Annotated in this window: 98 protein-coding genes and 8 pseudogenes (1 of these 106 cut by a window edge); 42 read left to right on the forward strand and 64 right to left on the reverse strand. The window is 71.1% G+C overall.

The genetic code is table 11. The annotated features are described in order from the left end of the window. From RPX00_RS43850 to RPX00_RS43860, 3 genes and pseudogenes are all read left to right on the forward strand, one after another. Positions 1–259, forward strand: the 3' end of a protein-coding gene (locus RPX00_RS43850; protein WP_378299266.1) for an AAA family ATPase. 806 nt of this gene lie to the left of the window's left edge; only the last 259 of its 1065 coding nucleotides appear in the window; its start codon lies beyond the left edge, outside the window; its stop codon occupies positions 257–259. 33 nt (positions 260–292) lie between these two features. Further along, the gene (locus RPX00_RS43855) at positions 293–1564 is read left to right on the forward strand and encodes a DUF58 domain-containing protein (protein WP_406634783.1); all 1272 of its coding nucleotides are present in this window, start codon (positions 293–295) and stop codon (positions 1562–1564) included. A gap of 67 nt (positions 1565–1631) precedes the next feature. Next, positions 1632–4195, forward strand: a pseudogene (locus RPX00_RS43860) (transglutaminaseTgpA domain-containing protein). A 9-nt stretch (positions 4196–4204) separates the two neighbouring features. Here the strand turns inward: RPX00_RS43860 and RPX00_RS43865 are convergent. Next, positions 4205–5032 (reverse strand): alpha/beta fold hydrolase, encoded by an 828-nt coding sequence (locus tag RPX00_RS43865; RefSeq protein ID WP_406634785.1) that lies wholly within the window; start codon positions 5030–5032, stop codon positions 4205–4207. 70 nt (positions 5033–5102) lie between these two features. Between RPX00_RS43865 and RPX00_RS43870 the strand changes: the two genes are divergently transcribed. Beyond that, positions 5103–6038, forward strand: a complete 936-nt coding sequence (locus RPX00_RS43870; protein ID WP_406634787.1) for a GlxA family transcriptional regulator — start codon at positions 5103–5105, stop codon at positions 6036–6038. 410 nt (positions 6039–6448) lie between these two features. Here the strand turns inward: RPX00_RS43870 and RPX00_RS43875 are convergent, their stop codons facing one another. Continuing rightward, positions 6449–6853 carry a DUF3040 domain-containing protein gene (locus tag RPX00_RS43875; protein WP_378299272.1) on the reverse strand — a complete coding sequence of 135 codons (405 nt, stop codon included), beginning with the start codon at positions 6851–6853 and terminating at the stop codon, positions 6449–6451. An 824-nt stretch (positions 6854–7677) separates the two neighbouring features. Next, positions 7678–8895, reverse strand: coding sequence for a DNA polymerase IV (dinB, locus tag RPX00_RS43880; RefSeq protein ID WP_406643293.1), 1218 nt, complete (start codon positions 8893–8895; stop codon positions 7678–7680). 110 nt (positions 8896–9005) lie between these two features. On the opposite strand from dinB, the gene RPX00_RS43885 reads away from it, so the two are divergent. Continuing rightward, positions 9006–9341 carry a hypothetical protein gene (locus RPX00_RS43885; RefSeq protein WP_406634790.1) on the forward strand — a complete coding sequence of 112 codons (336 nt, stop codon included), beginning with the start codon at positions 9006–9008 and terminating at the stop codon, positions 9339–9341. An 8-nt stretch (positions 9342–9349) separates the two neighbouring features. On the opposite strand, the gene RPX00_RS43890 is transcribed toward RPX00_RS43885, so the two are convergent. Next, entirely contained in the window at positions 9350–10075 is a 726-nt protein-coding gene (locus RPX00_RS43890) for a methyltransferase domain-containing protein (RefSeq protein WP_406634792.1), read from the reverse strand. A 112-nt stretch (positions 10076–10187) separates the two neighbouring features. Here RPX00_RS43890 and RPX00_RS43895 point away from each other — a divergent pair, with 112 nt between their 5' ends. From RPX00_RS43895 to RPX00_RS43910, 4 genes and pseudogenes are all read left to right on the forward strand, one after another. Continuing rightward, the gene (locus tag RPX00_RS43895; protein WP_406634794.1) at positions 10188–11039 is read left to right on the forward strand and encodes a ParA family protein; all 852 of its coding nucleotides are present in this window, start codon (positions 10188–10190) and stop codon (positions 11037–11039) included. 4 nt (positions 11040–11043) lie between these two features. After that, entirely contained in the window at positions 11044–11862 is an 819-nt protein-coding gene (locus tag RPX00_RS43900; protein WP_406634796.1) for a DNA-formamidopyrimidine glycosylase family protein, read from the forward strand. A 341-nt stretch (positions 11863–12203) separates the two neighbouring features. Beyond that, positions 12204–12776 (forward strand): GNAT family N-acetyltransferase, encoded by a 573-nt coding sequence (locus tag RPX00_RS43905; protein ID WP_406634798.1) that lies wholly within the window; start codon positions 12204–12206, stop codon positions 12774–12776. A 697-nt stretch (positions 12777–13473) separates the two neighbouring features. Continuing rightward, positions 13474–14498 (forward strand): annotated as a pseudogene (locus tag RPX00_RS43910) (quinone-dependent dihydroorotate dehydrogenase). Between the two features lie 65 nt (positions 14499–14563). Here the strand turns inward: RPX00_RS43910 and RPX00_RS43915 are convergent. From RPX00_RS43915 to RPX00_RS43955, 9 genes and pseudogenes are all read right to left on the reverse strand, one after another. After that, a complete protein-coding gene (locus RPX00_RS43915) occupies positions 14564–15865 on the reverse strand; it encodes a hypothetical protein (protein ID WP_406634800.1) in 1302 nt (433 codons plus the stop codon). Between the two features lie 373 nt (positions 15866–16238). Beyond that, positions 16239–17228: a phage shock envelope stress response protein PspM gene (gene pspM / locus RPX00_RS43920; RefSeq protein WP_406634802.1), complete on the reverse strand. Its 990-nt coding sequence runs from the start codon at positions 17226–17228 to the stop codon at positions 16239–16241. A 34-nt stretch (positions 17229–17262) separates the two neighbouring features. Further along, complete coding sequence (locus RPX00_RS43925; RefSeq protein WP_378299289.1) at positions 17263–18117, reverse strand: PspA/IM30 family protein; 855 nt, start codon at positions 18115–18117, stop codon at positions 17263–17265. 253 nt (positions 18118–18370) lie between these two features. Continuing rightward, a complete protein-coding gene (locus RPX00_RS43930; RefSeq protein WP_378299291.1) occupies positions 18371–18823 on the reverse strand; it encodes a helix-turn-helix domain-containing protein in 453 nt (150 codons plus the stop codon). A gap of 100 nt (positions 18824–18923) precedes the next feature. Further along, positions 18924–19387, reverse strand: a pseudogene (locus tag RPX00_RS43935) (CinA family protein). After that, positions 19387–20034 (reverse strand): CDP-diacylglycerol--glycerol-3-phosphate 3-phosphatidyltransferase, encoded by a 648-nt coding sequence (pgsA, locus tag RPX00_RS43940; RefSeq protein ID WP_406634805.1) that lies wholly within the window; start codon positions 20032–20034, stop codon positions 19387–19389. Before pgsA ends, RPX00_RS43935 begins: the two are co-directional and overlap by 1 nt. Beyond that, entirely contained in the window at positions 20031–21479 is a 1449-nt protein-coding gene (gene rimO, locus RPX00_RS43945) for a 30S ribosomal protein S12 methylthiotransferase RimO (protein WP_406634807.1), read from the reverse strand. The genes pgsA and rimO overlap by 4 nt, the downstream gene beginning before the upstream one ends. Positions 21480–21729: 250 nt before the next feature. After that, positions 21730–26055 carry an AAA family ATPase gene (locus RPX00_RS43950; RefSeq protein ID WP_406634809.1) on the reverse strand — a complete coding sequence of 1442 codons (4326 nt, stop codon included), beginning with the start codon at positions 26053–26055 and terminating at the stop codon, positions 21730–21732. Positions 26056–26174: 119 nt separating this feature from the next. Continuing rightward, a complete protein-coding gene (locus tag RPX00_RS43955; RefSeq protein ID WP_406634811.1) occupies positions 26175–28223 on the reverse strand; it encodes an acyltransferase family protein in 2049 nt (682 codons plus the stop codon). 175 nt (positions 28224–28398) lie between these two features. On the opposite strand from RPX00_RS43955, the pseudogene RPX00_RS43960 reads away from it, so the two are divergent. Beyond that, positions 28399–28893, forward strand: a pseudogene (locus tag RPX00_RS43960) (amino-acid N-acetyltransferase); the annotation flags it as partial. Between the two features lie 32 nt (positions 28894–28925). Here RPX00_RS43960 and RPX00_RS43965 read toward each other — a convergent pair. Both RPX00_RS43965 and RPX00_RS43970 read right to left on the reverse strand, forming a co-directional pair. Beyond that, the gene (locus RPX00_RS43965) at positions 28926–29309 is read right to left on the reverse strand and encodes a hypothetical protein (RefSeq protein ID WP_406634813.1); all 384 of its coding nucleotides are present in this window, start codon (positions 29307–29309) and stop codon (positions 28926–28928) included. A 65-nt stretch (positions 29310–29374) separates the two neighbouring features. Continuing rightward, complete coding sequence (locus tag RPX00_RS43970) at positions 29375–31720, reverse strand: DNA translocase FtsK (protein ID WP_406634815.1); 2346 nt, start codon at positions 31718–31720, stop codon at positions 29375–29377. Between RPX00_RS43970 and RPX00_RS43975 the strand changes: the two genes are divergently transcribed. Together RPX00_RS43975 and RPX00_RS43980 are read left to right on the forward strand one after the other, a co-directional pair. Further along, positions 31710–31940, forward strand: a complete 231-nt coding sequence (locus RPX00_RS43975) for a hypothetical protein (RefSeq protein WP_406634817.1) — start codon at positions 31710–31712, stop codon at positions 31938–31940. The genes RPX00_RS43970 and RPX00_RS43975 overlap by 11 nt on opposite strands. Positions 31941–32066: 126 nt before the next feature. Further along, positions 32067–32717, forward strand: a complete 651-nt coding sequence (locus RPX00_RS43980) for a hypothetical protein (protein ID WP_406634819.1) — start codon at positions 32067–32069, stop codon at positions 32715–32717. A 33-nt stretch (positions 32718–32750) separates the two neighbouring features. Here RPX00_RS43980 and RPX00_RS43985 read toward each other — a convergent pair whose 3' ends face one another. Genes RPX00_RS43985 through RPX00_RS43995 form a run of 3 tightly spaced genes read right to left on the reverse strand, consistent with a single transcriptional unit; the run spans position 32751 to position 34376 of the window. Further along, positions 32751–33314 (reverse strand): HD family hydrolase, encoded by a 564-nt coding sequence (locus RPX00_RS43985; protein WP_406634821.1) that lies wholly within the window; start codon positions 33312–33314, stop codon positions 32751–32753. A 12-nt stretch (positions 33315–33326) separates the two neighbouring features. Next, the gene (locus tag RPX00_RS43990) at positions 33327–33776 is read right to left on the reverse strand and encodes a hypothetical protein (RefSeq protein WP_406634823.1); all 450 of its coding nucleotides are present in this window, start codon (positions 33774–33776) and stop codon (positions 33327–33329) included. 36 nt (positions 33777–33812) lie between these two features. Continuing rightward, positions 33813–34376 carry a multiprotein-bridging factor 1 family protein gene (locus tag RPX00_RS43995; RefSeq protein WP_406634825.1) on the reverse strand — a complete coding sequence of 188 codons (564 nt, stop codon included), beginning with the start codon at positions 34374–34376 and terminating at the stop codon, positions 33813–33815. 208 nt (positions 34377–34584) lie between these two features. On the opposite strand from RPX00_RS43995, the gene RPX00_RS44000 reads away from it, so the two are divergent. The 4 genes from RPX00_RS44000 to RPX00_RS44015 all read left to right on the forward strand — a co-directional run bounded on the left by RPX00_RS44000 (position 34585) and on the right by RPX00_RS44015 (position 37675). After that, positions 34585–34734 (forward strand): hypothetical protein, encoded by a 150-nt coding sequence (locus RPX00_RS44000; RefSeq protein ID WP_406634827.1) that lies wholly within the window; start codon positions 34585–34587, stop codon positions 34732–34734. A 479-nt stretch (positions 34735–35213) separates the two neighbouring features. Continuing rightward, positions 35214–36023 carry a lysophospholipid acyltransferase family protein gene (locus tag RPX00_RS44005; protein ID WP_406634829.1) on the forward strand — a complete coding sequence of 270 codons (810 nt, stop codon included), beginning with the start codon at positions 35214–35216 and terminating at the stop codon, positions 36021–36023. A gap of 47 nt (positions 36024–36070) precedes the next feature. Next, positions 36071–36685 (forward strand): NAD(P)H:quinone oxidoreductase, encoded by a 615-nt coding sequence (wrbA, locus tag RPX00_RS44010; RefSeq protein WP_406634831.1) that lies wholly within the window; start codon positions 36071–36073, stop codon positions 36683–36685. Positions 36686–36727: 42 nt separating this feature from the next. Further along, positions 36728–37675, forward strand: a complete 948-nt coding sequence (locus RPX00_RS44015) for an EamA family transporter (RefSeq protein WP_406634833.1) — start codon at positions 36728–36730, stop codon at positions 37673–37675. Between the two features lie 233 nt (positions 37676–37908). On the opposite strand, the pseudogene RPX00_RS44020 reads toward RPX00_RS44015, so the two are convergent. Then, positions 37909–39464: pseudogene (locus tag RPX00_RS44020) on the reverse strand (ribonuclease J). Here RPX00_RS44020 and RPX00_RS44025 point away from each other — a divergent pair. Next, entirely contained in the window at positions 39345–39599 is a 255-nt protein-coding gene (locus tag RPX00_RS44025) for a hypothetical protein (RefSeq protein WP_406643347.1), read from the forward strand. The pseudogene RPX00_RS44020 and the gene RPX00_RS44025 overlap by 120 nt on opposite strands. Before the next feature lie 2 nt (positions 39600–39601). Here the strand turns inward: RPX00_RS44025 and dapA are convergent, their stop codons facing one another. The 5 genes from dapA to thyX all read right to left on the reverse strand — a co-directional run bounded on the left by dapA (position 39602) and on the right by thyX (position 44852). Next, positions 39602–40615, reverse strand: coding sequence for a 4-hydroxy-tetrahydrodipicolinate synthase (gene dapA / locus RPX00_RS44030; RefSeq protein WP_406634835.1), 1014 nt, complete (start codon positions 40613–40615; stop codon positions 39602–39604). A gap of 112 nt (positions 40616–40727) precedes the next feature. Further along, positions 40728–42230 carry a serine/threonine-protein kinase gene (locus tag RPX00_RS44035; protein WP_406634837.1) on the reverse strand — a complete coding sequence of 501 codons (1503 nt, stop codon included), beginning with the start codon at positions 42228–42230 and terminating at the stop codon, positions 40728–40730. Positions 42231–42344: 114 nt separating this feature from the next. After that, positions 42345–43586 (reverse strand): Nramp family divalent metal transporter, encoded by a 1242-nt coding sequence (locus tag RPX00_RS44040; RefSeq protein ID WP_406643296.1) that lies wholly within the window; start codon positions 43584–43586, stop codon positions 42345–42347. A gap of 98 nt (positions 43587–43684) precedes the next feature. Further along, positions 43685–44083 carry an ACT domain-containing protein gene (locus RPX00_RS44045; RefSeq protein ID WP_378299326.1) on the reverse strand — a complete coding sequence of 133 codons (399 nt, stop codon included), beginning with the start codon at positions 44081–44083 and terminating at the stop codon, positions 43685–43687. Between the two features lie 10 nt (positions 44084–44093). Continuing rightward, the gene (gene thyX / locus RPX00_RS44050; protein WP_406634840.1) at positions 44094–44852 is read right to left on the reverse strand and encodes an FAD-dependent thymidylate synthase; all 759 of its coding nucleotides are present in this window, start codon (positions 44850–44852) and stop codon (positions 44094–44096) included. An 83-nt stretch (positions 44853–44935) separates the two neighbouring features. Between thyX and RPX00_RS44055 the strand changes: the two are divergent. Together RPX00_RS44055 and RPX00_RS44060 are read left to right on the forward strand one after the other, a co-directional pair. Beyond that, a pseudogene (locus RPX00_RS44055) lies at positions 44936–45447 on the forward strand (toxin-antitoxin system HicB family antitoxin). Positions 45448–45734: 287 nt separating this feature from the next. Beyond that, positions 45735–46604: a DUF4097 family beta strand repeat-containing protein gene (locus tag RPX00_RS44060; protein WP_406643298.1), complete on the forward strand. Its 870-nt coding sequence runs from the start codon at positions 45735–45737 to the stop codon at positions 46602–46604. Between the two features lie 490 nt (positions 46605–47094). On the opposite strand, the gene RPX00_RS44065 is transcribed toward RPX00_RS44060, so the two are convergent. Next, the gene (locus RPX00_RS44065) at positions 47095–48309 is read right to left on the reverse strand and encodes a winged helix-turn-helix domain-containing protein (RefSeq protein ID WP_406634842.1); all 1215 of its coding nucleotides are present in this window, start codon (positions 48307–48309) and stop codon (positions 47095–47097) included. Positions 48310–48359: 50 nt separating this feature from the next. Between RPX00_RS44065 and RPX00_RS44070 the strand changes: the two genes are divergently transcribed. Beyond that, positions 48360–48914: an N-acetyltransferase family protein gene (locus RPX00_RS44070; protein ID WP_406634844.1), complete on the forward strand. Its 555-nt coding sequence runs from the start codon at positions 48360–48362 to the stop codon at positions 48912–48914. Here the strand turns inward: RPX00_RS44070 and RPX00_RS44075 are convergent. Beyond that, positions 48904–49380, reverse strand: a complete 477-nt coding sequence (locus tag RPX00_RS44075) for a GtrA family protein (RefSeq protein WP_406634846.1) — start codon at positions 49378–49380, stop codon at positions 48904–48906. The genes RPX00_RS44070 and RPX00_RS44075 overlap by 11 nt on opposite strands. A 153-nt stretch (positions 49381–49533) precedes the next feature. Here RPX00_RS44075 and RPX00_RS44080 point away from each other — a divergent pair, with 153 nt between their 5' ends. Then, positions 49534–50049, forward strand: a complete 516-nt coding sequence (locus RPX00_RS44080) for a hypothetical protein (protein WP_406634848.1) — start codon at positions 49534–49536, stop codon at positions 50047–50049. Positions 50050–50545: 496 nt separating this feature from the next. On the opposite strand, the gene RPX00_RS44085 is transcribed toward RPX00_RS44080, so the two are convergent. The 13 genes from RPX00_RS44085 to RPX00_RS44145 all read right to left on the reverse strand — a co-directional run bounded on the left by RPX00_RS44085 (position 50546) and on the right by RPX00_RS44145 (position 64446). Beyond that, positions 50546–50995, reverse strand: coding sequence for a hypothetical protein (locus RPX00_RS44085; protein ID WP_406634850.1), 450 nt, complete (start codon positions 50993–50995; stop codon positions 50546–50548). Beyond that, on the reverse strand, positions 50992–51741 hold the full coding sequence (gene dapB, locus RPX00_RS44090; protein ID WP_406634852.1) for a 4-hydroxy-tetrahydrodipicolinate reductase: 750 nt from the start codon (positions 51739–51741) through the stop codon (positions 50992–50994). Before dapB ends, RPX00_RS44085 begins: the two co-directional genes overlap by 4 nt. Beyond that, entirely contained in the window at positions 51738–53102 is a 1365-nt protein-coding gene (locus RPX00_RS44095; RefSeq protein WP_378299342.1) for a M16 family metallopeptidase, read from the reverse strand. The genes dapB and RPX00_RS44095 overlap by 4 nt, the downstream gene beginning before the upstream one ends. A 237-nt stretch (positions 53103–53339) precedes the next feature. Beyond that, the gene (locus RPX00_RS44100; RefSeq protein WP_406634854.1) at positions 53340–55589 is read right to left on the reverse strand and encodes a polyribonucleotide nucleotidyltransferase; all 2250 of its coding nucleotides are present in this window, start codon (positions 55587–55589) and stop codon (positions 53340–53342) included. Positions 55590–55825: 236 nt separating this feature from the next. Beyond that, entirely contained in the window at positions 55826–56095 is a 270-nt protein-coding gene (gene rpsO / locus RPX00_RS44105) for a 30S ribosomal protein S15 (protein WP_009080476.1), read from the reverse strand. A gap of 164 nt (positions 56096–56259) precedes the next feature. Then, positions 56260–56739: an RNA 2',3'-cyclic phosphodiesterase gene (gene thpR, locus RPX00_RS44110; RefSeq protein WP_406634856.1), complete on the reverse strand. Its 480-nt coding sequence runs from the start codon at positions 56737–56739 to the stop codon at positions 56260–56262. A 3-nt stretch (positions 56740–56742) separates the two neighbouring features. Then, positions 56743–57216 carry an XRE family transcriptional regulator gene (locus RPX00_RS44115; protein ID WP_406634858.1) on the reverse strand — a complete coding sequence of 158 codons (474 nt, stop codon included), beginning with the start codon at positions 57214–57216 and terminating at the stop codon, positions 56743–56745. Positions 57217–57377: 161 nt separating this feature from the next. Continuing rightward, a complete protein-coding gene (locus tag RPX00_RS44120) occupies positions 57378–58343 on the reverse strand; it encodes a bifunctional riboflavin kinase/FAD synthetase (protein ID WP_378299349.1) in 966 nt (321 codons plus the stop codon). 40 nt (positions 58344–58383) lie between these two features. After that, on the reverse strand, positions 58384–59298 hold the full coding sequence (gene truB, locus RPX00_RS44125) for a tRNA pseudouridine(55) synthase TruB (protein WP_406634860.1): 915 nt from the start codon (positions 59296–59298) through the stop codon (positions 58384–58386). Positions 59299–59442: 144 nt separating this feature from the next. Beyond that, a complete protein-coding gene (locus RPX00_RS44130; protein ID WP_406643300.1) occupies positions 59443–60759 on the reverse strand; it encodes a nitrate/nitrite transporter in 1317 nt (438 codons plus the stop codon). 112 nt (positions 60760–60871) lie between these two features. After that, complete coding sequence (locus tag RPX00_RS44135) at positions 60872–61693, reverse strand: PhzF family phenazine biosynthesis protein (protein ID WP_406634862.1); 822 nt, start codon at positions 61691–61693, stop codon at positions 60872–60874. A 57-nt stretch (positions 61694–61750) separates the two neighbouring features. After that, on the reverse strand, positions 61751–63088 hold the full coding sequence (locus RPX00_RS44140) for an MATE family efflux transporter (RefSeq protein ID WP_406634864.1): 1338 nt from the start codon (positions 63086–63088) through the stop codon (positions 61751–61753). Between the two features lie 347 nt (positions 63089–63435). Then, positions 63436–64446: a DHH family phosphoesterase gene (locus tag RPX00_RS44145; protein WP_406634866.1), complete on the reverse strand. Its 1011-nt coding sequence runs from the start codon at positions 64444–64446 to the stop codon at positions 63436–63438. A 25-nt stretch (positions 64447–64471) separates the two neighbouring features. Between RPX00_RS44145 and RPX00_RS44150 the strand changes: the two genes are divergently transcribed. Beyond that, positions 64472–65506: a TRM11 family SAM-dependent methyltransferase gene (locus tag RPX00_RS44150; RefSeq protein WP_406634868.1), complete on the forward strand. Its 1035-nt coding sequence runs from the start codon at positions 64472–64474 to the stop codon at positions 65504–65506. A gap of 165 nt (positions 65507–65671) precedes the next feature. After that, positions 65672–68665 (forward strand): tetratricopeptide repeat protein, encoded by a 2994-nt coding sequence (locus RPX00_RS44155; protein WP_406634870.1) that lies wholly within the window; start codon positions 65672–65674, stop codon positions 68663–68665. A gap of 97 nt (positions 68666–68762) precedes the next feature. On the opposite strand, the gene RPX00_RS44160 is transcribed toward RPX00_RS44155, so the two are convergent. From RPX00_RS44160 to rimP, 7 genes are all read right to left on the reverse strand, one after another. Beyond that, positions 68763–69563: an alpha/beta hydrolase gene (locus tag RPX00_RS44160; protein WP_406634872.1), complete on the reverse strand. Its 801-nt coding sequence runs from the start codon at positions 69561–69563 to the stop codon at positions 68763–68765. Positions 69564–69600: 37 nt separating this feature from the next. Continuing rightward, complete coding sequence (gene rbfA, locus RPX00_RS44165; protein ID WP_009080499.1) at positions 69601–70074, reverse strand: 30S ribosome-binding factor RbfA; 474 nt, start codon at positions 70072–70074, stop codon at positions 69601–69603. A gap of 34 nt (positions 70075–70108) precedes the next feature. Continuing rightward, positions 70109–70402, reverse strand: coding sequence for a DUF503 domain-containing protein (locus RPX00_RS44170; protein WP_406634875.1), 294 nt, complete (start codon positions 70400–70402; stop codon positions 70109–70111). A 184-nt stretch (positions 70403–70586) separates the two neighbouring features. Next, positions 70587–73538: a translation initiation factor IF-2 gene (infB, locus tag RPX00_RS44175; RefSeq protein WP_406643302.1), complete on the reverse strand. Its 2952-nt coding sequence runs from the start codon at positions 73536–73538 to the stop codon at positions 70587–70589. An 89-nt stretch (positions 73539–73627) separates the two neighbouring features. Continuing rightward, positions 73628–73930 carry a YlxR family protein gene (locus tag RPX00_RS44180; protein WP_406634877.1) on the reverse strand — a complete coding sequence of 101 codons (303 nt, stop codon included), beginning with the start codon at positions 73928–73930 and terminating at the stop codon, positions 73628–73630. A gap of 89 nt (positions 73931–74019) precedes the next feature. Beyond that, on the reverse strand, positions 74020–75066 hold the full coding sequence (nusA, locus tag RPX00_RS44185) for a transcription termination factor NusA (protein ID WP_406634879.1): 1047 nt from the start codon (positions 75064–75066) through the stop codon (positions 74020–74022). Further along, positions 75063–75581, reverse strand: coding sequence for a ribosome maturation factor RimP (gene rimP / locus RPX00_RS44190; RefSeq protein ID WP_406634880.1), 519 nt, complete (start codon positions 75579–75581; stop codon positions 75063–75065). The genes nusA and rimP overlap by 4 nt, the downstream gene beginning before the upstream one ends. Positions 75582–75692: 111 nt before the next feature. Here rimP and RPX00_RS44195 point away from each other — a divergent pair, with 111 nt between their 5' ends. Next, a complete protein-coding gene (locus RPX00_RS44195; protein WP_406634882.1) occupies positions 75693–76613 on the forward strand; it encodes a ferritin-like domain-containing protein in 921 nt (306 codons plus the stop codon). Between the two features lie 129 nt (positions 76614–76742). On the opposite strand, the gene RPX00_RS44200 is transcribed toward RPX00_RS44195, so the two are convergent. From RPX00_RS44200 to RPX00_RS44220, 5 genes are read right to left on the reverse strand one after another with little or no spacing between them, the layout of a single operon-like run. Beyond that, entirely contained in the window at positions 76743–77405 is a 663-nt protein-coding gene (locus RPX00_RS44200) for a hypothetical protein (protein ID WP_406634884.1), read from the reverse strand. 45 nt (positions 77406–77450) lie between these two features. Further along, positions 77451–78461: an aminotransferase class V-fold PLP-dependent enzyme gene (locus tag RPX00_RS44205; protein ID WP_406634886.1), complete on the reverse strand. Its 1011-nt coding sequence runs from the start codon at positions 78459–78461 to the stop codon at positions 77451–77453. Positions 78462–78470: 9 nt separating this feature from the next. After that, a complete protein-coding gene (locus tag RPX00_RS44210) occupies positions 78471–79235 on the reverse strand; it encodes an isocitrate lyase/phosphoenolpyruvate mutase family protein (protein ID WP_406634888.1) in 765 nt (254 codons plus the stop codon). A 48-nt stretch (positions 79236–79283) separates the two neighbouring features. Beyond that, complete coding sequence (locus RPX00_RS44215; protein ID WP_406634890.1) at positions 79284–79901, reverse strand: GPP34 family phosphoprotein; 618 nt, start codon at positions 79899–79901, stop codon at positions 79284–79286. Further along, the gene (locus RPX00_RS44220; protein ID WP_406634892.1) at positions 79898–81337 is read right to left on the reverse strand and encodes an ArnT family glycosyltransferase; all 1440 of its coding nucleotides are present in this window, start codon (positions 81335–81337) and stop codon (positions 79898–79900) included. Before RPX00_RS44220 ends, RPX00_RS44215 begins: the two co-directional genes overlap by 4 nt. A gap of 167 nt (positions 81338–81504) precedes the next feature. Here RPX00_RS44220 and RPX00_RS44225 point away from each other — a divergent pair, with 167 nt between their 5' ends. Together RPX00_RS44225 and RPX00_RS44230 are read left to right on the forward strand one after the other, a co-directional pair. Continuing rightward, a complete protein-coding gene (locus RPX00_RS44225; RefSeq protein WP_406634894.1) occupies positions 81505–82716 on the forward strand; it encodes a sensor histidine kinase in 1212 nt (403 codons plus the stop codon). Continuing rightward, positions 82713–83363, forward strand: coding sequence for a response regulator (locus RPX00_RS44230; protein ID WP_406634896.1), 651 nt, complete (start codon positions 82713–82715; stop codon positions 83361–83363). The genes RPX00_RS44225 and RPX00_RS44230 overlap by 4 nt, the downstream gene beginning before the upstream one ends. A 1-nt stretch (position 83364) precedes the next feature. Here RPX00_RS44230 and RPX00_RS44235 read toward each other — a convergent pair whose 3' ends face one another. After that, the gene (locus tag RPX00_RS44235) at positions 83365–84042 is read right to left on the reverse strand and encodes an IclR family transcriptional regulator (protein WP_406634898.1); all 678 of its coding nucleotides are present in this window, start codon (positions 84040–84042) and stop codon (positions 83365–83367) included. A gap of 118 nt (positions 84043–84160) precedes the next feature. Here RPX00_RS44235 and RPX00_RS44240 point away from each other — a divergent pair, with 118 nt between their 5' ends. From RPX00_RS44240 to fahA, 8 genes and pseudogenes are all read left to right on the forward strand, one after another. After that, positions 84161–85435 carry a glucose 1-dehydrogenase gene (locus RPX00_RS44240; RefSeq protein WP_406634900.1) on the forward strand — a complete coding sequence of 425 codons (1275 nt, stop codon included), beginning with the start codon at positions 84161–84163 and terminating at the stop codon, positions 85433–85435. Positions 85436–85493: 58 nt separating this feature from the next. Next, positions 85494–86221, forward strand: a pseudogene (locus tag RPX00_RS44245) (SDR family NAD(P)-dependent oxidoreductase). Then, a complete protein-coding gene (locus RPX00_RS44250) occupies positions 86218–87624 on the forward strand; it encodes an FAD-dependent oxidoreductase (protein ID WP_406634902.1) in 1407 nt (468 codons plus the stop codon). Before RPX00_RS44245 ends, RPX00_RS44250 begins: the two are co-directional and overlap by 4 nt. A 38-nt stretch (positions 87625–87662) precedes the next feature. Beyond that, on the forward strand, positions 87663–88988 hold the full coding sequence (locus RPX00_RS44255) for an MFS transporter (RefSeq protein ID WP_406634904.1): 1326 nt from the start codon (positions 87663–87665) through the stop codon (positions 88986–88988). A gap of 44 nt (positions 88989–89032) precedes the next feature. Next, positions 89033–89572 carry a MarR family winged helix-turn-helix transcriptional regulator gene (locus RPX00_RS44260; protein ID WP_378311861.1) on the forward strand — a complete coding sequence of 180 codons (540 nt, stop codon included), beginning with the start codon at positions 89033–89035 and terminating at the stop codon, positions 89570–89572. A gap of 83 nt (positions 89573–89655) precedes the next feature. Next, positions 89656–90855 (forward strand): homogentisate 1,2-dioxygenase, encoded by a 1200-nt coding sequence (locus tag RPX00_RS44265; RefSeq protein WP_406634906.1) that lies wholly within the window; start codon positions 89656–89658, stop codon positions 90853–90855. Next, a complete protein-coding gene (locus tag RPX00_RS44270; RefSeq protein ID WP_406643304.1) occupies positions 90822–91679 on the forward strand; it encodes a hypothetical protein in 858 nt (285 codons plus the stop codon). Before RPX00_RS44265 ends, RPX00_RS44270 begins: the two co-directional genes overlap by 34 nt. Next, the gene (gene fahA, locus RPX00_RS44275) at positions 91676–92845 is read left to right on the forward strand and encodes a fumarylacetoacetase (RefSeq protein ID WP_406634908.1); all 1170 of its coding nucleotides are present in this window, start codon (positions 91676–91678) and stop codon (positions 92843–92845) included. The genes RPX00_RS44270 and fahA overlap by 4 nt, the downstream gene beginning before the upstream one ends. Positions 92846–93075: 230 nt before the next feature. Here the strand turns inward: fahA and RPX00_RS44280 are convergent, their stop codons facing one another. Then, complete coding sequence (locus RPX00_RS44280; protein ID WP_406634910.1) at positions 93076–93705, reverse strand: CoA transferase subunit B; 630 nt, start codon at positions 93703–93705, stop codon at positions 93076–93078. Next, a complete protein-coding gene (locus RPX00_RS44285; protein ID WP_406634913.1) occupies positions 93702–94412 on the reverse strand; it encodes a CoA transferase subunit A in 711 nt (236 codons plus the stop codon). Before RPX00_RS44285 ends, RPX00_RS44280 begins: the two co-directional genes overlap by 4 nt. Positions 94413–94569: 157 nt before the next feature. On the opposite strand from RPX00_RS44285, the gene RPX00_RS44290 reads away from it, so the two are divergent. Then, positions 94570–95337: an IclR family transcriptional regulator gene (locus RPX00_RS44290; RefSeq protein ID WP_406634915.1), complete on the forward strand. Its 768-nt coding sequence runs from the start codon at positions 94570–94572 to the stop codon at positions 95335–95337. A 17-nt stretch (positions 95338–95354) separates the two neighbouring features. Here the strand turns inward: RPX00_RS44290 and RPX00_RS44295 are convergent, their stop codons facing one another. Further along, positions 95355–95726 carry a winged helix-turn-helix transcriptional regulator gene (locus tag RPX00_RS44295; protein ID WP_406634917.1) on the reverse strand — a complete coding sequence of 124 codons (372 nt, stop codon included), beginning with the start codon at positions 95724–95726 and terminating at the stop codon, positions 95355–95357. A gap of 139 nt (positions 95727–95865) precedes the next feature. Between RPX00_RS44295 and RPX00_RS44300 the strand changes: the two genes are divergently transcribed. The 4 genes from RPX00_RS44300 to RPX00_RS44315 all read left to right on the forward strand — a co-directional run bounded on the left by RPX00_RS44300 (position 95866) and on the right by RPX00_RS44315 (position 98800). Beyond that, positions 95866–96249 (forward strand): hypothetical protein, encoded by a 384-nt coding sequence (locus RPX00_RS44300; protein ID WP_406634919.1) that lies wholly within the window; start codon positions 95866–95868, stop codon positions 96247–96249. A 196-nt stretch (positions 96250–96445) separates the two neighbouring features. Further along, positions 96446–97126 carry a winged helix-turn-helix domain-containing protein gene (locus RPX00_RS44305; RefSeq protein ID WP_406634921.1) on the forward strand — a complete coding sequence of 227 codons (681 nt, stop codon included), beginning with the start codon at positions 96446–96448 and terminating at the stop codon, positions 97124–97126. After that, positions 97123–98484 (forward strand): sensor histidine kinase, encoded by a 1362-nt coding sequence (locus RPX00_RS44310; protein WP_406634923.1) that lies wholly within the window; start codon positions 97123–97125, stop codon positions 98482–98484. Before RPX00_RS44305 ends, RPX00_RS44310 begins: the two co-directional genes overlap by 4 nt. 151 nt (positions 98485–98635) lie before the next feature. After that, on the forward strand, positions 98636–98800 hold the full coding sequence (locus RPX00_RS44315) for an ATP-binding protein (protein ID WP_406643306.1): 165 nt from the start codon (positions 98636–98638) through the stop codon (positions 98798–98800). Here the strand turns inward: RPX00_RS44315 and RPX00_RS44320 are convergent. The 9 genes from RPX00_RS44320 to RPX00_RS44360 all read right to left on the reverse strand — a co-directional run bounded on the left by RPX00_RS44320 (position 98797) and on the right by RPX00_RS44360 (position 111456). Beyond that, entirely contained in the window at positions 98797–100047 is a 1251-nt protein-coding gene (locus RPX00_RS44320; RefSeq protein ID WP_406634925.1) for a lanthionine synthetase C family protein, read from the reverse strand. The two genes, RPX00_RS44315 and RPX00_RS44320, sit on opposite strands and share 4 nt — an antisense overlap. Next, on the reverse strand, positions 100044–103028 hold the full coding sequence (locus RPX00_RS44325) for a lantibiotic dehydratase (protein WP_406634927.1): 2985 nt from the start codon (positions 103026–103028) through the stop codon (positions 100044–100046). The genes RPX00_RS44320 and RPX00_RS44325 overlap by 4 nt, the downstream gene beginning before the upstream one ends. Beyond that, positions 103025–104887, reverse strand: coding sequence for an ATP-binding cassette domain-containing protein (locus tag RPX00_RS44330; protein WP_406634929.1), 1863 nt, complete (start codon positions 104885–104887; stop codon positions 103025–103027). The genes RPX00_RS44325 and RPX00_RS44330 overlap by 4 nt, the downstream gene beginning before the upstream one ends. 12 nt (positions 104888–104899) lie before the next feature. Then, a complete protein-coding gene (locus tag RPX00_RS44335) occupies positions 104900–105148 on the reverse strand; it encodes a hypothetical protein (protein ID WP_406634931.1) in 249 nt (82 codons plus the stop codon). 15 nt (positions 105149–105163) lie between these two features. After that, positions 105164–105538 carry a hypothetical protein gene (locus RPX00_RS44340; RefSeq protein ID WP_406634933.1) on the reverse strand — a complete coding sequence of 125 codons (375 nt, stop codon included), beginning with the start codon at positions 105536–105538 and terminating at the stop codon, positions 105164–105166. 107 nt (positions 105539–105645) lie between these two features. Continuing rightward, positions 105646–108408: an AfsR/SARP family transcriptional regulator gene (locus tag RPX00_RS44345; protein ID WP_406634935.1), complete on the reverse strand. Its 2763-nt coding sequence runs from the start codon at positions 108406–108408 to the stop codon at positions 105646–105648. Positions 108409–108535: 127 nt separating this feature from the next. Further along, positions 108536–109747: an LCP family protein gene (locus RPX00_RS44350; RefSeq protein WP_406634937.1), complete on the reverse strand. Its 1212-nt coding sequence runs from the start codon at positions 109745–109747 to the stop codon at positions 108536–108538. A 158-nt stretch (positions 109748–109905) separates the two neighbouring features. Further along, complete coding sequence (locus RPX00_RS44355) at positions 109906–110649, reverse strand: SDR family NAD(P)-dependent oxidoreductase (RefSeq protein WP_406634939.1); 744 nt, start codon at positions 110647–110649, stop codon at positions 109906–109908. A gap of 51 nt (positions 110650–110700) precedes the next feature. After that, positions 110701–111456, reverse strand: coding sequence for an IclR family transcriptional regulator (locus RPX00_RS44360; RefSeq protein ID WP_406634941.1), 756 nt, complete (start codon positions 111454–111456; stop codon positions 110701–110703). Between the two features lie 227 nt (positions 111457–111683). Between RPX00_RS44360 and RPX00_RS44365 the strand changes: the two genes are divergently transcribed. From RPX00_RS44365 to RPX00_RS44375, 3 genes and pseudogenes are all read left to right on the forward strand, one after another. Next, entirely contained in the window at positions 111684–112292 is a 609-nt protein-coding gene (locus RPX00_RS44365) for a TetR/AcrR family transcriptional regulator (RefSeq protein WP_406634943.1), read from the forward strand. Between the two features lie 34 nt (positions 112293–112326). Further along, positions 112327–113880, forward strand: coding sequence for an MDR family MFS transporter (locus RPX00_RS44370; RefSeq protein ID WP_406634945.1), 1554 nt, complete (start codon positions 112327–112329; stop codon positions 113878–113880). Between the two features lie 319 nt (positions 113881–114199). After that, a pseudogene (locus RPX00_RS44375) lies at positions 114200–115336 on the forward strand (RNA polymerase subunit sigma-70); the annotation flags it as partial. Between the last annotated feature and the right edge of the window lie 7 nt (positions 115337–115343).

Below are 115343 nucleotides of genomic sequence, written 5' to 3' on the forward strand. Positions count from 1 at the left end.
GGCGACCCGGCAGGTGCCGGAGATCCGGCTCGGCGCGTCCCCGCGCGCGACGCTGCACCTGGTCCGGGCCGCGCGGGCGCAGGCCGCGCTGTCCGGGCGCGACTACGTGGTGCCCGACGACCTGCACACGGTCGCGGTGCCCGTGCTGGCGCACCGGCTGGTGCTCACCACCGAGGCGCACGCCGCCCGCCGTTCGGCGACCGACGTGGTCCGCGCGGTGCTGCACCGCGTTCCCGTCCCCCAGGGCTCGGCCCGCTGAGGCGCGTCCCGCTACCCGAAACAGGGAATCCGCATGCTGCGCGCGCTGTCCGGCCTCACCACCCGAGGCCGTTGCCTCCTCGCCGCCGGGATCGCGGCCGCGGTGTGCTCGCTGGTGCTCAACGAACGCGATCTGCTGCGGGTCGCGGTGTTCGTGGTCGCCCTGCCGCTGCTGGTCGCCGCCTACATCTCGGCGACCCGGCTGCGCCTCGGCGCGGCCAGGACGCTGCGCCCGGACCGGGTCGCGGCCGGCTCGACCGGCGAGGTCGACCTGGAGCTGTGGCGGAGCGGACGGCTGCCCGGCGGCGAGGTGCTGCTGGAGGACGGCGTGCCGTACGCGCTGGGCACCCGGCCGCGCTTCGTGGTCGAGCGCCTGCCGCACGACCGGCGCGTGCTGCTGCGGTATCCGCTGCGGCCGGGCATGCGCGGGATCCAGCAGGTCGGCCCGCTGCGCGCGACGATCACCGACCCGTTCGGGCTGTGCGAGTTCGAACGCGAGCTGATCGGCCATTCGCGCCTGGTCGTCGTGCCGCGCGTGGTGTCGCTGTGGGGGCTGCCCGGCGGCGCCGGGGCCGGAGCGGGCGACGACGGAAGCGTCCGGCTGCATTCCGGGCAGGGCGAACCGGACGTGATCGTGCGGCACTACCGCACCGGCGACGACATGCGGAAGGTCCACTGGCGTTCGACCGCGCGCCGCGACGAGATCATGGTCCGCATCGAGGAACGCCCGTGGCGCGGCGGCACGACAGTATTGCTGGACCACCGCGCGGCCGCGCACCACGGCAGCGGCCCGGGGGCCAGCCTGGAGTGGGCGGTGTCGTTCGCCGCTTCGGTGGCGCTGCACCTGCGGCGGACCGGACACCGGGTCCGGCTGGTGACCGAGCACGGCGTCTCGCTCGCCGACTCTCCCGCGGACGGCGGCGAGGGCTACGACAACCTGGTGCTCGACGCGCTCGCCGCGCTGCAGCCGGCGCACCAGCGAGACGTCACGCTCGGCCACGACCCGGCCGACGGACAGGAACTGATCGCGATCCTGGGCACGGTGAGCGCGGAATCGGTGCACGAACTGACGCGCTACCGGGCGCGCGGGGTCCGCAGCCTCGCCGTCCTCCTGGACACGCCGAGCTGGGCGGGTTCGGCCTCGCCAGACCACCTGGCCGCGGCGACCGAGGAGTCGGCGGACCTGCTGCGCGGGGCGGGCTGGGGTGTCGTGGTGGCCGGTCCGCAGACGCCGATGCCCGAGGTGTGGGGGCTGCTGTGCCGCGCGGGCACCCACCGGTCGACCGTGATCGGCGGTACGCGATGAGCCCGCTGGCCACCGTCGTGCGCGGTTCTCACCGGGATTGCCGCGCACGAGCACGCAAGGGGAACCGATGACCACCACCGCTCCCCGCCCGTCCGGCGCGCCGCCGATCCCGCACACGCCCACGCCGCAGCCGACCGAACCCCCGCCCGCGTGGCGGAGCAGCGTGCTGCCGCCGGTCGCCGCCGGGCTCGCGACCTTGTGCGCGGCCACCTCGCTGACCAGCGTCGTCTCCGGATGGGCCTGGTTCGGGTACCTCGTCGTGGCCGTCGTGCTGGTCGCGGGCACCGGGCTGGCGCTGCGGTCGCTGCGCGCGCCGACCGTCGTCGCCGGCTTCGGGCAGCTGTTCGTGCTGCTGTTCCTGATCACCGGGGCGTTCACGACCCAGGGCGTGCTCACGATTTTCCCTGGCCCCACTGCTTTCGGCGAGCTGCAGGCCACGCTCACCGCGGCGGCCGATCAGATCCGGATCGGCCTTCCGCCGGTCGACAGCACGCAGCCGATCCTGTGCCTGGTCACGATCGCGGTCGGCCTGGTCGCGGTGCTGGTCGACACGCTCGCCGTCGCCGCCGCGGCACCGGCGGCGACCGGGCTCGTGCTGCTCTGCGTGTACGCGGTGCCGGCGGCGCTGTCGGACGAACTGATGCCGTGGTGGACGTTCGTGCTCGGCGCGGGCGCCTTCGCGTGCCTGCTCGCCCTCGACGGCAACCACCGGCACCGCCGCTGGCGCAACCGCGACGCTCCCGGGTCCGACGGCATGCTGCGGCTCGCGCAAGCACCGGTCGCCGTGGTCAGCTCGGCGATCGTGCTCGGCCTGCTGGGCGGCGGGATCACCCTCGTCGGAACGGTCGGCAAGATCCCGTTCGGCTCGGGTCCGGGCGGCGACGGCGACGGGACCGGCGGGTTCGGCATCGCGCCGTTCACGCAGCTGCGCGGGCTGCTCGACCAGGGCCAGAACACCGAACTGTTCCAGGTCCGCGGCCTCGGCCCGGACCGGCGGCTGATGCGCGCGTTCACCCTCGACACCTACACGCCGAACAAGGGCTGGGGCCTGCGCGCCGGCGGACAGGCGCAGACCGGAGTGCTCGCGAACAGCACGCTGCCCGCCGCGCCCGGCGACGACGGCACCGGCGTGTCGCGGCAGATCCAGATCCAGCCGACGCGCTGGGTCGACAACTGGCTGCCGGTCTACGGCGCCCCGCGCGCGCTCCGGGGCGTGCCGCCGCAGTGGCTGTACGACCGGGTCAGCGGTTCGGTGTTCACCACGACCAGCGAACCCGCGCCGCCGTATGTGGAAACCGCGTCGCTGAAGGAGCCGACCGCCGCGGAATTGCGGGAAGCCGCGCCGAAATCCGACGAGGTGCCCGCGTTCTACACGCGGATCGGCCAGGTCGACAAGCGGGTCGCGGCGCTCACCGAACAGCTCACCGCGGGCAAGACGAACAACTTCGACCGGGCCACCGCGCTGTGGCAGTACTTCAGCGCGCAGAACGGTTTCGTGTACGACACGAAGACCGCCGACGCCACCGACGCCGACGCGCTCGCCGACTTCATCCTCAAGGGAAAACGGGGCTACTGCGAGCAATACGCGTCGGCGATGGCGGTGATGCTGCGGGTCGCACACATCCCGGCGCGGGTCGCGATCGGCTTCACGCCGGGCGTCTCGAAGGGCGACTACCAGTCGATCAGCTCGCAGGACGCGCACGCGTGGGTCGAGGCGTACTTCGGGGACAAGGGCTGGGTCAGCTTCGACCCGACCCCGCTCGCCGACGGACGCGGCATCGTCCCGCCGTACCTGCAGCAGAACACCCAGAACCCGAAGCAGCCCAACGCCACCGACGACCTCCCGACGGCTCCGCGCTCCGCCACCCCGTCGACTGGTGCGTCGCCCGACAAGAACCACGACCAGGCCGCGCCCGCCGCTCCCGCGGACACGACGCCCGACGACAGCTGGCTGACCTGGCTGGCCCTGGCGCTGGCCGTCCTCGGCGCCGCCGCGGTCGCGACGTCGTACTTCCTGCGCCGCCGCCCGCCGCCAGCCGCGGACCTGCCGCCTTCCGGCGTGCCGCCTGGATCCGCTCCCGACGGCGATGTCCTGGTCCGGAACCCGGTCACCGCCCCGACCCCGCTGCGCCTCGCCGCGCTGTGGCTGCCCCTCACCGGAGCCGCCCTGCTGGTAGCCGCGCTCGGTTTGCTGGCCGGAACGCTGTCGTGGTGGTTCGCAGCAGTCGTCGTCTTGGTGCTCGCGGCCATCGGCGGCCCGGCCGCGATCCGGGACCTGATGCGCCGCCGCCACCTCCAGACGATCGCGACGCACTCCCCGGCGCCGCCGACGCGGCCTGGCGCGAGCTGAAAGCCGAGTGCGCCGACCGGGACCTGCCGATCTCCGACAGCGACACGGTCCGGGTGGCAGGCGGGAAGATCGCCGAACGCCACCGCCTTGACGACTCGGGCCGGGAAGCGTTGCGGACTGTGCTCGGCGCGGTGGAACGCAGTTGGTACAGCGACGAAACCACCCCGGACCCGACGCTGGAGCCCGCGTTCGGGCAACTGCGGGACAGCCTGCGCCGCACCGCGCCGCTTTCGCTTCGCGGCCGGTTGTTCCCGAGGTCGATCCTGCGCCGACGGCGGTGATCTCAGCGTTCACGCCGTGAAGAAGTCGATCAGAGCGCGGGCGATCCGGCCGGGAGCGCTTTCCGTCGGGATGTGGTCCGCGCCCGGGATGCGCACGAGCGTGGTCCTCGGGATCTCCGAGGCGAATTTCTCGGCGTACTCGACCTTCTCGAAACTGTCGTCCTCGCCCCAGATCAGCAGCTTGGGCGTCGTGGACCGGCGCAGCGCGGGAATGAGGTCGAGGGTGTAGCGGCTGTCGGCCGCGCCCGCCATGGCGAGCCAGGAGCGGCGGACCCGGGCATCGAGCCACGGGTCCAGGTAGTCGGCGATCAGCTGTTCGGTGGCAGCACCGGCCAGCGCGGACGCCACGGCTCGCCGTCGAGCGGCGATCAGGGCGTCGGCGGTGGTCGCCGCGTCCCGGAACCGCGCCACGTGCGGAGCCGGCCAAGAGTCGTAGGCGACCGAGTTGACCAGGGCCAGCCGCCGAACTTCCAGCAGTTCGCGAGCGAGCAGATGCTGCGCGATGGCGCCGCCGATGTCGTGGCCCGCCACCGCGACCGGCCCGGAGACCCCCAGCGCGGACGCGAAGCGCACCACCCAGTCCGCGAGAGCCGGGACCGTGGCTGTTTCCCGGGTGAGTTCGCCGCCCGAGCGCCCCAGCCCGGGAAGGTCGACCGCGACGGGCCGCAGTCCCGCCTCGGCCAGGCAGCCCAGCACCGGAAGCCACACGCGGCTCCAATACGTCCCGTGCAGCAGCAACACCACCGGGCCGTCCTGCCCCGCGGTCAAATAGCTGGCCGCTTCGCCGTCGACCTCGACCGCGGTCCGCGACACGCCTGTTTCCGTGGTTTCCCTCATCCGGCCATGGTGTCCGCGGCCCGGCTCAGCGCCGAGAGTCGATAAAGACATCCTTGGGTATATTCCTGCCATGACCCGCCATCGGGTGGCAGCCCTGCTCAACCCGCCTCAATCGCCTTTCGAACTCGCCTGCGTCACCGAGGTCTTCGGAACGGTCTGGCAGGACGTCCCCACCCGATACAGCCTCCGGATCTGCGCCGAACACCCCGGTCCGCTGCAGACCACCGCCGGCTACGCGATGCTCGTCGACGCGGGCCTCGAAGCTTTGCGGGAGGCGGACACCGTGATCGTCCCCGGCTGGCAACCGCCCAGCGCGCCGGTGCCGCCGACCGTCCTCGAGGCGCTGCAGGCCGCCCACCAGCGAGGGGCGCGCATCGTCGCCATCTGCACCGGGGCGTTCGTCCTCGCCCGGGCCGGGCTGCTCGACGGCCGTCGCGCCACCACCCACTGGCGCCAAACCGCCCAGCTCGCCGCGGCTTTTCCTGACGTGCAGGTGGACCAGGACGTGCTCTACGTGGACCACGGCGACGTCGCGACCAGCGCGGGAACCGGTGCGGGCATCGACCTGCTGCTGCACCTCGTGCGCTCGGACCACGGCGCGGCCTACGCCGCCCAGATCGCCCGCAACATGGTGCTGCCGCCGCGCCGGGACGGCAGCCAGCCCACCCCCGCCAAGGCAGACGAGTCCCTGGCACCGTTGCTGGAGTGGGCCACCACCCAGCTCGGCACCCCGCTGACCGTCGCCCGGCTCGCCGGACGCGCCGGATTGTCGAGCCGAACGCTAGCCCGGCGGTTCGCCGAACAGCTCGGCACCAGCCCCGGACAGTGGCTGCTCAGCCAGCGCCTCAACGCAGCACGGGCTCTGCTGGAACAGACCGCCCTCCCGGTGGACGCCATCGCGGGCCGGGTCGGACTCGCGTCGGCGGTCAACCTGCGCCGCCATTTCCGGGCACACCTCGGCACCACACCCGGCAACTACCGGCGGATCTTCGGCGAAACCGGTTAGCCGAGGCCCGTGTTCCGGCTCTCCGCGGCCTGGCTTGCCGAGAGGAACGCGACGGCACGATGAGGCGTCCGGATCCGCCAACGAGTGCGGCCACCGCTCGCAGGCAGGTCCCTGTTTGCGGCCCAACTCCAGCTCACCCTCGGTGCAGCGGACCGAACGCCTTTGCCTGGCACCGCGACCAGCTTGCCCGGCTCGATGCGGCGAACCACGCGCCACTAGCCCCGCCACCGCAGCCGAACGCGTTGATCCGCGAGCGTTTCGACCACCGGACCGGCGCAGTCGTATCCGCGCGCAGCCTCACCCGCGACGCGGAGGCCGCAAATCCGTGTCCCGCTAAGCGGTGCGGCCTATGCCCGCGCACGAGAATCCGCGCTCCGCCCCGAGGGGAGAAGCGCGGATTCGCCGTGGAGCTATTGGCCTTCGAAGCGCTGGCGGAAGCGTTCTTCCATGCGCTGGGTGAAGGAGCTTTTGCGGCCGGACGGCTTCCCTCCGCCGCCTCCGTCGTCATGGCTGTCCTTGCCGCCGCTGTCGCTGTGGCGCAGCGACGTCACGGCCATCATGACCCCGAAGAACATCACGAGGAACCCGAGCACGCTGACCACCGGGATGTCGGCGACCCGCAACACCGGGATCACCACACCGAGCACCAGCAGCGCGACGCCCACCACGAACAGGGCGATCCCCTGGATGCGCCGACGGCGCGCGGGTCGGCGCAACCGGGTGCCACGCACCGTGGATGCGAACTTGGGGTCCTCGGCATAGAGCTCGCGCTCGATTTGATCGAGCAGCCGCTGCTCATGCTCGGAGAGTGGCATCTTTCCTCCTCCGGCACAGCTGTCGCGGGCGCCGGGCCGCGCAACGTCCTGGACCCAACAGCCAACCCCAGGCGGGGTGGCACTGTCCAGGATACGAGCCCCGCGCTCGTCCGACTACCCGATCCCCGATCCTGAAATGATCGAATCGGGGGAAATCCCGCCCAACGCGGGTTGACAGTGCGTCACCGCGACGGAAGTCACCCCCTTCGGCCCAGTCCAGGCCCCTCCGCCGCCCCGCCGGCCTCCCCCGGGCGGGGTCCCTCGTCACGGAGAGAAACGGTCCTCAGCCCGACCACCGAGCCCGCTGACGTCCCCCTCGGCAGGATCTTCCGCCGATCGATACCGTCGGCCACTTATTCACTCGCCTGCCGCCCGGCCCGGCAATCCCTCACCGCCCGAACGCCCCGGTCGCGCACTGACTCAGCGCTACTGCCGACCCTTGGTTTCTGGGCGCACCCGGCTCCCTTGCACCGACGCCGATTGCCGATCAAGTGCGCATCTCGGTGAATCGCCCACGGACGCGTCGGACTCCGTCAGCTTCGCCGAGCAGACGGGCGATCGCACGCCGCCGTCGGCCCGGCGAGCGACCTGCTGCGCTGACGCTGCGCAGAACCGCCCTCGCCTAGGCGAGGGCGCGCACCACGGATCGCTCCGCTGCGGACCACGCTTCACTACCGAGACCATCTCGCTGCCCCGCCGGATCACTCTCCTGGCCGGGCCATGGCTTTATCTCCAGGCCAACGGAAATCCCGTTCCGCCAGACTCCGTGCCCCGCACCCTGGACCTCACGCCTCCCGGCATCCCCGTCCCAACCCCGACGAGCCTCACTCCTCCCGGGGAGCCAGCAGCGAAGCGGGCCGGATCGCCGCCGAGCCGAACTTCAGCCGTGCGACGTCCGCTGCTACCTCGGCGTCTCGCCAGCGCGGCTCGTCGTTCTCGAACGACAGCTGCTCTCCTTCGTCGCCCGTGTCGAGGCCTTCCACCCGGACCCCGATCAGGCGGACCGCTCCCGTTGGTGCGTGCTCGGTCAGCAGTTCGACCGCGGTTCGGTGGATGTCGCGGGCCACGTCGGTCGCCGAGAGCACCGTGCGCGCCCGGGTGATCGTGCGGAAGTCGGCGAACCGCACCTTGATCGACACTGTCCGCCCGCGCAGTCCGCGCGACCGGAGCGTCGCCCCGACTCGTTCGGAGAGGCGCAGCAGTTCCAAGCCCAGTTCGGCTCGGTTCACGACGTCGACGTCGAAGGTGTGTTCCGCTCCGATCGACTTCTCCGCCGATTCCGGTTCCACGGCGCGGTCGTCGTGGCCGTTCGCCAAGGCCCAGAGGTGATCTCCGACCGCTCGGCCCACCGCGCGCCGCAGCCGGGCGGGCGGGGTGGCGGCTACGTCCGCGATCGTGTGCCAGCCGTGCTGGCGCAGCTGTTCCTCGGTCCGCTTCCCGACGCCCCACAGCGCGGACACTGGCAGCGGGTGCAGGAAATCCAGCGTCTCGGCCGCGGGGACGATCACCATCCCGTCCGGTTTGGCCATCCCCGAGGCCAGTTTCGCCACGAATTTCACCTTCGCGACGCCAACGGAGCACGCGATCCCGTGTTCCTTCTGCACTCGCTCCCGAATCCGCGCTCCCAGCGCGCCCGGAGTGGTCCCCAGCCGCCGCAGTGCGCCGCCGACGTCCAGGAACGCCTCGTCCAGGCTCAGCGGCTCCACCAGCGGCGTCAGCTGCCGGAAAATCCCCATGACACCGCGCGACACCTCGCCGTACAGCCCTGGCGTCGGCTGGATGCACACGAGCTGGGGACAAAGCCGCTTGGCCGTGGAGAACGGCATGGCCGAGCGCACGCCGAAGCGCCGCGCCGGATAGCTCGCCGCGGCGACGACCGAGCGCGGGCCGCCGCCGGACACGACGACCGGCTGGCCCGCCAGCTCCGGCCGCGTGCGCAGCTCGCACGACACGAAGAAGGCGTCCATGTCCACGTGCAGGATCGGGCAGCCGGTGTCGTCCGGCAGCTCGGTCGCGCCCGTGGTGACGCGGTAGCGGGCCATCCCGCTCGGCAGTTCGGCGTTTCTCCCCACGCCTCCGGACGCTACCCGCCACCACCGACAATTCCGGACGTTCGGGACCTGTCCCCGCCGAACGCGCCTACCTTCCCCGCATGCGCAGGACCTCGAGCTGGATCAAGCTGCTGGTGAACATCGGCGTTGGCCTGGTCATCCTCGGCTTGGTGCTGTTCGACTTCAATCTCGGCCTGCTGCGGAGCGGCGACGCCGTCGTCTGCGGCCAGGAGACCATGCGGCCCGAAGATCGCTGCCGCGAATGGCTCGTCAGCGGACGAGGCGGCAGCAGCGGCGGCCGCGAACTTTCCTACGAAGAGGTGAAAGCCGACAACGCCGCCGACCGAGAACGTGCCGTCAACGGAATCGCCATCGGTTCGCTCGGACTGGTGCTGATCGTCTCCTGCGGCATCGCCACGCTGGCGCGCCGAAGCTGACCGGAGGTTCAGGCCCGCCGGGCGATCGCGTGCAACCGGCCCGCGACGTCGCGCAGTGCGGGCACCGCCGAGGCGGTCAGCTCGAACTCGGCCAGTTCGTCCTCGCGGACCTCGCCCGGCACGACGTCCGAGATCACCCGGTCGCCCTGCAGCAGCGTGACCTCCAGGCCGGCCGCGACCAGCGACTCGGTCAGCCCGGCGCTGTCGTAGCGGCGCAGCACGGTGTCGCCCGCGACCACGCCGTCGGCGCCTTCGAGCAGCCGCTGGGCCTCGGAAATCCGCCCGGCCAGCGCGCGATGCAGCACAGCCGCGGTGCGGTTGGCGACCAGCACCGACACCGCGCCGCCCGGCGAAACCGCCGTGGCGAGCGCGTCGAGCACCGCGCGCGGGTCGTCCACGACCTCCAGCAGGCCGTGCGCCAGCACCAGATCCGCCGATCCGGCCGGGACGTGCGCGCCGAGCGCGTCGGAGTCGTCCGCGATCACCGTGATGCGGTCGGCGACGCCCTCCTCGTCGGCGCGCCGGCGCAGCGTCGCGAGCGCGTTCGGGTTCGGTTCGACCACGGTGACCAGGCATCCGGCCGAGGCGAACGGCACCGCCCAGCCGCCGCTTCCGCCGCCGACGTCGACGACGACCGGCTGCTCCACGCCGCGGGCGCGGGCGGCCCGCAGTTCGGCCTCGAGGGCCCGGCGAACGGCGCCGGAACCCCGGGCGGCCACGGTGTCGGTCTTCATGGCCGACAGGGTAATGGCCGCCGGTCACTTGCCGTGACCCGCGTGGGCGCCGCAGCGGCGTTCGCCACCTTCCGGGCTACCGCCCCGGCGCGCGGCCCGTAGGCTGTGTCGAGTGCACACGGTCGCCGTTCTCAGCCTCAAGGGTGGTGTCGGCAAAACGACGGTCGCGCTCGGTATCGCGTCGGCCGCACTGCGTAGGGGAACCCGCACGCTCTTAGCCGACCTCGACCCGCAGGGCAACGCCACCACCTCGCTCGACCCGCCGTTCACCGACGCGACGCTCGCCGACGTGCTCGAGACGCCCGCGCGGGCCGTTCTCGAACGCGCCATCGCGCCCAGCGTGTGGAGCGAGGAGATCGACGTGCTGGTCGGCGCCGAGGAGCTGGAGTCGCTCAACGAACCCGACTCCGACGGCCGCCGCCTGGAGAACCTCTCCCGCGCGCTCGACGAGCTGCACCAGCACCCGTTGCGCGAAGAACCGTACGAGCTGGCGATCATCGACTGCCCGCCGTCGCTCGGGCGGCTCACCAAATCGGCGCTCGTGGCGGCCGACAGCGCGCTCATTGTGACCGAACCCACAATGTATGCGGTGGCCGGCGCACAGCGCGCGCTCGAGGCGATCGAGCGGATCCGCGAGGACAGCAATCCGTCGCTGCGGCCGATCGGCGTGCTGGTCAACAAGCTGCGCGTGCGGTCGTACGAGCACCAGTTCCGGGTCGCGGAGCTGCGCGAGAACTTCGGCTCCCTGGTGATGCCGACCGCGATCCCGGACCGGCTCGCGGTGCAGCAGGCGCAGGGCGCGTGCAGCCCGATCCACGAGTGGCACTCCCCTGGCGCGCAGGAGATCGCGCTGACCTTCAACATGGTCCTCGCCAAAATCCTGCGCTCCAACCGAGCCGGACGGCACCGCGTGCGCGCCGAGGAAGAAGCCGCGCAGGCGGAAGTTTCGGAAACCGCGGGCTGACCTCGTGCCCGAGGGCGACACCGTATTCCTGGCCGGAAAGCTGCTCGACCGCGCACTCGCCTGGAAAACGTTGGTGCGCGGCCAGTTCCGCCATCCTGAACTGGCCACTGTGGACCTCGCGGGCCGCGAAGTGCACGGCGTCGGCACCGTCGGCAAGCATCTTTTCACCCGCTTCTCCGGCGACCTGACGCTGCACAGCCACCTCAAGATGGACGGCGAATGGAAGATCCAGGCCGCCGGCGCGAAGTGGTCAATGCCCGCCCATCACGCGCGGGTCGTGCTGATGACCGAGGACGTCCAGGCGATCGGTTTCCGGTTGCACGACCTGAAACTGCTGCCCACCGCCGAAGAACACACCCTCGTCGCCCACCTCGGCCCGGACCTGCTGGATCCACAGTGGACAGAGGAGCACGCGGCACTAGCCGCCGCCAATCTCGCCGCGAAACCGGACCGCGAACTCGGCGACGCACTGCTGGACCAGCGGATCATGGCCGGCGTCGGCAACCTGTACAAGTGCGAGATCTCTTTTCTGCTCAGGGTTTCCCCTTGGACCCCAGTGTCCGAAGTGGACCCCGAGCGGGCCGTAGCACTCGCCCGGAAGCTGCTCCTCGCCAACGCGTGGCGCCACGAACAAGCCACCACCGGCGACCTCCGCCGGGGACGGCGCACCTGGGTCTACGAACGCACCCGCCAAGGCTGCTTCCGCTGCGGCGGCCCGCTGCTGGTGCGCCAGCAGGGCGACGGACCGTACCAGCGCCCGACCTGGTGCTGCCCGCGCTGCCAGCCCGGCCCGGTCCCGCCGGACGGACCGCCGCGCAAATGATGTTGCCGGACCGAGAGGTTCGCGGTTAGCGTGGCAGTACACGAGAGAGGAGGTGGTCCTAAGTTGTATTCACACAGGACTCGTGAGGTGGCTGTCCGCTAGCGGATGGCACGTGTTGGGACTTTGAGCAGCGATACAGCAAGAGCCACCTTCGGCTCATCGCCTGCTTCACGTGCTGCCTGCTGACGAATACCAGGCAGTCACCGGGTTCCCGGGGTTCTCGAGCACCGGTCCGGCTCGAGCCTGGACGCTGACGGCGTCCAGGAGGCGCCCCGGGAATTTCCATGACCGCCCGGCGATCACCCGTCACGGGGAGGGCGGGAAATCGCTAGGCTTGGGGAATGCTCAGGCCGGACTACCCGATCAGCACCGAACGCCTGCTCCTCCGCCCGTTCCGGGACGACGATCTCGATGCCCTGAACTCGTTCCAGTCCCGCGCGGACGTCGTCCGCTACCTCTACTGGGGCCCGCGCAGCCGCGCGGAATCCGCGGCCGCGCTCGCGAAGCGCGTGCACAGCGCGACCCTGTCGGACGAAGGCCAGATCCTCGCCGTAGCGGTAGAACTCGCCGAAACCGGACAGCTCATCGGCGATCTCAACCTCGAATACCTCAGCGCCGAACACCGCCAAGGCGAGATCGGCTTCGTCTTCCACCCCGACTACCACGGAAAAGGCCTGGCACTGGAAGCCACCCGCGAACTCCTGCGGCTGGGCTTCGAAGACCTGGGCCTGCACCGAGTCATCGGCCGCTGCGACGGCCGCAACACCGCGTCGGCGGCCCTGATGGAACGCCTGGGCATGCGCCAGGAAGCACGGCTGCGGGAAAACGAGATCGTCAAGGGCGAATGGACCGACGAACTGGTCTACGCCATGCTGGAAGACGAGTGGAAAGCCGGAGTCGCCCAGGCGGTGTGATGCCCCCGCCGGGACTTTTCGCCGGTTGGTCCCGCTTTGCGCTGCCCGCCCGGAGAGAATCACGGCCCCGGGCGGCGAACCGTGGCTTGGCCCCAAGCTGACACCCGACCCCCGACTCGGGCGGCTAACCGTCCGTGAGGGGAACCCTCACGGAATCAGAGTCCCTCAGGGTTCCCTCACGACCCTCGCCAACCCCGGCAAGGTTCCGTGAGGGACTCCTTCACGGACCTAGATTCCCTCAAGGAGTCCTTCACGCCCCGCCCGGCCCGGTCGGCACCCCAATGCGGCATTGGGTGCGCCCCACGCACCGAACGCCACGTTGGGTGCGCGAGATGCACCGAACGCCACATTGGGGCGCTAGCCCCACCCCACCAAGAACCGCAGCCGACGCACCCAACGATCGAGGCACCCAGCCCCGCCAAGAACCGCCGCCGGTGCACTCAACCATCGAGGCACCCAGCCCCACCCCCGCACCCCGATACGAAGCCTCCCTGCGGTCTGGGGGTGCTTGTCAAGGCATCTTTCCCGCCTTGACAAGCACCCCCAGACCGTCAGCACACTCAGGCTTCGGGGTGCCCCACGCAAGCCCCCCACAGCAATGTCGCCCCCCAGGGCGACGAGCCAACCAGGAGTCCCACACCACACGAACGGACGGCCCCACCACCCCCACCACCCCCAATACGGCAGCATGGACGACGTGCTCTTCGACAGGATCGTCCGCCCAGCGATGTACCGGCTCGCCTACCACGACCCCGAGCTAGTCCACGAACGCACAGTCACCCTCCTGAGCCGCGCAGGCACCGCCCTCCGCCCCCTCACCAAGGCGTACCGAACCGACGATCCCACCACCGTCCTAGGCCTCACCTTCCCGAACAGAATCGGCCTAGCCGCAGGCATGGACAAAAACGGCCGAGCCCTCCACGCCTGGCCCGCCTTGGGCTTCGGTTTCGTCGAAGTAGGCACAGTCACCCGCCACCCCCAACCAGGCAACCCGAAACCACGCCTGTTCAGCCTCCCAGCCACCGACGGCGTCATCAACCGCATGGGCTTCAACAACGACGGCGCCCAAGCCCTAGCCGACCGCCTGGCCGCGCACGGGAAACCCGCGGTACCGCTGGGAATCAGCATCGGCAAGTCCAAAGTAACGCCGCTGGACGAAGCAGTAGAGGACTACCGCTACTCCCTCCGCACCCTGCACCCCTACGCCGACTACTTCGCGATCAACGTCAGCTCCCCGAACACCCCGGGTCTCCGCGCGCTGCAAGACAAAGCCGCCCTCGCCGAACTCCTCGCCGAACTGCGCAAGACCGGCACCGAGCTAGGCGGCGACACCCCCTGCTGGTGAAGGTCGCCCCCGACCTCACCGACGACGCCCTCGCCGAACTGCTCGAGGTCTGCCTGGAACACGGCGTCGCCGGAATCATCGCGACCAACACGACACTCTCCCGCGAGGGCATCGCCCCGGCCGAAGCCGCGCTTGCCTCGGAAGCCGGCGGGCTGTCCGGCCGCCCGTTGACCAACCGCTCGGCCGAAGTCGTCCGCTTCGTGCACGAGAAAACCGAAGGCAAACTGCCCATCATCGGTGTGGGCGGCATCCTCGGCCCGGACGACGCGCGCCGGATGCTCGACGCCGGGGCCAGCCTCGTCCAGATCTACACCGGCTTCGCCTTGCACGGCCCCGGGCTGGTCCGCCGCGTCGGCCGCGGGCTCGCCTCCCGGTAACGAAAACGAGTCCTCTCCGGCAAAGCGCCGGAGAGGACTCGACCGCGGGATGACACGTACTGAGGTCAGCCGGGGAACCGCGGCCCGCCCGTGCTGACGAACCGCAGGTAGCCCCGCCACGACGCGTACCGGTCCAGACCTTCGCCGTCCGCCGCGGCCTCGGGTTCGCACAGCACCGCGAGCGGCGAACTCCCGTCCTCCAGCTCGACCCGGCCCAGCACGAACGGCGCCGCCAGCCCGGCCGCGAACCGGCCGAACGCCGCCGGGGACAGCCGCCAGCGTTCACCGTCCACGCCGGCCGAACCGGGGATCACGCCGGGCTGCGGCGGGGTGACGTCCGAGAGCAGCACCATCCGGTAGCGCTCCGCGGTCCGGACCAGACCACCGAACCGAGCCCCGTGCAGTTCGTCGTGCAACGGCTGGCCGCACAGGTGCGCGCCGAACACCACGACGTCAATGCTCTCGCTCGGATAAGGATCCGGAGACTGCTCGCCGGTCAGCACCGAGGCGAGGTCGAGGCCGATCTGGTCCTCGAACGCCCTTGTCACCACCGTGATCCCGTACGGCCGCCGGTCTACCGGCACGGTCACCGCGGCGAGGTCGAGGGCGTTCAGCGTCGCTTCCTGGACATCGACGGTCGGCAGGAGAAGCGCCTCCAGCTCCGCCATCAGCGAGCGGGCCGCAAGGGCGTCTCCGGCCCCGTAGACCGCGCTGACGTCCACCGGCACCAGCACCGCGCCCGAAGCCTCCAAAGACGCTGCGGCGACGTCGAAAGCCCTCCTCGCGGGCAGCGGGAGGCTGGCGGCGTCGGGGATGCCGAGGCGAGGCCGCTGCCCGGCGCCGAGGCGGACGTCGGCGGGCCATTCTCGGGCCGCCGGGTCCAGGCTGCCGAGCATCGCCGCGACGGCCCGCTGGCCGGTCGCGAGGCGGTGCGCGGACACCGAAACGGTCTTCCCCGGAATCAGCCCCGGTGTCGGCTTGAGGCTGATCACCCCGGGCGGCGCGGCGATTTCCCGCGCGGACGTATTCAGGACCAGGTCGACGATCTCCAGGCCGACGACCGTGTTTTCCGGGTCCGGGACCGTCGTTCCGAGCAGGACCGCGCCGGCGTCGGTCAGGCGCGCGGCCACCGGCGGGCCGTCGACGTCGGCCGCGCAGACGGTTCCGGCGAGCGGGAGGTCCTCTCCGGCGTGCACGCGTTCGTCAACGGTTTTCGCTTCGACGAGCACTTCCTCCATCGTGCGCACCGCGGCCCAGAGTCCGGGACGGTCGGCTTTCGCCAGCCGCTCGAACGCGGTGCGCACCCGCTCGTGCGAGCTGGGCGGAGGGACGGGAACAGGATCAGGTTCCGGCGGGAGCGTAGTCACGAGGGCGTCCTTTCCTCGGCGGGATCGGAGGAGTCCACTGTGTACGTCCGGCGCCGCGAACCTCAGCCCGCGACGCCGGGCCTGGCGGGTGCCAACACCGACCTCATGAGAAAAACGTTAAACCGCAGACGTTTCCGTCACCAGCAGGATCGGATTACGCGATTGTTGCGGTGTGCGGGGAAACTCACGCACCGTCGCGGCCGGACTGTCCCGTTGCGCCGACCGGAATCCCAAACTCGGCCATCAGGACGGCATTTCGGCCCGGTCGCCGCGATTCCCGGAACCGGCGCGGCGCCGCGCACCCGGACCACATTCACCCCGGGATCGGGCGTTTCGCGGCGGATTACCCCGTCGCGGGACGCGGATCAGCAGGTCAGCCGAGATCTTTCAGGGCCAGCGCCAGCCCGGCGAGCCGGTCCGTCGCGTCCGTCAGCGCTTCGCGGGACGTGACCATCCCGTCACTGCTCGCCGCCACCGCGCGACCGGCCGCGGCGACCAAGCCGCCGTAGCCTTCGAGGCCGTCGTCGAGCTGTTCGCGCAGCTTCGACACCGCCGCCTGCAACGCGGAACGTTCACGCTCCGGCGCGGAATTGCGGCCCCGTTCGATGGCCTGGATCCGGTCCGCCAGACCGCGCAGCGCACGGGCGGCCTCGTCGGCCGTCGCGCGGGCATCGGCGACCGAGACCTCGGGAACCGCGGTGGTGCCCAGTGAAGTCGGCACCGAAAGCTGGCGCAGGAGTTCGCGCAGCGAAGCCTCCGACTCGGCCAGCCGTTCCATCGGCTCGCGCGCCGCGGACCCGGCCGCGGGCAGCGGCGGCGGACCGCTGGGAGCGGCGGGAAGTTCAGTCTTCTTCAGCTCGCGCAACCGCATTCCGGTGCGGACGCTGAACGTGCCGAACACCAGCGTGGCGAATCCGGAGAACACCGCCTGCCCGATCTCCGGACCGGCGACCGCTCCGCCGAGCAGGCCGGTGGCGGTGAGCACGGTGAGGATCCCGAGCAGGATCGTGATCAGGACCCACAGGGTCAGCACACGCGAGGTGCGGCGGATCCGGCGCTGGTGCTTCGCGCTGGGCTCGTTCCAGCGCTGCCATTTCGCGCGGACCTCGGCGACCGCGGGCACCTGCCCGGCCACCGCGGAAAACGCGGCAGAGGCCGAAGGAGCCGACGGGCGGCGCGGCACCGGCGGCGAGGCCGGACGCTGCTGGGTCCGGCCGTTCTGCTGCGGCTTCCCGCCGGCCTCCTCGGCCGGCGGGAAGTACCGCTGCAGCTTTTCCTGGGCGCGCTGGGCGTAGTCGGGCAACCGCTCGATGTGCTTCTCGAGCTTGGCGTTGAACTCGCTGAAGTCCCGCCGCTTGGTCATCCGCCCGCCCCCTGCGCTGCCCGTGCCCGGCCGGTCAGGCCGGGTTCTTGCCCTGTTCGGCCTGCACGCGGGCCTGGATCTCCCGCTGGATGTCGCCCGAGGCCGGAGCCGGCTTGGCCGCCGCCGCACCCGCGGAGGCACCGCCGTCGGTGACCTGCGCGACCGAATCGCCGCGCATCGACGCGCGGATCTGCTCCAGCCGCGAGTGGCCCGCCATCTGGGTGGCCGACTCCTGGACCTCCATCATGCGGCCCTGCACCGAGTTCTGCGCCAGCTCGGCCGAGCCGAGCGCGGTGGTGTAGCGCTTCTCGATCTTGTCCCGGACCTCTTCCAGCGACGGCGTGTTGCCCGGCGCGGCCAGCTGGCTCATCTGGTTCAGCGAGGCGGAGACCTGCTCCTGCATCTTCGCCTGCTCCAGCTGCGAGAGCAGCTTGGTGCGCTCGGCCAGCTTCTGCTGCAGCATCGTCGCGTTGCGCTCGACCGCCTGCTTGGCCTGCGCGGCGGCCTGCAGCGACTGGTCGTGCAGCGTCTTGAGGTCTTCGATGCTCTGCTCGGCGGTGACCAGCTGCGCGGCGAAGCTCTCCGCCGCGGTCTCGAACTGGGTGGCCTTCGCCTCGTCGCCCTGGCTGCGGGCCTCGTCGGCCAGCACCAGCGCCTGGCGCGTCGAGGCCTGGAGCTTCTCGACCTCGCCGAGCTGGCGGTTGAGCTTCATCTCCAGCTGCCGCTGGTTGCCGATCACGGAGGCGGCCTGCTGCGTCAGCGCCTGGTGGTTGCGCTGCGCCTCCTCGATGGCCTGCTGGATCTGTACCTTCGGGTCGGCGTGCTCGTCGATCTTCGACGAGAACGCCGCCATCATGTACTTCCAGAACTTCACGAACGGGTTGGCCATCTCCTCCGCCTGCCTTCTTGCGTCCCACGGGCCCTGATTGCTTCGGGGCGGGGCGTCGCTCCCCTAGTCGCACAACGTACCGACCCCGGCGTTGGGTTCCATCGTGTCAGGTCGGCCTCCGCCGTTCCAGGCGACCCCGGGGGAATTCAGGGTCAGCCCTGACCGGCGGTCGGGTCCGGCCCGGAGGGGACCCCGCGCACGCCGACGGCCCCGGGGGCGATCCCCGGGGCCGTGCAGCGGATCGATGCTCGCGTTACGCCGCGATCGTGGACGCCAGCTTCGGCGCGCCGATCGTGGTCCGCAGCGTGGTGTTCATCCGCGGAGCGGGCTGCAGCCGCAGGTCGGAGAGGTCGTCGCCGATCAGCTCCGAGACCAGGCGGCCGCCCTCGAACCCGGCCTCGCCGCGGTCGGGCACCGTCTCGCGCGGTGCGGTCTCCACGTCCTCGACCACCGGTGCGACCTCGACCTTGTCGAGGGCCGACACGTCGGCGGCGACCTTGTGCAGCAGCTCGCCCAGCGGCAGCTCCAGCGCCTCGCAAATGGACGCCAGCAGCTCGCTGGAAGCTTCCTTCTGGCCGCGCTCGACCTCGGACAGGTAGCCGAGGCTCACCCGGGCGGCGCGGGAGATGTCACGCAGCGTCCGACGCTGGTTGGTGCGGGCATGACGGAGCCGATCACCGATCGCCTCGCGCAACAGCACGGTCATCACGCGCCTCCCTTCCCGAACTGGTGCCTCCTACGTTACCCAGAGCGGCGCCCCGAGTGCAGGACTTGACACGTACGTACGCCAAGGGCGAACGCCGTTTTCAGTCTAGTTGTTCCCCGAGCAGGGCGAACGCGGCGCGCACCGATGCGGTCCGGATCGTGTCCCGGTCACCGGTCTCGGCCAGTTCACGCACCGTGGTCACCCCTGGTCCGCTGAGCCCGATGTACACCGTTCCCGGGGCGACGCCGTCCTGCGGATCGGGCCCCGCGACGCCGGTCAGGCCGAGCCCCCAGGTCGCCCCGCAGCGCTCCCGCACGCCGCTGGCCAGCTGCGCGGCGACCTCGGGGTGCACCGCTCCGTGCTCGGCCAGCAACTGTGCGTCGACCCCGGCGAGGGCGGTTTTCAGCTCTGTGGCGTAGACCACCAGCCCGCCGCGCAGGACCGCGCTGGCGCCCGGAACCTGGGCGAGCGTCGCGCACACGAGACCGGCCGTCAGCGACTCCGCCGCCGCCACGGTTTCCCCCGGCGGGTGAGGGTCGCGACCAGTTCGCGGGCCTCGGCCATCACGACCCCATCGCGCGGCGGCCCGCCGCGCGCAGCCAGATCGCGCGGACCAGATAGTCGACGCCGGTGATCACCGTGAGCGCCACCGCGAGGCCCATCAGCGCCCAGCGCACCGGGTCCGCGCCGGCAGGCAGCGGCAGCAGATAGGTCACGATCGCGAGGATCTGGGCCATCGTCTTCGCCTTGCCGCCGCGGCTGGCCGGGATCACGCCGTGCCGGATCACCCAGAACCGCAGCAGGGTCACGCCGATCTCGCGCACCGCGATCACGATCGTGACCCACCAGGACAGCTCGCCCAGCGCGCTGAGGCCGATTAGCGCGGCCCCGATGAGCGCCTTGTCCGCGATCGGGTCGGCGATCTTGCCGAAGTCGGTGATGAGCCCGTAGCGGCGGGCGACCCAGCCGTCGACCTGGTCGGTCGCGGACGCGATCGCGAACAGCCCGGTGGCGATCGCGCGCCAGGTGGTGTCGTCGCCGTTGCCGGTGAACAGCGCGACGACGAACAGCGGGACCAGCACGAGCCGCGAGATGGTGAGCAGGTTCGCCAGGTTCAGCGTCGGGACCGGGGTGGCCTCGGGCACCTGCGCCCCGCCGTCGGACGCGGCGGAGGGCACGCCCTCGCCCGCCCCGCTGGGCGCGGCACTCACCGGCCGGCGTCCGGTACCGGGCGGACGACCAGGTCCACGCCCGCGGAGTCGACGACCTCGCAGCGGACGAGATCGCCTACCGCGAGCGGCTTGGTGTCCTCGTCCTCGAGGATGACGCATTCGCCGTCGACCTCGGGGGCCTGGTGGGCGGCGCGGCCGACCGCGTCGTCGCCGTCCGTGCCGTCGTGCTCGACCAGCACGTCCACGAAGGTGCCGATCCGATCCTCGGCGCGCTGCGCGGTCAGCTCCTCGACCAGCGCTGAAATGCGCGCGACCCGCTCGGCGACCACGGCCGGGTCGAGTTTGCCGTCGAAGGTCTCGGCCTCGGTGCCGTCCTCGTCGGAGTAGCCGAACACGCCGACCGCGTCGAGCCGGGCCCCGGTGAGGAAGCGCTCCAGTTCGGCGAGGTCGTCCTCGGTTTCGCCGGGGAAGCCGACGATCACGTTGGTGCGGATGCCCGCCTCCGGCGAGTACTCGCGGATCTGCTCGGTGAGCGCGAGGAACGAATCGGTGGAGCCGAACCGGCGCATCCGGCGCAGCACCTGCTCGCTGGAGTGCTGGAAGGACAGGTCGAAGTAGTCCGCGACGCCCGGCGTGGTCGCGATGGCCTGCACCAGCTGCGGCCGCGTTTCGGCGGGCTGCAGGTAGGACACCCGGACGCGTTCGATGCCGTCGATCTCGGCCAGGCGCGGCAGCAGCAGCTCGAGCGCGCGGGTGCCGTCGCGGCCGAAGTCCTTGCCGTAGGAGGTCGAGTTCTCGCTGACCAGGAACAGTTCCTTCGCGCCGTTCTCGGCGAGCCAGGCCGCCTCGGCGACGATCTCGTCCGGCTGGCGGGACACGAACGACCCGCGGAACGACGGGATCGCGCAGAACGAGCAGCGCCGGTCGCAGCCGGAGGCGATCTTCAGCGCGGCGACCGGGGCGTCGTCCAGCCGCGTGCGCAGGACCCGCGGCCCCCAGCCGTGCTGCGCGTGCCCGGGCACCTCGACCTCGGCCGCCGCGGCGGGCCGCTGCACCGGGCTGATCGGCAGCAGCTTGCGCCGGTCGGACGGGGTGTGCGCGGCGATCGAGCGGCCGGCGACCACGTCGTCGAGGCGCGCGGACAGGTCGGCGTAGTGGTCGAACCCGAGCACCGCGTCGGCCTCGGGGAGGCTGTCGGCCAGCTCGTTGCCGTAGCGCTCGGCCATGCAGCCGACCGCGACCACCTTGCGGCCGGTGTCCGCCGCGGCGAGCAGCGTGTCGACCGAGTCCTTTTTGGCCGATTCGACGAACCCGCACGTGTTGACCACGACGACGTCGGAGTCCTCGGGTTCGGCGGCCAGCTCCCAGCCGCCCGCGGCCAGCCGGCCCGCCAGCTCCTCGGAATCGACCTCGTTGCGGGCGCAGCCCAAGGTCACGAGGGAGACACGGCGGGCACGAGCGGAGTCAGCGGCTGGAGAAGGCACGACGTTCAGGGTAGCCGTCGCGTCCGGACCGCCCCGCGACGGCGTCGCCCAGTGCGGTGAAGCGGCCTCCTCCGGCCGGGTCACTCCGCCGATGCCTGCGGTTCAGGACGGCGGCAGTGGCGCGGCTGAGGGGCGTCAGCCGGGCGGCGCGGCTCGATGTGCCGTCCGTGAAGGACTCCTTGAGGGAATCTGATTCCCTCAAGGAGTCCTTCACGGACCTGCGCATAGACCGCCTCAAGTCCCGCGCGGGTCACTCCGCTGTGGACACGTCCGGAGCCGTCAGCAGGGTCAGCTCCGTGTCGTCCAGTGCCTCCAGGTCGACGTCCGGACCCGCCAGCCGCATCGCCTGTGCGCGGATGGCTCGTTCGAGCAGGCCGCGGGCCGAACGGCCGTTGGCGAAGCCCGGGCCGCGGTCGAGGCTGGCCATGAAGCCGGGCAGTGCTTCGGCGAGCCCGGCGTCGAGGCGGTAGCCCTGTTTGCCCGCCATGGCGGTGAAGATCGCGGCCAGCTGGGCGTTGTCGTAGTCCGCGAAGTGCACGGTCGAACCGAACCGGGAGCGCAGGCCCGCGTTGGCGTCGAGGAAGCGGTCCATGTCCGCCGGGTAGCCCGCGGCGATCACGATCAGGTCCTCGCGGTGGTTCTCCATCTGCACCAGCAGTTCGGCGATCGCCTCGGAGCCGAAGTCGGTGCCTGTCGAGGAGCCTTGGACCAGTGTGTAGGCCTCGTCGACGAACAGCAGCCCGCCGATCGCCCGCTCGCACACCTCGCGGGTCTTCGGCGCGGTCTGGCCGACGTACTCGCCCACCAGGTCCGGCCGCGCGACCTCGACCAGGTGCCCGGACGGCAGCACGCCCAGCTCGCGGTAGATCTGTCCCATCAGGCGCGCGACGGTCGTCTTCGCCGTGCCCGGGTTTCCGGTGAACACCAGGTGCCTGCTGCGCGCCCCGACCGGCAGCCCGGCCTTGCGGCGGCGCGCGTCCAGCCGCGTTTCCGCGACCAGCGCACGGACCTGCTGTTTCACCTCGTCCAGGCCGATCATCCCGTCGAGTTCGGCCAGCAGGTCGTCCAGGCCCCGGCGCGGGCCGGCGTCGTCGCTGACCGCGACCCCGGCCTCGCCCGGCAGGTCGGCGGCGACCAGGACGGCCAGCTGGTCCGACGGCGTGTCCGGGGCGGCGGCGAGCCGGCTGGACTGCCCGCTGATCGCGGCTTCCAGCAGGCCGCGCGCGGACCGGCCGTTCGCGAACCCGCGGCCGCGCGGGATGCGGCGGATCGCTTCGGGCAGCGCGGCGAGCAGGTCCGCGGACAGCTCGTAGCCCTGGCCCTTCGCCGTCACGGTGAAAATCCCGGCGAGTTCTTCGTTGGTGTAGTCCGGGAACTCGATCCGGCCGGAGAACCGCGACCGCAGGCCCGGGTTGGACTCCAGGAACTCGTCCATCTGCTTGGGATAGCCCGCGACGAAGACCACCAGGTCCTCGCGGTGGTTCTCCATCTGCACCAGCAGTTCGGTGACGGCTTCCTTGCCGTAGTCGTCGTTGTCGTCCCGCACGAGGTTGTACGCCTCGTCGATGAACAGCACGCCCCCCGCGGCCCGCTCGCACACCTCGCGGGTCTTGGGCGCGGTCTGGCCGGTGAACTCGGCGACGAGATCGCCGCGCCCGACCTCGACCAGGTGGCCCGAGGGCAGGACGCCCAGCTCGCGGTAGATCTGCCCGACCAGCCGCGACACGGTCGTCTTCGCCGTGCCGGGATTGCCGGTGAACAGCAGGTGGCGGCTGCGGACGGCGACCTTCATGCCCGCGTCGCGCCGCCGGGCGTCGACCGCCATCTCGTCCACCATGGACCGCACGCGCTGTTTCACCGAGTCGAGCCCGATCATCGCGTCCAGTTCGGCCAGCAGCTCCGGGAGACTGCGCCGCGGACCGGCGTCGTCCACCGCGCCTACTCCGGACTCGCCGGGTTGTGGCAGGTCGGCGGCGACGAGCGTGACGAGGTCCGCGCCGCCGTCGGTGGTCAGCCGGGTGGACTGCTTGCCGATCGTCGCTTCCAGCAGCACGCGCGCGGACCGGCCGTTCGCGAAGCCACGGCCGCGCGGGATCCGCCGCACCGCCTCGGGCAGCGCGGCGAGCAGGTCCTCCGACAGCTCGTAGCCCTGGCTCTTCGCCATCGCGCGGAAGATCCGCGCCAGCTCGTCGTTGGAGTAGTCCGGGAACTCGATGGATCCGGCGAACCGCGAGCGCAGGCCGGAGTTGGACTCCAGGAAGGCGTCCATCTCCTTGGGGTAGCCGGCCGCGAAGACCACCAGGTCCTCGCGGTGGTTTTCCATCTGCACCAGCAGTTCCGCGACGGCTTCCCGGCCGAAGTCGTCGTCCTTGTCGTTCACGAGGTTGTACGCCTCGTCGAGGAACAGCACGCCGCCGACGGCCCGCTGCACCACCGCGCGGGTCTTCAGCGACGTCTCGCCGACGTACTCGCCGACCAGGTCGGTGCGGGTCACCTCGACGACGTGGCCCTTCGGCAGCGCGCCGAGCGCCCGGTAGATCTTGCCGAGCAGCCGGGCGACGGTCGTCTTGGCCGTGCCCGGATTGCCGGTCAGCAACAGGTGCCTGCTGCGCACGGCGACCTTCATGCCCGCTTCCCGGCGGCGCGCGTCGATCGTCATCTCCGACGTCAGCGACCGGACCCGTTCCTTGACCGCGGTGAGGCCGATCATCCCGTCCAGCTCGGCGAGCAGTTCCTCGATCGAGGATCCGCCGCGCTGGCCGGCCGCGGCCACGAGCGGCTCGATGTCCGGGTGGCCGATCTCGATCCGGCTGCCCGGCATCGCGCCCCGGCTGATCGCCTGCCGCGACGCGGCGTCCAGCAGGGTCTCGACCGTGCGGGCGCTGGGCTCGGCGGCCAGCGCGGCGAGCCGGTCGCGCACGTCGGCGGGCAGCCCGAACGACCGTTCCTGGGCGAGGACGCTGAGCAGCGCGGCCGCTTCGGCGGGCCGGTCGAACCGGGGCAGCCGGTACTGCAGCATGTTCTGCACCAGGTCAGGGGCCTCGGTGCTGAGCTGGTCGAGCACCTTCTCGGTGCCGTCCAGGATGATCAGGCGGCAGCTGTCCTGGTCGCGCGCGTAATTGCGCAGCACCCGGACCGTGCCCGCGGCGTCCTTCTCGAAGAGCGCGTCGACCCGCTCGACGAGCAGCAGCGCGGAGCCGCCGTTCTCGATTTCGTTGATCGTCGCGGGCACCGAGCGTTCGACCGGATCGCCGCCGTACTCGGCGAGCAGGGCGACGCAGTCGAAGAACTCGGCGGTGTCGAACCCGACCTCGGCGTCGGTCAGCGACGCCTTCAGCGCACGGGTGAACCGGCGCTGGCCGGTGTTCGCCTCCCCCACGAGCAGGATGAACGGGTTCGGCTGCTTGGTGCCCGCGGTCATCCGGGCCGCTTCGCGCTTCTCCCACTCGGCGTAGGCCTTCTGCCATTCCTCGTAGGCCTTCTCGTAGCGGGACTGCTCCTTGCGCTGCCACATCCGGTTGCCCGCGGCCAGCAGGTCGAGCGTGACCGACCGGCTGTGCCGCGCCATGTCGCCGAGCACGTTGTTGCCGGAACCGTCCGAACCCGGCCGTTCCGGCTCGGGCGGCGGGGGTTCGCCTGGCCCGTTCGCGGTGCCGTGCCGGGTGGCGTCCGCCCAGGCGACCACCCGGGTGGCGCGCGTGACGAACTCGGCCATCGATTCGGGCCCGGCGACGAACATCCCGGCCCGGCCGAGGTTTTCCACCCGCACCTGGGGCGGCGGGGAGTTCGGCCCGCTCGCGGGGGCTGGAGCGGACGGCACGGCGGTGGGTTGCGACGGCGCGGCTGGTGCGGCGGCGCGCTGTGGGGGCGGCCCCGCGGGTGCGGGAGGCTGGGCCGGGACTTGTCCGGACCACGGGGCGCCCTGCGGCGCGGGCGGGTAGCCGGGCTGCGGCGGGCGGTAGCCCTGCGGAGCGGAGGGCGGGCCGCCGTATCCGGCTTGTGGTGCGGGAGGTCCGGCGTATCCGGCTGGACTGCTCTGCGGTCCGGGGTAGCCGCCGGGATTGCCTTGCGGCGCGGGCGATCCGCCGGGGTTGCCCGGCTGCCCGGGGTTGCCCTGCGGACCGGCGAAGCCACCGGGGTTGCTCGGCGGTCCAGGGTTGCTTTGCGGTCCGGCGAAGCCGCCCGGGTTGCTCGGCGGTCCGGGATTGCCTTGCGGTCCGGCGAAGCCGCCCGGGTTGCTCGGCGGTCCGGGATAGGGCTGCCGGGGCGCGCCGCCGGGACCCGGACCGGCGTAGCCTGGCTGGCCGCCCGGGTATTGCTGGGGCGCGCCGTAGCCCGGGCCGGGAGCACCAGGGCCGGGAGCGCCGGGCGGGGGCACGGGCCTGCTGGCCCCGCGATAGCCGGGATCGCCGGGCGGCTGGGTGTACTGCCAGGTCCCGTCCGGCAGCCGCCGCTGCCACGCCTGGCCGGGGACGAGCAGCCATCCGACGCCGTCCGGGCCGGTCAGCGCGGCCGTCCGGCCCGCCGCCGCCTCGGACTGTGCGGCCTGGAATGCGTCCCACCCTGCGCGCGTCAAAGAAACCAGCTCCCCCTCAGGTGCCCGTGCGGCGAACCCGCCGCCGCCCCATTGTGCCCAACCCGGGACGCTCCGCGACGGCTAGTCGCCGAAGTCGTCCGTTCGCCGCTGTCGCGCGGTCACCACTGCAGGGCGTGTTTGAGCTGTTTGACCGCGATCGGCGCGAGTGTCGTGTTGAACGTCGCGGACGGGTGGTTGTCGTCCATGTAGACCAGCACGTTCCCGACGACCGCACGGCAGCGCTTCTGGTCGCAGTAGTAGTCGGTGAAGTCCATGAACGTCACGTTGTCCGGGACGTTGTCGACCTGCTCCCACGACGGAGTCGCGGCCACCGCGTCCTGGCGCGGCACCGAGCACGCCGGGTCGGCCGGGCTGCGCTGCGCGACGCAGCTGGCCATGTTGAACGTGTAGCGCGGGTTGTCGCGCACGGCGACGACCGGGATGCCCTCTTCGTCCAAAGTGGACCAGACGTCGACGAAACCCTTCGGCGTGGTCTCGTTCGGCCCCGGCTTGGAGTTGACCGTGCCGAGCATGATGACCGCGTCCGGGCGCGTGTCGAGCAGTTCGTCGGTGACGGCCTTGTTCCAGTCGATGCAGTTCTGGTCGCCCGGCATCAGCTCGGAGCCGGACGAGTACGGGCACGCGCCCTTCAGCATCGTGGTGACCTCCCAGCCGTCGGAGACGACCGCGGGCCGGTAAGAGGCGAGGAACTGCTGGATGTGCGAATCGCCGACGAGCACGATCCGTTTGGTCGGCGGGCCCTCCGGGGCCTCCGTGCAGATCTGCAGTTCCTTGTTGCGCGGCGAGATCGAGCACTGCTCCGGGGGCGTGCGGGCCCAGTCGTCGGCGAGCTTCACCGTGGGCGGCACGATCGACGGCGACGGCGCGCCGCGGTAGACGAAGCCCTGCGCGTGCGCGACCGCGCCCGGATGGTCCGGGTCGCCGATGGCGATCTCGTAGTTCGCCCGCGCGCTGCTCACGCCCTGCCAGACGCCGCTCGTGACGAGCACCGGGGCCAGCGCGAGCACGCCGAACCGGTAGGCGCCCCACCGTTTCGCGGTGCCGATCTTCGACAGCCGGATCGGGTTTTCGATCAGGTGGTAGGTCAGGATCGCGAGCAGGAACGACACGCCGACCACGAACGTGCCGCCGAGCAGGCCGACCGCCGGCCGGTCGCGGATGACCAGGTAGAAGACCAGCACCGGCCAGTGCCACAGGTACAGCGAGAAGCTGATATTGCCGACGTAGCCGAGGAATTTCGAGCTGAGCCAGCGGTCCGCGCCGAGCGCGCTGCCGGTCTGCCCGGCCACCAGCACCAGGCCCGCCGAGACGGTCGGCCACAGCGCGATCCAGCCGGGGAACACGCTGTCCACCTCAAGCAGGACGCCGCACAGCACCAGCCCGGCGACGCCGATCCAGCCGAGCGCGATGCGCAGCAGCCGGGGCAGCGAAACCTGGTCGAGGAACATCGCCATCAGGCCGCCGAGCGCGAACTCCCAGACCCGGGTGAGGCCGTGGAAGTAGGCCAGCGGCTGGTCGGCGTCGGTGAGGTACACCGAGTACGCGAGCGAGACCGCGAACAGGACGATCAGCACCAGGTTCACCGTGCTCCGCAGCGACCAGCCGAGCCGGCGCACGAGCAGGCCGAGCGCGACGAACAGCAGCGGCCACAGCAGATAGAACTGGCCCTGGATGGACAGCGACCAGAAGTGCTGCACCAGGCTCGCGCTGTTGTGCTGCGCGAAATAGTCCACCGAATCGGCCGCGAGCTGCCAGTTCTCGTAGAACAGCGCGGAGGCGACGACCTCGCGGATGGTCTGGAACCAGCGGTCCTGCGGCAGCAGCAGCTGCGACACGACCACGACGGTCAGCAGCACGGTCATCGCGGCCGGGAAGAGCCGCTTGATCATCCGGCCCCAGGTGGCGCGCAGTTCGATCCGGCCGCGCAGCAGCGCCCGGTAGAGCTGTCCGGTGATCAGGAACCCGGAGACGAGGAAGAACACGTCGACGCCGCCGGAGATCCGGTCGAACCACACGTGGTAGACCACCACCAGCACCGAGGCCAGCGCCCGCACGCCCTGCAGCTCCGGCCGGAACCGGGCCTGCGCGCTCGGTCCGGCCGGCGGGGTGCCGGGGCGTTCCGGGGCGACCGCGGTGCTTCCGGACATGCAGGTTCCTCCCGAGGGCCGGTAGCCGGCCCGGGGCCGCCGACTACTGGTCATGTGCGACCACTAGCTATACGTGACGGCCCGCGCCGTCACGCATCCGGGGTCCCCCGATGGAGCCGCTCGGCGCACCCGGTGCTCGCGGTAGTTATCTTGACCAGGTGCCCGACTCCCCGCTCCGTCCGTCCGCCGCGCGCGGATCGCCGACGTCCGCAAGATCAAAGCCCTCGTCGACTCCGACGCGGGCCGCGTGCTCCTCGAAAAGGATCTGGTCACGCTCTACGAGGCGGTGCAGGAGTTCTGGGTCGCGGCCGACGAGAACGAGGACGTGCTCGGCGCCGCCGCGCTGCACGTGCTGTGGGAGGACATCGGCGAGCTGCGCACCGTGGTGGTCGACAAAGCGGCCCGCGGCCGCGGGATCGGGCGCGCGCTGGTCGGCAGGCTCGTCGAGGAAGCCCGCGAGCTGGGGCTGAAGCGGCTGTTCGTGCTGACCTTCGAGACGTCGTTCTTCTCCGGGCACGGGTTCGTCGAGATCGACGGCGCGCCGGTGTCGCACGAGGTGTACGAGGAGATGCGGCGCTCGCTCGACCCGGGCGTGGCCGAGTTTCTCGACCTGCCCTACGTCAAGCCGAACACGCTGGGCAACTCGCGGATGCTGCTCGAGTTCTCGTGAGTGCTGCCGCCGGTTAGAACCGGCTTAGCCGCTCACGAGACGTGCACGGTGATCCGGTCCCCCGTCGTCGTCACGTCGGCCAGCCGGACCGTCGTGCCGGAGTAGGTCGTCTCGTGCGGGCCCGGCCGGTCGGTGTGCAGCTGGACCGACGTGTGCTCGCCGCGGCCCGGCTCGGTCAGGATCAGCGACACCACCGCGTCGCCCGCCACGAAGCACTGCCGGCCCGGCTTGCAGCGCGAGTCGGAGACCAGGTCGCGGTAGCGCACGGTCAGGTCCCGGCCGGAGACCTGGACTTCCTGGCCGCGCGCGATGACCACGTCCTGGCCCGGCTCGGCGGCCGCCGGACGGGGTGTCTGCGCGAGAGCGACCGAACCGCCCGCGCATCCGGCCAGCGCGGCGGCCGTCCCGATACCCACTGCGAGCTTCTTGAGGTCCATGCGTACTGGACGAGCCGAGCGCCCCGCCGGGTTGCACGCGCCGCTCAGAAGTCTTCGTCCTCGCCGTCGGCGGGCGAACCGCCCGCGTCGGAGCCGCCGCGGATCATGAACAGCACCGACTCCAGCTCCTCCGGCTTGATCAGCACGTCGCGGGCCTTCGAACCCTCCGACGGGCCGACCACGCCGCGGCTTTCCAGCAGGTCCATCAGCCGTCCCGCCTTGGCGAAGCCGACGCGGAGCTTGCGCTGCAGCATCGAGGTGGACCCGAACTGCGACGTGACGATCAGCTCGGCGGCCTGCAGCAGGACGTCGAGGTCGTCGCCGATGTCCGGGTCGATCTCCTTCTTCTCGCCCGCCTTGGCGCTGGTGACGCCCTCGTTGTAGTCCGGCTGCGCCTGCTCCTTGGCGAAGTTGACGACCGCGGCGATCTCCTCGTCGCCGACGAACGCGCCCTGGATGCGGACCGGCTTCCCGGCGCCCATCGGCAGGTAGAGCGCGTCGCCCATGCCGATCAGCTTCTCCGCGCCCGGCTGGTCGAGGATGACCCGCGAGTCGGTGAGCGACGACGTGGCGAACGCGAGCCGCGACGGCACGTTCGTCTTGATCAGGCCGGTGACGACGTCGACCGACGGCCGCTGCGTCGCGAGCACCAGGTGGATGCCCGCGGCACGGGCCTTCTGGGTGATCCGGACGATCGCGTCCTCGACGTCGCGCGGGGCGGTCATCATCAGGTCGGCCAGCTCGTCGACGATCGCCATGATGTACGGGTACGGCCGGTACTCGCGTTCGCTGCCCGGCGGCGCGGTGATGTCGCCGGAGCGGACCTTGGCGTTGAAGTCGTCGATGTGGCGGACCCGGTTGGCCTGCATGTCCTGGTAGCGCTGCTCCATCTCCTCGACGAGCCAGGCCAGCGCGGCGGCGGCCTTCTTCGGCTGCGTGATGATGGGCGTGATCAGGTGCGGGATGCCCTCGTACGGCGTCAGCTCGACCATCTTCGGGTCGATCAGGATCATCCGGCATTCGTCCGGGGTCGAGCGGGCCAGCAGCGACACCAGCATCGAGTTCACGAAGCTCGACTTGCCGGAACCGGTGGAACCGGCGACCAGCAGGTGCGGCATCTTCGTGAGGTTCGCGGTGACGAACTCGCCCTCGATGTCCTTGCCGAGCCCGATCAGCATCGGGTGGTTGTCCTTGACCGTGGACGGCGCGCGCAGCACGTCGCCGAGGCGCACCATCTCGCGGTCGGAGTTCGGCACCTCGATGCCGACCGCGGACTTGCCCGGGATCGGCGCGAGCAGCCGCACGTTGTCGGTGGCCACCGCGTAGGCGATGTTCTTGGTGAGCGCGGTGATCTTCTCGACCTTCACGCCCGGGCCGAGTTCGACCTCGTACCGGGTGACCGTCGGGCCGCGGGTGAAGCCGGTGACCTGCGCGTCGACGTTGAACTGGTCGAGAACGCCGGTGATCGACTCGATCATCTGGTCGTTGGCCTTGCTGCGGGACTTCGGCGCGTCGCCGAGCTTCAGCAGGTCCGGCGGCGGGAGCGTGTAGTCGCCCTCGACGGTCCGGGTGACCGACAACGCCGGTTCCGGAGCCTTCTTCGGCTTCTTCTCCGGCACGTCGGCGGGCGGCGCGACCGGCTTCGGCGGCCGGATCGGCGTGGCGGGCTCGGCGAGCGCGGCGTCGATGTCGAGCTGCTCGCCGTCCTTGTCGGCACTCGCCTGGCGCCGCCGTGACGGCTTCCGCAACCGGACCGACTTCGGGTCGGCCTCGGGTTCGTTGTCCTCGGGCTCTTCGTCGTGCTGACCGGCCTCGTATTCGGCCAGCTCGTGCTCGTCGAGCCCCCAGGTGCGGAGGCGGTGCGGGATGTCGCGCACCGGCGTGCCGGTGAACACGAGCACGCCGAACAGCAGCGCGAGGATCAGCAGCGGCACCGCGACCCACGTGGTGACGCCCTTGGTGAGCAGCCCGCCGGAGAACGCGCCGAGGATCCCGCCCGCGTACATCCGGCCGTCGTTGGTGTCCGGGAGCGCGGTGAAGATGTGCAGCATCCCGAGCACGGACAGCACGACCAGCACCGTGCCGATGACCATCCGCGGCCTGGTCTCCGGGCTCGGTTCGGACCGCATCAACGCGACCGCGACCACGAGCAGCACCAGCGGAAGCGTCACGGCCCCCGCGCCGAGCACCGTTCGCGTAGCGACCTCGACCCCGGCCCCGATCGGCCCGGCAGCCCGCCACCACACCCCGACCGCGGCGACGATGGCGAGCGCGATCAGCCCGAGCGCGAGCCCGTCGCGCCGGTGCTCGGCCTCGAGTTCCCGGGTGCGCCCGACGGTGCGGGCCAGCGAACCGACTCCCTTGGCGACGAGGTTCCAGGTGCCGCGCACCCCGCGCCCGAACGCGCCGTTCTTGCGGCTGGCCGGCCGCCTCGCGGTGGACGTCCGGGGCCGGGTACTGCTCCGTGCCCTGGTCGAGCCTTTGGACGACCTGCTGGAGGCAGCCGTCCGAGACTTCGCGGGGGTACGCGAACTACGCGCCGGTGCCTTCCCGCCGCTTCCCGCCGTGCTCCGCTTCCTCGTCGCCGACCCAGCCATGCCTCCACGGTAACGGGCGAGGACCGATAGTCACATGTGCCACTCGCAGCGCACCCGAAACAATCGTCTCCAGATCACAGTGGATCTTGTGGAAGCATCTGGCTCGACCCTCGCTGTTCCCCGGAAGCCGAGGCCCTTCATGCCGAGCCCTGCCGAGATCGTGCGCGCTCTTGCCGAGCGGACCGCTTTCGCGGCGCCGCCGCGGGGTACTGGGCGGTACCACTACCTCCGCACGTCCGGCTGGAACCAGCACACCGACCGGACCACGGAGGGCCGGGTCCTGTCGGCCAGCACCGAGTTCTTCGACCGCGAGGACTGGATCGCGTCGGACGGGTCGGGGCGGCTGCTGGTGCGGCGGGGAGACACCGTCGTGCGGCCGAGCGGCGACTTCCCGCCGGGCGGGTTGATGGGCGGTTTCCTGGCTGCGACGGATCTGCCTTCCGTGGCAGCTGAATTGCGCCGCCGGACAGGCCCTGCCGGGGCGGTCAAGGCGTTCTGCACTTTCTGGCGGACCCAGGTCGTGCGGCCGGAGCTGCAGCGGTCGCTGCTCCTGTGCTTGGCCGGCCAGCCTGGGCTGGCCGTGGAGGACGCGGATCCGCCAGGCATTGCCGTAAACCAGCCGGATCCGAGGCGGCGGGTGGTCCGTCGCCTCGTATTCGCCCCGGAGACCGGGATGCTGGTGATGACCCAGGACATCGAGGACGGCGGGGCGACTGTCGGGGGATGTACCCGCTGGCTCGATTCCGGATACACGGATTCCACCGAATCACGACCGCAAGCGGCTTCCTGACCGGGACCCGCCGCGACGAGCCGGTATTCCCGGTCAGCGACCGCGCCACGCCAGCGGAGACAGCGTCGCCGCGGCTTCGGCGATTCGCCGAGCGGTCTCGGTGGCAAGCCCCTTGCGGCCGGACTCGATCCATCCGGCGACCCGTTCGACTCCGGTCTCTCGGTATTCGACCGCCTGCAGCAGCATTTCAACCTTGTCCGCGTCCTTGGCGCACTTCGCTTCGAGCGTCTCCCGGGTCTCGTACTCGTCGACCGCCGACCGCACCATGTCGCGAGCGCCGTCCGGCAGGCCTTCGGTCTGGTCGGCGGTGATCTCTCGCGGCTCGGGCTTGGTCAGGTACTTGCCCGCGGTGTGCGGGATGTCGCCGGTGCGGGTCTCCTGTGTGTCGTGCCAGATCGCGAGGAACGCGGCCCGCTCGGGGTTCGCGCCTTCCTCCGCGGCGAGCAGGGCGGCGATCTGCGCGGCGCGCAAGCTGTGCTCCCCCACCGATTCCGGGTCACGGACGCCGGCTTGCCACCATCCCGCACGGCGGATCCGCTTGAGCAGCCCCAGTTCATAGCCGAACGCGGCGAAGGCCGTGGCGGTCTCGTCTGACATGCGGTGATCTCCCTATCGGTTGGCGAGACGCAGAGCGTAGTGAAGGCCAGCGACCTGGTCGCGCCCCTCGCGCGACAGCACGTCGCAGGAGGAGAGCAGTTCCAGCGCACCGATCAGCGCGTCGCGTTCGGCGGACGGCCCGGTCAGCAGCGTCGGGCGGCTCGCCACGAGCGAATGCACGGTGTGCAGGTTGAGCGGCAGGTGCGGGGAGGACGGATCGAGGCGGCCCGCCAAGTGGTGCAGCAGCCGCTTGCCGGACCACGCCCGGGTGTCGGCCTCGGCCATGAAGCGGTCGTCGGACTGGTCGTCGGGCAGTTCGCCGATCCAGTGCGCCCAGTAGTTGAGGTTCGCGACCTCGGCGCGGGTGCCAGCGGTGCGGGAGACGAAGTCGTGCAGATGCGTGCCGTCGCCGGTCGACGCGAGCGCGACAGATGCCGAACGAGCTTCGAGGAGGCTAGTCACGTCGCCGTCCGCGATCGGCTGGCGGCCAGCGCTCGCTCACTCTCCGCGCAGCCACCGCACAACCTGGTCTCGATGATCGAACCCGAGGAGGTACACCGCCTGGCGGCGCAGCAGCGCCTCGTCCGGGCGCACGCCACGCTCGGCGACCGTCATCAGGTGGTCGAAAAACCGGGTCTGCTCATCGGCGCCCAACGTGGGGCCGGCCGCGACGGGACCGCGGCGCGGGACCTTGGAGGTGAACACCGCGAACTCGGGCGGCAGATGCCCGGTGAATGGCCACGTGATCAAGTTCGTGAGGGTCTTGCGGTGCACGGTCGCGGCCAGCGGGTGCAAGTCGGGGTCGACCCACGTGCTTCCGGCCGCGACACCGATCGAGAGGACGAGGTCGGCCTCGACCGCCGCGCGCAGGTGCCGGCCGGCCGAGGGAGGAGCGCCCAGCCGGGGCAGCCGGGCACAGAGCCGGACGAAATCTCCCGAGTTCATCGCGGAGACGGGTCTGCGTCCCGACTCCCACCCTTGAACGGTGCTTCCGTCGACCGCGAGACGTTCGGCCAGCCGTTCTTGCGTCAGCCCGGCGGACTCGCGTGCCAGCTTGAGCACGTAGCCCGCGACGACACCCGTGGACCGGCAACCCCGGCTCCCGGTCGATGTTGCCGATACTCCGCCCACGGACGCCCCCGGTCTGGCCTGTTCCCGTCGGACCGTACTCGTACCGCCGGTCCGTTCTGCCTGCCCGCTGGTGATCGTAACGTCACACAGTGCATTCGCGGACCGCTCGCCAGTCACGACGGGAAGGACGTGGTCTCCCGTGCCAGCAGTGATCTACCTCGATCCAGCCGCGATCCTTCCGGTGATCGAGAATGTCTGGCATCGCACCCGCTTGTCCCAGGTTCCGGCTCCGCGACAGCGGCAGCCGCGTTCGAAACGCTTGCCGAGCGCCGATCTCGCGGTGCGCTGACTCAGTGCCCGAGTTGCGATGTCATCTATCGGCGAGAGCAGGGCCTCGTCGTCCGGCCGAATCACCCCGGCCTGGCGCCACGGCCGCACCGACGGACACCAGCGTCATGACAGCGGCCGCGCCTCAACGCCGGAGCCGCGGGTACCGGCGTCGCTGCCACGCAGCCGACGACCGCGGCATCAATCCCCTGTTGCTGTTCTCCGATTGGCTCCGGCACGCCCCGGGATTCAACCGTCCAGCGCTGCCTCGTCCCCTGCCCCGCATTCGCTTCACCTGCAAGGAATGCCACGCGGAGGTGCTGGCGACCGCGTCCGGCTGTGACGCCTGTGGCGAACGCTTCTGGCGGAGCTGACCCCGTCGGTTCAGCAGACCAGCACATACACCCTGACCTGCGACGATGTTCCGATCAGCACCTGTCGGCTCCGCGTCACCGAGAACCGCCTTGTCCCAGATGGACCGGCCCGTGAAATGCTCTGCGCATGTTCGCGCTCCAACAGGACGAGCCTTCGCGCCGTGCCCCCGCGATCTGGCGGACGATGCTCAATCTCGACCGGGGCCTGGTGAACCTCGTCGGGCGGCTCACCGTCACCGGGTCGGTGCCTCGGGAGCTTCGGGGGAAGCCGCTGCTCATGGCGGCCAATCACATCGGCGTGTTCGACGCCTTCGTGCTCATGGCGGCGTGCAAGCGGATCGGCATCAATCCGCGGTTCATGCTCGCCGGCGGGATTCTCGACGCGCCGGTGATCGGCCCGGCCCTCAAAGTCAGCGGGCATCTGCGGGTGGACAGGGCGAAGGCGGCGACCGCGGTCGGGCAGTTCGCCGAAGCCGCCGAGGCGTTGCGGACCACGCGCGAGCCGATCGTCGTCTATCCGGAGGGGCGGATCAGCCACGACCCGGGGCTGTGGCCCGAGCGCGGCAAGACTGGTGCGGCAAGGCTCGCGCTCGCGGCGGGGGTGCCGGTGATTCCGATCAGCCAGTGGGGTGCGCACGAGGCCGTCTACTGGGGCACGGAGACGGTGAACGGGCCCGCAGACCTGGTGCCGCTGGCCAAATCCGGGTTGAGCGCGCCGTTGCGGCGGCCCCGGTTCAAGGTGCATTTCGGCACGCCGGTGGACCTCTCCGACGTCGAGCCGGAGCGGCCGGGCGCGGGGGTGCGCGCGCACGCCAAGATCATGCAGGCGATCACCGACGGCCTGGTCCCGTTGCGCCGCCACGAACCGATCCGTCCGCGGTTCTACGACCCGACGCGGCCCACCGACACGGTCAGTCCCTGGAAGCCGCAGCGCTGAGTCCGGATCGTGGGACGACCCGCCAAGCCCGGCTAGGGTCACGTGGTGTGAGCACCCGCATTCTCGTCGTCTACTACAGCGCTACCGGGAACACCGCCGCCCTCGCCGACGCGCTTGCCGAAGGCGCCGGTGAGATCGGCGCGGAGGTGCGTGTCCGCACGGTGGCCGAGACCGCGCCGCCGGAAGCGGTCGCCAGCAATCGGCGTTGGCAGGCCTGGGTCGACGCCGGTCCGCACCACGATCTCGCCACGCTGGCCGATCTGGAGTGGGCCGACGGGCTCGCATTCGGCACGCCCACCCGGTTCGGCGGGCCCGCCGCGCAGCTGAAGTCCTTTGTGGACACTACGGGCGGCCTGTGGGCGCAGGGGAAACTGGCCGACAAGGTGGCGACGTCGTTCACCTCGGCGTCCACCGCGCACGGCGGCCTCGAAGCGACTGTGCTGGCAATCAACAACATCTTCTACCACTGGGGCGCGATCGTCGTCCCCCTCGGCTACGCGGATCCGCATCTGCTGGAGTCCGGCAACCCCTACGGCGGCTCGTTCGTCTCGCGCAAATCCGCCGCACCGGACGACACCGCGCTGCGGGCACTGCGGATTCAGGGGCGGCGGCTGGCAACGATCACGACACACGTCGCGACGGGTCTGAAACGCCTGGAATAACTCAGTTTCGCTGGAGTGGTCCCGCTCCGTAATGTCCGGCGCGTGACCACCGAACTCCCCGTCCTGGAACAACAACCCCGGGTGATCCACCGGGGCCGCGGCCTCTCCCTCGTGCTGCTCGCCGCGGTCTTCTTCAGCACGTCCGGAACGCTCGCCAAACCGGTGATGGGCGCGGGCATGACACCGGAACAGGTGGCGGTGCTGCGGATCGGGACGGCGGGGATCCTGCTGCTGATCGGCACCGCGCTGTTCGCCCCGCAGTCGCTGCGGGTCCGGCGCGGGGAATGGCCGATGCTGCTCGGGTACGGCGCGCTCGGCGTGGCCGGCACACAGTTGCTGTATTTCATTGCCGCGGAACGGATTCCGGTCGGCATCGCGATCCTGCTGGAGTTCCTGTCGCCGGTGCTGATCGCGCTGTGGGTGCGCGTGGTGCGGCGTAAGCGGCTGCCGCGCATGCTGTGGTTCGGGATGGCCGTGGCGCTGGTCGGGCTGGCGCTGGTCGCGCAGGTCTGGCAAGGAATGCGGCTCGACGCGATCGGGCTGCTGGCCGGGATCGGCGCGGCGCTCTGTTCGGCCGGGTACTTCCTGCTCGGCGAACGCGCGGTCGCCGACCGCGAGCCGATCGGGCTGGTCACCTGGGGCATGGTGATCGGCGGGGCGCTCGTGAGCGTCACCGCGCCGCCGTGGACGCTGCCGATGGGCATGACCGGCCAGACCGTCCCGTTCGGACCGTGGACGCCGCCGTTGTGGCTGCTGCTGATCGGCCTGGTGGTGCTGTCGACGGCGATCCCTTACGTCGCGGGGATCTCCGCGCTGCGCCACCTGCCCGCCTCGGTGGCGAGCGTCGTCGGGCTGCTCGAACCCGTCACGGCGGCGGCGTTCGCGTGGGCGCTGCTGGGCGAAGCGCTGGCCTGGCCCCAGGCGGTCGGCGCCGCGCTGCTGCTCGGCGGCGCGTACCTGGTCCAACGACAGACCGCGGCGGTGGCCTGACTCCTTCTCCGGGTGGAGGCGGGAACCAACCTCGAGCGGGATGTGTCCAATCCGCGCACGCGCCACACTGGACGGCGCCGCACGAGAAACCAGGGGGATCTCATGAACAACCGACCGAGCAAGGCTCAGCAGCGCAGAGCGCGCAACGCGCTCGCCCGCCAGGCAGCGATCGTGCTGGTCGCGTTGCTGCTGGCGGGCGCGCGGCGCTGAATCAGCGCTGAATCAGTGCTGGCTCAGACCGGGATGACCGTCGGCACGATCATCGGCCGCCTGCGGTAGGTGTCGGCGACCCAGCGGCCGACGACCCGGCGCACCGCCTGCGCGATGCGATGGGTGTCGGTGATGCCCTCGGCCTCCGTGCGCGCCAGCTCCATCTCCACGAGCGGCACGACGGCGTCGAGGGCCTTCGGGTCGTCGGAGAACCCGCGGCCGGAGATCGTCGGGCTGCTCATCGCGCGGCCGGTGTTCGAATCGACCGCCAAGGTGATCGCGATGAACCCGCCCTCGCCGAGCACCAGCCGGTCGGACAGGGTCGACTCGCCGACGTCGCCGACGGACAGGCCGTCCACGTACACGTGCCCGACCTCGACCCGTCCGGTGCGCGAGGCCTTGCCGTCGACCAGGTCCACGACCACGCCGTCCTCGGCGATCACCACGTTGTCCGGCGCGACGCCGGTGCGGATGGCGAGTTCCCCGTTGGCGCGCAAGTGTTTCCACTCGCCGTGCACCGGCATGACGTTGCTCGGCCGGACCGCGTTGTACAGGTAGAGCAGCTCGCCCGCGGACGCGTGCCCGGAGACGTGCACCTTCGCGTTGCCCTGGTGCACGACGTTCGCGCCGAGCCGGGTCAGGCCGTTGACGACGCCGAACACCGCGGTCTCGTTGCCCGGGATCATCGAGCTGGCCAGCACGACGGTGTCGCCCGCGCGGATCGAGATCTGCCGGTGCTCGCCGCGCGCCATCCGCGACAGTGCCGACAGCGGTTCGCCCTGCGAACCGGTCGACACGAACAGCACCTTGCTCTCCGGCAGGGTGCTGGCCTGGTCGAGGTCCACGAGCAGGCCGTCCGGCACCTCCAGCAGGCCCAGTTCGGCCGCGATGCCCATGTTCCGGACCATCGACCGGCCCACGAACGCGACGCGGCGGCCGTGCCGGACAGCCGCGTCCAGCACCTGCTGCACGCGGTGCACGTGGCTGGCGAAGCACGCGACGATCACGCGCTGGTCCACGCGCCGGATGACGTCGTCGAGCACCGGGCCGATGTCGCGCTCGGGCATGACGAACCCGGGCACCTCGGCGTTGGTCGAGTCCACGCAGAACAGGTCCACGCCCTCGTCGCCGAGGCGCGAGAAGCCCGCGAGGTCGGTGAGCCGGCCGTCGAGAGGCAGCTGGTCGAGCTTGATGTCGCCGGTGTGCAGCACGACGCCGGCCGGCGTGCGGATGGCGACCGCGAGCGCGTCCGGGATCGAGTGGTTGACCGCGAAGAACTCGAGGTCGAACGCGCCGACCTTGCGCTTCTCCCCTCGCGCACCTCGATCAGCTTCGGCCGCTGGCGGTGCTCCTTGGCCTTGGCCGCGAGCAGCGCGTTGGTGAAGCGCGACCCGTAGATCGGGACGTCCGGGCGCAGCCGGAGCAGGAACGGGACGGCTCCGATGTGGTCCTCGTGCCCGTGGGTGAGCACGAGGCCGTCGATGTCGTCGAGCCGGTCCTCGATCGCGCGGAAATCGGGCAGGATCAGGTCGACGCCCGGCTGGTCGTCCTCGGGGAAGAGGACGCCGCAGTCGACGATCAGGAGCCTGCCGTCGTATTCGAAGACGGTCATGTTGCGCCCGACCTCGCCGATGCCGCCGAGCGCGACGACGCGCAGGGCTCCCTCGGGAAGTTCGGGCGGGAGGTGCGTCGGGCCGGGTCCGGCGGGAAGTGAGGTCACCGGGGCATTGTCCCAACGCTGGTGTGCGAGGTGGGGGCGGTGTAGGCCGCCTGCGAATCTGCTTGTGCCACCCGTGCACCATGCCAGTCCGAGGCCGCGCTGTCTTCCAGCGGCACGCCGCCCTGGGCGAGATCGGCCGCGATCTGCTCGAGCTGGTCGTCGAACGGGGCCACGATCGGCAGCCGCGGGTCGCCGATCTCGAAGCCGCGCAGGCGCAGCGAGGCCTTGCTGAACGCGACGCCGCCGACGCGCGACATCGCCCGCAGCACCGGCAGCATCGCGCGGTGGTTCGTGCGCGCGGTCGAGGTGTCGCCCGCCTCGTAGGCCTCGATCATCGCGCGGATCCGGCCCGCCACGACGTGCCCGATCACGCTCACCACGCCGACCGCGCCGACCGACAGCCACGGCAGGTTCAGGCCGTCGTCGCCGGAGTAGTAGGCGAGGTGGGTGTTCGCGATGACCTCGGAGCCCGCGATCAGGTCGCCCTTGGCGTCCTTCACCGCGACGATGCGCGGGTGCTCGGCCAGCCGCTGCAGCGTGTCGACCTCGATCGGCACGATCGAGCGCGGCGGGATGTCGTAGAGCATGACCGGCAGCTCGGTGGCGTCCGCGACCGTGGTGAAGTGCGCGTACAGCCCGGCCTGGCTCGGCCGCGAGTAGTACGGGGTGACCACGAGCAGGCCGTGCGCGCCCGCTTCGGCGGCGGCGTGCGCCTGCTCGATGCTGTGCGCGGTGTTGTTGGTGCCCGCGCCCGCGACGACGGTCGCGCGGTCGCCGACCGCCTCGACGACGGCGCGGATCAGCGTCGCCTTCTCCTGGTCGGTGGTGGTCGGGCTCTCGCCGGTGGTGCCGTTGATGACGAGGCCGTCGTTGCCGAGGTCCACGAGGTACTCGGCCAGTTCCTGGGCCCGCTTCACGTCCAGCGCGCCGGCTCGGTCGAAGGGGGTCGCCATCGCGGTGAGCACGCGGCCGAACGGACGTCCGGGCGCGGCGGCAGGTGAGGTGGACATGGCCACGACGGTACCTCGTCGGACCGCCGAACCCGGCCCCGACCTGGTGTGCCACCGGCAACTTCGGAGATTTTCCGCCGCCGCGGGCGTACCGGCGGAACTTCTCGCGCGGCTACTTCACCTTGGCGGTGATCTGCGCCGGGATCTGGTCGTTGTTCGCGCGCGAAAGGACGCAGTAGATCTTGCGGTTCGGGCCGCTGCTGCTGTCGCTGTCCGGCTGCACCTGCCACGCCTGCTGGGTCGGCACGATCGCCCGGTAGACCAGCCCCACGCGCTGCTGCTGCGGCACCACCGCGGAGTGGAAGGCCGCCGCACAGCGCGCTTCGGCCGCCCGGCTGAGGTCCTCCAGCCCGGGATACGGGGCGACCACCGCGTCGTCGTCGCTCCAGCTCTCCAGCGGAAGCGGGCTGGCGGCGTCGTAGACCTCGAGGGTGTGGTTCTTCTTGCAGTCGACGTTGTTGTCCGAGCTGATCACGACACCCGGCTGGACCACCGCGTTGTAGCAGATCTCGTACGAGGAGAACTTGGTTTTGAGGTAGCCGTCCGGGCCGTAGGTGACCGTTTCGGCCTGCTGCTCGTCCTTTGCGGGCGACCACACCGGCTTGCCGAGGAAGAACCCGCCGACCAGAGCCGCGACCACCAGCGCCGCGATCGCGCCCGCCCACAGGCCGCGGCGGCTTTTGCCTTCCGGCTTCGCGGCCATCCGGGTCGGCTGGCCGCCCACCCGGGTTTCCTGCTGCGGCAGCACCGCGGTGGCCGGACGTTGCGTCGGGCCGGTGGCGTGGGCGAGCTGAGCCCGCGCCTGCGCCGCGGTGAGCCGGGCTTCCGGGTTCGCGACCAGCAGGCCGAGGATGACCGCGGCGAGCGGGCCCTGCACGCGGGTCAGGTACGGCACTTCGGTCATGATCGCGTGCAGCGTCGCGGCCGTGGTGGGCCGTTCGAACGCGACGATGCCCTCGACCGCGAAGTACAGCGTCGCGCCGAGCGACCACAGGTCCGATTCCGGCATCGCCTCGCGGCCTTCGACCCGCTCCGGGGCCATGAACGCGGGCGAGCCGACGATCATCCCGCTCGTGGTGAGCCGCGGGTCGTCGATCGCGTGCGCGATGCCGAAGTCGGTGAGCTTCACCCGGCCGTCCGGCGCGACCATGATGTTGGCCGGTTTGACGTCGCGGTGCACGATCCCGGCGGCGTGCGCGGCCTGCAGCGCGGACAGCACCCGCTCCCCGATCAGCGCCGCCTGCTGCTCGGGCATCGGGCCGTGCGCGCGCACCAGGTCGGCGAGTGTGGGCGCCTCGACCAGTTCCATCACGATCCAGGTGGTGCCCTGGTCGGTGACCACGTCGTACACCGTGACGACGGCCGGGTCGTTCAACCGCCCGCCTGCCCGCACCTCGCGCAGAATCCGCTCGGAGAACACCGCGGCGCCTTCAGCTTCGGGCAGCCGCAGTTCCTTGATCGCGACCTGCCTCCCGATCACCTGGTCCTGCGCGCGCCACACGATGCCCATGCCGCCGCGGCCCAGTTCGCCGAGCAGCAGGTAGCGGCCGGCCACCACGCGGCCCGCGGGGGCCGTGCGGTTCGGGTCGTGCGGGCGGGTCTGTTCGTCGGTCACGGGGTCGGGCTCCTCGGTCGGCTTCGCGCAGATGCTAGTCCGACCCTCCGGCAGCCTTGCCGGTTCCGTCCGGTTAGGACCACCCAAGACTGACCCGGCCTGGCTCAGCCTGGCTCAGCCAGTGAACGTGAGCACGATCAGCACGACGTTGAGCAGGATGATCACCGCGGCGATGACCGAGGCGAGCACCGTGGTGGTGCGGCGGTTGACGTCCGCGCCCATCAGGCCGCGATCGGCGGTGAGCCGGATCAGCGGCACGAGCGCGAACGGGATCCCGAAGGACAGCACCACCTGCGACACCACCAGCGCCATGCTCGGATCGGCCCCCAGCGCCAGCACGACGATCGCCGGCGCGAGGGTGACGAGCCGGCGCGCCACGATCGGAATCCTCTTGCGCAGCAAGCCTTGCATGATCATCGCGCCCGCGTACGCGCCCACCGACGTCGACGCCAGCCCGGACGCGAGCAGCCCGATCGCGAACAGCAGCGCGACCCCGGGTCCGAGCGCCGCGGCGACCGCGCCGTGCGCGCCCTCGATGGAGTCGACGCCTTGCTGGCCTTGGAGATTCGTCGCGGCCACGAGCAGCATGCCGAGGTTCACCGCGCCGGCCAGCAGCATCGCGAAACCGACGTCGTAACGCGTAGCGCGCAGCAGCCGACGGCGGCCCTCGGGTCCCGGTTTGCCGTGCCGGTCGCGGACCAGTCCGGAGTGGAGGTACACCGCGTGCGGCATGACCGTCGCGCCGAGCATCGCGGCCGCGATCAGCACGCTGTCGCCGCCGCTGAACCGCGGGATCAGGCCGTGGGCGATCCCGGCGGCCGACGGCGGCTCCACGAACAGGCTCGCCAGGAACCCGACCGCGATCACCACCAGCAGCCCGGTCACGACGCGTTCGAACGGACGCTGGCCGCCGCGGTCCTGCACCGCGAGCAGCACCAGCGACACGGCGCCGGTGATCAGCCCGCCCACGATCAGCGGAAGCCCGAACAGGAGGTTGAGCGCGATCGCGCCGCCGACGACCTCGGCCAGGTCGGTGGCGATCGCGACGATCTCGGCCTGTGCCCAGTACCCGAGCCGCGCGCCACGAGAGAGCCGGTCGCGCAGCGCCTCCGGCAGCGACTGGCCGGTGACGAGGCCGAGCTTCGCCGACAGGTACTGCACCAGCACGGCCATCAGGTTCGCCGCGACGATCACCCACACCAGCAGGTAGCCGTAGCGCGCGCCGGCGCTGACGTTGGCGGCCACGTTGCCCGGGTCGACGTACGCGATCGCGGCGACGAACGCCGGCCCGAGCAGCGCCCATCCGGCCCGCAGCCGGGCCACGCCGCGCGGACGTGCCGCTTCCGCCACCGCCATGTGCGCCAACTCCTCGGTATCGGTCACCCCAACTTGAAGTTTAGGCACGCCGAACTTTGCCGGGCAAGGGTGGGCTGCGCCACGTCGCGCAGGATCTTTCAGGCAGGCAGGAGCACCTCGTGGCCGGCTTCGCGGAAGGCCGCCACGGCCCGGTCGAGGTCGTCCGAGCGCACCAGGATGTGGTCGGTGTCGAAAGTGGACAGCGAGAACAGCGCGACGCCCGCCGCCGCCAGCTCCGAGGCGAGCGCGGAGATGATGCCGGTGAGGGTGAATTCCAGCGGCCCGCGCACGGTGAACAGCCGCCAGCCCTCCTCGACGGTGCCGCCCTCGGGTTCGCGGCCGGTCGGGCAGATCACCGACAGCTCGTCCGGCGTGCGGGTCACCGACACGAGCGAGGGCTCGCCCGGCTCCAGCAGCTCGACGGGAACCGGGGCGTCGGCCGGCAGCCGCACCACGGAATACGGGCCGGGGCGGAGGTCGATCGTCAGGTGTTTCATCAGTGCGTTGTCAGCCTTCCAGCACCTTCGGGCTCGAGGCGATCTCGGTGCCGTCGGGCAGGGTTGAAATCGTGAAGTCGGCGAACACGTTGGCCGCCGCCTTGTGCAGCTGCCGCAAGCATTCGATGGCCAGCGAACGGATCTCGACGTCCGCGTGTTCGGTGGCGCGCATCGCGACGAAATGCCGCCAGGCGCGGTAATTGCCGGTGACGACAATGCGGGTTTCCGTCGCGTTCGGCAACACCGCGCGGGCCGCTTGCCGCGCCTGCTTGCGCCGCAGGGTGGCGCTCGGCGTGTCCGCGAACTTCTCCTCCAGCCCGGCGAGCAGCTCGTCGTACGCGGCCGCGCTGGCCTGCGTGGCCTGCACGAATTTCTCGTGCAGCACCGGGTCCTGCGCGATGACGTCCGGCTCGACGAACTCGGCCTCCCGCTCGGGAACGTAGCGCCGCGACAGCTGCGAGTAGGAGAAATGCCGGTGCCGGATCAGCTCGTGGGTGAGCGAGCGGGAGATCCCGGAGAAGTAAAAGGTGACCGACCCGTGCTCCAGCACGGCCAGGTGGCCGACGTCGATGACGTGCTCGAGGTAGCCGGCGTTGGTCGCGGTCGCGGGGTTCGGCTTCTCCCAGGACTGGTAGCAGGCGCGCCCGGCGAACTCGGCGAGCGCTTCGCCGCCCTCCGCGTCGGTGGACCACGGCACGTCCTCGGGCGGGAAGAACTCGGTTTTCGCGATCAGCTGCACCTTGGGCGGCACCGGTCTCGCTCCCCTCATGTCGGCTCCGCCAGCCTAACCCGGCGGCACCGGTGACATCACCGCGCCTTGACGTGACGTCACCATGACGCCATAGTGGTGTCATGGACTTGACGCCGTACATCGCGAACCTTCGCGAAGACCTCGCGAACACGGCCTCCGCCGGGGACGAGCAGACCCGGCGGGCGGCCGCGCTGCTGTCCTCTGCTCTGGAACCGGCGGTCCGGCTGACGCTGATGAACGCGCTGGCCGACCTGGCCGCCGAGGTGACCGCCGCCCTGCCCGGCCAGGTCGTGGACGTCCGGCTGGACGGCCGCGACGTGCGCGTGGTCGTGACCGGCGGCGAGGAGCGTTCTTCCTCCGCGCCTCCCCCGCCACCGCCCGCGCCCCCGCCGATCGACGGCGGCGACATCTCGCGGATCACGCTGCGGCTGGTCGAGCAGATCAAGGGCCAGGCCGAACAGGCGGCGGCCGCGCAGGGGTTTCGCTGAACACATTCGTGGCGCAGGCCGTGCAGGGGGCTCTCGGCCAGGCGCAGCAACACCAGCAACGGCACCACCGCTGGCAGGACAGCGGCAGCACCGAGACCAAGCTGCACGGCTGGGTCGAAGGCTAGAAGGGGGCATCACCATGGGCGAAAACCGGGACGATCAGGATCAGGGGAAGAACACCGAGGACCGGGCTGGGGAGCCTGGTTTCGGGACGGAAAGCGGGAGCAGCTCCGGCTCGGCTTCCGCGGAAGGCTCGTCTGGCGAAGCGACCTCGGAAAGCGCGGCGTCGTCGGGCGCTGCGGGCGGGACCGCGGCGGCTTCCGAGTCCAGTGCTGGGTCCAGTTCTGAGTCCACTTCGGACACTGCGGCCGGAACCGGCTCGGATGCCGCGGAACCGGGTCCGTACGTACGGCTGCAGGACTTCGAGGCCGACGGTCCGGTCGAGCTGGACCTTGGAGTCACGATCGGGCGGGTCGAGGTTGTGCTCGGCCGGGAATCCGGGGTGACCGTGCGGCTGCAGCACGATGCGGGCGAACAGCCATCGTGGGTGAACGGGGTCAGCAGCCTGCTGTCGTGGGTCGGCGAGAAGTTCGGGGAACAGCTCGGCGGCATGCCGGAGTTTTCGGTCGCGGACGCGGTGCGGCAGGCGCGGATCGAGAAGACCGGCAACCGGGTCGTCGTGCGGGCGGCGAAGGCGTGGCAGCTGCGGAACGTGCCGGTCGCGGTGACGGTCCACGCACCGGCCGGGTCGCACCTCGAAGTGCGCGCCGGTTCGGCGGACGTCACGGTGACCGGGGCCGCCGGCCGCGCGGACATCCTCACCGGATCGGGCGAGGTGTCACTGGAACGAGCGGACGGCGTGGCCACCATCCGCACCGGCACCGGAGCGGTGAAACTCGGCCCGACCCTGGCCGGACTGCAACTGCGCAGCGGAAGCGGCTCGGTCGAAGCGGCGTCGATCTCCGGCCCGGCGACGCTCGGCACCGGCACCGGAAACGTGTGGCTGGGCGCGGTCGAGGGCGACGTAATGGCCCGCACCGGCAGCGGAGACCTCTCGGTAGCCGACGCCGCTTCCGGCTCACTCGAACTGATCACCGGCTCCGGCGAGGTCCGCGTCGGCATCCGGGGCGGAGTACGGGCGGAAGTGGAACTGGCATCGGCAGCCGGGCGGGTTTCGAGCGAACTTGATGTCTCGGACACGCCGCCGGAGGGTGCGGTCGCGCTGAAGGTCCGAGCCCGCACCGGAACCGGCAACGCCGTGGTAACCCGCGCGGCCGGCTGACGGTTCCGCACGCGACATCCCGGCTGTTCTGGCCGACACCGCACATCCCAGGGCGCCGAGCAGCCGGATGCAAGGGGAGGCGGCGGGCCGCATCGGAGAAATCCGGGTGGCCCGCCGCTTCGTGCTGTGCGGGACTTCCTTTGCGCGCCAAGGCATGCCGCTGCGGGGTTTGCCGCGGGCGACGGCATGACCGCGGAGGGCTTCCTTGCGGGGCAGGCCACAGCCACCACGAACCTCCCTGCGCGCGCCGCGCCGCCGCGAGGAATCCCCGCCACGCCAAGCAGCAGCGAGAATTCCCGGCCGTGCCAGGCCTCCACCCTCGCCAAGCACAGTCGCAGTCGCCCGGGCCCCCGCGCCCCGCCAAACCACGCCCGGCGCGGCAAAGGCTTCCGCGACCGCCAAACCACAGCCGCCGCGGCAAAAGCTTCCGCGCGGGAGTCGTGAGCGCCAATCCCGGTTCTAACCGTGATCGCCACTCACGAGCCCCAGCTCACTTCACCGCGCGCCGCAACGCCCTCGCCAGATCGCCTCGCTCCCCCACGGCCACGCCGTCCAGGCCTTGCCATTCGGCCATCGTTCGCAGTTCCCCGGCCAGTTCCGTCGCTACCCGGGCCTGGTCCACACCCGGCTCGGCGAACGCGCCCTGCACCCGCAGCACTCCGGCCGCTCGGTCGGACTTCAGGTCCACTCGCGCCGACAGCTCCCCGTCCAGCAGGAACGGGAACACGTAATACCCGTGCACCCGCTTGGGTTCCGGCACGTAGATCTCGATGCGGTACCGGAAGCCGAACAACCGCTCCGTCCGTGCACGCTCCCAGATCAGCGGGTCGAACGGGCACAGCAAAGCCCGCCCGGACACTGTCCGCGGCGTGCGTGCTTCGGCGTGCCGGTACGCGACCGCGCGCCAGTCGTCGACCTGGACTGGCTCCAGGACGCCCTCCTCCACCAGCTCCTGCACGGCTTTCCGGGAGACGTCCGGGCCGAGGCGGTAGTAGTCGCGCAGGTCGGTTTCCGTTGCCACGCCCAGTGCACGCGCCGACCGGTCGATCAGGCCGCGCGCCCCTTCCTCCGCGGAAACCTTGCGGGACAAGATCTCCGGCGGCACCACCCGCTCGGTCAGGTCGTACAGCCGCTCGAACGACCGCCGGGTCCCGGTGCTCAACTGGCCGACGCCGAACAGGTACTCGCACGCCTTCTTCACCACCGAGCGTTCCCACCACGCCCCCGGCCCGCGCCGGACCGCCTCGGTCTCCAGGGCCTTCTCGATCGCTCCGGCGCCGATCGGGCCGTGTTCCTTCACCACCGCCAGCACGTCGTCGAGCAGGCCGGGCACGGTGTCGACCACGCGGGTGTAGTTCCGCCACCAGCCGTCGCGTTTCGCGCCGGACCGCAGCAGCGGCCAGTCTTCGATCGGCAGCAGGCTGGCCTCGTGCGCCCACGACTCCACCAGCAGCCTCGGCCTCCGCGCGCGGTGGCTCCACGCGGCGTCGTCGACCAACGCCGGGTCGTATGCGCCCAGACGCGAGAACAGCGGCATGTAGTGCGCACGCACGGCGACGTTGACCGAATCCAGCTGCAGCAACTGGACCCGCGACAGCACCTTGGCGAGGTGCCGCCGGGTCGGGGCCGAAGCGGGGCGGGGGTCGGCGAACCCCTGCGCGGCCAGAGCGGTGCGGCGGGCGGCGGAAAGGCTGATCTTCTGCATGATTCCGCCATGGTGCCAGCCACCCCCGACAGTTTCGGTACATTGCCCGCGTGAGTGCCGCCGAAGTCCGTCCCGCGAACCCGTCCGACGCCGCGGAGATCGCCCGCATCCAGCGGCTGACCTGGCGGGCGGCCTACGCCGACCTTCTGGGCGCCGAAGCCATCGACGAACTCGACAAGGCCGATCTCGAGGGCACCTGGGCGGAGACCATCGAGTACCCCGATTCCCGCGTCTACCTGGCCACTGAAGGCTCGTTCACGGTCGGCTACTGCGTCGCGGGGCCGGCTCCGCAGGACGAAGCCGCCGCGGCCGACGGGTCCCAGCCCGAGGATGCCCCCGGGTTGATCGCGTCGCTGGTGGTCGAACCGCGCTGGGGCCGCCGCGGGCATGCCGGACGGCTGCTCGCGACCGCCGCCGCCGATCTGCGCGCGAACGGGCTGAGCCGCGGCATCACCTGGGTCGCGCAATCCGACCACGCGACGCTCGGGTTCTATCGCCGAGCGGGCTGGTCCCCTGACGGCACCGTCCGCACGCTCGACACCGGCCGCGGCACCCTGCGCGAAGTCCGGCTCACCGGCACGTTGGAGCTAGAACTCACGCATTGACCGGTTCTTCGCGCTTCGCGAAGACGACCCAGCGCATCACCGAGTACATGAACACGCCCTCGCACGCCCCGGCGATCAGCCGCGACAGGTGGTATTCCATGCCCAGCGCGGACAATCCGGCCCCCAGGCCGAGCAGGAACGCCACGTAGTTCACCGCGATCGCGATCACGTACAGCACCGCCTGACGGCCCACCGGCGCGTGCGAACGGAAGTTCAGCGCGCGGTTCAGCACGAAGCTCAGCCCGAACGCGGCCACGTACGCGAGGCTGATCGACAGCCACACCGGCCACTTCAGCCCGCCGTGGAACAAAGTCAGCAGCAACAGGTCAACGCCGAACGTGAAACCGTTGATCACCGCGAAACCGAGGAAACTCGGCGCGACGATCCGCGACAATCCGAACGGCAGGATCCGCACGACGGCGGCGCACAGTCCGGCGAAACGGTCGGCGATCGGCACCCCAGGCACCTGTCCGATCCTGGCAGCGGAAGGTGTCCGCGACCGGTCCGCCAGGTGATCTTCTGGGGTTGGCGCCAGGGGAAAGAGTGGGGTTAACCCCCGTGATCTTTTCGTGACGGCTGCTAGCTTGGAGTGAGCAGGGCCAGGAACGGGGGTGACGCGATGGGATGGGTGCTCCTGACCCTCGGCGTCGCCTTCGGCTCGGCGATCGTGCCGCTGGTCAACGCCGAACTCTTCGTCATCGGCCTGTGCGCGAGCCAGCAGAGCGTGCACTGGCTGTGGCTCGGCGGCGCGGTGGCGGTCGGGCAGATCGCCGGGAAACTGCTGTACTACCTGGCCGCGCGCGGCTCGATCCGGCTCCCGAAATTCCTGCACGACCGGCTGCACCGCGAACGCCCGCTCACCCCGCGCCGGGTCCGCTGGCAACTGCGCACCAAGGCGATCCGCGGCAAGATCGAGGCGCTGCGCGAACGCTGCCAGCGCCATCCGCACTGGATGACCGGCACCTACGGGGTCAGCTCGCTCGTCGGGCTGCCGCCGTTCATGGCGACGAGCGTGCTGGCCGGAATGGTGCGGATGCGGCTGTCGACGTTCCTCGCCGCGGGGCTCGCGGGGCGGTGGGTGCGGTTCAGCCTGCTGGCGGCTTCGCCGGCGATGTTCGCCGGCTGGCTGCAGTAATTCCCTGCCAAGATGGCGTGATGCGCGAACTGGTCTGCCTCTCCGAGCGCAAACTCCGGCAGTTCGATCTCCAGTGACGGCGATGGCCGGGCCAGGGCCGGGTCGAGGGCGAGGTGAAGGTCCCCGGCGTCGGCGGGCTGAAGGTCGGCCCGGCCACCGGCGAGCCGCCCGCCTCTCTGGACGCGGTCATCTCCGCACTGGACTCCTCGGACCGAGCAGCTACCTGGTTCGCCGACGACAGCGTGCGTCACGGACACTGGGTGCAGTTCGGAGCAGCACCTCGCGGGAGCCTGGTCCGGCCGCGGCAACTACGACGCCGCCGGTGGGCAGCCGCTGTTCTCGGCGGGCGGGAACGACGACCTGACCGCGAAGTTCAACCGGGTCGTCGACGCGCTCTCCGAACGGCTGTCCGTGCGGCACACCGGCGCGTGGATGGGCGGCTACGCCCGGGTCACCGCGGTCCTCGGCCACACTGCGGAGCGCCGGATCGTGACCACTACTTGCGTTCCGCGGCTTCCAGTTCGATCGCCTTGCGCATCGTCGCCCGCGCGCGCCGCCGGTCCCCCGCGATGTCGTACGCGTATGCCAGCCGGTACCAGGCCCGCCAGTTCTCCTGGTCCGCCTCGACTTCCGCGCGCCGCTGGTCGAACCACGCGTCCGCGGCGTCTCGGTCCACGCGGCCGGACGGGCGGCGCGGCAGGTCCGACACGTCCGGCAGCCCGCCCTCGGCGTCCAGCTGCCGCGACAGCCGCTGGATCTGCATGCCGGACCGCCAGGTCACCACCACGATCCACACACCGAGCAGCGGCAGCAGGAAGACTCCGACGCCGAGCGCGATCCCGGTCGGCGTCCCGGTCTCGAGCAGCGCCACGGCCCGGCTCGCCAGCAGGACCAGGTACACCACCAGCGCCGCCGTCATCAGCAGCGCGAAATTGCGGGCTTTCACAGGTCGAGCACGTTCTCCAGGCCGACCGTCAGGCCGGGACGCGACACCACCGAACGCACGCCGAGCAGCACGCCCGGCATGAACGACGTGCGGTCCAGCGAATCGTGCCGGATGGTCAGGGTCTCGCCCTCGCCGCCGAACAGGATTTCCTCGTGCGCCACCAGGCCGGGCAGCCGGACCGAGTGCACGTGGACGTCCTCGACCGACGCGCCGCGGGCACCGTCCATTTCGGACGTCGTGGCGTCCGGACCGGGCGTGACCCCGGCGGAAGCGCGAGCGGCGGCGATCATCCGCGCGGTGTGCGCGGCGGTGCCGGACGGGGCGTCGGCCTTGCGGTTGTGGTGCAGTTCGATGATCTCCGCGGAGGCGTAGAACTTCGCCGCCTGCGCCGCGAACCGCATCGCCAGCACGGCTCCCAGCGCGAAGTTCGGCGCGATCAGCACGCCCAGCTTCGGCTTGTCCGCCAGCATCCCGCGCAGTTCGGCCAGCCGCTCCTCGCTGAACCCGGTGGTGCCGACGACCGCGTGCCGGTCGTGCTCGATCAGCCAGCGCAGGTTGTCCATGACCGCGTCCGGATGGGTGAAGTCCACGACCACCTGGGCGTTCTCCAGCGCGGCGAGATCGTCGCCCGCGTCCAGCGCGGCCACCAGTTCCTGGTCCGCGGCGCCTTCCACGGCTTTCACCACGGTCGCACCCATGCGGCCGCGTGCGCCCAGCACGCCGACGCGGATCGGGGACTCGGTCATGACGCGATCACCTCGTGCAGATCGTCGGGCAGGTCGTCGGCGTGAGCGTACGGCCCCACCACCGCCGCGGACGACACCCCGCCGGGGCGCCGCAGCAGAGTGCGAGCGAGCGCACACACGTCTTCGGTCGTGACCGCGTCGATCCGCGCGATCGTGTCGTCCACGCCCAGGTACCGGGCGTAGTTCAGCTCGTTCTTGCCGATCCGGGACATCCGCGAGGACGTGTCCTCCAGCCCCAGCACCAGCCCGCCGCGCAGCTGCCCCTTGGCGCGCGCGACCTCGGCGTCGGACAGCCCGTCCGCGGCGACCGAGTCGAGCACCTCGCGGATCACGCCGGCGACCTGGCCCAGCCGCTCCGGCTGGCAGCCCGCGTACACCGACATGTGCCCGAGGTCGGCGTAGCTCGCGACCGACGAGTACACCTGGTACGCGAGCCCGCGCCGCTCGCGGATCTCCTGGAACAGCCGGGAACTCATGCCGCCGCCGAGCGCCGCGTTGAGCACCGACAGCGTGAACCGGCGCTCGTCGTGCCGCGGCAGCGCGCGGAAGCCGAGCATCACGTGCGCCTGTTCGGTGTCGTCCGGGTGCAGCGCCAGCTTCGGCACCGTCTTCAGCCGCGCCCGGCCGGATCGCGGCGCGACCGGGGTCGCGGTACCGCCGAGACGTTCCTTCAGCGCACGCTTGACGAGCCGCAGCACCTGGCCGTGCTCGACGTTTCCGGCGACCGCGAGCACCATGCGCGGCAGGGTGTAGCGGCGGCGGTAGAAACCGCGCAGCGCGACCGGCGACATCTCGGTGATGGACTTTTCCGTGCCCAGCACCGGACGGCCCAGCGGGTGGTCGCCGAGAATCGCGGTGACGAACGTTTCGTGCAGCAGGTCTTCGGGATCGTCGTCGCGCATCGCGATCTCTTCGAGCACGACGCTGCGTTCCATGTCCATGTCGCGGTCGGTGCACTGCGCTTCGAAGACCACGTCGGTGACGAGGTCGAGCGCCAGCGGCAGGTCCGCGTCGAGCACCTGCGCGTAGTAGCAGGTGTGCTCCTTCGCGGTGAAGGCGTTGAATTCGCCGCCCACCGCGTCGATTTCCTCCGCGATCTGGGTGGCGTCGCGGTGGCTGGTTCCCTTGAACAGCAAGTGTTCCAGGTAGTGCGCGGCACCGGCGACGGCGAGCGGCTCGTCGCGCGAACCCACGCCGACCCAGAGGCCGACTGTCGCGGACCGGGAAGCCGGGACGTGCTCGGTGACCACCCGGAGACCGCCGGGGAGCACGCTTCGTTTGACGACCGCACCGTCCGAAGTGGACTCGAGCGTACGGGTGGTGCCGACGGGCTGCTCGTGCCCGGAAACCTGCGGAGCCAATGAAACCTCTGTTTGATTGCGCCGGCTCCGCCGTCGCGGCGGGATCGCCTTCAAGTCGGCGTTTGGAGGAACAGCGCACCCGGCCCGGGGGCCGTGCACACTGCTCCTCCAAACGCCGACGCGATCCCGCGGTTCGCTTGAAGTGAGCGGCGAAGCGCCGGGGCGGGCTGGGTCGCAGCGAGGGCCTCCCGACCGGGTTCGGGTCAGGAGGCCCTCGACGGAACTGCGGGGCGAGCCTTACTTGGCTTCGGCCGCCTCCGCCGGGGCGGCGTCGCCTTCGGCCGGCTTCGCCGCGTCTTCTTCCTTGACCACGATCAGGCTGATCTTGCCGCGGTTGTCGATGTCGGCGATCTCGACGCGGATCTTGTCGCCGACGTTCACCACGTCCTCGACCTTCGCGATCCGCTTGCCGTTGCCCAGCTTCGAGATGTGCACGAGGCCGTCCTTGCCCGGCAGCAGCGAGACGAACGCGCCGAACGCGGCCGTCTTCACCACGGTGCCCAGGAAGCGCTCGCCGACCTTCGGCAGCTGCGGGTTGGCGATGGCGTTGATCTTGCCGATCGCCGCCTCCGCCGACGGGCCGTCGGCCGCGCCCACGTAGATCGTGCCGTCGTCCTCGATCGAGATGTCGGCTCCGGTCTCCTCGGTGATCGAGTTGATCATCTTGCCCTTCGGCCCGATGACCTCGCCGATCTTGTCGACCGGGATCTTCACCGACGTGACGCGCGGGGCGTACGGGCTCATCTCGTCCGGGCCGTCGATCGCCTCGGCGATGACCTCCAGGATGGTGAGGCGAGCGTCCTTCGCCTGCTTCAGCGCGGCCGCGAGCACCTCGGACGGGATGCCGTCCAGCTTGGTGTCCAGCTGCAGCGCGGTGATGATGTCCTTCGTGCCGGCGACCTTGAAGTCCATGTCGCCCAGCGCGTCCTCGGCGCCGAGGATGTCGGTGAGGGCGACATAGCGGGTCTCGCCGTCCACCTCGTCGGACACCAGGCCCATGGCGATGCCCGCGACCGGGGCCTTCAGCGGCACGCCGGCGTTGTACAGGCCCATGGTGGACGCGCAGACCGAGCCCATCGAGGTGGAGCCGTTGGAGCCCAGCGCCTCGGAGACCTGGCGGATCGCGTACGGGAACTCGTCCCGCTTCGGCAGCACCGGGACCAGGGCGCGCTCGGCGAGCATGCCGTGGCCGATCTCGCGCCGCTTCGGCGAGCCGACGCGGCCGGTCTCGCCGGTGGAGAACGGCGGGAAGTTGTAGTGGTGCAGGTAGCGCTTCGTCGTCTCCGGCGACAGCGAGTCGATCTGCTGCTCCATGCGCAGCATGTTCAGCGTGGTGATGCCCAGGATCTGGGTCTCGCCGCGCTCGAACAGCGCCGAACCGTGCGCCCGCGGGACCACGGCGACCTCGGCCGAGAGCTGGCGGATGTCGGTCAGGCCGCGGCCGTCCATCCGGATCTTCTCGGTGAGCACGCGGGTGCGCATGATCTTCTTGGTCAGCGCCTTGAACGCACCGCCGACCTCCTTGTCGCGGCCCTCGAAGGCCTCGCCCTCGCCGAGGCCGAGCTTCTCCAGGACGGCGGCCTTGACCTCGTCGGTCGCGGCGTCGCGCTCCTGCTTGCCGGCGATCTGCAGGGCCTTGGCCAGCTCGTCGGACGCGATCGCGGCGACGGCCTCGTAGATGTCCGGCTGGTAGGCCGGGTACAGCGGGAACTCGCCGGTCGGCTTCGCGGCGTCGGCGGCCAGGCGCTGCTGCGCCTCGCACAGCACGCGGATGAACGGCTTCGCGGCCTCGAGGCCCTGCGCGACGGTGGTCTCGTCCGGCGCGGTGCCGCCGGCCTCGATCAGGTCGAGCGTGTGCTCGGTGCCCTCGGCCTCGACCATCATGATCGCGACGTCGTCGCCGACGATGCGGCCGGCGACCACCATGTTGAAGGTGGCCTTCTCGAGCTGCGGCCAGGTCGGGAACGCGACCCACTGGTCCTCGATCAGCGCGACGCGCACGCCGCCGACCGGGCCGGAGAACGGCAGGCCGGCGATCTGGGTAGAGGCCGACGCGGCGTTGATCGCCAGCACGTCGTACGGGTCGTCCGGGTTGAGGCTCTGGACGGTGATGACGACCTGGATCTCGTTGCGGAGACCGTCGGCGAAGGACGGGCGCAGCGGGCGGTCGATCAGGCGGGCGGTGAGGATCGCGTCGGTCGACGGGCGGCCCTCGCGGCGGAAGAACGCGCCCGGGATGCGGCCGGCGGCGTACATCCGCTCCTCGACGTCCACGGTCAGCGGGAAGAAGTCGAAGTGCTCCTTCGGGTGCTTCGACGCCGTGGTCGCCGACAGCAGCATGGTCTCTTCGTCCAGGTACGCGACGACGGCGCCGGCGGCCTGCTTGGCCAGCCTGCCGGTCTCGAACCGGACGGTGCGGGTGCCGAACCGGCCGTTGTCCAGAACGGCTTCGGTCTCGAACACGGTGACTCCGGTGGAGTCGGTCATATGGTCAATCTCCTCTTTGGTTCCATCGCAGCAGCGCGAGTCTCCCACTGTGGGACCCGGTTCGCCCGAGAACGCTCGAGGAGGTGTGAGGCCGGTCTTCGATCGAAGCCCCCGGGTCCGTTGCCCGGGAACCACTACCGAGGACCGGCGAGATCGTTCCTCCAGCGCGCTCGCGCCGTGTGGGGGTGTGCTTGCGGCGAGGGGGAGCGGCCGAAGCCGCTCCCCTCGTCAGCACGCTATCGGCGCAGGCCGAGACGCTTGATCAGGTCGCGGTACCGCGCCACGTCCACCTTTTCCGTGTAGTTCAGCAGCCGGCGGCGACGGCCGACCAGCAGCAGGAGACCGCGACGGGAGTGGTGGTCGTGCTTGTGGGTCTTCAGGTGTTCGGTGAGGCCGATGATCCGCTTGGTCAGCAGCGCGACCTGGGCCTCGGGGGATCCGGTGTCCGAGTCGTGCAGCCCGTACTCGGCGAGGATCGTCTTCTTCTCTTCGGTGGACAGCGCCACTGGTGGTGCTCCTTGTGCATCTCGTGCCGTGAGGCCCGCACCGCGCCACGCGGCCGGGTGAGACGGTCACGGCCGCCACGGACTGCAGCCGGACCCGGTCAATGAGGTTACCAGCCGGTTGAACTGCGGCTTCCGGCGCGTACGGCTAGCTGGGCAGCACCGCGTCACGCACGGTGCAGAGGCCAAGTCCGCAGCGTGCGATACGGGCTGCCGCCGCCCATCAGCTCGACCCGGTCCGCGGTCCAGGCCCGGCTGCGGAAACCGGCGAGCCGTTCCGCCCAGCCGTCGGGCGGGCGCGGGCGCTGGTACCGGGCCAGCGTGAGGTGCGGCCGGTACGGGCGGTCCTCGTCGTCGGCGCCCGCGGCCGCGGCGAGATCGGCGACGTCCTCCCCCGCCACTCCCAACCACAGCACTCCCGGAAATGTTCCCGAACCGGCGAGCTGGACGTCAACGGATTTCCGGCCGTTCAGCGCCCGGCCGAGGAAGGCGCTGGTTTCGGCGGGATCCACCTCGCCGTAGAAGGCCAGCGTGATGTGCCAGCCCGCCGGGTCGCTCCAGCGCAGCTCGCGGTCCCGGGAGCCGAGCGCACCGGCGATCTCCGCCGCGACGTCGGCGGGCGGGCGCAGCGCGGAGAACAGCCGCATCGGCTACTGGCCGGCTCCGGCGCGGCGGAGCAGGTCGGCGATCGCCGGGAAGTCGTCGTCGAGCAGCTTGGCCGCCTCGGCGAGGTTCTCGTCCTCGGCGACGTCCCGGATGCCGGCCAGCACGATCTTCTCGTCCGAGTTGACCGGGATGTTGTCGCGGCCGACGGTGGGCCGCGAATCGCGCACGTCCTCCAGCGCGGCCTGCATCGCGTCGCGGTCGCCCGCGGCGACCTCGGGCACCAGGATCTTGCGCTCGAGCATGATCATCCGGGCCAGCACCACCGGATTGCCGATCTTCGCCCGCCGCCCGCTCATCACCTGGCTCAGCATCGGCGCGCTGATCCCCAGCACCTCGGCCAGGAACGCCTGCGACACGTCGAAGGCCACCACCAGCCTGCGCACCCGATCGCCCAGCGGCTCCCCGTACCACTCCCGCTGCAGCGCGATGTTCCGCTGGACGATCTTGTGGTCCTCCACCTAGCTCCGCTCCCCTAGCGCTGTCGTCCCGCCGCCGCACGCCGGCCGCGGGACTTGCTCCTCCGGCCCGGCGCCGCCGGCCCATCTTGCCACTCCGGACGCCCTCGCCGGGCCGGAACGCCCGATTCGCCCCAGGTCGGCCCGTTCCCGGACCCGGCCGCTCAGCCGTCCGAGCCGAGCGCTTCCCTGGTCCGGGCCACGTCCTCGTCGATCTTCTTCACGAGATCGGCCGACGCGCCGAACCTCGCTTGATCCCGCAACCGGGTGACGAAGTCCAGCGCGACGTGCTGGCCGTAGAAGTCCTCGTCGACGTCCAGCACGAACGCCTCGACGGTGCGCTCGCGGCCGGAGAACGTCGGGTTCGTGCCCACCGACACCGCCGCGCGCAGCCGCCGGTCCGGATCGGACAGCTTGCTGAACCACGCGGTGTAGACGCCGTCCGCGGGCACGGCGGCGAACCGCGCGGTGGACAGGTTGGCCGTCGGGTAGCCGAGGTCGTGGCCCCGGCCGTCGCCGCGCACGACGATGCCCTCGAGCCGGTGCGGGCGGCCGAGCGCGTCGGACGCCGCCACCACGTCGCCCGCGTCGATGCACGAGCGCACGTAGGTCGAGGAGAAGGTGATGTCGTTGGCGCCGCGGTCGTCGTCGAGCGAACGGCCCTGCAGTTCCGCGCCGTAGGCGACGAACCCGAAGCGGCGGCCCAGTTCGCGCAGCAGCGCGACGTTTCCCGCGGCCTTGGCCCCGAAGGTGAAGTTGTCGCCGACCAGCACCGCGGCCGCGTGCAGCCGGTCGACCAGCACCTCGTGCACGAACTCGTGCGGGCTGAGCCGGGACAGCTCCAGGGTGAAGGGCAGCACGCAGAACACGTCCACGCCGAGCCCCTCGACCAGCTGGGCCTTGCGCCGCAGCGTGGTGAGCTGCGCGGGATGGCTGCCCGGGCGCAGCACCTCGGACGGATGCGGGTCGAAGGTGAGCACCACGCTGGGCACGCCGCGTTCGGCGGCCGTCGCCACGGTGCGCTTGATCAGTTCCTGGTGCCCGCGGTGCACCCCGTCGAACACGCCGATGGTGACCACGCACCGTCCCCAGCCGCCCGGGAGGTCCCCGAGCCCACGCCAGCGCTGCACAGTTGTCAACTTTCCCCGAGCCGGTGCCTTTGCCCCCACCCTATGCGGGCAGCAGGACTACCACCGAACGGGTCACTCCCTCGGTGTCGGACGCGAGCGCGAGCACGTGCCCGTCCGGCGCGAACAGGCCGTAGGTGCCCTCGATTCCGCCCGCCGGGATGCGCCTGCCGTACTGGACCGCCTTGGCGGTGGCCGCGTCCAGATCCCGGCGCGGGAACGCGGCGGCGACGGCGGCGTCGAGGTCGAGGGACAGCTCGGGTTTCTCTTCGAGCTGGTCGAGCGTGCGCGCGCGGGCGAGCGTGAACGGCCCGACTGTGGTGCGGCGCAAGGCTTTCAGGTGCCCGCCGACGCCGAGCCCGGCGCCAAGGTCCCTCGCGAGCGCGCGGACGTAGGTGCCGGAGGAGCATTCGACGATCGCGTCGATCTCGATCCGGTCGTCCTCGCGCCGGAGGCCGAGAACGTCGAACCGGTGCACGGTCACCGGGCGCGGCGGGAGCACGACGTCTTCTCCCGCGCGGACCCGGGCGTAGGCGCGCTTGCCGTCGATCTTGACGGCGGAGACGGCGCTGGGCACCTGCTGGATGTCGCCGGTCAGCGCGGCGATGCCGTCGGCGATCTGCTGATCGGTGACCGCGGCGAGCGTTTCCGGCGCGGCGTCGGTCTGCGGTTCGCCCTCTGCGTCGTCGGTGGTGGTGGACCGGCCGAGCGACAGGGTGGCGAGGTAGGTCTTGCGGTCGAGCGCGAGGTGCCCGAGGAGTTTGGTGGCGCGTTCGATGCCGAGCACCAGCACGCCGGTCGCCATCGGGTCGAGCGTGCCGGCGTGGCCGACCTTGCGGGTGCCCATGATCCGCCGCGCCCGCGCGACCACGTCGTGCGAGGTCATGCCCGCCGGTTTGTCGACGATGAGCAGTCCGGGAGGCGGGGCGGGGCGACGCGGTTCTTTCGGGCGAGACACGGCGGAAACCCTACCCAGCCGGGGATTCGCGGGCGGCGGGTGGTTCGGGCGGGCGCGGGGGCGGGACGGTGGTAGCGGCTGGGCTGGGTTGTCGTGAGTGGCGATGCCGGTTCTCACCGGCACTGCCACTCACGAGCGGCTGCGTCAGGCGGCTACGGCCTCTTCGGGGGCGCGGTCCCAGCGGTGCCGCCGGATGCGGACCGGGACTTCTTCCCCGCGTGCTTCCGCGGCGAACACCTGGGCGCGGGCCCGGCGCCACCACACCAGCATCCGTGACGCGCCCACCGCCAGCACGGCTACTACGACCAGCAGCGCGATCCGGAAGTTGCCGCCGGTCGCCTCGAGGAGGACGCCGATCAGCAAGGCGGTGACGGTGGTCGCCAGGAAGCCGCCGACGTTCACCACTCCGGTCGCGGTGCCGACGCGCGACAGCGGGTTGTAGTCGCGGGCGATGGCGAAGCCGATCATCGACGCCGGTCCGCCCAGGGTGAGGAAGGCGAATGCTGGGACGAGGACCGCGACCGGGACGTGGCCGTTCCAGCCGAGCAGTACCGCCCACACTGCGGCCGCGCCGACGAGGTAGCCGATGACCAGCGGCACGCGCAGCGCCGGGGCACGGCCGATCACCGCGCCCAGCAGCGGGCCGCCGGCCATGGAGCCGAATACGAAGACCGTCAGCAGCGCGCTCGCGGTCGCCGGGGGCAGACCCTCGCCTTGCACCAGGAACGGCATCCCCCACAACAGGGTCAGCACGTTCGGCGCGAACATCGTCGAGAAGTGCACCCAGAAACCCAAGCGGGTGCCGGGGGTCCGCCAGGCCAGCAGGACCTGCTTGCCGAGTTCCGCCGGACGCACGGGTTCGCGTTTGCGTTCCGGCGCGCCTTCCGGGGAGTCGCGGACGCGCAGCGCGACCGGCACCGAGTACAGCACCGTCACCGCGCCGACGACGAGGAAGGTGACTGTCCATCCTGGACCGTCGAGGAGCAGGGTGAGCGGGACTGTCGCGGCGAGGTTGCCGATGTAGCCGACGCAGGAGGTGAAGGACGCGAGCAGCGCGTACCGGTGGGCTGGGAAATGAGCTGCGACTAGGCGGAGGACGCTGACGAACGTGAGCGCGTCGCCGAGGCCGAGGACCCCGCGAGCCACCAGGCCGAGCGCGTAAGTGTCGGCGATGCCGAGCAGCAGCTGCCCGGAACCGAGGATCAGCACGGCGGCGGTGAGCACGCGGCGCGGGCCGTAGCGGTCGACCAGTACGCCGGTCGGGATCTGCATGGCCGCGTAGACGCCGACCTGCAGGACGGTGAAGATGCCGAGCGCGGCGGACCCGACGCCGAAGCGTTCGGCCGCTTTCAGCCCGGCGACGCCGAACGAGGTGCGGTGGAAAACGGCGAGCAGGTACACCGTGACCGCGGTGAGCCAGATGAGCCAGGACCGGACAGGGGCGCGGCCGGCGGGCGACAAGGGTTCCTCCAGAGAGCAGGCGAGCGTCGGGCAGAGGAGGACGACGACGCTGCCGCCTCGATAGTTGTATCGCCTCAGCAACCTCGATACATAGCCGTAACCGGGGTGTGCTTCACCACAGATCGACTTCGCCCCGGATGCCGACGACCGTGTCGCCGCCGACCCACACGTCGTCGCCGTCTCGTTCGACGTGCACCCGCCCGCGCCTGCCGAGCCGCGTGCCCTGCGCCGCGACGTACGACTCAGGCGCGATTCCGTCGCCGATCAGCCATTGGCCGAGCGACGCGTTCAGGCTGCCGGTGACCGGGTCTTCGACGACGTCACTGAACGCCCGGACCTCGAACGCAGTGTCGGCACCAGCCGGCTGCGCGCCCACGACGCCCACCTTGAACGACCCGAGCGCACCGAAGTCCGGCTCGACCGCGAGCACGGTCGCCGCGTCGCGCAGCAGCAACGCGACCCAGCCGGGTCCGTTGTCCGCCCAGCGCGCGTCGAGGACGTCGCCGTCGCCGAGGTGCAGGCCACGTTTCACTGCGGCGAGGTCGGCGTCGTCCACCGGGCCGCCGCGAAGCAGCGGAGGCGCGGCGAACGCCAGCCGGTCGCCGTCGCGGCGCACCCGGACCAGCCCGGCACCGCATTCCTGCACGAGGTGCCCTGCCTTCGGCACTCCCCCAGCGGCCAGCCACGCCCGCGCCGACCCGAGCGTCGGATGCCCGGCGAACGGCAGCTCCCGTCCCGGGGTGAAGATCCGCACGCGGTAGTCGGCGGACGGGTCGGACGGCTCCAGCAGGAACGTGGTCTCGCTGAGGTTCGTCCAGCTGGCGAACGCGGCCATCCGCTCGTCGGACAGCTCGTCCGCGCCGTGCACGACAGCGAGCGCGTTGCCTCGGGCGAGTTCGTCGGTGAAGACGTCGACCTGGGTGAACTTCGGCATGCGCCCACCCTCGCATCCGCCGGGCGGACGCGGCGACCCGGTTTCTCCGTTATGCCATCAAGCCTCCCTGACCGCGCCGACCACGGCCCACCGCCCGGACCGCCACCGCGCCACCACCGCCGCCAGCCGGAACACCATGAACAGCGACAATCCGGTCCAGATCCCGCTCAATCCCCAGCCCAGCGCGAGCGACAGCCAGATCAGCGGCAGGAAGCCGAGACCGGCGCTGACGAGCGTCGCGGTGCGGAGGAAGGCGGCGTCGCCCGCGCCGAGGAGGACGCCGTCGAGCGCGAACACCACGCCCGCGATCGGCTGCAGCGCCACGAAGAACCACCAGGCGTGCGGGATTTCGCCGAGCACTCCCGGATCGGACGTGAACGCGTGCGGCAGGACGCTCCACAACGCCGCGAACAGCACGCCGAGGAAACACCCGAAGACCAGGCCGTATCCGGTGATCTGCGTGGCCACCCCGCGCGCCTGCCTCGCCGCCCCCGCACCGAGCGCCGCGCCGATGAGCGATTGCGCGGCGATCGCGACCGAATCGAGCACCAGGGACAGGAACGTCCACAACTGCAGGACCACTTGGTGCGCCCCGACCGCCTCGGTCGAGGTGCGCGCGGCCACCGCGGCGGCGGACACGAAGCACGCCTGGAACGCGAAACTGCGCAGCACCAGATCCCGGCCGAGGCCCAGTTGTGCCCGCATCACCGGGAAATCCGGCCGCAACGGCACCTTTTCCCGCACCAGCGCCGCGACGAACATCGACGCGGACACGACCTGCGCGACGACGTTCGCGATCGCCGACCCCTCCAGCCCGAGGCCGGCGACGTACACCAGCACCGGGCACAGCACGGCCGAGATTCCGTTGCCCGCCAAGACATAGCGCAGCGGACGAGTGGCGTCCTGCACGCCGCGCATCCAGCCGTTGCCCGCCATCGTGACGAGGATCAGCGGCGCGCCGAACAACGCGATCCGCAGCCAGGACACCGCCGCCGCGGCGATCTCGTCGCTGCCGGAGAGCGCCCGGGCGATCGGGCCGGCCAGCAGCTGCCCCGCGACGAGCAGCACCAGCCCGACCAGCACGGCGAGCCAGGTGGCCTGCACGCCTTCGCGGACCGCGTCGGCGCGCCGCCCCGCGCCGTGCAGCCGCGCGGTGCGCGAGGTGGTGCCGTAGGACAGGAAGGTGAGCTGCGTGGAGACCTGCGACAGCACGACGCCGCCCAGCGCGAGACCGGCGAGCGGCAACGCGCCGAGATGGCCGACGACGGCAGTGTCGACCAGCACGTAGAGCGGCTCGGCGGCGAGCACGCCGAGCGCGGGCACGGCGAGCCCGAACACTCGGCGGGGCGGGATGCGGTCACCGCTTACGGCGGTGGTCGTGGGGTTTTCGGACACGTGGATGAGACTAGCTACCGGCACCGACAATTCTGCGCGGGCCGGAGGGGTGGGCGTTAGCTGAGAAGGGTGATGTCGCTAGGGAATGTTGTTGTGGGGCAAGGGAATTCACCGGCCGTCGCGGAAGATTTCTGCGATGCGGGAGGGCTGTTCGGCGTTGGCTGCGGGCATGGCCAGGAGCGCGGCGAGCTGGGCGGACATTTTCGCCGGAGTGCAGGCACACCGCTGATCAGCACCAGCCGAGCGGCCGACCAGGCTCCGGGCCGCACCTCGTTCTCCCCGCCGTAGACAGCCGTTCAGCGCCCACCGCCGCCGGTGCGCTTCCGGGTACAGCGGACCGCCCGAGGTCAGGAAGCTCGCAGCAGCGGTGCCCTCCCCAGCGCGTCGCGCAGCCGGTCCAGCACCTCCTCCGCCGGGCCCTCCGCCGTGCAGCCCGCCGCCATCCGGTGGCCGCCCCCGCCGAACTCCGCGGCAGCCGCGGACACGTCGATGTCGCCGGCGGAGCGCAGCGAGACCGTCCACACCGGACCAGGCCCGGCCTCCTTCAGCACCGCCGCGACTCCGGCCTCCCGGGTCGCACGCACCACGTCGATCACCGACTCGACCTCTTCGAGCCGTACCGTCGCCGCGGCGGCCGCGCGCACTACCGTGTGGACGAAGCCGAATCCTTGTGCCGCTTCGGGTTCCAGCCGGGCCTCGGACAGGACCGTCGACAGCATCGGCAGCCACGCGAACGGGTGATCGTCGACGATCCGGCGCGCCACCTCGCCCGGGTCCGCTCCCGCTTCCAGCAGGCGGGCGGCGATCCGGTGGGTTTCGGGGCTTGCCCGGCGGAAGCCGCTCGTGTCGGTGACGACCCCGGCGTACAGGCAGCGCGCGGCCGCGGCGTCCAGTTCGACGCCCATCGCCTCGATGATTCGCGTGACCAGGATCGCCGACGCCTCGGCGGTCTCGTCCACGACGTGGTGGGTGCCGTAGCGGCCGTTCGTCGCGTGGTGGTCGACGACCAGGACCGGCGCGCCCGCGTCCCGGACCGCGGCGACGCGCGGGGCGAGCCTGCCGAGGCGGGCCAGGGTCGGGGTGTCCAGCGCGACCAGGAGGCCGTCCGTCGGCGGGAGGGCGTCAACGGGGGTGATCAGCCCGTCGACGTCCAGCCAGGCCAGTGTTTCGGGGGCCTCGTCCGGCTCGCCGAAAGAGACCCGCACGCGCGCGCCGCGGCGGTGCAGCACGTGGCCGAGAGCCAGCGCGCTGCCGAGAGCGTCGGCGTCGGGGCGCACGTGTCCGAGCAGCGTCACGTCGGTAGCCTCGGCCAGCAGTGCGGCGGCGGCCTCGATGTCCTGCACCAGGGAAGCTGTCACGAAGTGTCACGCTACGCTCTCCGGGATGCCTGAGTATGTGATCCTCGTTCTGCCTTCCGCCAACCGCGTGTACGCCGCCTCGTCGCCGGCGCTGCTGCGCGCCGAACTGGCGGCCTTCGGCGCTGGCCTTTCCGCCGAGGTGTCGGCGATCGAAGAGATCGAACTCGGCGGGGTCGGGTACGTGAAATTCGCCTGCGCGGCTCCGCTCGGCGAGCGCGATCTGGCGTTGCTGTCGAACCTGTCCTCGCTGTACGCCCTGTTCGAACTGGGCGACGGCGTGCTGCGGCCGGTTGCGGTGCGTCCGCTGGCGAAGGCCGACTCCGACCTGCTGACCATCCAGAAGTACCCGGGCAAGACCAATGAGCAGTTCACCAAACTGCTGCTCAACCTCACCCTGCTGGCGACCGCGCGGCCCGCGGACTGGCCGGACCGCGAACTGCATGTGCTCGACCCGCTGTGCGGCCGCGGCACCACGCTGAACCAGGCCGTGATGTACGGCTTCGACGCCACCGGCCTCGACGTCGACGAGCGCGATTTCGAAGCGTACGAACAGTTCGTGAAGACGTGGCTGCGCACGAAGCGCGTGAAGCACACCGCCGAAGCCGGGCAGCTGCGCCGCAACAAGGTCCGCCTCGGCCGCCGGCTGGACATCGAGTACGCGTTCGACAAGGACGACTACAAGGCAGGCCGCACGCGCCGGCTCAGCTGTCTCAACGCGGACACCCTGACCACCGACGAGGTCCTGCGTCCGGCGTCCGTGGATCTCGTCGTGACCGACGCGCCGTACGGCGTGCAGCACGGCAGCCACCGCGAGACCGGCCTGGCCCGCAGTCCGCGCGACCTCCTCGCGGCGGCCGTTCCGGTGTGGAACCGGGTGCTGCGGCCCGGCGGGGCGATGGGGATCTCGTGGAACACGCACGTGCTGCCGCGGGAGGAGCTGGTGGCGATCCTGGAGCGGGCGGGGCTGACGGTGCGGTCCGGCGGGCCGTACGAGGAGCTGGCGCACCGGGTGGACCAGGCGATCGTGCGCGATCTCGTGGTGGCGGGAAAGCCAGTCTGAAATCGCGCGCGGAACTGTCGTTACCGCGCGCTCGCCACATTCACCGAATTGAGTGAAGGCCGGACAGTGCGCGCGAAGCGCTGCAGTGCTTTTAACGCTCAGAGTGCACCGCTCATCGCAATACTCCTCCCGTGGAGCATTTTCTGCGGCAGGGTCGGCGGTGAAATGGACACGACACCAGAGCGAATCCCGCCCTCGGCCATTCCGGCCGTCGAACTGGCCACCTGCGATCCCCATCAGCTGGAACTTTCCCCGTTGAGCGAGGCCGGTCAACCCGACGAGTCCTTGCCCTACCTGACCGAGTATTGCCGCCGCGCTCACGATCGCAGGCTGGTTTCCGCCGTCGAGGCGGCCGCCGCGGGGAGAAGCGGAATCGTCACGCTCGTCGGCGGACCGGCAACGGGGAAGAAACGCGCGCTCTGGGAGGCCGCCACCGTCAAGGACGCCGACGGGCACCTGCTTCTCTACGGCTGGACAATCTGGCCCGGCCTCAGTCCGCGCAGCCCGGAGGAACTGCTGGCGAGCGCGAAAAACTTTCGCCGGAATACCGTCGTGTGGATTCCGTCCGCGGAACGCTATCTTTCCCCGGACAGCAACGGAATAGGCAATGAGGTCGCCGAATGCCTCCGGAATCTGCTGCACGACACTGAACGCGCTCCGGTTCTTATTCTCGCGAGCCTGACCCCGGAGCGCTGGCAGGATCTCACCGCGCCGCCGGCCGGAGGCGTCGACCGCTCGCACGTCCACCTGCTGCTGCGGGGCACGAGCCTCCCGGTGCCCGGTTCCTTCTCCGACACGGAGGTCTCCCGGGCGCTCGCCTCGCTCGACCCCCGGGTCTCCGACGCCGCGGCGAACGCGCCGAACGGCCAGGTGATCCAGACCGTCGTCGCCGTACCCGCTCTTCGTGCGCATTGCCAGCGGATCAGCCCGTTCGCCCGCGCGATGCTGGATTTCGTGATCGAGGCCAGGCACGCCGGCCACGAAGGGGCGTTCCCCCGGACGCTGCTGCACCAGGGTGCGCAAGCCTTCCTCGACGGCTCGCCGCCGGACACCGACGCATGGTTCGACAAGGCGTTGAAAGAACTCGCGACGCCGGTGCGCGGCGGTGCGGCCGTGCTGGTCAAGCAAGAGGACTCGTACCGTCTTGCCCCGTGCCTCGACCGGCACTACGTGACCGAGGCGGCGAACCCGCTTCTCCCGCGCGCCAGCCTGTGGCCCGTGCTGCTGGACTCCGTCGCGGGACAAGACAGCCTGGCCATTGCCCGGGAATGCGAACGGCGGCATCTGCTGGAGCTGAGCGCCCGGTTCTTCGGGCGGGCGGCCGAGCACGGCATCCCCCGGGCGCGCGCCGAACTCGCCGCGATGCTGGCGAAAGCCGGCCGGATCGACGAGGCGGTCGCCCAGTACCGGATGATCACGCGCACTGGCGAGGGCGACGTCGAGGAGGCGATCGACCACGGGGCGGCCATTCTCTTCGCGGCCGAGCGCGAGAAGGACGTCCTGGACTGGCTGGGCCCGCTCGCCGAAACGGGGAGCCGTTCGGCCGCACTGCACGTCGCGGCCGCGCACACCCGGCGCTGGCGGCCGGACCTGGCGCTCGCCGCGCATCGCCGGCGCGCGGAGCGAGGCGATCTGCAATCGGCGGCTTACGTAGCCGCCAACATGGTGCCGCCCGAGATCCTGGTCGGTTCCTGGCAGGAGCTGCCCGGCCAGGAACTGGAACACCAGCGGATCCGCCGCCGGAAGGAACTCGACAAGGCGGTGCGCTGGCTGACCCGTCTCGCCGGGCAGATCGGGCGCGACCTGCTTCCCCTGATCACCGACCTCGTCCTGGACGCCTTCGGGATCGACGAGGCGCTGAAGATGCTCTACAAGGAGGCGACCGACTACGACCGCTACGACGCCTACCTTCTCGGGGCCAAGGCGCTCTCCGCGGCCGGGCAGGTGCAAAAGGCGCTGAACTGGGTCGAGAAAGCCCGGCAGCACAACGTCTCCGGCACTCCCGCGGTCGCGACGCGGGTGAACCTGCGCGCCCGGCTGCTCGATGCCGCCGGGAAGTCGGCGCTCGAGGCCGCTGCCGCCGGGGACGCGGCTCCGCTGATCGAGGTCGGCGACGCCTTCGCCGAATCCGGGATCCCGGACAAGGCGATCGAGTGCTACGACGCGGCGGCCCGGACGGCGACCGCCGCGTTCGCCGCCGCCGCGCTCGGGACGGCCCGGTGCGGCCTGCTCGACGAAACCCGCGGCTACTACCGGCGCGCGGCTCTCGCCGGCTGCGCACCGGATCCGGCCGAGATCGTCCGGCTGCTCCGCGCCGCGGGCAAGGTCGCCGAGGCGCTGGAGTGGTACGTCGCCACCGTCGCGCCGGTTCCGGGCGCGCTCGCCCCGATCGCCCGTTACCTCACGGATTTCGGCCAGGCGAAGATGGTGGCCGAGGCCGTTCGCGCGCGCGAGAACATTCCGCGGTGGCAGGCGCTGGCCTGGGTGGCCGACGAACTCCTCGGGGCCCGGTCCGGCGGAACCGACCGCGCGACGGTGAGCGGGAACGGCCCGCATCTCGGGGCCTCCGCGCCGCTGGTGCTGGCGGGCCGCCTGTACAAGGAAGCGGCCGGCTCCGGGGCCGTGCGGGTCGAGGAGCGAGCCGTCCGGCTGCTGATGGACGCGCGCAACTTCGTCGAGGCGGTGCAGCTGATCCGGTCCGGTCGCGAGACGGTGCCGCGACGGCTGCGGGCGCTGCTGGCGGAAGCCCTGGCCGGCCGGGGCACCCTGAAGGAGGCCGAGCAGATTCTCGACGAGCTGGTCGACGAGGACGACTTCAGCGCCGCGGCCGGGGTCGCGCGCGGCTTCAACCTGCACGAGGAGTACTTCAAGGCGCAGGACATCGCCGAGCGCGGGGTCAAGGGCGGCGACGTCGAATGCTGTGTCCTGCTGGGCGATCTCCGCCGCGGCGCGGGCGATCAGACCAGGGTGCTCGATCTCTACTGCCGCGCGCTGGCGCACGGCCATCCCGGCGCGCGGGTGCGGATCGACCGCGTGCTCACCGCGGACAGCACCGCCTGGGAGCACGCGCAGCTGCGGAAGCACGGCCTCGATCCGCGCGGGCAGATCGCTCCCGACTGGGAGGTGCCCGGCCCCGGCGCGGAGGGCGGGCAGGCGTGACGCCGCCGCACCGTCCCGCGCTCGTTCAGTGGTCACCTCTGCAAGCCTGGTGTCACCAATTGCCTACACAACCCCGGCCACTCGACCAGGTGGTCTTCTACGCCAGCCGCGGCCCGAGGAATTTCAGGACCTCCGGCAGGATTCCCCGCCAGTACTCCGACGTGTGCTCCCCCGGCGTGATCCGCGAGACCTCCGGGTCGGCGCCGCTGATCAGTTTCCGGTTCGCCGCGAGGAAAGGGTCTCCGTCGCCGCACCACACGCCGAGGCCCCGGGACGGGAGTTCGCCGACGTGCTGGAGCGGTTCGGCGGCCGCCCAGTCCTGCTGTGCCGGGAAGATGTGCCGGGCGCGGGCTTCGGGCCAGGTGCGGAAGAGGGCCGCGCTGCAGGTGGCCACGGCGGTCACGTCGCGGCGGTGCCGGGCGAGGTTCAGTGCTCCGAAGCCGCCCATCGAGATGCCGAGGAGCCCGGTCATCGGGCGGAGGCCGGACTCGGACAGCCAGCCGGGGAATTCGTCGGTGAGCATGCGGTGCGGGTCGTCGTCGCCGTCGGGGACCCAGTAGTGGCTGCCGTCGACCGCGACGACCGCGAACGGCGGGGTTCCGGACCGCACCGCGGCGGTGAGGGCCGCGGGCAGGTCCAGGTCGAGGAACGTGCGGGCGTTCGACCCGCGTCCGTGCAGTGCGGCGCAGACCGGGAGGCCGGCGCTGGGGACGCCCTCGGGCGTCATGAGCACCACGTCGACGTCCCGGCCGCGGGCCGCGGAGTGCCTGCGGTGGATCGTGATCGACGCCTTCAGGGGCGACGGGCTGGAGGCCGGGGCAGCCGAGGTCGGCGCAACCACCGGGGCGGAGCGCCCGGTGCAGGCGGCGACGAGCGCCGCGGTACTGCCGAGCAGCATGCCGCGTCGCGTGACACCGGGCTTTGACCGCATCGCTTCAGCCGCGCGTCTCCTCTTCTGCTTGCTCCTCGTCCTCTTCGGCACGAGGGGCCTTGTACGGGTCCGCTTCGCCGGCCGGCTGGGCTCCGGTCGCCCGGCGGGCCACCTCGGCGTCCGATTCGCGGGCCTTCGCGAGCAGTTCTTCGATGCGGCGGGCGTCGTCCGGGACGCTGTCCGCGACGAAGGTGAGCGTCGGGGTGTAGCGGACTCCGGTGCCCTGTCCGACCTTGGTGCGCAGGACGCCGCGCGCGGCCTCCAGCGCGGCCGCGGCGCTCGCGAAGTCCGGCTCCGCGTCCAGGCTTTCGCCGAGCACCGTGTAGTACACCGTGGCGTCGTGCAGGTCCGCAGTGACGCGGGCGTCGGTGATGGTCACCGCGCCCAGTCGCGGGTCCTTGACGTCGTGTTCGATCGCCGAGGCCACGATCTGCGAGATCCGCTTGGCGAGCTTGCGCGCTCGAGCGGGATCGGCCATGGCTGAGGTCTCCTTCTCCGGATTTCCGGGTGTTCTAGTCGTCCGGGCCGAGCAGCCGGCGGCGCGCGGAGAGCAGTTCGAACTCCGGCCGTCCGGCCGCGAACCGCTCGCACGCGTCGAGCACGTCCCGGACGTGCTCGCCGTCGGCGGCGACCGCGGCGACGCCGATGAGCGCGCGCCGGTGCAGGTCCAGATGTCCCGCCTCGGCGACCGAGACGGCGAATCGCTTCCGCAGTTCGGCCACCACCGGCCGCACCGCGGATCGCTTCTGCTTCAACGAATGCACGTCGTCGAGCAGCAGGTCAAGCTCCAAAGCTCCCACGAACAAAGCTAGTCAGCACCTACCAAACTCGACGAAAACGAAACTTGACGGACAAGCCCGACTGGACCCCGGCGGGGGTCCAGGGGGCTTGCCCCCTGGCGGGGGCGCGGGGGTTCGACCCCCGCACAACACGCTGACGGCGGGAGGGGCGAGCGCAGCTTGCGAGCACGCCCCTCCCGCAAAGAAGCCGTCAGCTACGGGGCTTCTCCCGCTGTTCATAGGTCTCGATCACGTCGTCGACCTTGATGTCGCTGTACGAGCCCAGCGTGAGACCGCACTCGTACCCTTCGCGGACCTCGACCACGTCGTCCTTGAACCGGCGCAGCGAGTTGATCGGCAGGTTCTGCGCGATGACGTTGCCGTCGCGCAGGAGGCGGGCCTTGGCGTTGCGCCGGATCTCGCCGGACATGACCAGGCAACCCGCGATCGTGCCGATCTTGGAGGACTTGAAGACGTCCCGGACCTCGGCGCGGCCCAGTTCGACCTCTTCGTACTCCGGCTTGAGCATGCCCTTCAGGGCCTGCTCGATCTCCTCGATCGCCTGGTAGATGACCGTGTAGTAGCGCACGTCGACGCCCTCGCGGGTGGCCCGCTCGGTCGCCTTGCCCTGCGCCCGGACGTTGAACCCGAGGACGATCGCGTCGGACGCGGTCGCCAGGTCGATGTCCGATTCGGTCACGCCGCCGACGCCGCGGTGGACCACGTGCAGTTCGACGTCTTCGCCGACGTCCAGCTGCAGCAGGGCCGCTTCGAGCGCCTCGACGGTACCCGAGTTGTCACCCTTGATGATCAGGTTGAGGCTGCTCGTCTCCTTCAAGGCGGAGTCGAGGTCCTCGAGGCTGACCCGCTTGCGGCGCGACGCGTTGAGCGCGTTGCGGGTGCGGGCGGAGCGGCGCTCGGCGATCTGCCGGGCGACGCGGTCCTCGTCGACCACCAGGAAGGTGTCGCCCGCTCCCGGCACCGAGGTGAACCCGATGACCTGGACCGGACGCGAGGGCAGTGCCTCGGTGACGTCCTCGTTGTGCTCGTCGACCATCCGGCGGACGCGGCCGTAGGCGTCGCCCGCCACGACCGAGTCGCCGACGCGCAGCGTGCCGCGCTGGACCAGGACGGTGGCCACCGGGCCGCGGCCGCGGTCGAGGTGCGCCTCGATCGCGACGCCCTGTGCCTCCATGTCCGGGTTGGCCCGGAGGTCCAGGGCGGCGTCCGCGGTCAGCAGGATCGCCTCGAGCAGACCGTCGATGTTGATGTTCTGCCGCGCGGAGATCTCGACGAACATCGTGTCGCCGCCGTACTCCTCCGCGATGAGGTTGTACTCGGTGAGCTGCTGCCGGATCTTGTCCGGGTTCGCGCCCTCCTTGTCGATCTTGTTGATCGCGACCACGATCGGGGCCTTCGCGGCCTGCGCGTGGTTGATCGCCTCCACCGTCTGCGGCATGACGCCGTCGTCGGCCGCCACCACGATCACCGCGATGTCGGTCGAGTTCGCGCCTCGGGCACGCATGGCGGTGAACGCCTCGTGACCCGGGGTGTCGATGAAGGTGATCAGCCTCGGCACGCCCTCCAGCTCGGTCTCGATCTGGTACGCGCCGATGTGCTGCGTGATCCCGCCGGCCTCGCTTTCGCGGACCTTCGTCTTGCGGATCGTGTCGAGCAGCCGGGTCTTACCGTGGTCGACGTGACCCATGATGGTGACGACCGGCGGCCGGACCTGCAGGTCCTCCTCGCCGCCCTCGTCCTCGCCATAGGTGATGTCGAAGGTCTCCAGCAGCTCGCGGTCCTCCTCCTCGGGGGACACGACCTGGACGACGTAGTTCATCTCGCCGCCGAGCAGCTCGAGGATGTCGTCCGACACGGACTGCGTCGCGGTGACCATCTCGCCGAGGTGGAAGAGCACCTGCACCAGCGAAGCCGGGTTGGCGTCGATCTTCTCGGCGAAGTCGGTCAGCGAAGCGCCGCGCGGCAGCCGGATCGTCTCGCCCTGCCCCTTGGGCAGGCGGACGCCGCCGACGCTGGGCGCCTGCATGTTGTCCATGTACTCCTGGCGCTTCTGCCGCTTCGACTTGCGGCCCTTGCGCGAGGGCCCGCCGGGACGGCCGAAGGCACCGGCCGTGCCGCCGCGACCGCCGGGGCCGCCGCGGCCGCCGCCGCGGAAACCGCCGCCGCCCGCGGGAGCGCCGCCGCCACCGCCACCGGGACGGAAGCCGCCGCCACCGCCACCGCCGCCACCGGGACGGAAGCCGCCACCGCCGCCACCGCCGCCGGGTCCGCCGCGGAAGCCGCCGCCACCGCCGCCGGGACGACCGCCGCCGCCACCGGGACGACCGCCGCCGCCAGGACCGCCTCGGCCGCCGGCCGGTCCGGCCGGACGGGCGCGGCCCGGCATCATGCCGGGGTTCGGGCGCGGGGGCATGTTGCCCGGGCTCGGCCGGTTGCCGCCGCCCTGCCCGCCGGGACGCGGCGGGCGCTCTCCGCCGCCCTGGCCGCCGCCCGGACGCGGGGGACGGTTGTCGCCGCCCTGGCCGGGGCCGGGGCGCTGGGCGGGCGGACGCGGGGCCGGGGAACCGGACCCGACGCCGAACGGGTTGTTGCCGACCCGCGGGGTGCGCGGACCAGGCTTGGGACCGCCGGGCTTGGGGCCCTGCGGCTTGGGCGGCACGACCGAACCCGCGGACGACGAGTCCTGCGGCTTCGGGGCCGGCTTCGGCGCGGCGGGCTCGGCCTTGGCGGCCGGGACCTCCGGAGCCGGGGCCGGCTGGGCCGGAGCGGGCGGGCGCGGCCCGGGACGCGGGCCGCCGGGCTTCGGGCCCGGCGCGGCCGGCTTGACCGACTGCGGTCCCGGCTTGACGGCCGGGGCCTGCTGCGGCGCGGGGGCCGGAGCGGACGGGGCCGGCGAAGCGGCGCTCTGCTGCTGCGGAGCGGGCGGCTTCGGGGCCGGAGCGGGCCGCGGTCCGGGGGTGGGACCGGGCTTCTTCCCGCCCTTGGCGGGGTACGCGTCGCGGAGCCGGCGGGCGACGGGCGCCTCGACGGTGGACGACGCGGACTTCACGAACTCGCCCTGCTCCTTCAGCTTGGCGAGAACTTCTTTGCTGGTGATGCCGAGCTCCTTAGCGAGCTCGTGTACGCGGGCCTTGCCTGGCACAGCTCTCCTCATCTAGGGGAGGCCAGGCGGAAGACCCGCTGACCTCGTCCTTATCGTCGCGCGTTCATGGCTTCAGCTTCACGGCTGACTCATGACGGGTCGACCTGCTTCCTTGTTTCTCGCGACTCCGGGGTTGTCCCGGCGTCGTTGTCCGCGGCGAACGCCGCGTGGTCGTGCAGCCCCTCGGCGTCGAGCGCGCCCTGGACCCGAAGAGCCCGGGGGAACGCCCGCTTCCGCTCGGCTTTGGCCAGGCAGGCCGTTCCGGGATGCAGCCACGCTCCCCGGCCCGGCAGCCGCCGACGTTCGTCGACGACCAGCCGCCCGTCCGCCGCGACCACGCGCAGCAGTTCACCGGTCAAGTCCCGTTTCCGGCAGCCGACACACGTGCGCACCGGCGACTGCCGGTGACGCTGGAGGTCGGGGGTGTCCCCAGTAGCCCTTCGCGGGTCTTGAACCGTTGTCGAGTCTAGCGCCTGCACCTTCAGTCGGCCGAACCGGTTGCCGCGGCGGGCCGCGCCTGGCCGGCGTGGTCTTGCTCACCCTCGGCCTCGGCGGGCGCGGCGTCGCTGCGGATGTCGATCCGCCAGCCGGTGAGCCGGGCCGCGAGACGAGCGTTCTGGCCTTCCTTGCCGATCGCGAGCGACAGCTGGAAGTCGGGCACCACGACCCTGGCCGTCTTGGCCCGCTCGTCCACGACACGTACCGAAACAACCTTCGCCGGGGACAACGCATTCCCGACGAACTTGGCGGGGTCCTCGGACCAGTCGATGATGTCGATCTTCTCGCCGGCCAGCTCGCTCATCACGTTGCGCACGCGCGCGCCCATCGGGCCGATGCAGGCGCCCTTGGCGTTGACCCCGGGGATGGTGGAGCGCACGGCGATCTTCGACCGGTGCCCCGGCTCGCGGGCGACCGCGGCGATCTCGACGGTGCCGTCGGCGATCTCCGGGACCTCCAGCGCGAACAGCTTGCGCACCAGGTTCGGATGCGAGCGCGACAGCATGATCTGCGGGCCGCGGTTGCTGCGCGACACCCCGAACACGAACGCCTTGATCCGGGTGCCGTGCTCGTAGGACTCCCCCGCGACCTGTTCGGCCTGCGGCAGCACGCCCTCGGTGTCGCCGACCTGGATCACGACCATGCCGCGGGCGTTGGCGCGCGCGTCGCGCTGCACCACGCCGGCCACGATCTCGCCCTCTTTGGCGGAGAACTCGCCGTAGGTCTTCTCGTGCTCGGCGTCGCGCAGCCGCTGCAGGATGACCTGGCGCGCGGTGGTGGCGGCGATCCGGCCGAAGCCCTCGGGGGTGTCGTCCCATTCCTCGTCGACCTCGCCGTCGGCGGTGAGGGTGTGCGCGAGGACGCGGACGAGGCCGGTCTTGCGGTCGATGTCGATGCGGGCGTGCGGCTGGTGGCCCTCGGTGTGCTTGTACGCGGTGAGCAGCGCGGTCTCGATGGCCTCGATGACCGTGTCGAAGGGGATGTCCTTGTCCCGTTCGATCGCCCGCAGCGCGGCGATGTCCACGTTCACTTCGACTCCTCCTTCTTCTCGTTCTCGTCCGCGGTCAGCATCTTCAGTTCGTCTGCGGGCGGTTGCTTGAATTCGACTTCCACCACGGCCTTCGCGACGGACTGGTAGGAGACGTCCTTGATCCGGCCGTCGACGAGGACCCGCGCGCTCTTCTCGCCGGCGTGCCCGACGCGGCCGAGGTAGGCGGCCCCTTCGACGGGCGTGATCTTGACGAGGCGGAAGCGGGCGCGCCGCCAGTGCCGCTGCTGGGTGAGCGGGCGGTCGAGGCCCGGCGAGGTGACCTCGAGCGTGTAGGCGCTCGCCAGCACGTGCTCGTTCTCGTCGAGGGCGGCCGAGACGGTGCGGCTGACCTCGGCGACCTCGTCCAGCCCGACGCCGTCGTCGGAGTCGACGACGACCTTCACCAGCTGTCGCCTGCCGGCTTGCTGCACCTCGAGCGAGTCGAGGTCGAAACCCGCGGTCGTGACGGCTTCGGCCACGATCGGCTCCAGCCGGCTGGCGAGTTCGTTGGGCACGTGGAGCACTCCTGTTCGGCCTGTTGGTCAGTGGAGGTCAAGCTTATCCTGCGCCCCCGCCAGGACGCGCGAGCGGCGGCGCACCCGGGCGGCCTGGCAGGATGGGCCGACGTGACCGCAGACTTCTCCCGGCGCGCCGTGCTGCGTCTGGGCGCGCTGAGCGCCACTGTCGCCGCGGCTGTGCCGCTCGCCGCCTGCTCGGGCGGCTACGACGACGCCCCCGACCCGTTGGCCCCGCTGCTGGCGATGGCCGAGGCGGACGCCGCCGCGGCCAGGAAGCTGCCCTCCGGCGGCGACGCGGCAGGTCAGGTCGCCGACGCGAGAGCCGCGCAGGCGGCCGCGCTGAAGGCCGAGGTGGACCGGCTGAACCGGCCCAAGAAGGCGGCGAACGTCCCGCCCGCGCCCGCCGATCTCGGCGGGTTCAAGGACCGGCTCGCCGCCGCGCGCAAGCAGGCCGAGGACCTGGTGCCCGCGCTGCCGGCGTACCGGGCCGGGCTCGTCGCGTCGGTGGCCGCCGGATGCGCCGGGCTGCAGCGGGTCGCGCCGGAACTCGGGCCGGGCGCCGACGCGAAGGCCGCGGCCGCGCCCTCCTCGGTGCCGAAGGAAGCGGTGGACTCGCTGCAGAAGGCGCTGGCGGCCGAGCACGCGTCGTTGTGGGTGTACGGGCTGGTGACGGCGTTCCTGCCGGGCGACTTCGGGGACGCGGTGAAGACTGGACGCGCGGAGCACACCGCGCGCCGCGATGTTGTTACCCAAATGATCACTTCGGCTTCGGGGACGCCGGTGGCTCCTGAAGCCGCGTACGTGCCGCCTAAGCCGGTTACGGACACTGCTTCGGCTGCCGCGCTCGTGGCCAGCGCGGAGGCGGACACGGCGGCGGCTTGGCTCGCGGTGCTCACGCATACCGACGACTCGGGGTTGCGCGGGATGGCGCTGCAGGCGCTGGTGGCCGCGGCGCGGCGCGGGATGCCTTGGCGGCAGGAGGCCGGGCTGAAGCCTGCTGCGGTGGGGTTGCCTGGGCAAGCGTCGTGAGTGGCTGCGGCGGTTAGAACCGGCATCCGCGCGCACGAGACCCAGCCACGACGCATGCCGCACAGCTGCGCCGGGCGCGGGGCCTCGTGAGTGGCAATCACGGTTCTAACCGGGATTGCCACTCACGAGTCAGCGGAGCTTGCTGGACAGGTTCAGTGCGTTCTTCGCGATCCGGGTGAGCAGCTGCTTGTCATGGTGCCCGTAGTAGAAGTCCGTGAGCACGATCGTCACCTCGGCACCGGAAGCCTTCGATTCGTACTCGGCTTCGTCGCCGCTCAGTTTCGGGGCGTCGGTGTCGTGGAAGGTGCCGTCGCGGACCAGGTCGCTCACGTTGCCCGTGCCGTCGCGGTCGGTGAGCTGCTTGAGTTCGGTCGCCTTCGCCTCGTCGGGCATGGTGACCAGCACGACCGAGACCAGTGCCTTCGCTTCGCCGGACTGCACCGTGTACAGCGCCCGCGCCAGCGACTTGCACGGGTTGTCCTGGAAGAACTTCTTGGCGCCCGAGTAGGCGTTGGCGGCGCAGTCGGTGGCCTTGGTGGGGCCTTCGGCCAGCTTGTAGTCGAACGCGGGTTTCGTCGTCGCCGGGGGTTCGGCGACCGGCTCCTCCGGCGTGCTGTCGTGCCGGATCAGGTACCAGACGAGCCCGGCCACGACGGCGATCGCCACGAGCCCGGCTCCGCGCAGCAGCAGGGCGCGGTTGCGCGGTGGACCGGGCGGCGGACCCGGTTGCGCGGGCACGGCCGGGATCGGAGCCGTGTCCGAAGGACCGGGGGTGAAGTGCGGATGGGACACGGGAACACCGTAGTTCACCGCGTCAGTTCGCCGTGTCCCCGGCGCTCAGCCCAATGCGCGCAGAACGCGTTCGACGTCGTCAGGGCCGTTGTAGAGGTGGAAACCGACCCGTACCCGGCCGTTGCGGACGCTCGCGACGACGCCGGCTTCGGTGATCCGCGCCGGGTCGGCCTCCAGGGCCACGATCGCGCTCCCCTGCGGCTCCAGTCCGGCCGCGGTGAGCAGGGAATCGGCCAAACCGGTGTTGTGTTCGCGGACCGCGGCGAGATCCAGTGACGCGAAGTAGTCGAACGCCTCCGCTGCGCCGACGTGCGACAGCCATACCGGCGAAAGGTCGAACGCGCGGGCGTTTCCGGCCAGGCGCAGTGGCATTCCGTATACCGAGGACCACGGATCGTCGCCGGCGTACCAGTTCGCGGCGACCGCGCGGGTCCGTTCGCTCGCTCGCGGGTGCACGGCGAGCCAGGCGCAGCCGCGCGGCGAGAACAGCCATTTGTAGCCCGCGCAGACGATCCAGTCCGCCCACGCGACGTCCAGCGGCAGCCAGCCCGCGGCTTGCGTGACGTCGATCATGACCGGCACGTCCGCGGCTTCGGAGGCAACTCGCAGCGCGGCGGTGTCGAGGAGCGCGCCGTCGGCGGATTGCGCGAGGCTGACCGCGACGAGGTCGTGGCCCTCGACGTGGTCCGCCAGCTTCGCGAGCGGCACTTCGGTGACCTTGGCCCGCTGCGCGAACGGGAACGTGACGCTGGTGAATTCGCCCTCGGCAGCGAGAACGCGGGCCTCCGGGGACAGGCCGGCCGCGACGTTCGCCGCCAGCTGGGACACCGACGCGCCGATCGCCACCCGCTCCGCCGGCACTCCGGCGAGCCGCGCGAATCCGCTCCGGGAACGGGATACCGCCTCGTCGAAGCCGGACGGGGTGTCCTGCCCGGTGCGCCACCGGCGGACGGCGGTCTCGACGGCTTCGGCGACGGGCGCCGGCGGGATTCCGATGCTGGGCGTGTTGAGGTATCCGGCGGGGACGGCGAAATCGGTGCTTCCTCCGAAGATCATGTCGCCAGATTACGGGAGCAAAGCCGTGACTTCCCCGTACGACGGCGGTTTCCTCGGCAGCTCGGCCCCGTCCCGGATGGAGTCCACTGTGGCCAGTGCGGCGGAAAGTGCTACGCGGTAAGGCGTTGAGCCGAGACTGACCCTCGCCACGCCCAAAGAAGCCAATCCGGAGAAAGTGGCTTTCCCGGGCAGGTGCAGGAGGTTCACCGGCACCTCGACGGCTTCGACCAGCTCCGCCACGTCCGCTGGCTCGTGCAGTCCGGGGACGAAGACGCAGTCGGCACCAGCGTCGGCGTACGCGCGGGCCCGGGTGATGGCGTCCGCGACCGGTCCCGTGCCGAGCCAGTGCGTGTCGGTGCGGGCGTTGAGGAACATGCCCGGGACGCGCTCGCGCACCTTGGCCAGCAGTGCGGCTTGGACGACGATGGGAGCGAGGGTGTCGCCGCGGCCGTCCTCCAGGTTGACGCCGACCACCCCGGCATCAGCGAGTTCCGCGACGAGGTCCGCGACTGCCGACGGGTCGGCGCTGAAGCCGTCCGCCAGGTCGACGCTGACCAGGATGTCCAGTGGTGCCAGCGATTTCGCCAGTGCGACGGTCGCGGCGCGGGACTCCGGGGCGCCGTCGGCGAGACCGGCGGCGGCCGACACACCGAGGCTGGTCGTGCCGACGGCCGGGTGGTCTGCGGCGGCGAGGGCGGCAGCGAAGCCGAACTCCCAGACATTCGGCAGCAACAGCGGGCGGCCCGGGACGTGCAGGGCGGCGAAGGAGGTCATGTCCGCCACGGTACGACGCCGATGCTTCGGCGGCGGCCGAACCGTCGGTCAGCCTCCGGAACCGCCGGAGAAGGCGGCGATCCGGACGGCGCGGCGTCCGGCGACTGCCTTGCGCAGTGCCGGGACCACTGGTCCGGCGAGCTTCTCCAGTTCGGCCAGCCGGTCGGCGTGCTGGCGGGCTTCCGATCGCGACATCCCGGCACCGGAGGCCGCAGCTAGTGCGGCCAGCGCGGCGGTTGAAGCGTCTACTTCGGACAGTGGTGCGGTCAGTGCGTGGTTCAGGTCCGCGCGGGCAGCGCGTACCCGAGACGAGTCGGCAGGGACCAAAACCTTGCGGTGCAAGAACGAGCTGGTTCCCTCTTCGAGAAGTCCCGACGCGGACAGCTGCGTTTCCAACGACTGCAGCGTGTCGTTCCGGCCCCGGCGAAGCAAGGCGCGCCAGGACGCCGGGCTGTGGGTGCGGAGGTCGGCGAGCAGGTCGTCGAGCAAGAGGTCGCCGGTCGGGGCGGCGCCGGTCGGCTCGGCATGGCCGCGTTGGTCGCGGAGGTTGCCGCGCAGCACCAGGTCGGTCACCGCGGCCGCGCGGACCAGCAGGGCCGTGTTCGGGCGGCGGGAGGCCGGTTCGCAGGCGAGGAAATAGGCTCGCGCGGGCAAGGAGTCGCTCATTGTTTCTTCACCTCTGGCCAGATCGTTTCCCAGGATTGCTTCCGCCCGGTGTACAGCCACATCAGCCCGGGCACCACTTCAGTCACCGAAGAGAAGTACGGTCGCAGCAACGCCGGATCGAAACCCGCGAAGAGCACATTCCGCGCGGAATCCGGCGGGCGGTCAAAGTACCAGTATCCTCGGTGTCCACTGTAGACATTGTTGATCCCGTAGCGCGGCCCGTAGTACTCCACGGCGGCGGCGAACGGGTAGATTTCCTCGTATACGGCGGTTTCCCGGCGCACTGATTCAGGCAGGGAGAGATACGCCTGCCCGACGCCGTCCGCCAGTTGCAGTTGCGCGGTCTCCCCCGCCGCGAACACCGTGCCGAGCGGAAACGGACCGAACGACGTGGCTTTCATCGAAGCGGGCCACACCGGCAGCCCGGCCACGGTGACCGCAATGGAAAGCGTGAAGGCGATTCCGGCCGGAATTTTCCACCAGCGCACCAGATTCCGGCGCGAAAGCTCCGTCGCGGCGGCGGCGAACGGCAGCGAATACAGGCTCATCAAATAGTAAGACCGGCCGTGCGTCGCGAGGATCACCGCCACGACCAGCAGCAACGCCACCGCGAGATATCGGTACGGCATCAGGTCCGGCGAACGCAGCAGCCGCCACATCCCGTACAGCAGGGCCAGCACGCCGATGCCCATTCCCGCACCGAGCAGACCGTCGCGCGCGAAGGTGAGGTAGCCGGGGAATTCGGCCGCGACGACTTCGCCCATCCGGGTGTAGGCCCAGCCGTGCGTGGCTTGCCAGAAGAAGGTCGGCAGGGTGGCCACGACGGCGATCAGCGCGCCCAGCCACAGTTTCGGCCGGGACACCAGCTTCCGCGGTCCGAGCACCAGCGCGGATACCAGCACCGCGCCCCACAGCGCGGGAATCAGGAACTTCGTCTGCAGCGACACCGCGGTGACCACTCCGGCCCACACGAGCAGGCCGTCGCGCCGGGTCCGGGTCCAGCGCACGAGCAGGAACACCACGAGCGTCCAGAAGAACGGGTCCAGCGCGTACGTCGCGACCCAGTGGCTGATGATCATCAGCCCCGAAGTCGCGTACGCCCCGGCCGCCATCAGCTGGGCCCCGCGGCCGCCGCCGAGTTCGCGGGCGGTCAGCGCGGTCACCACGACCCCGGCGCCGGCCGCGAGCGCCATCGGCAGCCGCAACGCGACCAGCGAGCCGGGGAACCACTGGTCGAGCGCGCCGGCCAGCAGCGGGACGAGCGGCGGCTGGTCGAAATACCCCCAGGCCAGATGATCTCGACCGGCCACGAGGAAGTACAGCTCGTCGAACCCGTGCGCGTACCGGGTGCTCGTCGCGATCAGCAGCGCGACGGCGCCCGCCGCGACCGCCAGCACCGGCAGCCGGGCGAACCGAGGGATTCCTTCGCTCGTCATGGCGTCGAGTCCACCGCGCCGGGCGGGTGCGGGGTAAGCGTGCTCGGTAGCGACTCGCAGCGACGAAAGTGGATCTCTCGCGGCCGATCCGCAACTTTCGGCGGTAGCCGTCATCCGGGCGGTGCGGATCCAGCGCGTCCGCGCGGGCGAGCGGATACCGTGGCCGGGTGACCAGCACGTGCCATCCCTGGCCGCGGAGGACCGACTGGCTCTGGCTTGGCGGCACCGCGCTGGTGTTCGCCTGCCTCGACGTCGGGCTCTTCTTCGCCGCCGGACCCACCACCGGGTTCCTCGGGCCGTACGCGTCGCTCGTCCTGGAACTGGTCTGCGACGCGGCGCTGCTGCTCATGGCGCGCTTCCCGAACGCGGTGGCCGGTCTGCTGATCGTGGCTTCCTTGGCGATGCTGGCGTCCGACCTCTTCTCCCCCGGCCTGCTCGTGCCCACCCGGCAGCCGACGCTGATGACCGTCCCGACGATCACGCCGATCGTGCTGGCTCAGCTCGTCCGGCAGCTGGACCGGCGGCGGCTGTTGTGGATCGCCGGCTGCCTGGCCCTGCTGGCGACACGGCCGTGGACCCCGGCCTGGAACACGACGCCGTTCGGGCTGCTGGGCACCGCGCTGCCGGTGGCGATCTCGCTGTACTTCGAGGCCCGGCGGCAGTTGCTGAGTTCCTTGCGAGACCGCGCCGAACGCGCGGAGCGCGAACAGCATCTGCTCGCCGAACAGGCGCTGGCGGCGGAGCGGCGGCGGCTGGCCAGCGAGATGCACGACGTGGTCACCCACCGGCTGAGCCTGATGGTGCTGCACGCGGGCGCGCTCGGGGTGACCTCGCCCGATCCGTCGGTGAAATCGGCCGCCGAGGACATCCGCCGCGAGGGCGCGCATGCCCTGGACGAGCTGCGCGACCTGGTCGGCGTGCTGCGCAACGGCACCGGAATCGAACCTCCGGTGCCGAGTCCGCCGCTGCCCGGCGAGGTGGCGGATCTGGTCGCCGAATCGGTGGCGGTCGGCATCGCGACCGAGCTTTCCGTGACCGGCGACCGGACTTCGGTGTCGCCGACGGTCGCGCGCACCGCGTACCGCGTGGTGCAGGAGGCGCTGACCAACATCCGCAAGCACGCGCCGGGCTGCTCGGCGACGGTTTCGCTGCGGTATCACCCGGGCGGGCTGGACGTGGCGGTCGTCAACACGCGCGCGACCCGGCCGCCGGACGCGGCGCTCGCGGGCAGCGGCTCCGGCGCGGGGCTGAGCGGGCTGCGCCAGCGGGTCGAACTCGTCGGCGGGACCTTCGAGGCGGGCCCGGTGCCCGGCGGCGGGTTCCGGCTCGGTGCGATACTTCCCGCCTACGTCCCGACCACGGAAGGTGCTGCCCGGTGATCACGGTCGTGGTGGCCGACGACGAGCCGATGGTGTGCGCGCACCTGCGCACGATTCTCGGCTCGGCCGGCGACATCGAGGTCGTCGCCCAGGCACAGGACGGCGCCGAGGCGGTCGAGGAAGTGATCCGGCACCGGCCGGCGGTGGTGCTGATGGACCTGCGGATGCCCGGCGTGGACGGGCTGGCCGCGATCGAACGGATCTGCGCGCTGCCGGAACCGCCCGCGGTCGTCGCGCTGACGACGTTCGACGCGGACACCTACGTCATCCGCGCGCTCCGTGCGGGCGCGGCCGGATTCCTGGTGAAGTCGACGCCGCCGGAGGATCTGATCGGCCTGGTGCGCGTCGCCGCGGACGGGCACACGGTGCTTTCGCCGTCGGCCGCACGCCGGTTGGTCGCGCTGTCGTCGGACGGCCACCGCCGGGACGACGAGGCCCGCCGCCGGACCGCCGGGTTGACCGAGCGGGAGCGGGATGTGTTGGCCTGCTTGGGCGAAGGACTGTCCAATGCGGACATCGCCGGCCGGCTGCACCTGGCGGAGGCGACGGTGAAGAGCTACGTGTCGCGGATGCTGGTGAAGCTCGACTGCACGAACCGGACCCAGGCCGGATTGCTCGCGCACGAGGCCGGGCTCGTCGGCCGCTAGCTCATTTCAGCAGAGAACCCAGCCGTTGTGCCGAAGCCACCACCAGCCGGCCCAGTTCGTCCGGGTCCGGGGCCTCGAACAGCGACAGCCCGATGCTCGTGCCCGGAGCGTCGCGGCCGGTCGGCACCACCGCGGAGATGCCGGTGATCCCCGGCGCGATCTCCCCGACCGACACCGCGTACCCCCGGGTCCGGGCGCGGGTGATCTCCTCGCGTTCGCCTTCCACCGGCGGTTCCGCCGCGAGCAGCGCGAGCCCGGCCGAACCGCGGCCGATCGGGTCCAGCTGGCCGCTGCGGAACGACACGTGCATCCGCGCCTGCCGCGGTTCCACGATCATCAGCATCCGCACCTGTTCGGCGTTTTCGCGGACCACTAGGTGCGCTGACGCGCGCCCGGCGTCCGAAAGCTCCTCCAGCACCGGGCGGGCGAGCGTGCGCAGGTCCTGTTCGACCGGCTCGGCGAGGCGCACGAGACCGGTGCCGAGCGAGATCCGCTTGAACCGGTCGCGCCGGCACAGGTGGTGCGCCTCCAGCGTGCGCACCAGCCGGTGCGCGACCGTGCGGTGCACGCCGATGCCGTCGGCGATCTCGGTCATCGTGAGCCCCTGCGGATGCTCGACCAGCAGCTCCAGCACCTGAAGCCCGTGGCTCAGCGTCTTCGACGTCCCCGATTCGGACACACGGCTCCCTTGACGACAGTTGTCCGGCGACCTACTGTTCCTACATATCGCACGGTGCGTGCGAATATAGCACGTTTGCCGCTCCAGGCAACTCCCCTTGCGGATCGAGGTTTCGGACATGAGCGAAGTCCCGGTTGAGGACGTGCTGGCGGTGCATCAGCTCTACGGCCGCCAGAGCCACGCCATCGACTCCGGCGAGGCCGCGCGCTGGGCCGCGACCTTCACCCCGGACGGGGAGTTCGTGTCGCCCAGCTATCCGGAACCCGCGGTCGGCACGGCCGCACTGACCGCCTTCGCCGAGCGGTTCCACGCCGGCTGCGTGGAGTCCGGCGAGCGGCTGCGGCACGTCGTGTCCACTATGGAAGTCCGATCAGGACAGTCCGGGGATGCCTTGCGAGCGCTCGCCTATCTGCAGATCGTCGGGACGCCGGAAGGCGGCTCCCCCGCTTGCACCGGCTCACCGTGCTGGACGACGAACTCGCGCGCACCGCGGACGGCTGGCGCGTGCGCCGCCGCACCGTGCACCGCGAGCCCTGAGAAACAGGAGGAGAAAACCCAGATGACCACTCTCGAGCCCACCGGCCCCGGCCGGGTGCTGCACCAGCCCGCGACCGCGCGCTACCCGGAGATGCCGGGCAAGGTCGCCGTGGTCACCGGCGCGGCCCGCGGCATGGGCGCCCGGTTCGCCGCCGGCCTCGCCACGCGCGGGGTGCACGTGGTGGGCGGCGATCTCGACGCCGCCGCGATGACCGCCACCGCCGACGACCTCACCGCCGCGCTGGCCGCCGAGTCCATTGAGGACAAGCCGGGCCGGATCGTCGCGTCCGCTGTGGACGTCACCCGCGCCGAGGACCACGTCGCGCTCGCCCAGCGCGCGATCGACGAGTTCGGCCGCATCGACTTCTGGGTCAACAACGCCGGGATCTTCCCGTACGCCGAGGTTCCCGACATCACTCCGGAGCAGATCCGGTCGACGCTTTCGGTGAACGTCGAGGGCGTGCTGTTCGGCGCGCAGGCCGCGGCCGCGCGGATGGAGCCGGGCAGCGCGATCGTCAACATGGCTTCGGTGTCCGCGGTCCGTGTGCGCAAGGGCCGCGCGGCGTACTGCAGTTCCAAGGCGGCCGTCGCGCACCTCACCGAATCGCTCGCGGTGGAACTCGGCGACCAGGGCATCCGGGTCAACGCCATCGCCCCGGGCTACATCGACACCGAAATGACCCGCTGGATCCAGGACGACGCCCCGGCGCTAGCGAAGGCGCTGGACGCGGTGCCGCTGCACCGGATCGGCTCGCCGGAAGAGGTGTGCAGCGTCCTGCTGTTCCTGCTCTCGGACAGCTCGCGGTACGTGACCGGGCACAGCCTGGCGGTCGACGGCGGCTCCCGGCATGTCTGACGCCACCGAAGCCGTGCGCTACCCGGACGTCGTGCTCGTGACGGGCGCGGCGAACGGGATGGGCGCGCAACACGCCCGCGCGCTCGGCGAGCGTGGCGTGCACGTCTGCGTCGCGGATTTCGCTGGTGCGGACGAAATCGCGGAAGAGATCCGCGCGGCTGGCGGTGCGGCCACTCCGTACACAATGGACGTGGTCGAACCAGCACAGTGGACTCGCGTGCTCGACCGGATCCGCGTCGAGCACGGTTCGCTCGGCGGGCTCGTGAACAACGCCGGGATCTCGCGGCGGCTGGAATTCCAGGACACCACCGCGGAGGTCTGGGACCGCGTGCTCGCGGTGAACCTGTCCGGGCCGTTCCACGGGATGCGCGCGGCCGCGCCGCTGATGCGCGATTCGGGCGGCGGTTCGATCGTGAACATCTCGTCGATCTCCGGCCAGATCGGGTACTTCTCCCCGCCTACTCGGCGAGCAAATGGGGACTGACCGGGCTGTCGAAATCCGCCGCGGGCAATTTCGCGAAGTGGCGGATCCGGGTCAACTCCGTCCATCCCGGACTGGTCGACACCGGGCTGCTGGCCGGCGCGGACGCGTTCGTCAAGTCCGCTGTGGACAGTGTGCCCGCCGGGCGGATGGCCGATCCGAAGGAAATCACCGAGGCGGTGCTGTTCCTGCTGTCGGACCGGTCCACCTACTTGACCGGGAGCGAGGTCACTGTGGACGGCGGTCTCGTCTCGAACGGTCTCTACCATCGCATTCTCGCCGAAGCCGGAGGTGATCTGGGATGAGCGTCGACACGGACGTCGTGGTGATCGGCGGAGGCGGCGCGGGATTGGCCGCCGCCGTGTCCGCGGCCGAGCACGGCGCCTCGGTGATGCTGTTCGAGTCGGAGAAGGAACTCGGCGGCTCGACCCAGCTGTCCGCGGGCATGCTCACCGCGGCGGGCACGAGCGTCCAGCGCGCGCTCGGCATCGAGGACACGCCGGAACGGTTCTTCCAGCACTATCTCGATCTGAACCAGTGGCAGCTGAAACCCGGTCTGCTCAAGACGTTCTGCCGCGAGGCCGGGCCTGCCGTCGAATGGCTGATCGGGCTCGGCGCGGAGATCCCGGCGAAGGTGTCGCACGACGCGCACACACCGGGCCTGACCCGCGCGGGGGTCGAGGACGTGTGGCGCGGGCACGTGCCGAAGGACCAGGGTTACGGCCTCGTCCAGGTGCTCGACCGCGCGCGCCGCAAGGCCGGCGCCGAGGCGGTGCTGAACACCCGGGTCGAACGGCTGCTCGTGGAGGACGGCCGAGTCGCCGGCGTGGTCGCCGACGGCATCGAGGTCCGTGCGAACGCGGTGATCGTGACCAGCGGCGGGTTCGCCCAGGATCCCGCCCTGCGCTCGCGGTACTACCCGGACGCGGACGCGGCGGGCGAGGATCTGTTCGTCGTCGCCGCGCCCGGTTCCCGCGGCGATCACTTCGCGTTCGGCGAACAGGTTTCGGCCTCGATCACCGGCGAGGGCTGGGGTTTGCTGCTGCCGACCGCGTATTTCCAGCGCCTGCACCACTGGCAGTCCGGGTTCCCGCCGCGTTCGCGGGTACTGGTGAACGCGCACGGCCGCCGGTTCATGGACGAGGACGCGTCGTACGCGGTGTCCAGCGGCATCATCTCCGCGCAGGACGGTCCAGTGTGGATGGTCTTCGACGACCGAGCGCGCCGCGATCTCCCGCCGGGCTACGCACATTGGAACGCCGACCACGTACTGTCCGAAGCGGACGCTGGCCGCACCCTGCGGGCAGACACGCTGGAGGAACTCGCGGGCAAGATGAACGTGCCCGCCGACGCCCTCCAGGCCACTGTGGACAGATGGAACACCCAGCTCCCCACCGGAGAGGACCCGGAGTTCCTGCGGCACGAAACGCTGTCCGCGAAGGGCGCGACCGAACCGCCCGCGAAAATCGCCACCGGACCGTTCTTCGCCGCCCGCACGCTGCCCGCCGAACTGGTCTGCACGCACGCCGGGCTGGAGATCGACTCCAGCGCCGCCGTGCTCGATGTCCGCGGCAACCGCGTGCCCGGTCTGTTCGCCGCGGGCGAGGCCGGTGCCGGAGTGCTCGGCTTCCGCTACGTCGGCGGCGGCAACGCGGTCGCCAACGCCGTCACCATGGGCCGGATCGCCGGTCGCTCCGCCGCTTCCTGACCCCCCATAGAGTTACTGCTCACCGTCGAGGAGAACCCATGTCCGTCCCCGCCGCAGCCGCCACCACGGCGGACTCCCCGCTGGCCAGACGCACCGTCCGCAAGGTCGGCGTCCGCGTCATGCCGATCGTCCTGCTGCTCTACATCTTCAACTACATGGACCGGGCGAACATCGGCTACGCCCAGCTCGGCATGGCCAAGGAACTCACCATCACGGCCGCGACGTTCGGCGTCGCGTCGGCGATCTTCTTCCTCGCCTACGTGGTGTTCGAGGTCCCCAGCAACATGATCATGAAGAAGGTCGGGGCCCGGCTGTGGCTCAGCCGGATCGCGGTCAGCTGGGGCATCGTGACCGTGCTGACCGGGTTCGTCGCGAGCGTGACGCACCTGATGATCGCGCGGATCCTGCTCGGCATCGCCGAGGCCGGCCTGTTCCCCGGGCTGCTGCTGTACCTGACCTTCTGGTTCCGCGGCAAGGAGCGCGGCCGTGCCATCGCGACGCTCGCGCTCGCGCAGCCGATCGCGCTGATCCTCGGCAGCCTGTTCGGCGGCTGGATCCTCGACCACGTGCACTGGTTCGGCATGAGCAGCTGGCAGTGGGTGTTCATCCTGCAGGGCGCGCCCGCGGTGCTGATCGGCCTGCTGACCTTCTTCTACCTGCCGAACAAGCCCGCCGACGCGAAGTTCCTCACCGCCGAGGAAAGCACCTGGCTGCAGGCCGAGATCGACCGCGAGTACGTGCCCGAGGAGAAGGAGACGTTCCTCGGCCAGCTGCGCGCGGTGCGCGACGGCAAGGTCATGCTGCTGGCGATTTCCAACCTGTTCATCGCCTGCGGCCTGTACGGGCTGACGTTCTTCCTCCCGTTGATCGTGAAGCAGCTCGACCCGAAGTACTCCTCCACCAACATCGGACTGCTCGGCGCGATCCCGTACGTGGTCGGCGCGATCGGCATGCTGCTGCTCGCCCGCAACTCCGACCGCACCGGCGAGCGCAAGGGGCACGTGATCGGCACCGTGCTGGTGGCCGCGATCGGGTTCTTCGGCGCGATCCAGTTCAAGACCGTGCCGACGTTGTCGCTGGTCAGCCTGTCGCTGGCGGCGATCGGCGTGCTCGGCTACCTCGCGCCGTACTGGGCGATGGCCGCGCGCGTGCTGTCGAAGGAGCACACCGCGGTCGGGCTCGCCGCGATCAACTCGATCGCCGCGCTCGGCGGGTTCTTCGGGCCGTATGCGATCGGGCTCGCGGCGTCGGAGACCGACGTGACGATCGGGCTGTACTTCCCGATCGGCTGCCTGGTCGTCGCGGCGGTGATGCTGGCCTTCCTGAAGGTGCCGCGCGACGCCGGGGCCCGCGTCAAGAAGTAGTTTCGAGTTTGACTATCCCGGCGGCGCGGGTACCGTGCTTGTCCATGCAGGACGCCACCGCGCCGCCGGACCCCGACTCGCTCGACTTCTGGTCGTTCATCGCGCTGGCCAACCGCAGGCTGTCCGAGGAATTCGGGTTCCGCCACCAGCTCGCGACCGAGGTGCTGCTGACCCTGAACCGGGCGTCGAACCTGGTCACCTACGACCTCGAGTCCGCCGTGCACCGGCCGCGCGGGCGGTCGTGGTCGGCGTTCCGGGTGCTGTTCGTGGTGTGGCTGGCCGGGCCGCTCGAACCGTCCGCCGCCGCCCGGCTCACCGGGATGAGCCGGGCGGCCGTGTCGAATCTGGCGAAGACCCTGGTCAGCGAGGGGTTGCTGACGCGGACTCCGGGCGAGACCGACGGCCGTTCGGTGCGGCTTTCGCTCACCGAGGCCGGGCAGGCCGAGATGCTCGAGGTGTTCGAGGCACAGAACGAACGCGAGGCCGGGTGGGTCGAGGTGCTCACCGAGGCCGAGCAGCGCGTGCTGGTGATGCTGCTGGACAAGCTCATCTCCGGCCGGGCGGGCTTCGCCACCCGCCGCTAGCCCCTTTCGCCAGCTCAGTCAGTGGACTACGCTGGCCGGAAAGTAGTACATACTTTAATCACTTCGCGCCGAGGAGGCGACCCATGGCCTACTACCGCAGCGCGGGCAGCATCCCGCCGAAGCGGCATACGCAGCACCGCACGCCCGAAGGCGGGCTCTATTCCGAGGAGCTGATGGGCGAGGAGGGCTTCTCCTCCGACTCGTCGCTGCTCTACCACCGCGGCATCCCGTCCGCGATCGTGGACGCGACGCCGTGGGAGCTGCCGGACCAGACGCTCACCGAGAACCGCCCGCTCAAGCCGTTGCACCTCAAGCTGCACACGCTGTTCCCGGGCGAGGAATGGAAGAGCGCGGACGTCGTCAACCACCGCCGGCTCGTGCTCGGCAACGGCGACGTGCGGATCTCCTACGTCGCCGCCGGCGAGGCTTCTCCGTTGTACCGCAACGCGATCGGCGACGAATGCGTGTACGTCGAGTCCGGTGAAGCGGTCGTCGAGACGGTGTTCGGCGCGCTTCCCGCCCGCGCCGGCGACTACGTCATCCTCCCCCGCGCCACCACGCACCGCTGGGTGCCGAAGGGCTCGGAGCCGTTGCGCGCGTATGTGATCGAGGCGAACTCGCACATCGCGCCGCCGAAGCGCTACCTGTCGCGCTACGGCCAGCTGCTGGAGCACGCGCCGTACTGCGAGCGCGACCTGCACGGCCCGGCCGAACCGCTGCTCGCGGAAGGCACCGACGTCGAGGTGCTGGTGAAGCACCGCGGCTCGCGCGGCGTGGTCGGCACGCGCTACGTGTACCCGACGCACCCGTTCGACGTGGTCGGCTGGGACGGCTGCCTTTACCCGTACACGTTCAACATCTCCGATTTCGAGCCCATCACCGGCCGCGTGCACCAGCCGCCGCCCGTGCACCAGGTCTTCGAGGGCAACAACTTCGTCATCTGCAATTTCGTCCCGCGCAAGGTCGATTACCACCCGCTCTCGATCCCGGTGCCCTACTACCATTCCAATGTGGACTCCGACGAGGTGATGTTCTACTGCGGCGGGAACTACGAGGCGCGCAAGGGTTCCGGCATCGGGCAGGGCTCGATCAGCCTGCACCCCGGCGGGCACAGCCACGGCCCGCAGCCGGGCGCGGTGGAGCGTTCGATCGGCGCGGAGTTCTTCGACGAGCTGGCCGTCATGGTCGACACGTTCCGCCCGCTGGAAATCGGCGAGGGCGGCCACGCGAGCGACGACCCCGGCTACGCCTGGACCTGGGCAGGACGGGGACCGCAGTCGTGACCGAAGCCCTGACCCGCGGCCTGCTGGACGACGCGGCGGTCTTCCCGCCCGGTCTCGCGCCGCTGCCGGACGCCGTCGCCGCGCACGACCGGCACACTGCTTCGTCTTACGCGGCGATGGTCGGCCCGCTGGTCGTCGCCGCGTCCGGGCTGGCAGAACTCGCCGAGGTCGTCGCCGGCCGCGAAACGGTCCTGCCGCTCACCGTGACGCTGCCCGCCGGTCCGGCCGGGATCGTCGACGTCCTCAAGGCCGTCGACGGCCTGCCGGTGTCGGTCGAATCGCTGGAAATCGCGGTGCCGCAAGGAATGGACGTCGCCGAGTTCCTGTCCGCAGTGGACGGTTGCCCGGTCCCGGTCGCCGTGGAGATCCCCCGCGACGACCGCCGGGTTCCCTTGCTGCGGGCCCTTTCCGGCACCCCGCACAAGGCGAAGTTCCGCACCGGCGGCACGTCGGCCGAGTACTACCCGGACGAGGCCGAACTCGCCGCCGCGATCCGCGCGACCGCCGAGGCGGGCGTCCCGTTCAAGGCGACCGCCGGCCTGCACCACGCGATCCGCAACACGGACCCGGCGACCGGCTTCGAACAGCACGGCTTCCTGAACCTCCTGCTCGCCGCCGAGGCCGTCGACCGCGGTGCGGAGGACGCGGAAGTCATTGCCCTGCTTGCCGAACGCGACGCCACGACGGTCGCCGACCGCATCCGCGCCCTGTCCCCGGAACGCCTGGCGGCAGCCCGCGCGCGGTTCACGTCCTTCGGCACCTGCAGCATCACCGACCCGCTCACTGAACTGACCGACCTAGGCCTGATCGGAGCCACCGCATGACCGTGCTCGACATCCCCGCCGGCTCCCCCTTCGGCGTCGAAAACCTGCCGTACGGCGTCTTCTCGGCAGGCGACGGCAGTCCGCGAGTGGGCGTGCGCGTGGGCGAGCACGTGCTGGACCTGTCGATCGCCCTCGGCGACGCGGTCTTCGCCGAGCCGACGCTCAACGCCTTCATGGCGCAGGGCTACGACCGCTGGGTCGAGGTCCGCACGCGCCTCCAGACGCTGGTGACCGGGGAGGTGCCCGCCGAAGCCGTGCACGCGGTGGCCGACGTGAAGCTGCACCTGCCCGTCGAAGTCGCCGATTACGTCGACTTCTACGCCTCCGAACACCACGCGTCGAACGTCGGCCGCCTGTTCCGTCCGGACGCGGAACCGTTGCTGCCCAACTGGAAACACCTCCCGGTCGGCTACCACGGCCGCGCCGGAACGGTGTACGTGTCCGGCACCGACGTCGTCCGCCCGAGCGGCCAGCGCAAGGGCGAGGACGGCCCGGTCTTCGGCCCGAGCACCCGCCTGGACATCGAGGCGGAACTGGGCTTCATCGTCGGCGCGGGCACCCCCGCCAACACGCCGATCTCCCCCGACGACTTCCCTCGCCACGTCTTCGGCGCGGTCCTGCTGAACGACTGGTCCGCCCGCGACATCCAGGCCTGGGAGTACGTCCCGCTGGGCCCGAACCTGGGCAAGAGCTTCGCGACGTCCATCTCGCCCTGGGTGGTCCCGATCCTGGCCCTGGCCGAGGCCCGCGTCCCGCTGCCCGGCCAGACGTCCCCGGAACCCCTGCCCTACCTGCGGGAAACGTCGCCGTGGGGCCTGAACATCGACCTGACGGTGGAGTGGAACGGCCAGGAGGTCGCCCGCCCGCCGTACCGCGAGATGTACTGGTCCCCCGCGCAGATGCTGGCCCACCTGACCGTCAACGGAGCCTCCGCCCGCACCGGCGACCTCTACGGCTCCGGCACGATCTCCGGGGCGGACCCGGCGGAACGAGGCTCGTTCCTGGAACTCTCCTGGGGCGGCCGCGATCCCTTGACCGTCAAGGGCGAGTCCCGCACCTTCCTGCAGGATGGCGACGAGGTCACCATCACCGGCACCGCCACCACCAGCACCGGCGCGAAACTGGGCTTCGGCGAGGTAAGCGGACGAATCCTCCCCGCCCAGTAACTCCAACGGACGTGAAGGACTCCTTGAGGGAATCTATTTCCCTCAAGGAGTCCTTCACGGACCTCGACCGCCGCCGATGCACCCACCCCATCGAGGCACCCAGCCCTCCCCCGCACCCCGATACGAAGCCAAAACGCGGCGCGGGGGTGTTTGTCAAGGCATCTTTCCCGCCTTGACAAACACCCCCGCGCCGTAGTCACAATCGAGCTTCGGGGTGCCCCACGCAAGCACTACTCCGCAATCGGAGCCCCAGTCTTCTCCCGCACCTCTTCCAAAGAAACCCCAGGCGCGACCTCGACCAGCTTCAACCCGTCATCAGTAACATCCAGCACCGCAAGATTCGTGATGATCCGATTAACCACCCCAGCCCCAGTCAAAGGCAGGGTGCACTTCTCCACAATCTTCGGCGTCCCGTCCTTAGCGGTGTGATCAGTAATGATCACCACCCGACGAGCCCCGGCGACGAGATCCATCGCCCCGCCCATCCCCTTGACCAACGCCCCAGGAACCGTCCAGTTAGCCAAATCCCCATTGGCCCCGACCTGCAACGCCCCGAGCAACGCAAGATCAATATGCCCACCGCGAATCATCGCGAACGACTCAGCGGAATCAAACAAACTGGCCCCAGGCTGCAACGTAACAGTCTGCTTCCCAGCATTCACCAGATCCGGATCCTCTTCCCCCTCCCAAGGAAACGGCCCCAGCCCAAGAATCCCGTTCTCGCTGTGCAACGTAACCTGCACACCGTCCGGCAAATGGTTCGCCACCATCGTGGGAATCCCGATCCCGAGATTCACGTAATCGCCGTCCCGCAGCTCGCGAGCCCCGATCGCGGCCATCTCGTCCCGACTCCAGCTCACGCCGACGCCTCCTCACGCACGCGCACGGTCCGCTTCTCGATCTGCTTTTCCCGCTCAGCCGCCTTGATCAGCCGCTGCACGTAAATCCCCGGCGTGATGATCCGCTCCGGGTCGAGGTACTCGTCCGAGATCTGCTCGGTCTCGGCGATCGTCACCTTCCCGCAGGTCGCGACGAGCGGGTTGAAGTTGCGCGAGGCGTACCGGTAGATCAGGTTCCCGGCCGGGTCCGCGACGTAGGCGTGTACCAGCGAAAGGTCGGCGACGATGCCCCGCTCCTGCACGTAGGTGACACCGTCGAACTCCGCGTGCGGCTTGCCCTCGGCGATCGGCGTGCCGACGCCGGACTTGGTGTAGAACGCCGGGATCCCGGCGCCGCCCGCGCGCATCCGCTCGGCCAGCGTCCCCTGCGGCGCGAACTCCACCTCGACGGTCCCGTCGAGGTACTGCTGCGCGAACAGCTTGTTCTCGCCCACGTACGACGCGATGACGCGGCGCACCTGGCGGTTCTCGAGCAGGATGCCGAGCCCGGCCCCGTCGACTCCCATGTTGTTCGAGACGATCGTCAGATCGCGCACGCCCGAGTCCCGGACCGCCTCGATGAGGTCGTTCGGGTTCCCGGTGAGGCCGAAGCCCCCGACCGCGATCGTCAGCCCGTCCTCGAGCAGCCCGTCGAGGGCCTCCGCGGCGCTGCGGTACTTCGTCGGCACGGCATCCTCTCCACTTCGTTCGGTGAGTGGTCAGTCCCCGCATACAACCCAGCGCAGGGGAAACGGGTCAACCGACACGCCGGGATCCCCGGCAAACCTCTCGCGCACCGAACACCCGTGCCCGATGCGTTCACTGAGCGGACGTACCCTCTTCTCCGTGCCCACCTCGCCTCCCGACCACGTAGTCGGACGCGTGTCCGCGGTCCTGCGCGCATTGTCCACCTACCGCGACGGAGCGTCGACCTCTCAGGTCGCGCGCCAGTGCGCGCTGGCCCGGCCGACCGTGCACCGGCTGCTCGCGTCGCTGGCCGCCGAGGGCTACGTCGACCGCGACCGGCAGAGCGCCCGCTGGTACCTGGGCCCGGAGCTGTACCTGCTCGGCGAAGCGGCCGCCCCGCGCTACGACGTGACCCAGCAGGCGCGCGCGAGCGTCCACCGGCTGGCCGCGGCCACCGGGGAAAGCGCGTTCTTCTCCGCCCGCCGCGGCAACGAGACGGTGTGCCTGCTGCGCGAGGACGGCGACTTCCCGATCCGCTCGTTCGTGCTGTACGAGGGCGCGCGATTCCCGCTGGGCGTGGTGTCGGCGGGGCTGGTGGTGCTGTCGATGCTGCCGGACCGGGAGGTCGAGGAATACCTGTCCACTGTGGACCTCACCGCGGAGTGGGGCCCGGCACACAGGGCGGAGGAGGTGCGGGCCCGGATCGCGCGGACGCGGGAGGACGGGTACTCGACCAATCCCGGCCTGGTGGTCGAGGGCAGCTGGGGAATGGCGGCGGCGGTGTTCACGCCGAGCGGGGAGCCGGCCTGGGCACTGACGTTGACCGGGGTGGAGTCGCGGTTCCGGGCGGAGCGGAGGGGTGAGCTGGGGGCGTTGCTGCTCAAGGAGGCACATACGTTGACGAATGTGCTTCGGCAGCCCTCTTGAGTGTCCGGCTGCGCCGCTCACGAGGCGGTGGCGGCGTGCTCCGCGTCGTAAGCCGCGCGGGCGGCTGTCACCTGGTCCATGTTCTGGCGGGCCCAGCGGTCCAGCAGGTCCAGCGGTTCGGCGAGGTTGCGGCCCAGCTGGGTCAGTTCGTACTCGACCTTCGGCGGGATCACCGGGTACGCGGTGCGGACGAGGATGCCGTCGCGGACCAGGCTGCGCAGGGTTTGCGTGAGGACCTTCTGCGAGATTCCCTCGACGCGCTTGCCGATCTCGGTGAACCGCAGCGGGCCGTCCACCAGGGCGCCGACGATGAGCACCGTCCACTGGTCGCCGATCCGGTCGAGCAGCTGGCGCGTCGGGCAGTCGCGGTCGTACGGATTTCCCAGCATGGCGGCCTCCTCACTCTCCGGAAGAGAGTAACACTCCCCCGGGTCAGCGGGCTTTACCGAACCCGAACATTCGTCCCACACCGCTCGTACACCGGCGCGCGACCGTGGTCGCGAACGTCGACCCGGGAGGACGAGAACGATGCGAGGAACGAGGCGGCTGGCGCTGGCCGGCTGCGGGATCGCGGCGGCGCTGCTCGTGGCCGCGCCGGTCGCCAGCGCCGACCCGCAGGGTCCGGTCACGCTGAGTCCGCAGGAGGTGCAGCAGATGTGCACGGCCTGGGTGCCGAAACTGCGCAAACAGGCACAGAACCTGACCGACCGGATCAACGGCGGGCCGGAGGTCGCCGGGTCGGTCGCTAATCTCAAGGCGCGGGCGAACGACGCGCGCACGAAGGGCCATGCGGCGCAGGCCGACCGGTTGCAGAAGCGGGCGGACAAGCGACAGGGCCGGATCGGTGAGCTGGCGAACGCGGCGAAGCAGCTTGACGCGTTCACGGCCGCGCACTGCCCGGTACCCAAGTGAGGCGGCTCGTCGTGATCGCGGTCGTTGCAGTCGGGCTTGGCTGCGCTGCCTGCGATCAGCGGGCCGCGCCGGACGGTGATTTGAGCAGCATTCAGTCCACGCTGGACTCGATCCAGTCCGACATGGCGGGCGACGGGGCGCGGTGACCCGCGTACCGTTTGCTCCGACGTAGCCTGCCGGAGGAACGGGAGCCCGGATGGGGTCAGCTGGCCGCGGTCTCGTTCTCGTCGTGGAGGACGAGACCGCGATCGCCGAACTCGCCGCGCTGTATTTGCGGCGCGACGGGTTCGCGGTGGAGGTCGAGCCGGACGGGGCGAAGGCGCTCGCGGCGATCCGCCGGTCGCGGCCGGTCGCGGTGGTGCTCGACATCGGACTGTCCGGAATGGACGGCATCGAGATCTGCCGGGCCCTGCGCGCGGCGGGCGACTGGACGCCGGCGCTGTTCGTGACTGCCCGCGACGACGAGCTGGATCGCTTGCTGGGCCTGGAAATCGGCGCGGACGACTACTTGACCAAACCGTTCAGTCCCCGCGAGCTGGCTGCCCGGGTACGGACTGTGCTGCGCCGCGCGTCCGGCAATCCGGCCGCGACGCTCGCTTTTGGCGGTGTGCGCATCGACGTCGCGGGCCGCCGGGCCTGGGCGGGCGAGGCCGAGGTCGCGCTCACTTCCACTGAGTTCGATCTGCTCGCCTATCTGCTGCGTCACCCCGGTCAGGTCCTGTCGCGCGATCAGCTGCTCAGCGCGGTCTGGGGATACGCCGCGGCGGCCGGGACCCGCACGGTGGACGTGCATGTCGCACAGTTGCGGGCGAAACTCGGCGACGACAGTCCAATCCGGACCGTCCGGGGCATCGGCTACGCCGCGGACACCGGATGAGAGGCACGCTCGCCCTCCGGATCACCGTGGTGTGCCTGGCCGTCGCCGGGATCGCGGTGCTCGTGGCCGGGCTCGTCGCCTCCCGGCTGGTCCGCAGCACCGCTGATTCCGTGCTGCAGCAGTCGTTGCGGGACCAGGCCGACGTCGTCGCCGGGCAGCTCGACGGCACCGGGATCGGCAACCGGCTCGCGATCGGCAAGGTGGCCGCGGTGGTGCGAGGGCAGGGCATCGAGGTCGTCGTGCACCGGGTCAGCGGCCAGAATTCCGGGCAGGCGGCCGCGGTGCGCGCGGCGGAGCGGGCCGGGCTCACGTCCGGAAAGGACCGTTCGACGCGGGTCTCGATCGGCGACCTCGACTACCTCGTGGAGGTGCGGCCGGTCGGTCCGCAGGCGGCGTTCGCGCTCGTCCAGCCGGTGCGCAGCGCGGAGGCGACGCAGCACGCGTTGGTGCGCAACATCCTTCTGGCACTGGGCATCGGGCTGCTGGTCGCCGCCGTCGCCGGATACGTTTCCGGGCGGTTGCTGGGCCGTCCGCTCCGGCGTGCGGCCGCCGCGGCGGGCAGTCTCCGGGCCGGTCGACGCGACGTCCGGGTGCCGGTGGAAGGTCCCGCTGAGGTCGCGCAGGTCGCTGGTTCGCTGAATGAACTCGCCGACGCCCTCGCTCGAAGCGAAGCACGGCAACGGGAATTCCTGCTGTCGGTGTCTCACGAGCTGCGCACCCCACTGACGGCGGTGACCGGTTTCGCCGAGGCGATCGCCGACGGAGTCGCCGAGGGGCCGGACGCCCGCCGAGCTGGCGAGACCATCCATCGCGAGGCGCAACGGCTGGAACGGCTGGTGTCCGATCTGCTGGAACTCGCCCGCCTCGGTGCCGACGAATTCCAACTCGATCTGGGCACTCTCGACCTCGCCGCGTTGGTCCGGGACTGCGCGGAAGTGTGGGAACTGCGCTGCGCCCGTTCGGAGGTGCCGCTGACTGTGCAGTCGGACCCGGGAACCGCCCTGGTCACTGCCGATGCTCGACGGCTGCACCAGGTCGTGGACGGCTTGGCGGAGAACGCTTTGCGGGTCACGCCCGCGGGTGCGCCGATGGTGTTCGCGCTGGCTGTTGCGGAGGGCCACGCGCACCTGTCGGTCCGGGACGGCGGGCCGGGGCTCGCGCCGGAGGGCTATCCGGTGGCCTTTGAACGCGGGGTACTGAACGCGCGTTATCGCGACCGCCGTCCGGTCGGATCCGGCATCGGGCTGGCGCTGGCTCACGGACTGGTCACGCGGATGGGCGGCACGCTGACCGCCGGACCGGCCCCCGAAGGCGGAGCGGCGTTCACCATCACGCTGCCGTTGGCCCAGCCCAGCTAAGCGAGCAGAAGCGCCGCATCCCACTCCGTCTGCGGGACAGCCTTCCGCGCGTGACAGTGCAACGCGAGCGCGATCCCGGCGGCACCATCGAGAAAACCGGGGCGGTCCGGGGCTCGCGCCGGAGGGCTATCCGGTGGCCTTCGAACGCGGGGTGCTCAACGCCCGCTATCGCGACAGCCGTCCGGTCGGGTCCGGCATCGGCCTGGCATTGGCTCACGGACTGGTCACGCGGATGGGCGGCACGCTAACCGCCGGACCAGCCCCCGAAGGCGGGGCGGCGTTCACCATCACACTGCCATTGGCCCACCCCAGCTAAGCAAGCAGAAGCGCCGCATCCCACTCCGTCTGCGGGACAGCCTTCCGCGCGTGACAGTGCAGCGCGAGGGCGATCCCGGCGGCACCGTCAAGAAAACCAGGGCGGTCCGGGCCGAGCTGCGCGGACGGGTGGTCCAGGTGATATCCGAACGGCTTGCCGGGGTCGAAGGCCGACACGATCCGCTCCGCCATGGCGTCGGCTGCGGTCCAGTAGCCGGGGGTCTCGGTGTCGCAGGCCATCCGCGTGGTGATCTGCAACAGGCCCGCCCAGCCGTGGCAGAGCGAGAAGTCGTGGATGGCTCCGCCTTCGGTCGCCAGGACCGCGTCGAACGCGGCGGTGGCTTCGGCGGTCCAGTCCGGTGCGTCGAGAGCCCGTCCGGCCAGGTAAAGCGACCTGGCCAGGCCGGCGGCGCCGTAGCACCAGACGTCGCGGATCCGGCTCGCCGAGGGTCCGCCGTCGAGGTCGCCGAGCCAGTTGGGCCAGTACGGGCCGGCCGGGTCGACCGCGCGCCATCGGGTCAGCACGTCGACGACGGCGGCGATCGCTTCGTCGTGCCGGTCGACCCGGACTCCGGCGGTCCAGGCGAGCGCGAGCAAAGCCAGCGGGCCGCCGATGCCGTGTGCCACACCGAAATTCAGGTGCTCGGACACCTGCTCCGGGCCGTGGCTCACGTCGTGCAGGACCCACCAGCCCGGCCGGTCGCTGTCGTCGGAAACCGCGACCTCGACCAGTGCGGAGAGCACCGCGCGGAGTCCGTCTTCCTCGCCTCGGGCCAGCAGGTAACGGCCGATTCCGGTGATCCCGGAGATGACGTCGTAGCGCCAGGACCCGACCACGCCCAACCGCCGGAGGCCCTGCACCACGTGGTTCGCGTACTCCTTCGCGGAGGCGCTGACCGCTTCGTCCAATGCGGACAGCAGCACCGGGTAACGACCGGACCCGACAGCGGCGTTGTGGGCGGCGAAGGCCAGCGCGACCGGTCCGCGGAAGAGGCCGGGCTCGGCGGTCGGCCCGGCGTCCATGGCTCGGGCCAGGTATTCGTGCGCGAGCGGGCCGTACGCCGGGTCCTCGGCGGCGAGTTCGGCGAACAGCAGCGCGATGGCCGGGTAACCGTCCGAAAGGGACAGTGGGACCCACGGCGAACGGTCGCCGCCCGGCGCGGACATCCGGTTGCCGGGAGCGTCGGTGATGGCGACGACGTCGTCCGGGGAACTCAGTGTGCGGGCGATCGCTTCGACGGTGTTCATCGGTTCCGCTCCCGGTCGGCACGAGCCTGCGCGACGCCGCGGGCGATCGCGTAGCAGTTGCGTTCGGCGGCCGGGCTGATTCCCGCCAGCCGGTTGTGGTGCATGTGCAGCACGGCGCGGAAAGCCGACGACGGCGACTCGATCGCCCCTCGCGCGGTGAGATCGCGCAGGACTTCGCCGTAGCGTTCGAGATGCGGTGCCCGTCGCTCCCAGGCTTCGAGGACCGTACTGGGCAGGTCTGGCCAGCCGTCCCAGGGGGAAAGCAGCCGCACTGCTTCCTTCCGCTGTGCTTGGAAGGCGGCGTGTGACCGGTCTTTGGGATAGGCGGTGCGCAGCCAGTCTTCCCAGCCTTCGCCGTGGAGTCTGCTGGCGAGGTCAAGGCAGTTCGCGGCGACCAGCAGGTCGGCGGGAAGGTCGGTGTTCAGCTGTGCCAGCGCTGCGATCGAATCAGCGTGGAAGACGGCCTCGGCGAAGGCGATGGCCTCCGGGCCGCCGTAACGGCTGATCTCGGGACGGTAGGTGTCCACAATGGACTCTCGGGCCAGTCCGGCGGCGACCAGATGGCTGGTCCATTCGCGAACCGCGGGCAGCGCGTCGCCGTGGAACCGGAGCCGCAGATGGGCGCGCGGGTCTTGGTAGCGCAGGAAGAACCACCGGTCCGCGCCGATTGCCGAGACCAGCGCGGGTATGTGGTCCGCCAGCAGCTCGTCGTGCGCGAAGGGTTCGGCATACAGCTTGACCGAGAGCCAGTCGTCGCGTTGCGCACGGGCCGAGGCCACCGCGATCCGTTCGGCCGACAGCGGTGGCTGGGCTGGGCGAACGGGCGTTTTCGGGCGGAGCGGGACGACGATTTCCGTCGGGTGGCCGCCCGTCCAGCCCGAGCCGAAAGCACCGTCGAACGGCTCCTCCTGCAGTACGGTGCCGGGTTCCTTGCGCAGCTCGTCGAACAGCTGGCGGCAGTCCAGTTCGGACCTGAGGTCCAGCCGCAGCCGGTGATCGGTCCGGGTGGCCTCGACGACGTCCGGGACGCGCCGCGTCTCACGCCAGCGCCGCAAAGTCTCGGACCACTCGCGCCACGACACGGTCTTGTCGAGCAGCGCCGCATCCGGCCGCCACCTCGCCGGGGACAGCGCGGTGCGGCCGAACCGGACTCGCGGCAGGAACGGCAACTGCCCCGCCGCGCCCCAATGCCACAGCGGCCACGGCGGAGACTGGTACTCGCCGATGTCCACGAGCAGACGCACCGCGTTCGGCATGCTGATCGTCGGGTTCAGCCCGTGGAACAGCACCGGCACCAGTTCCTCGCCGGTGCGCAGGCTGCGGACCGCCAGCCGGTCCTGGTCCGCGGTGATTCCCAGGTCAGCCAGCCCCTCCTCGACCGCCCGGTCGGCGAACACCCCGACGGCCAGTTTGCGTTCGGTCAACGACGGGACCTGGGCCACGTTGGCGAACCGCGACCGGGTCAGCACGCTGGTCAGCTGCGCGGGCACCGCACCGGCCCGTGCCGCGCCCGATTCGGCGACGACGTCGCGCAGCCCGGGCAGCAGCGGCAGGAACCGCCCGAACATCCCGCCGGGCAGGGTGTAGCTCAACGGCATCACGGCCAGTCCGAAATCGCCCGCCAGCAGGGATTCCTCGGACTCCGCCAGCACCTGCACGCAGGCCTCGATCGGGCAGGTCGGCGGCTCGCGGTGCCCCGACAGCCGGTCGACCACCTCCTCGTCGAGGACGATTTCCCGGCCGTCCGTGTGCTGGATCAGGTCGAAAAGCACCTGGTCGCGCCGCTCGTCCCGGGTCCGCTCCCGGCCCGGACCGCGGTGCGGCGCGGGCGGCTGGAGGTATCCGGACGGGGCACCGAGGCCGCGATGCGGGTCGAGCAGTTCCTGGATCGGCACGATCGCGTCGTAGCCGTATCGCCCGACGAACTCGGCACGGAACTCGGCGAGGCGGTGGATCGGCGCGAAGGTGGCCGGCAGCGCGCGCCAGGCGGCCTCGGCCGCGCGGGCCAACTCCTCGGGGACCGCCGTGGGCAGCACGAGATCGGCGTCGATGCCGAGGTCGACCTTGACCGGCCGCTCGTTGACGTGCAGCTTCCGCATCCGCGCGACCGCCGTCTCCCACTGCTGGAGGCCGGTGCCGAGCGGGGCGGACTCGTAGTCCTCCAGCATCCGGGTGATCGGCTGGAGGTCGTCGTGCCCGTCCAGGACGCCGAGGACGTGGTGGAGCGGGTCGTCGGCGTCGGCGGGCGGACGCAGGTCGGTCAGGAGGAATCCCATGCGGACCAGTTCGGCGAGCATGCCGTGCACGGTTTCCGGCCCGGCCTCGGGGAACTCGCTGCCGAGCCGCTCGGCGACCTCGGTGAACGGCCGTGGCCGGGCAGCCGCAGCCAGGGCGACCTCGACCGCCGCGGTGTGCCGCACCGTCTGTTCGCGGTCGTCGGCGCCCGGGGTTTCGCCGTCCGCGCGGCAGAAGGGCAGCACCAGGCGGTCGCCCCGGCGGAAACACAGGTCGTTCGCGACTACCCGCAGCTTGGCCAGCGCGTCCGGCTCGCCGGAGTCGAGCACTCCGGCGAGCCATTCGAGATCCGCCCGGACGCGTTTGCGGTGCGCGGTGCCGATCCGCGCCTTGGCGGTGTCGGCGAAGCGGACTTCGGCGACCCCGGCGAGCAGGCCGAACGGGGTCGGGCGATGGACGATCCGGCTGCGGTACCGGGCGGCCGAAAGCGCCACCCGCCGTAGCCGCTTAAGCGGTACCTCGACGTCTCCGGCGGCGATTTTCTTTACTGCGTCGGCCAATCCGGTGCTGGAGACGGCGATCGCCTCGAACAACACCGGATGCGCAGCCACTTCGCAGAGGAACCGGCGCAGCTCGGGTGCCGAGCCCGGCGAGTCCGGCACGCGCGGCAGACTGTCCGAAGTGGACAACCGGGTGAGCCGGGCGATGGCGTGCGTGGGGTGGCCGAAGCCGCGGTCTTCAGTCATGGCTGTCCGCTCTTTTCCTTCGCGCCGAACTGCGCGGCCTGCAGCAGGTACTCCGACGCGTACCGGCCGCCGGTCGCGAGCAGTTCGGCATGCGTGCCCTGCTCGACGACTTTTCCTTGGTGCAGAACGTAAATCCGGTCGGCCGCGGCGACCGAGGCGAGCCGGTGGGTGATCAGCACGACCGTGCGCCCGGCCCGGGCGAGCCCGCCGATCCGGTCGAAGACGCCGATCTCGGCGGCCGGATCGAGCGCGGCCGTCGGCTCGTCCACGATCAGCACCGGCGCGTCGCGAAACCACGTCCTGGCCAGTGCGATGCGCTGCCACTGGCCGCCGGACAGATTCACCCCGCCCCAGAACTCCCTGGCCAGCAGGGTGTCCCAGCCGAGGGCGAGCCGGTCGATCACCGGCGCGGCCCCGGTTTCGCGCACCGCGGCGGCCAGCGACTCCGGGTCGGGTTCCCGGTCGGCCCGGCCGACGCCGACGTTCATCCGCGCGGTGAACGGCCACTGCACGAAGCTCTGCGACAGCACCGCGATCCGGCCGGCGAGCCGCGCCCGGTCCAGCTGGGCGTACGGAACCCCGGCCCAGCACAGCGAACCGCCGTCCGGCGGATACAGCCCGGCGAGCACTTTGGCCACAGTGGACTTTCCCGAGCCGTTCTCCCCCACCAGCGCCACCACCTCGCCCGGCCGGAACCGCAGGTCCACGCCGTCGAGCGCGGGCTCGACGGCTCCGGGATAAGTGAACCGAAGCCCCTTCGCGACAATCTCGCCATTCGCGGCCGGGATGCGCGCGCCGGACGCCATCGCCTCGCGTGCTGCCTGCGCACACGCTTCTTCCCAGCGCTGGAAGTAGAGGCTTTCCTCGTACACCTGCCGCAGGTACAGCACCAGCGCACCCGCGCTGGCCGAACTCGCCCGGATCGCGATCGCCGCCGCCGCGGCCGACGCGAGCGGCAGCTGCCCGGCGAGCACCAGCAGGGCCAGCGCGCCGTACCCGAGAAACCCGAGGAACCCGGCGACGGTTCCGGTCAGCACCTGCGTCCCGGCTTCCCGTCTGGCCAGCCGGGCCTGCTCCCGCTCGGCGTCCGCGGCGAGGCGCCGGTAGTGCCCGAGCAGGAACCCGCCCAGCCGGTTCGCCCGGACCTCCTCGGCGCTGGACCGGCTGGTCAGCAGCATCGCGAGCTGGTCGAGCTGCCGGGTGTGCTCGGTCCGCCGGGTGACCGAGGCGAACCGCGATCCGGCGGTCCGCCCGGCTCCCCACACGTGCGCCGCGACGACCAGCCCCAGCACCGGGAGCAGGAGCGGGCTGAACGCCGCCAGCGCGGCCGCGGCCGCCGTCATCGCCAGCAGCACGCCGTTCAGCCCGACCGCCCGCTCGACGATGCGCTGCGCCGAATCCGCGCCGCGACGCGCCGACGCGACGAGGTTCTGGAACTCCGAATCCTCGACCGCCAGCAGCTCGGCCTCGGCGACCGTCGCGAGCAGTTTCTCTTGCGCCGCACGGGAAACCTTCGGACCCAGCCGACCGCCGGCCGCGGTCGCCACGGCCTGCCCGAGCCCGCGTACCGCCGCGGCCGCGACGAGCACGGCCACCGGCAGGACGAACGCCGACGGCTGCCCGGAGACGATCGCCGCCATCAGCCGCTGCGCGGTGAACAGCCCGGCCGCCGTCGCCACGCCAGCCAGCACCTGAGCGGTCACCAGCGCGGCGAGCGCACCGCGGTCGGCCCGCCAGGCCAGCACCGCGGTGCGCCCGACCAGCGCGGGCAGCCGCCGGATCGGCGTCCGGCCGCCTGGATGGCCGGTTCCGGACCGGGTCGTCAGCCCGCCGCCGAACAGGACGTCCCGGTCCGTCATCGCCTCAGCCGGTCAGCAGGCGCAGGGCTGCCCGGTCGTGCCGTCGCAGGTCTGCGTCGTGCACGAGAACGTCGGCCCGCAGCCCTGATGGGTTTCGCAGTGGCACAGGGACTGGTCGCAGCCGTAGCCGTCGGTCGCGCTGCACATGCCCGACTCCGTCACGAACGGCGTCATCGCCGGCAAAGCGGCCGAACCGGTGCGCAGAAACTCCGCCCAGTTGCTGCCCCGCACCTGCGGGTCGAGATCGAAAGCGGTGCTCATGACGTCCTCCCTCGATCAGATGAAAAGCCCGAGTTCGTAATCGTGAGTGCCGCCCGCATAGGCACGAAGCACCATTTTCCCGCCGATTTGCTCGTCGTGGCAGGTGAAACTGCGGTACACGCCGTCGGGGTAGACGGTCGGGTGGCAGTTGGCGTTGTCCTGCACGGTGACGTCGAGCGCCACCGCGACCGGCTGGCTCACCCCGCCGCTGACCTTGACGCTGTAAGTCAATTCTCCCCCGACCGGCGCGCTGAACGGCAGGACGCAGTCGTAGCTGTTGTTGCAGTGGTAGTACACCCAGCTTTGCGCCGGGGCCGCGGACGCGGTCATCGGCACCGCCAGCGTCACCGCGGCAGCGACCGCGGACGCGGCCGTGAGCAGCTTTTTCATCGTTCTCCCTTTCCCCGAGGACGCGCGTTCGAACTCGCGCGTTCCTGACCTCGGGGACGCTAACGGGACGTCGTTGAACGAAGATTGAACGAACGTTGCCCGCCGGGTCAGCGGGCGTGCGCCGGGGTTTCCATCAACTCGGTCAAGCCGTCGGCTCGCCCGGTGCGGCCCTGCGCGCGGTACAGATCCTGCGCGCGCTGCCAGACCTCCCGCGCCTGCCCGTGCTCGCCGAGCGCGGCGTACGTGCGGCCGAGATGGTCCAAAGTGTCCGCTTCCATATAAGTGTTGCCCGAATCCCGGTACACGACCAGTGCCTCGTGATAACGGTCCAGTGCGTCGGCGTGCCGGCCGGTGTGGTGGGCGATGAGGCCGAGGCTGTCCAGCGCGTCCGCGGCGCCGACGTGGCCTTGTTCGCGGTAAAGCGCCAACGCCTGTTCACAGTGGACACGGGCCTCGTCGTGTTCGCCGAGCCGGGTCAGGTACCAGCCGACACCGTTGAGGGCTTGGGCGTGCCACACCGGATTGCCCAGCGTCTCGAACCGCCGCAACGCCCGGACGGCGTGCGCAAGCGCTTGCCGGTCTTGCCCGCGAAGCTCCCACGCCTGCGCGAGATTGTGCTCGATGATCGCCTGCGCGGAGACGTCTCCCGCGCGTTCAGCCAGCACCAGGGCGCGGTGCAGGCAGGATTCGGCCTCGTCGTGTCTGCCGACGCGCGCGCACGCCAGACCGAGCCGCCGGTTCGCCACCACCTGGACCGCGGTTTCGGTCAGCTCACCGGCCGCGTCGGCGGCGGCCTGGCAGACGGCGAGGTCGTCGTGCAGGCGGGCTCTTCCGTGGTGATAGGCGGTCAGCGCCCAGGCCAGCCGCCACACGGTGTGCTGGAGGCCGTGCTCGGCCGCCGAACGCTGCGCGGCCAGCAGGTTGGCGTGCTCGGCGTCGAACCAGGCGAGCACGGCGGCCCGGTCCGGCAACGGGTGCGGATGCGGGTACTGGCCCGGCTCGGGCGCGCCGGTCTTGACCAGGACTCCGTGCGGGTGCAGCACTGTGTTCCCGGCCAGCGCGGTGCCGGTGTAGAAATCGAGCAGCCTGCGCTGTGCCGCCGGGTCCGGGCCGGTCCGTCCGGCGGCGTAGAGCCGGACCAGGTCGTGCATCCGGTAGCGGCCGGAACCGGTGTCCTGGACGAGCGAAACCCGTTCCAGCGCACGGAGAATCGTGTCTGTCTCGGCGGGCGGGAGGTCGCACAGGTTGGCGGCGGCGGGCACCGCGATATCCGGACCTGGCGCCTGGCCCAGCAATTCGGCCACCCGCGCCTGCTTCTCGGTCAGCGCGGTGAACGACCAGGACAGCACGGCCGGAAGGCTCGCCCCGGGCTCGCCGTCGTCGAACGCGGCCAGCCCGTCGGAGAGGGAGGCCAGCGAAAGCGTCGGCTGAGCGGCTAGCCGGCCGGCGAGAATGCTCAGCGCCAGCGGGAATCCGGCGCAGCGCTGCAGCAGCTTCGCGGCCGCCGCCGCGTCCTGCTCCAGCCTGCCGTCGCCGACCCGCTTCCCCAGCAACGCCCGGGCCGTCGACGGCGGCAGCACGTCGAGCCGAAGCGGATGCGCACCGTGCGACGCGACCAGCCCGGCCAGCCGATCACGGCTCGTCACCAGCACCGCGCACGCCGGGTCGCCGGGCAGGAACGGTGCCACCTGCGCGGTTTCGCGCGCATTGTCGAGGACAACCAGAATGCGTTTGCCCGCGATTGTGCTGCGGTACAACGCAACCTGAGCATCGACGTCCGCTGGCAACGCGTCGCCGGGCACGCCCAGCGCGTGGAGGAACCCGCGCAGCACCGAAGTCCAGGACACCGGCGACGCGTCCGCCTCGAAGCCGCGGAGGTTCGCGTAGAGCTGTCCATCCGGGAATTCCGCCGCTTTGCCGTGCGCCCAATGCAAAGCCAGCGCCGTTTTCCCGATCCCGCCCGCACCGCTCAGCGCGGCGATGCCCACCGTGCCCGCTTCCCGGGCGGCGGCGAACGCCGCGCTGAGCGCCGCCAGCTCGCCGTCGCGTCCGGTGAACCACGCGGGCGGCGCGGGCAGCTGACGCGGGACCGCCGCCTTCGGGCTGGGCTCGGCGGCGGGTTCGCGGACGGCCAGCCGCGGATCGTTCGTGAGGATCCGGTGGTGCAGCTGCTCGAGCGCGGTGCCGGGCCCGGTGCCCAGCTCGGCGGCGAGGTGCTCGCGCAGCCGCCGGTAGTGCGCCAGCGCCTCGCTTTGGCGGCCCGTCCGGTACAGCGCGAGCATCAGCTGCCCGGCCAGGCGCTCGTCCAGCGGCTGGGCATGCGAACCGGCCAGCAGCTCGGGCAGCAGTTCGGCGTGCCTGCCCAGCTGCAGGGCGAGGTCCGCGTGGTCCCGTTCGGCGGCGGCCCGCTGCTGCGCGAGATGGCCGCGGACCTCCTCCGCCCAGCTCGAATCGAGCCCGGCCAGCGCCTCGCCGCGCCACAGCCCGAGCGCGCGGGAGAACAGCTCAGCGGCCGCCGCGCGATCGGCGGTGGCCCGCGCCTCGGCGACCAGGCGGGCGAACCGGCGGGCGTCGATGTCCTGTTCGTCCTCGACGACCAGCCGGTAGCCGCCCGCGTCGCGTTCGATCTCCGCCGGGGCGCGGTCCAGCGCCGTGCGCAACCGCGCGAGATAGCTGCGCAGCGTCTTGATCGCCGCGGCCGGGGCCGCCTCGCCCCAGACCCGGTCGATCAGCTGGCCGGGAGCGAGCGGGCGATTGGCGTCGACCAGCAGCGCGGCGAGCACGAGCCGCTGGCGGGCATGCCCGATCTCGGCCGGTCGCCCGTCGATCTCCGTCGTGACCCGGCCGAGCAAGCCGAACGCCACCGTCACCAGCCGCCCCCAAGGACTCGGTCGGAGATCGACGTTACTGCCCGGGGACGGCCGAGGCAACGACCAAGATCAATCTCCGGGGCGGCTACCTGCGGTTATCCGGGGGCCGAACCACCTGATCGAGCGCTCAGTTCACGCATCCGCTGGCCGCGGTCAGCTTCCCGGCGGGCGGGGCCGGGCTCGTGGTCTCCGCGATCGGCCGCACCATGCCGCCGCTGGAGGGCCGGTGGACCGTGCCCGGGTCGTCCGTTCCGCCGGACGCCGCGACGTCCGGCGAGCTGAGCTGTGCCCGCACGAACGCCTTCACCTGCGCCGGGTCCACCTTCACCGCGTCCCCGTCGGACGGAGTGGCCAGGGACAGGCTCTGCACCGGGATCGTGCCGAACGCGATCGCGCCCGAGCTGAGGGCGTGCAGTTGCTGGGCGAAGCTCAGCAGGTTCCAGCCGTGGTCGAGGACGATCGAACCTTCCAAAGCGTCCACAAGGGACGAAAGCCGTGCCGGGTCGGTGAGGGTGCCGGAGCCGAGGACGGTTTTCGCCATCGCCGACATGAACGCCTGCTGCCGGGCGATCCGGTCCAAGTCCCCATTGGGCAAGCCGTGCCGCTGCCGCACGAAGGCGAGCGCTTGCGTGCCGGAGATCGTTTGCACGCCGGCCGGGAAATCCGCGCCGGAGAACGAATCGTGCACCGGGGCCTTCAGGCACACCTGCACGCCGCCGACCGCCTGGCTCAGCGCGGAGAACCCGGCGAGATTGACCGCGGCGTAATGGTTGATGGTGAGCCCGGTGAGCTGCTGCACCGCGGCGATCGCCGACTTCGCGCCGGCCGCGTCCGCCGCGACCTCCAGCTGCGGGCCGCTCATTCCTTGCTGGGCGAGCTTTCCCCGCTGATCGGCGCGGGCGCGGCTGTAGGCCGAATTGATCTTGTGCTTGCCGTATCCCGGAATGTCCACATAGGAATCACGCGGGATGGAGATCGCGGTGGCGGCCGCGCCTCCCGCCGGGACGTGCACCACGATCATCGTATCGGTGGTGTTGCCGCCGTCGTCCCCGCTGCCCGCGTGCAGCGCGTCGAGCACGTTCTGCGGCAACGGTTTCCCGTCCGGCCCGGTGCGCGAATCGAGGCCCACCAGCAGAATGTTCTGCGCGACCGCGAGCGGTTCGCCCGCCGGAGTGTCGGGAACCTGCGCCGCGGGCGCGATGACGTCCGCGGTGACCAGGTTCGCGTCCAGCCGGTGCAGCTGCGACCACGCGAATCCGGTCGCGCCCAGCACCAGGGTGGACACCACCCCCAGCACCGCACGGCCGCCGATCCGGCGGCCCCGGGACGTGATCAGCACGGCCGGTTCCTCGCTTCCCCGGGGACGGATTTCGACCCCCGTGTTCGAGGATCACCGCGTTAGCTGGGAATAGCCTGAGAAACCTGTCGCGAAGATGTGATGCTGCCCGTTCGGCCGAGCGCACCGCGACAGCCGGTATCCCTGCGGGCACAGGGAGTTCAGCGCGGCATCCGCCGCCACACCGCGCGCGGCACGAACCGCATCGCCGCGAACACCAAGCGCAACACTCCCGGCACCCACACCACCTCGCGACGGCGGCGCAACGCGGCGACAGTCGCGTCGGCGACCTGATCAGCGGTGCTGGAGAACGGCGCGGGCGACATGCCCTCGGTCATCCGGCCGATCACGAAACCCGGCCGCACGAGCAGCAGGTGCACGCCAGTGCCGTGCAGCGCGTCCGACAGGCCGGAGGCGAACCCGTCGAGCCCCGCCTTCGCCGAGCCGTACACGTAATTCGCCCGCCGCACCCGGATCCCGGCGACCGACGAGAAGACGACCACGTTGCCGGAACCCTGCGCGCGCAACAGTTCCGCCGTGTGAGTGAGCACGGACACCTGAGCGACGTAATCGGTGTGCACAATCGCGGTGGCGTGCTCCGCGTCGGTCTCCGCGCGAGCCTGGTCGCCGAGGATGCCGAAGGCCAGCACGACTGTCGCCAGCGGCCCGTGCTCCGCGATGACCCGGTCGAGCAGGGGGCGGTGGGCGGAGAGGTCGTCGGCGTCGAAGTCCTCGGTCGCCACGGTCTCCGCACCGGCTTCGCGCAGAGCGGCCTCCTGCTCCGCGAGGTCCGCGCCTGGCCGTGCGGCCAGCACGAACCGCCGTGCACCGCCACGCGCCAGCCGTACGGCCACCGCCGTCCCGATCTCGCTGCGTCCGCCTAGTACCAGCACCGTTCCGCTCACGGTCGGTGAGTCTGCCAGCTTTCCCGCGGAAGGCGTGGCCGGGCCGCGTGGCTAGCTGGGCGGGAAGAGTTCGCGGCCGGCCGGGAGGCGGGCGAGGGTGGCGCTGGCCATGCCCGCTGCGCGCCGCACGGCCTCGGCCAGCGGGGCGACGTGTCGCTTGGCGGGGGCGACCGCGCCGATGCTGGCGACCACTGCGCCATGAGGTGCGTGTACCGGGGCCGCGAGGCAGGTCATGGGCAGTTGGTCGTCGGCGTGATGCACGGCGACGCCGCGCTCGCGAACGCCGTCGAGCAGCCGCGCCCAGGCCGGGGACGAGTGGTCCGCTGGCGGCGGCATTAGAGGGGCGAAGGCCACGATTGCCAGCCCGGCCGCGCTGTCCGCGGACAGCGTCATCCCGGTCCGCACCGAAAGCACCTCGGCCGACCGGGCGGGTACCGCGCCGACGAAAAGCGGCTGCCCCTCGTCCGGCACCGCAATCCCGACGCTCAGCTGGCTGGCCGCCGCCAGTTCCCGCACCGGCCGCTGGGCGGCGGCCCGCAGCACCTCGGCCGGCTTCCACGTCTGGCCGAGACGGAAAAGCTGCGAACCGATCCGGTAGCGGCCGTCCCGGCGCCGCACGGCCGCCACCGCGACAAGCTGGTTCAGCAGGCGGTGCACGGTCGCTTTGTGCAGCCCGGTCGCCGAAGCCAGCTGACTCGGCCCGGCCTCGCCAAGCCGAGCCAGTTCCGCCAGCACCAGGAAAGCGCCCTCCACCACGCCGCGCCCGTCACCCGTGCGGGGACGGGCGGTTTCCTGAGCGAAGTCCATCGGCGAGCCCTCCCCGGAACCAGCCTTGCCGCTCCGTGACCGGGGTGCCGTCTCGTACGACGAGACGGCCTCTCCCCAGGTCCATCGCGAAACCCGCATGCTCCGTAACACGGGAACCGGGATGCCTGGGGGACCCCGGTTCCCGTGATCTTCCAGCCCGGCGCTAGGTGCCCTGATTCACAAACTGCAACTTTGCAGACTCTGCATAATCTCGCTACGCTGATCAGGTGCCTCCTCCCGGCCTGCGCGAGCGCAAGAAGCTCGAAACCCACCGCACCATCGCCCTCGCGGCGCTCCGGCTGATCGACGAACGTGGTCTGGACCAGGTCACGGTCGACGACATCGCCGCCGAGGCGGGCGTGTCCGCGCGCACGTTCTTCAACTACTTCGCGGTCAAAGAAGACGCCGTGCTGCTCGCGTACGCGGACCACGCCGAACGGGCCGAGCGGACGATCGCCCGGTTTCTCGCGCAGCCGGCGGAGATCGGCGCCTTCCCCGCGTTCGTCGCGACCATGCGGGAAGACCTCGCCGAGATCGAGCGGGACCGCGGCGAGTGGCTGACCCGGCTGCGCATCATCCACGGCGATCCGTCGCTGCTCATCCGGGCGACCGTGCTCAACTCCGGCGCGCGCGATCCGATGGTCGCGGCGATCGCCCAGCGCACCGGGACCGACGCGGAGAACGACCTGTTCCCGTCGCTGCTGCTGGCGGTGGCGGGAGGAGTGCTCAACACCTCGCTCAGCCGCTGGGCCGCCCGCGACGGCGCCCAGCCGCTGCTCGAGATCTTCGACGAGGCCGCCGCCACCGCTGCCGCCGGCCTGCCCGACCCGCACTGACCATCCCCCTTCGCGAAGTCCGGAAAGGACTGTCATGTCCCTGTCCACCGCGGAATCGCCCGCGCCCCCGGTGATGACCCATCGGCAAGTGCTGCAGGCGATGTCCGGCCTGATGATGGGCATTTTCGTCGCCATCCTCGCGTCCACTGTGGTCGCGAACGCCCTGCCGAGGATCGTGTCCGAACTGGGCGGCAGCCAGTCGTCCTACACCTGGGTCGTCACCACCGAACTGCTCGCGATGACCGCGACCGTCCCGCTCTGGGGCAAGCTTTCCGACCTGTACAACAAGAAACTGCTGATCCAGCTCTCGCTCGGGCTGTTCGTGGTCGGCTCGCTGGTGGCCGGGCTCGCGCAGAACATCGACATCCTGATCCTCAGCCGGATCGCGCAGGGCATCGGCGGCGGCGGGCTCACCGCGCTCGCCCAGGTGATCATGGCGGCCATCGTGTCGCCGCGCGAGCTGGGCAAGTTCTCCGGCGTCTTCGGCGCGGTGTTCGCCGTCGGCACGGTGGCCGGGCCGCTGATCGGCGGCGTGCTCGTGGACACGTCCTGGCTCGGCTGGCGCTGGTGCTTCTTCCTCGGCGTCCCGTTCGCGCTCGCCGCGATCCTGTTGCTGCAGCGCACTTTGGACCTGCCGACACTGCGGCGCGAGGTCCACGTCGACTACCTCGGCGCGTTCCTGATCATGCTCGGCGTGTCGACGCTGCTGGTGTGGTCGTCGCTCGCGGGCTCGACCTTCGAATGGGGTTCCTGGCAGACCGCGGTGCTCGTGCCCGCCGGCGTGCTCGTGCTGGTGCTCGCGGTGTGGGTGGAGTCGAAGGTGCGCGAACCGGTCGTGCCGCTGGGCCTGTTCCGCAACCGCACGGTCACGCTGGCCACCGTCGCGAGCTTCCTGGTCGGCGTCGCGATGTTCGGCGGCACCGTGTTCCTGTCCCAGTATTTCCAGCTGGCGCTCGGCAAATCGCCGACGGTGGCCGGGCTGATGAGCCTGCCGATGATCTTCGGGCTGCTGGTCTCCTCGACGGTGTCCGGCCAGCTGATCAGCCGCACCGGCCGGTGGAAGCCGTACCTGCTGCTCGGCGCGGTGCTGATGGCGGCGGGGCTCGGCCTGCTCGGGCTGATCGACGCGCACACGTCGCTGCTGGAGCTGAGCCTGTTCATGCTGGTGCTCGGCGTCGGCGTGGGCATGCTCAACCAGAACCTGGTGCTGGTGACGCAGAACGACGTGCCCGCCGCCGACCTCGGCGCGGCGACCTCGACGCTGTCGTTCTTCCGCAGCCTCGGCGGGTCGATCGGCGTGAGCGCGCTCGGCGCGGTGCTGGCCAGCCGGGTCGGCACGCTCATCGCCGACGGGCTCGGCCCGGCCGCGTCCGCGGGCTCCGGCGACGGCGGGAAGGTGCCTGACCTGGCGCAGCTGCCCGCGCCGGTCGCGGCGGTGATCCGGGAGGCCTACGGCGTCGCGACGAGCGATCTGTTCCTGATCAGCGCGCCGATCGCGCTGCTCGTGGTGGTCGCGGTGGCGTTCCTGAAACACCTGCCGCTCAAGACGAAGAGCGGCCTGGAGCGGCTGGCGGACGAGGCCGCCTGAGTGACGTCGTGAGTGGCAGTGCCGGTTAGAACCGGGATTGCCGCTCACGACCACCCGCCAGGCCAAAGCACGAGCTGGGCCAGCGCGCGGGTTAGGCGGGGGCTCGTGAGCGTTGGTGCCGGTTAGAACCGGCGTAGGCACTCACGAGGGATCCCCGGCGGCGTTGCTGATGGCCTGGGCTGGACGCGACCAGCAGCCCGCCTCGCCGCAACGGGGGTGCCTGCCGCGCGTGGTGCTGCGGGTGCGCGAGGCCGGGGAAGACGTCGTGAGCGGCGGTGCCGGTTAGCACCGGGATTGCCGCTCACGAGCTACCGTTGCCCGGGTGACCAGCGACGAGGAGTTCGCCGCCCTGCTCGAACGGCACCGCCGCGAGATCCGCGTGCACTGCTACCGGATGAGCGGTTCGTTCGAGGAGGCCGAGGACCTCGTCCAGGAGGCGTTTCTCCGGGCCTGGAAAGGCCGTTCCGGCTTCGCCGGGCGGGCGAGCGTGCGGACGTGGCTCTACCGGATCACCACGAACGTCTGCCTCGACGCGCTCGCCCGGCGGCCGCGGCGTGCGCTGCCGGACGAACTGGGTCCGGCGGCCGATCCGGGCGGCGAGATCGCCGCGCTGGACGTGCCGTGGCTCGGCCCGTTTCCCGATCCGCTGCTCGACCCCGCGGCGCCGGACGACCCCGGCGCCGCGGTGGTCGAACGGGAAACCATCGAACTGGCGTTCCTCGCCGCCATCCAGTTGCTGCCGCCGAGGCAACGCGCCGCGGTGATCCTGCGCGACGTGCTCGATTGGTCCGCAAAGGACACTGCCGCACTGCTGGACACCTCGGTGGCCTCGGCGAACAGCGCGTTGCAGCGGGGCAGGGCGACGTTGCGCGCCAAGCTGCCCGCCCGGCGCGCCGAATGGTCCGCACCGGACAGCACGACCGCCGAGGAAACGGCGCTGCTGCGGAAGTTCATCGCGGCCTACGAATCGGCGGACGTGCGGGCCGTCGCCGCCGTGCTGAGCGAGGACGCACGTGCGGTGATGCCGCCTTACCCGTTGTGGTTCGACAGCCGCGACCGGATTCTCGGCGCGCTCGGGCCGGGTTTCGATCCGGAATCGCCGTACTTCCGGGGCAGTTTCCGGATGGTCCCGGTACGGGCGAACCGGCAGCCCGCCGTCGCCGTGTATCTGCGCCCGCCGGGCGAATCGGTTTACCGCGCTTTCGGCGTCTGCGTGCTGACTGTCCGAAACGGACTGGTCACCGCGATGGCCGCGTTCGAAACGGCGGCATTGGCGCCATACGGACTCGAAGAAACGTTCGAAGAATCTGTGCCGATGATTGCTCATCCGACTACAGCCACGGCGGAAACCGGTCGCCACAAGCAGATCGCTTCCGGTCGGATGAGCAATAACGCCCGGGCGGCGATCGCTGATGTGCGATCACCGCCCGGGCGCAACCACCGAGTTCCGGGCTGAGCGGCCG

Source organism: Amycolatopsis sp. WGS_07 (genome assembly GCF_045278895.1).
Lineage (GTDB): Bacteria > Actinomycetota > Actinomycetes > Mycobacteriales > Pseudonocardiaceae > Amycolatopsis.

Bases quoted from the DNA above. Each gene is read 5' to 3' on its own strand.
- RPX00_RS43855 (WP_406634783.1), top strand. From the start codon at position 293: ATGCTGCGCGCGCTGTCCGGCCTCACCACCCGAGGCCGTTGCCTCCTC.
- RPX00_RS43865 (WP_406634785.1), bottom strand. From the start codon at position 5,032: ATGAGGGAAACCACGGAAACAGGCGTGTCGCGGACCGCGGTCGAGGTC.
- RPX00_RS43870 (WP_406634787.1), top strand. From the start codon at position 5,103: ATGACCCGCCATCGGGTGGCAGCCCTGCTCAACCCGCCTCAATCGCCT.
- RPX00_RS43875 (WP_378299272.1), bottom strand. From the start codon at position 6,853: ATGCCACTCTCCGAGCATGAGCAGCGGCTGCTCGATCAAATCGAGCGC.
- dinB (WP_406643293.1), bottom strand. From the start codon at position 8,895: ATGGCCCGCTACCGCGTCACCACGGGCGCGACCGAGCTGCCGGACGAC.
- RPX00_RS43885 (WP_406634790.1), top strand. From the start codon at position 9,006: ATGCGCAGGACCTCGAGCTGGATCAAGCTGCTGGTGAACATCGGCGTT.
- RPX00_RS43890 (WP_406634792.1), bottom strand. From the start codon at position 10,075: ATGAAGACCGACACCGTGGCCGCCCGGGGTTCCGGCGCCGTTCGCCGG.
- RPX00_RS43905 (WP_406634798.1), top strand. From the start codon at position 12,204: ATGCTCAGGCCGGACTACCCGATCAGCACCGAACGCCTGCTCCTCCGC.
- pspM (WP_406634802.1), bottom strand. From the start codon at position 17,228: ATGACCAAGCGGCGGGACTTCAGCGAGTTCAACGCCAAGCTCGAGAAG.
- RPX00_RS43925 (WP_378299289.1), bottom strand. From the start codon at position 18,117: ATGGCCAACCCGTTCGTGAAGTTCTGGAAGTACATGATGGCGGCGTTC.
- RPX00_RS43930 (WP_378299291.1), bottom strand. From the start codon at position 18,823: ATGACCGTGCTGTTGCGCGAGGCGATCGGTGATCGGCTCCGTCATGCC.
- RPX00_RS43955 (WP_406634811.1), bottom strand. From the start codon at position 28,223: ATGTCCGGAAGCACCGCGGTCGCCCCGGAACGCCCCGGCACCCCGCCG.
- RPX00_RS43980 (WP_406634819.1), top strand. From the start codon at position 32,067: ATGCCGAGCCCTGCCGAGATCGTGCGCGCTCTTGCCGAGCGGACCGCT.
- RPX00_RS43985 (WP_406634821.1), bottom strand. From the start codon at position 33,314: ATGTCAGACGAGACCGCCACGGCCTTCGCCGCGTTCGGCTATGAACTG.
- RPX00_RS44005 (WP_406634829.1), top strand. From the start codon at position 35,214: ATGTTCGCGCTCCAACAGGACGAGCCTTCGCGCCGTGCCCCCGCGATC.
- dapA (WP_406634835.1), bottom strand. From the start codon at position 40,615: ATGTCCACCTCACCTGCCGCCGCGCCCGGACGTCCGTTCGGCCGCGTG.
- RPX00_RS44040 (WP_406643296.1), bottom strand. From the start codon at position 43,586: ATGGCGGTGGCGGAAGCGGCACGTCCGCGCGGCGTGGCCCGGCTGCGG.
- RPX00_RS44045 (WP_378299326.1), bottom strand. From the start codon at position 44,083: ATGAAACACCTGACGATCGACCTCCGCCCCGGCCCGTATTCCGTGGTG.
- thyX (WP_406634840.1), bottom strand. From the start codon at position 44,852: ATGAGGGGAGCGAGACCGGTGCCGCCCAAGGTGCAGCTGATCGCGAAA.
- RPX00_RS44065 (WP_406634842.1), bottom strand. From the start codon at position 48,309: ATGCAGAAGATCAGCCTTTCCGCCGCCCGCCGCACCGCTCTGGCCGCG.
- RPX00_RS44080 (WP_406634848.1), top strand. From the start codon at position 49,534: ATGGGATGGGTGCTCCTGACCCTCGGCGTCGCCTTCGGCTCGGCGATC.
- dapB (WP_406634852.1), bottom strand. From the start codon at position 51,741: ATGACCGAGTCCCCGATCCGCGTCGGCGTGCTGGGCGCACGCGGCCGC.
- RPX00_RS44100 (WP_406634854.1), bottom strand. From the start codon at position 55,589: ATGACCGACTCCACCGGAGTCACCGTGTTCGAGACCGAAGCCGTTCTG.
- thpR (WP_406634856.1), bottom strand. From the start codon at position 56,739: ATGCGGCTGTTCTCCGCGCTGCGCCCGCCCGCCGACGTCGCGGCGGAG.
- RPX00_RS44135 (WP_406634862.1), bottom strand. From the start codon at position 61,693: ATGCCGAAGTTCACCCAGGTCGACGTCTTCACCGACGAACTCGCCCGA.
- RPX00_RS44150 (WP_406634868.1), top strand. From the start codon at position 64,472: ATGCCTGAGTATGTGATCCTCGTTCTGCCTTCCGCCAACCGCGTGTAC.
- RPX00_RS44155 (WP_406634870.1), top strand. From the start codon at position 65,672: ATGGACACGACACCAGAGCGAATCCCGCCCTCGGCCATTCCGGCCGTC.
- RPX00_RS44160 (WP_406634872.1), bottom strand. From the start codon at position 69,563: ATGCTGCTCGGCAGTACCGCGGCGCTCGTCGCCGCCTGCACCGGGCGC.
- rbfA (WP_009080499.1), bottom strand. From the start codon at position 70,074: ATGGCCGATCCCGCTCGAGCGCGCAAGCTCGCCAAGCGGATCTCGCAG.
- RPX00_RS44205 (WP_406634886.1), bottom strand. From the start codon at position 78,461: ATGATCTTCGGAGGAAGCACCGATTTCGCCGTCCCCGCCGGATACCTC.
- RPX00_RS44210 (WP_406634888.1), bottom strand. From the start codon at position 79,235: ATGACCTCCTTCGCCGCCCTGCACGTCCCGGGCCGCCCGCTGTTGCTG.
- RPX00_RS44215 (WP_406634890.1), bottom strand. From the start codon at position 79,901: ATGAGCGACTCCTTGCCCGCGCGAGCCTATTTCCTCGCCTGCGAACCG.
- RPX00_RS44220 (WP_406634892.1), bottom strand. From the start codon at position 81,337: ATGACGAGCGAAGGAATCCCTCGGTTCGCCCGGCTGCCGGTGCTGGCG.
- RPX00_RS44240 (WP_406634900.1), top strand. From the start codon at position 84,161: ATGAGCGAAGTCCCGGTTGAGGACGTGCTGGCGGTGCATCAGCTCTAC.
- RPX00_RS44250 (WP_406634902.1), top strand. From the start codon at position 86,218: ATGAGCGTCGACACGGACGTCGTGGTGATCGGCGGAGGCGGCGCGGGA.
- RPX00_RS44255 (WP_406634904.1), top strand. From the start codon at position 87,663: ATGTCCGTCCCCGCCGCAGCCGCCACCACGGCGGACTCCCCGCTGGCC.
- RPX00_RS44260 (WP_378311861.1), top strand. From the start codon at position 89,033: ATGCAGGACGCCACCGCGCCGCCGGACCCCGACTCGCTCGACTTCTGG.
- RPX00_RS44265 (WP_406634906.1), top strand. From the start codon at position 89,656: ATGGCCTACTACCGCAGCGCGGGCAGCATCCCGCCGAAGCGGCATACG.
- fahA (WP_406634908.1), top strand. From the start codon at position 91,676: ATGACCGTGCTCGACATCCCCGCCGGCTCCCCCTTCGGCGTCGAAAAC.
- RPX00_RS44295 (WP_406634917.1), bottom strand. From the start codon at position 95,726: ATGCTGGGAAATCCGTACGACCGCGACTGCCCGACGCGCCAGCTGCTC.
- RPX00_RS44300 (WP_406634919.1), top strand. From the start codon at position 95,866: ATGCGAGGAACGAGGCGGCTGGCGCTGGCCGGCTGCGGGATCGCGGCG.
- RPX00_RS44305 (WP_406634921.1), top strand. From the start codon at position 96,446: ATGGGGTCAGCTGGCCGCGGTCTCGTTCTCGTCGTGGAGGACGAGACC.
- RPX00_RS44310 (WP_406634923.1), top strand. From the start codon at position 97,123: ATGAGAGGCACGCTCGCCCTCCGGATCACCGTGGTGTGCCTGGCCGTC.
- RPX00_RS44320 (WP_406634925.1), bottom strand. From the start codon at position 100,047: ATGAACACCGTCGAAGCGATCGCCCGCACACTGAGTTCCCCGGACGAC.
- RPX00_RS44325 (WP_406634927.1), bottom strand. From the start codon at position 103,028: ATGACTGAAGACCGCGGCTTCGGCCACCCCACGCACGCCATCGCCCGG.
- RPX00_RS44330 (WP_406634929.1), bottom strand. From the start codon at position 104,887: ATGACGGACCGGGACGTCCTGTTCGGCGGCGGGCTGACGACCCGGTCC.
- RPX00_RS44335 (WP_406634931.1), bottom strand. From the start codon at position 105,148: ATGAGCACCGCTTTCGATCTCGACCCGCAGGTGCGGGGCAGCAACTGG.
- RPX00_RS44340 (WP_406634933.1), bottom strand. From the start codon at position 105,538: ATGAAAAAGCTGCTCACGGCCGCGTCCGCGGTCGCTGCCGCGGTGACG.
- RPX00_RS44360 (WP_406634941.1), bottom strand. From the start codon at position 111,456: ATGGACTTCGCTCAGGAAACCGCCCGTCCCCGCACGGGTGACGGGCGC.
- RPX00_RS44370 (WP_406634945.1), top strand. From the start codon at position 112,327: ATGTCCCTGTCCACCGCGGAATCGCCCGCGCCCCCGGTGATGACCCAT.